84 protein-coding genes, 3 tRNA genes, 1 pseudogene and 3 riboswitches (1 of these 91 running past the window's edge) are annotated in these 115343 nt (G+C 61.7%); of the genes and pseudogenes, 44 read left to right on the top strand and 44 right to left on the bottom strand.

What is annotated here, in order from left to right; translation table 11 throughout:
- The first annotated feature begins 7 nt into the window (after positions 1 to 7).
- Positions 8 to 84: transfer RNA gene (locus tag ACQKKX_RS10430), tRNA-Met, on the top strand.
- Positions 85 to 319: 235 nt separating this feature from the next.
- Here ACQKKX_RS10430 and ACQKKX_RS10435 read toward each other — a convergent pair.
- Both ACQKKX_RS10435 and ACQKKX_RS10440 read right to left on the bottom strand, forming a co-directional pair.
- The gene (locus tag ACQKKX_RS10435; RefSeq protein ID WP_427570629.1) at positions 320 to 2509 is read right to left on the bottom strand and encodes a malate synthase G; all 2190 of its coding nucleotides are present in this window, start codon (positions 2507 to 2509) and stop codon (positions 320 to 322) included.
- A 229-nt stretch (positions 2510 to 2738) separates the two neighbouring features.
- Positions 2739 to 3011, bottom strand: a complete 273-nt coding sequence (locus tag ACQKKX_RS10440) for a helix-turn-helix transcriptional regulator (RefSeq protein ID WP_427570630.1) — start codon at positions 3009 to 3011, stop codon at positions 2739 to 2741.
- A gap of 148 nt (positions 3012 to 3159) precedes the next feature.
- Between ACQKKX_RS10440 and ACQKKX_RS10445 the strand changes: the two genes are divergently transcribed.
- From ACQKKX_RS10445 to ACQKKX_RS10480, 8 genes are all read left to right on the top strand, one after another.
- Complete coding sequence (locus tag ACQKKX_RS10445; RefSeq protein ID WP_427570889.1) at positions 3160 to 6069, top strand: monovalent cation/H+ antiporter subunit A; 2910 nt, start codon at positions 3160 to 3162, stop codon at positions 6067 to 6069.
- A complete protein-coding gene (locus ACQKKX_RS10450; protein ID WP_427570631.1) occupies positions 6069 to 6407 on the top strand; it encodes a Na+/H+ antiporter subunit C in 339 nt (112 codons plus the stop codon). The genes ACQKKX_RS10445 and ACQKKX_RS10450 overlap by 1 nt, the downstream gene beginning before the upstream one ends.
- Positions 6404 to 8038: a monovalent cation/H+ antiporter subunit D gene (locus tag ACQKKX_RS10455; protein WP_427570632.1), complete on the top strand. Its 1635-nt coding sequence runs from the start codon at positions 6404 to 6406 to the stop codon at positions 8036 to 8038. The genes ACQKKX_RS10450 and ACQKKX_RS10455 overlap by 4 nt, the downstream gene beginning before the upstream one ends.
- Positions 8038 to 8514 carry a Na+/H+ antiporter subunit E gene (locus tag ACQKKX_RS10460; protein ID WP_427570633.1) on the top strand — a complete coding sequence of 159 codons (477 nt, stop codon included), beginning with the start codon at positions 8038 to 8040 and terminating at the stop codon, positions 8512 to 8514. Before ACQKKX_RS10455 ends, ACQKKX_RS10460 begins: the two co-directional genes overlap by 1 nt.
- Positions 8511 to 8792 (top strand): K+/H+ antiporter subunit F, encoded by a 282-nt coding sequence (locus tag ACQKKX_RS10465; RefSeq protein ID WP_427570634.1) that lies wholly within the window; start codon positions 8511 to 8513, stop codon positions 8790 to 8792. Before ACQKKX_RS10460 ends, ACQKKX_RS10465 begins: the two co-directional genes overlap by 4 nt.
- The gene (mnhG, locus tag ACQKKX_RS10470) at positions 8792 to 9154 is read left to right on the top strand and encodes a monovalent cation/H(+) antiporter subunit G (protein WP_427570635.1); all 363 of its coding nucleotides are present in this window, start codon (positions 8792 to 8794) and stop codon (positions 9152 to 9154) included. The genes ACQKKX_RS10465 and mnhG overlap by 1 nt, the downstream gene beginning before the upstream one ends.
- 111 nt (positions 9155 to 9265) lie before the next feature.
- Positions 9266 to 10621 carry an FAD/NAD(P)-binding protein gene (locus tag ACQKKX_RS10475; RefSeq protein ID WP_427570636.1) on the top strand — a complete coding sequence of 452 codons (1356 nt, stop codon included), beginning with the start codon at positions 9266 to 9268 and terminating at the stop codon, positions 10619 to 10621.
- 121 nt (positions 10622 to 10742) lie between these two features.
- Complete coding sequence (locus tag ACQKKX_RS10480; RefSeq protein ID WP_427570637.1) at positions 10743 to 13766, top strand: PAS domain-containing protein; 3024 nt, start codon at positions 10743 to 10745, stop codon at positions 13764 to 13766.
- A gap of 58 nt (positions 13767 to 13824) precedes the next feature.
- Here the strand turns inward: ACQKKX_RS10480 and ACQKKX_RS10485 are convergent, their stop codons facing one another.
- Both ACQKKX_RS10485 and ACQKKX_RS10490 read right to left on the bottom strand, forming a co-directional pair.
- On the bottom strand, positions 13825 to 15855 hold the full coding sequence (locus tag ACQKKX_RS10485) for a glycosyl transferase (protein WP_427570638.1): 2031 nt from the start codon (positions 15853 to 15855) through the stop codon (positions 13825 to 13827).
- Positions 15856 to 15987: 132 nt separating this feature from the next.
- Complete coding sequence (locus ACQKKX_RS10490) at positions 15988 to 22671, bottom strand: beta strand repeat-containing protein (protein WP_427570639.1); 6684 nt, start codon at positions 22669 to 22671, stop codon at positions 15988 to 15990.
- 335 nt (positions 22672 to 23006) lie between these two features.
- Between ACQKKX_RS10490 and ACQKKX_RS10495 the strand changes: the two genes are divergently transcribed.
- From ACQKKX_RS10495 to ACQKKX_RS10520, 6 genes are all read left to right on the top strand, one after another.
- Complete coding sequence (locus tag ACQKKX_RS10495) at positions 23007 to 24356, top strand: substrate-binding protein (protein ID WP_427570640.1); 1350 nt, start codon at positions 23007 to 23009, stop codon at positions 24354 to 24356.
- 81 nt (positions 24357 to 24437) lie between these two features.
- Complete coding sequence (locus tag ACQKKX_RS10500) at positions 24438 to 25463, top strand: branched-chain amino acid ABC transporter permease (RefSeq protein WP_427570641.1); 1026 nt, start codon at positions 24438 to 24440, stop codon at positions 25461 to 25463.
- 3 nt (positions 25464 to 25466) lie between these two features.
- Positions 25467 to 26615 carry a branched-chain amino acid ABC transporter permease gene (locus tag ACQKKX_RS10505; RefSeq protein ID WP_427570642.1) on the top strand — a complete coding sequence of 383 codons (1149 nt, stop codon included), beginning with the start codon at positions 25467 to 25469 and terminating at the stop codon, positions 26613 to 26615.
- Positions 26616 to 26620: 5 nt separating this feature from the next.
- Positions 26621 to 27388 (top strand): ABC transporter ATP-binding protein, encoded by a 768-nt coding sequence (locus tag ACQKKX_RS10510; protein WP_427570643.1) that lies wholly within the window; start codon positions 26621 to 26623, stop codon positions 27386 to 27388.
- A 41-nt stretch (positions 27389 to 27429) separates the two neighbouring features.
- The gene (locus ACQKKX_RS10515) at positions 27430 to 28152 is read left to right on the top strand and encodes an ABC transporter ATP-binding protein (protein ID WP_427570644.1); all 723 of its coding nucleotides are present in this window, start codon (positions 27430 to 27432) and stop codon (positions 28150 to 28152) included.
- 153 nt (positions 28153 to 28305) lie between these two features.
- Positions 28306 to 29220 (top strand): methylenetetrahydrofolate reductase, encoded by a 915-nt coding sequence (locus ACQKKX_RS10520; protein ID WP_427570645.1) that lies wholly within the window; start codon positions 28306 to 28308, stop codon positions 29218 to 29220.
- Positions 29221 to 29226: 6 nt separating this feature from the next.
- Here ACQKKX_RS10520 and ACQKKX_RS10525 read toward each other — a convergent pair whose 3' ends face one another.
- On the bottom strand, positions 29227 to 29892 hold the full coding sequence (locus tag ACQKKX_RS10525) for a sulfite oxidase-like oxidoreductase (RefSeq protein ID WP_427570890.1): 666 nt from the start codon (positions 29890 to 29892) through the stop codon (positions 29227 to 29229).
- Between the two features lie 202 nt (positions 29893 to 30094).
- Between ACQKKX_RS10525 and ACQKKX_RS10530 the strand changes: the two genes are divergently transcribed.
- The 3 genes from ACQKKX_RS10530 to ACQKKX_RS10540 all read left to right on the top strand — a co-directional run bounded on the left by ACQKKX_RS10530 (position 30095) and on the right by ACQKKX_RS10540 (position 37924).
- Positions 30095 to 35545, top strand: coding sequence for an alpha-2-macroglobulin family protein (locus ACQKKX_RS10530; protein ID WP_427570646.1), 5451 nt, complete (start codon positions 30095 to 30097; stop codon positions 35543 to 35545).
- Complete coding sequence (pbpC, locus tag ACQKKX_RS10535; RefSeq protein ID WP_427570647.1) at positions 35545 to 37629, top strand: penicillin-binding protein 1C; 2085 nt, start codon at positions 35545 to 35547, stop codon at positions 37627 to 37629. The genes ACQKKX_RS10530 and pbpC overlap by 1 nt, the downstream gene beginning before the upstream one ends.
- Positions 37630 to 37723: 94 nt before the next feature.
- On the top strand, positions 37724 to 37924 hold the full coding sequence (locus ACQKKX_RS10540; RefSeq protein WP_427570648.1) for a hypothetical protein: 201 nt from the start codon (positions 37724 to 37726) through the stop codon (positions 37922 to 37924).
- Positions 37925 to 38013: 89 nt separating this feature from the next.
- Here the strand turns inward: ACQKKX_RS10540 and ACQKKX_RS10545 are convergent, their stop codons facing one another.
- Positions 38014 to 39339: a cobyrinate a,c-diamide synthase gene (locus ACQKKX_RS10545; protein ID WP_427570649.1), complete on the bottom strand. Its 1326-nt coding sequence runs from the start codon at positions 39337 to 39339 to the stop codon at positions 38014 to 38016.
- Positions 39340 to 39456: 117 nt separating this feature from the next.
- Between ACQKKX_RS10545 and ACQKKX_RS10550 the strand changes: the two genes are divergently transcribed.
- Entirely contained in the window at positions 39457 to 40596 is a 1140-nt protein-coding gene (locus tag ACQKKX_RS10550) for a cobalt-precorrin-5B (C(1))-methyltransferase (RefSeq protein ID WP_427570891.1), read from the top strand.
- Here ACQKKX_RS10550 and cobM read toward each other — a convergent pair.
- The 3 genes from cobM to cbiE are packed head-to-tail and all read right to left on the bottom strand — an operon-like array spanning position 40542 to position 43057.
- The gene (cobM, locus tag ACQKKX_RS10555) at positions 40542 to 41324 is read right to left on the bottom strand and encodes a precorrin-4 C(11)-methyltransferase (protein WP_427570650.1); all 783 of its coding nucleotides are present in this window, start codon (positions 41322 to 41324) and stop codon (positions 40542 to 40544) included. The two genes, ACQKKX_RS10550 and cobM, sit on opposite strands and share 55 nt — an antisense overlap.
- A 51-nt stretch (positions 41325 to 41375) precedes the next feature.
- Positions 41376 to 41816 carry a cobalamin biosynthesis protein gene (locus ACQKKX_RS10560; protein WP_427570651.1) on the bottom strand — a complete coding sequence of 147 codons (441 nt, stop codon included), beginning with the start codon at positions 41814 to 41816 and terminating at the stop codon, positions 41376 to 41378.
- Positions 41813 to 43057 carry a precorrin-6y C5,15-methyltransferase (decarboxylating) subunit CbiE gene (cbiE, locus tag ACQKKX_RS10565; RefSeq protein ID WP_427570652.1) on the bottom strand — a complete coding sequence of 415 codons (1245 nt, stop codon included), beginning with the start codon at positions 43055 to 43057 and terminating at the stop codon, positions 41813 to 41815. Before cbiE ends, ACQKKX_RS10560 begins: the two co-directional genes overlap by 4 nt.
- Before the next feature lies 1 nt (position 43058).
- On the opposite strand from cbiE, the gene ACQKKX_RS10570 reads away from it, so the two are divergent.
- Positions 43059 to 43820, top strand: coding sequence for a cobalt-precorrin-6A reductase (locus ACQKKX_RS10570; protein ID WP_427570653.1), 762 nt, complete (start codon positions 43059 to 43061; stop codon positions 43818 to 43820).
- Here ACQKKX_RS10570 and ACQKKX_RS10575 read toward each other — a convergent pair.
- Genes ACQKKX_RS10575 through ACQKKX_RS10605 form a run of 7 tightly spaced genes read right to left on the bottom strand, consistent with a single transcriptional unit; the run spans position 43790 to position 52275 of the window.
- Positions 43790 to 44548: a precorrin-3B C(17)-methyltransferase gene (locus ACQKKX_RS10575; RefSeq protein WP_427570654.1), complete on the bottom strand. Its 759-nt coding sequence runs from the start codon at positions 44546 to 44548 to the stop codon at positions 43790 to 43792. The two genes, ACQKKX_RS10570 and ACQKKX_RS10575, sit on opposite strands and share 31 nt — an antisense overlap.
- The gene (locus ACQKKX_RS10580; protein ID WP_427570892.1) at positions 44545 to 45276 is read right to left on the bottom strand and encodes a precorrin-2 C(20)-methyltransferase; all 732 of its coding nucleotides are present in this window, start codon (positions 45274 to 45276) and stop codon (positions 44545 to 44547) included. Before ACQKKX_RS10580 ends, ACQKKX_RS10575 begins: the two co-directional genes overlap by 4 nt.
- Positions 45277 to 45296: 20 nt before the next feature.
- Complete coding sequence (locus tag ACQKKX_RS10585; protein WP_427570655.1) at positions 45297 to 45929, bottom strand: precorrin-8X methylmutase; 633 nt, start codon at positions 45927 to 45929, stop codon at positions 45297 to 45299.
- Positions 45926 to 47485 carry a precorrin-3B synthase gene (gene cobG / locus ACQKKX_RS10590; protein WP_427570656.1) on the bottom strand — a complete coding sequence of 520 codons (1560 nt, stop codon included), beginning with the start codon at positions 47483 to 47485 and terminating at the stop codon, positions 45926 to 45928. The genes ACQKKX_RS10585 and cobG overlap by 4 nt, the downstream gene beginning before the upstream one ends.
- Entirely contained in the window at positions 47482 to 50856 is a 3375-nt protein-coding gene (cobN, locus tag ACQKKX_RS10595; RefSeq protein WP_427570657.1) for a cobaltochelatase subunit CobN, read from the bottom strand. Before cobN ends, cobG begins: the two co-directional genes overlap by 4 nt.
- Positions 50856 to 51893, bottom strand: coding sequence for a cobalamin biosynthesis protein CobW (gene cobW, locus ACQKKX_RS10600; protein ID WP_427570658.1), 1038 nt, complete (start codon positions 51891 to 51893; stop codon positions 50856 to 50858). The genes cobN and cobW overlap by 1 nt, the downstream gene beginning before the upstream one ends.
- 22 nt (positions 51894 to 51915) lie before the next feature.
- Positions 51916 to 52275 (bottom strand): DUF1636 family protein, encoded by a 360-nt coding sequence (locus ACQKKX_RS10605; RefSeq protein WP_427570659.1) that lies wholly within the window; start codon positions 52273 to 52275, stop codon positions 51916 to 51918.
- Between the two features lie 156 nt (positions 52276 to 52431).
- Positions 52432 to 52640: riboswitch (cobalamin riboswitch) on the bottom strand.
- Positions 52641 to 52752: 112 nt separating this feature from the next.
- On the opposite strand from ACQKKX_RS10605, the gene cobO reads away from it, so the two are divergent.
- Complete coding sequence (gene cobO / locus ACQKKX_RS10610; protein ID WP_427570660.1) at positions 52753 to 53367, top strand: cob(I)yrinic acid a,c-diamide adenosyltransferase; 615 nt, start codon at positions 52753 to 52755, stop codon at positions 53365 to 53367.
- An 8-nt stretch (positions 53368 to 53375) separates the two neighbouring features.
- Positions 53376 to 54833: a cobyric acid synthase gene (locus tag ACQKKX_RS10615; protein WP_427570661.1), complete on the top strand. Its 1458-nt coding sequence runs from the start codon at positions 53376 to 53378 to the stop codon at positions 54831 to 54833.
- Here ACQKKX_RS10615 and cbiB read toward each other — a convergent pair.
- Positions 54817 to 55794, bottom strand: a complete 978-nt coding sequence (gene cbiB, locus ACQKKX_RS10620) for an adenosylcobinamide-phosphate synthase CbiB (protein ID WP_427570662.1) — start codon at positions 55792 to 55794, stop codon at positions 54817 to 54819. The genes ACQKKX_RS10615 and cbiB overlap by 17 nt on opposite strands.
- On the opposite strand from cbiB, the gene cobD reads away from it, so the two are divergent.
- From cobD to ACQKKX_RS10645, 5 genes and pseudogenes are all read left to right on the top strand, one after another.
- Positions 55793 to 56857: a threonine-phosphate decarboxylase CobD gene (gene cobD, locus ACQKKX_RS10625; protein WP_427570663.1), complete on the top strand. Its 1065-nt coding sequence runs from the start codon at positions 55793 to 55795 to the stop codon at positions 56855 to 56857. The two genes, cbiB and cobD, sit on opposite strands and share 2 nt — an antisense overlap.
- A gap of 46 nt (positions 56858 to 56903) precedes the next feature.
- A complete protein-coding gene (locus ACQKKX_RS10630) occupies positions 56904 to 58334 on the top strand; it encodes a M20 family metallopeptidase (RefSeq protein WP_427570664.1) in 1431 nt (476 codons plus the stop codon).
- Between the two features lie 91 nt (positions 58335 to 58425).
- On the top strand, positions 58426 to 59886 hold the full coding sequence (gene cls / locus ACQKKX_RS10635; RefSeq protein ID WP_427570665.1) for a cardiolipin synthase: 1461 nt from the start codon (positions 58426 to 58428) through the stop codon (positions 59884 to 59886).
- Positions 59887 to 59974: 88 nt separating this feature from the next.
- Positions 59975 to 60820 carry an endonuclease/exonuclease/phosphatase family protein gene (locus ACQKKX_RS10640; protein WP_427570666.1) on the top strand — a complete coding sequence of 282 codons (846 nt, stop codon included), beginning with the start codon at positions 59975 to 59977 and terminating at the stop codon, positions 60818 to 60820.
- Between the two features lie 910 nt (positions 60821 to 61730).
- Positions 61731 to 70190 (top strand): annotated as a pseudogene (locus tag ACQKKX_RS10645) (GH36-type glycosyl hydrolase domain-containing protein); the annotation flags it as partial.
- Between the two features lie 1097 nt (positions 70191 to 71287).
- Here ACQKKX_RS10645 and ACQKKX_RS10650 read toward each other — a convergent pair.
- The gene (locus ACQKKX_RS10650; protein ID WP_427570667.1) at positions 71288 to 73036 is read right to left on the bottom strand and encodes a glucan ABC transporter ATP-binding protein/ permease; all 1749 of its coding nucleotides are present in this window, start codon (positions 73034 to 73036) and stop codon (positions 71288 to 71290) included.
- Between the two features lie 234 nt (positions 73037 to 73270).
- Here ACQKKX_RS10650 and ACQKKX_RS10655 point away from each other — a divergent pair, with 234 nt between their 5' ends.
- On the top strand, positions 73271 to 73426 hold the full coding sequence (locus ACQKKX_RS10655) for a DUF3309 family protein (protein WP_427570668.1): 156 nt from the start codon (positions 73271 to 73273) through the stop codon (positions 73424 to 73426).
- A gap of 41 nt (positions 73427 to 73467) precedes the next feature.
- Positions 73468 to 73722 carry a YMGG-like glycine zipper-containing protein gene (locus ACQKKX_RS10660; RefSeq protein ID WP_427570669.1) on the top strand — a complete coding sequence of 85 codons (255 nt, stop codon included), beginning with the start codon at positions 73468 to 73470 and terminating at the stop codon, positions 73720 to 73722.
- Between the two features lie 85 nt (positions 73723 to 73807).
- Here the strand turns inward: ACQKKX_RS10660 and phbB are convergent, their stop codons facing one another.
- Positions 73808 to 74533, bottom strand: a complete 726-nt coding sequence (gene phbB, locus ACQKKX_RS10665) for an acetoacetyl-CoA reductase (RefSeq protein WP_427570670.1) — start codon at positions 74531 to 74533, stop codon at positions 73808 to 73810.
- Between the two features lie 57 nt (positions 74534 to 74590).
- On the bottom strand, positions 74591 to 75772 hold the full coding sequence (locus ACQKKX_RS10670) for an acetyl-CoA C-acetyltransferase (RefSeq protein WP_427570671.1): 1182 nt from the start codon (positions 75770 to 75772) through the stop codon (positions 74591 to 74593).
- A 240-nt stretch (positions 75773 to 76012) separates the two neighbouring features.
- On the opposite strand from ACQKKX_RS10670, the gene phaR reads away from it, so the two are divergent.
- On the top strand, positions 76013 to 76597 hold the full coding sequence (gene phaR / locus ACQKKX_RS10675) for a polyhydroxyalkanoate synthesis repressor PhaR (protein ID WP_427570672.1): 585 nt from the start codon (positions 76013 to 76015) through the stop codon (positions 76595 to 76597).
- 85 nt (positions 76598 to 76682) lie between these two features.
- Here phaR and rpmF read toward each other — a convergent pair whose 3' ends face one another.
- The 3 genes from rpmF to ACQKKX_RS10690 form a co-directional block, all read right to left on the bottom strand.
- Positions 76683 to 76868: a 50S ribosomal protein L32 gene (gene rpmF, locus ACQKKX_RS10680; protein ID WP_112458846.1), complete on the bottom strand. Its 186-nt coding sequence runs from the start codon at positions 76866 to 76868 to the stop codon at positions 76683 to 76685.
- A 171-nt stretch (positions 76869 to 77039) separates the two neighbouring features.
- Positions 77040 to 77699 (bottom strand): glutathione S-transferase family protein, encoded by a 660-nt coding sequence (locus ACQKKX_RS10685; RefSeq protein ID WP_427570673.1) that lies wholly within the window; start codon positions 77697 to 77699, stop codon positions 77040 to 77042.
- Positions 77700 to 77769: 70 nt separating this feature from the next.
- Positions 77770 to 78450, bottom strand: coding sequence for a transglycosylase domain-containing protein (locus ACQKKX_RS10690; RefSeq protein WP_427570893.1), 681 nt, complete (start codon positions 78448 to 78450; stop codon positions 77770 to 77772).
- A gap of 215 nt (positions 78451 to 78665) precedes the next feature.
- Here ACQKKX_RS10690 and ACQKKX_RS10695 point away from each other — a divergent pair, with 215 nt between their 5' ends.
- Positions 78666 to 79592: a polyprenyl synthetase family protein gene (locus ACQKKX_RS10695; protein ID WP_427570674.1), complete on the top strand. Its 927-nt coding sequence runs from the start codon at positions 78666 to 78668 to the stop codon at positions 79590 to 79592.
- A 48-nt stretch (positions 79593 to 79640) separates the two neighbouring features.
- A complete protein-coding gene (locus ACQKKX_RS10700) occupies positions 79641 to 80282 on the top strand; it encodes a LysE family translocator (RefSeq protein ID WP_427570675.1) in 642 nt (213 codons plus the stop codon).
- Positions 80283 to 80359: 77 nt separating this feature from the next.
- On the opposite strand, the gene ACQKKX_RS10705 is transcribed toward ACQKKX_RS10700, so the two are convergent.
- The 3 genes from ACQKKX_RS10705 to ACQKKX_RS10715 form a co-directional block, all read right to left on the bottom strand.
- Positions 80360 to 81019 carry an OmpA family protein gene (locus tag ACQKKX_RS10705; RefSeq protein ID WP_427570676.1) on the bottom strand — a complete coding sequence of 220 codons (660 nt, stop codon included), beginning with the start codon at positions 81017 to 81019 and terminating at the stop codon, positions 80360 to 80362.
- Positions 81020 to 81158: 139 nt separating this feature from the next.
- Complete coding sequence (gene ispG, locus ACQKKX_RS10710) at positions 81159 to 82415, bottom strand: flavodoxin-dependent (E)-4-hydroxy-3-methylbut-2-enyl-diphosphate synthase (protein ID WP_427570677.1); 1257 nt, start codon at positions 82413 to 82415, stop codon at positions 81159 to 81161.
- A 121-nt stretch (positions 82416 to 82536) separates the two neighbouring features.
- On the bottom strand, positions 82537 to 83727 hold the full coding sequence (locus tag ACQKKX_RS10715) for an MFS transporter (protein WP_427570678.1): 1191 nt from the start codon (positions 83725 to 83727) through the stop codon (positions 82537 to 82539).
- 265 nt (positions 83728 to 83992) lie between these two features.
- Between ACQKKX_RS10715 and ACQKKX_RS10720 the strand changes: the two genes are divergently transcribed.
- Positions 83993 to 84910, top strand: coding sequence for a DMT family transporter (locus tag ACQKKX_RS10720; RefSeq protein WP_427570679.1), 918 nt, complete (start codon positions 83993 to 83995; stop codon positions 84908 to 84910).
- Positions 84911 to 84942: 32 nt separating this feature from the next.
- On the opposite strand, the gene pyc is transcribed toward ACQKKX_RS10720, so the two are convergent.
- Positions 84943 to 88401: a pyruvate carboxylase gene (gene pyc, locus ACQKKX_RS10725; RefSeq protein WP_427570680.1), complete on the bottom strand. Its 3459-nt coding sequence runs from the start codon at positions 88399 to 88401 to the stop codon at positions 84943 to 84945.
- 101 nt (positions 88402 to 88502) lie between these two features.
- Positions 88503 to 89210 carry a helix-turn-helix transcriptional regulator gene (locus ACQKKX_RS10730; RefSeq protein ID WP_427570681.1) on the bottom strand — a complete coding sequence of 236 codons (708 nt, stop codon included), beginning with the start codon at positions 89208 to 89210 and terminating at the stop codon, positions 88503 to 88505.
- 461 nt (positions 89211 to 89671) lie between these two features.
- Between ACQKKX_RS10730 and ACQKKX_RS10735 the strand changes: the two genes are divergently transcribed.
- The 5 genes from ACQKKX_RS10735 to ACQKKX_RS10755 all read left to right on the top strand — a co-directional run bounded on the left by ACQKKX_RS10735 (position 89672) and on the right by ACQKKX_RS10755 (position 95959).
- Positions 89672 to 92848, top strand: a complete 3177-nt coding sequence (locus tag ACQKKX_RS10735) for a helicase-related protein (protein WP_427570682.1) — start codon at positions 89672 to 89674, stop codon at positions 92846 to 92848.
- Between the two features lie 4 nt (positions 92849 to 92852).
- The gene (locus tag ACQKKX_RS10740) at positions 92853 to 93278 is read left to right on the top strand and encodes an RNA-binding S4 domain-containing protein (RefSeq protein WP_427570683.1); all 426 of its coding nucleotides are present in this window, start codon (positions 92853 to 92855) and stop codon (positions 93276 to 93278) included.
- Positions 93279 to 93474: 196 nt separating this feature from the next.
- Entirely contained in the window at positions 93475 to 93813 is a 339-nt protein-coding gene (gene fdxA, locus ACQKKX_RS10745; protein WP_427570684.1) for a ferredoxin FdxA, read from the top strand.
- A 409-nt stretch (positions 93814 to 94222) separates the two neighbouring features.
- A complete protein-coding gene (locus tag ACQKKX_RS10750) occupies positions 94223 to 94795 on the top strand; it encodes a CarD family transcriptional regulator (RefSeq protein WP_427570685.1) in 573 nt (190 codons plus the stop codon).
- 300 nt (positions 94796 to 95095) lie between these two features.
- Entirely contained in the window at positions 95096 to 95959 is an 864-nt protein-coding gene (locus tag ACQKKX_RS10755) for an RNA polymerase factor sigma-32 (protein WP_427570686.1), read from the top strand.
- A gap of 215 nt (positions 95960 to 96174) precedes the next feature.
- Here the strand turns inward: ACQKKX_RS10755 and ACQKKX_RS10760 are convergent, their stop codons facing one another.
- The 8 genes from ACQKKX_RS10760 to ACQKKX_RS10795 all read right to left on the bottom strand — a co-directional run bounded on the left by ACQKKX_RS10760 (position 96175) and on the right by ACQKKX_RS10795 (position 104984).
- Positions 96175 to 97692, bottom strand: a complete 1518-nt coding sequence (locus ACQKKX_RS10760) for a M48 family metalloprotease (protein WP_427570687.1) — start codon at positions 97690 to 97692, stop codon at positions 96175 to 96177.
- 256 nt (positions 97693 to 97948) lie between these two features.
- Complete coding sequence (locus ACQKKX_RS10765) at positions 97949 to 98671, bottom strand: ATP-binding cassette domain-containing protein (protein WP_427570894.1); 723 nt, start codon at positions 98669 to 98671, stop codon at positions 97949 to 97951.
- A 20-nt stretch (positions 98672 to 98691) separates the two neighbouring features.
- Positions 98692 to 100326, bottom strand: a complete 1635-nt coding sequence (thiP, locus tag ACQKKX_RS10770) for a thiamine/thiamine pyrophosphate ABC transporter permease (protein WP_427570688.1) — start codon at positions 100324 to 100326, stop codon at positions 98692 to 98694.
- 4 nt (positions 100327 to 100330) lie between these two features.
- Complete coding sequence (gene thiB, locus ACQKKX_RS10775; protein WP_427570689.1) at positions 100331 to 101347, bottom strand: thiamine ABC transporter substrate binding subunit; 1017 nt, start codon at positions 101345 to 101347, stop codon at positions 100331 to 100333.
- 39 nt (positions 101348 to 101386) lie between these two features.
- A riboswitch (TPP riboswitch) is annotated at positions 101387 to 101493 on the bottom strand.
- Between the two features lie 122 nt (positions 101494 to 101615).
- Positions 101616 to 102026: a response regulator gene (locus tag ACQKKX_RS10780; RefSeq protein ID WP_427570690.1), complete on the bottom strand. Its 411-nt coding sequence runs from the start codon at positions 102024 to 102026 to the stop codon at positions 101616 to 101618.
- A 198-nt stretch (positions 102027 to 102224) separates the two neighbouring features.
- Positions 102225 to 104048, bottom strand: a complete 1824-nt coding sequence (locus tag ACQKKX_RS10785; protein WP_427570691.1) for an ABC-F family ATP-binding cassette domain-containing protein — start codon at positions 104046 to 104048, stop codon at positions 102225 to 102227.
- Between the two features lie 8 nt (positions 104049 to 104056).
- Positions 104057 to 104707 (bottom strand): thiamine diphosphokinase, encoded by a 651-nt coding sequence (locus tag ACQKKX_RS10790; protein WP_427570692.1) that lies wholly within the window; start codon positions 104705 to 104707, stop codon positions 104057 to 104059.
- A gap of 103 nt (positions 104708 to 104810) precedes the next feature.
- The gene (locus tag ACQKKX_RS10795) at positions 104811 to 104984 is read right to left on the bottom strand and encodes a hypothetical protein (protein WP_427570693.1); all 174 of its coding nucleotides are present in this window, start codon (positions 104982 to 104984) and stop codon (positions 104811 to 104813) included.
- Positions 104985 to 105138: 154 nt separating this feature from the next.
- Positions 105139 to 105216, top strand: a riboswitch (SAM riboswitch).
- A gap of 58 nt (positions 105217 to 105274) precedes the next feature.
- Here ACQKKX_RS10795 and metA point away from each other — a divergent pair.
- Entirely contained in the window at positions 105275 to 106201 is a 927-nt protein-coding gene (gene metA, locus ACQKKX_RS10800) for a homoserine O-acetyltransferase MetA (protein ID WP_427570694.1), read from the top strand.
- A gap of 122 nt (positions 106202 to 106323) precedes the next feature.
- On the top strand, positions 106324 to 107343 hold the full coding sequence (locus ACQKKX_RS10805) for an aldose epimerase family protein (protein WP_427570695.1): 1020 nt from the start codon (positions 106324 to 106326) through the stop codon (positions 107341 to 107343).
- On the opposite strand, the gene ACQKKX_RS10810 is transcribed toward ACQKKX_RS10805, so the two are convergent.
- From ACQKKX_RS10810 to ACQKKX_RS10840, 7 genes are all read right to left on the bottom strand, one after another.
- The gene (locus tag ACQKKX_RS10810) at positions 107344 to 107997 is read right to left on the bottom strand and encodes an exopolysaccharide biosynthesis protein (protein WP_427570696.1); all 654 of its coding nucleotides are present in this window, start codon (positions 107995 to 107997) and stop codon (positions 107344 to 107346) included.
- Between the two features lie 119 nt (positions 107998 to 108116).
- Positions 108117 to 108785 carry a DUF2076 domain-containing protein gene (locus ACQKKX_RS10815; protein ID WP_427570697.1) on the bottom strand — a complete coding sequence of 223 codons (669 nt, stop codon included), beginning with the start codon at positions 108783 to 108785 and terminating at the stop codon, positions 108117 to 108119.
- 28 nt (positions 108786 to 108813) lie between these two features.
- A complete protein-coding gene (locus tag ACQKKX_RS10820; protein WP_427570698.1) occupies positions 108814 to 109527 on the bottom strand; it encodes a Bax inhibitor-1/YccA family protein in 714 nt (237 codons plus the stop codon).
- Between the two features lie 24 nt (positions 109528 to 109551).
- The gene (locus ACQKKX_RS10825; RefSeq protein WP_427570699.1) at positions 109552 to 110325 is read right to left on the bottom strand and encodes an anti-sigma factor family protein; all 774 of its coding nucleotides are present in this window, start codon (positions 110323 to 110325) and stop codon (positions 109552 to 109554) included.
- On the bottom strand, positions 110312 to 110857 hold the full coding sequence (locus ACQKKX_RS10830) for a sigma-70 family RNA polymerase sigma factor (RefSeq protein WP_427570700.1): 546 nt from the start codon (positions 110855 to 110857) through the stop codon (positions 110312 to 110314). Before ACQKKX_RS10830 ends, ACQKKX_RS10825 begins: the two co-directional genes overlap by 14 nt.
- 127 nt (positions 110858 to 110984) lie before the next feature.
- A tRNA-Gly gene (locus tag ACQKKX_RS10835) sits at positions 110985 to 111059 on the bottom strand.
- A gap of 239 nt (positions 111060 to 111298) precedes the next feature.
- Positions 111299 to 111373: transfer RNA gene (locus ACQKKX_RS10840), tRNA-Gly, on the bottom strand.
- 250 nt (positions 111374 to 111623) lie between these two features.
- On the opposite strand from ACQKKX_RS10840, the gene ACQKKX_RS10845 reads away from it, so the two are divergent.
- The 4 genes from ACQKKX_RS10845 to ACQKKX_RS10860 all read left to right on the top strand — a co-directional run bounded on the left by ACQKKX_RS10845 (position 111624) and on the right by ACQKKX_RS10860 (position 114205).
- On the top strand, positions 111624 to 112148 hold the full coding sequence (locus ACQKKX_RS10845; RefSeq protein ID WP_427570701.1) for a prolyl-tRNA synthetase associated domain-containing protein: 525 nt from the start codon (positions 111624 to 111626) through the stop codon (positions 112146 to 112148).
- Positions 112149 to 112205: 57 nt separating this feature from the next.
- Positions 112206 to 113225: a thioredoxin gene (gene trxA / locus ACQKKX_RS10850; protein ID WP_427570702.1), complete on the top strand. Its 1020-nt coding sequence runs from the start codon at positions 112206 to 112208 to the stop codon at positions 113223 to 113225.
- Between the two features lie 111 nt (positions 113226 to 113336).
- On the top strand, positions 113337 to 114011 hold the full coding sequence (locus ACQKKX_RS10855; RefSeq protein ID WP_427570703.1) for an LON peptidase substrate-binding domain-containing protein: 675 nt from the start codon (positions 113337 to 113339) through the stop codon (positions 114009 to 114011).
- A gap of 5 nt (positions 114012 to 114016) precedes the next feature.
- Positions 114017 to 114205: a Trm112 family protein gene (locus tag ACQKKX_RS10860; protein WP_427570704.1), complete on the top strand. Its 189-nt coding sequence runs from the start codon at positions 114017 to 114019 to the stop codon at positions 114203 to 114205.
- A gap of 51 nt (positions 114206 to 114256) precedes the next feature.
- Here the strand turns inward: ACQKKX_RS10860 and ACQKKX_RS10865 are convergent, their stop codons facing one another.
- A protein-coding gene (locus tag ACQKKX_RS10865) for a ubiquinone biosynthesis hydroxylase (protein ID WP_427570705.1) crosses the window boundary here: on the bottom strand, positions 114257 to 115343 show its 3' portion. Its footprint extends 128 nt past the window's final position; only the last 1087 of its 1215 coding nucleotides appear in the window; its start codon lies off the right edge, out of view; the stop codon is at positions 114257 to 114259.

Here is a 115343-nt window from a genome sequence, read left to right on the forward strand (position 1 = left end):
TTGGTGACGCGGGGTGGAGCAGCCCGGTAGCTCGTCAGGCTCATAACCTGAAGGCCGCAGGTTCAAATCCTGCCCCCGCAACCAAAAACATCCACACACATGAACAAACCCATCCCGCAGCCAAAAAGCCGCAAAGCCAACAACGCCGCTTCCTGAGGCGGAAAAGGGCGAGGCGGCGGCAAACATGTTTCCTAGACGGGGCGACTGGCCACCAATGCCGATCAACGCTCCGCACAATGCTGTTGGCGTGCATGCGGTTCGCCCGCAAAGGACGTGCGAGCCGTCCCGCAAAAAGTGACGGAGCGAAACTGCCATTGTGTCAGTTGCGGTCCACCTCGACGGCTGATCCCATCGTCTTCGCCTTCATCCGCCAGCGATGCAGAACGGGTTCGGTATAGCCGTTCGGCTGTTCACGGCCATCGAGCACCAGGTCGAGCGCGGCTCGAAAAGCCGCTGATTTTCCGAGATTAGCCGTCATCGGGCGATAAGCCGGATCGGTAGCGTTCTGCCGGTCAACGACTGCCGCCATTCGCTCCATCGTTTCCAGAACCTGCTCCCGCGAAAGCACCCCATGATGCAGCCAGTTGGCGATATGCTGGGCGGAAATGCGCAATGTCGCGCGATCTTCCATCAGGCCGATATTTTCGATATCGGGCACTTTCGAACAGCCTACGCCCCGATCGATCCAGCGGACCACATAACCCAGAATGCCCTGCGCATTGTTGTCGAGTTCGTGCTGTATTTCCTCTGCCGACCAGTTCGGACGCGAGGAGACCGGTACCGACAGGATATCGGACAAGGCTGCACGCCTCCGACCCCGTAGCCCTTTCTGGACCTGTTCGACATCGACCAGGTGATAGTGCGTGGCATGGAGGGTTGCGGCTGTCGGTGAGGGGACCCAGGCCGTAGTAGCTCCGGCTAAGGGATGAGCGATCTTCTGCTCGAGCATGGCGGCCATCAAGTCCGGCATCGCCCACATGCCCTTGCCGATCTGTGCGCGGCCGCTCAGGCCACAGGCGAGGCCGATATCGACATTCCAGTTCTCGTAGGCGGCGATCCAAGGCGCCTGTTTCATGTCGCCCTTCCGGATCATCGGACCGGCCTCCATGGATGTATGGATTTCGTCCCCGGTTCTGTCCAGAAAGCCCGTATTGATGAACACGACGCGGTCTTTTGCCGCGCGAATTGCTTCCTTCAGGTTGACCGTCGTACGCCGTTCCTCGTCCATGATGCCCATCTTGATGGTCGCCGGCGCCATTCCAAGCACCGCCTCGACCCGTCTGAAGATGTCGCAGGCGAAGGCCACCTCTTCGGGGCCGTGCATCTTGGGCTTGACGATATAGAGCGAACCGGCCGGCGAGTTCTGCCGCCGTCCGTTGGGACCAATGTCGTGCAGCGCGATCAGAGCGGTGATCACGGCATCCATGATGCCTTCGGGAATCGGCTCGCCATTGCGGTCGACAATGGCCGGGTTGGTCATCAGGTGGCCGACATTGCGCACCAGCATCAGCGACCGCGCGCGCAGCTGCAGGGCTGAACCGTCCGGCGCGCGATACGTGCGGTCGCAGTTGAGCTGCCGCACGAAAGACCGACCCTGCTTGGAAACCTCCTCGGTCAGGTCGCCCTTCATCAGTCCGAGCCAGTTGCGATAGACGACAACCTTGTCATGCGCATCGACAGCGGCAACGGAATCCTCGCAATCCATGATCGTAGTAATCGCCGCTTCGACCCGGATATCGGAAATATGGGCCGGATCGCCGCCGCCGATCGCCGTGCTGGGGTCCAGAACGATCTCGATGTGAAGACCGTGTCTTTTAAAAAGCAGCTGCGTGGGTGTAGCCTCATCGCCGAGATAGCCTGCAAATTGGAACGGATCGATCAGCGTTGTCGCGTTACCTCCGGTTAGCCTCACCACGAACGCCGCCTCGTTAATTTGAAATGAGGCCGCGTCAGCCCAGCTGGCGCCGAACAATGGCACGCTACGGTCCAGAAAATCGCGCGCCCAGGCGATTACTTTCGCACCGCGAGCGGGATTGTAGTCCTGCCGCCTCTCAGCGCCATCCGCCTCCGGGATCGCATCGGTGCCGTAAAGCGCATCGTAAAGCGAACCCCACCGGGCGTTCGCGGCGTTCAGAGCGTAGCGCGCATTCGTGACCGGAACGACGAGCTGGGGTCCGGCTATGACTGCGATCTCCGGGTCGACATTTTCGGTCGATACGGTGAAATCGGGCCCCTCCGGCAGCAGATAACCAATGTCGCGCAAAAAGCGTTCGTAGGCGGCCATGTCGGTCGGCGCACCGTTCTTACGATACCAGTCGTCGAGCTGTGCCTGAAGAGTATCGCGCTGCGCCAGAAGCGAGGCATTCCTTGGCGACAGGTCCTCGATCAGGCTTGCGAAGCCTTGAAAGAAACGGTCTTCGTCCAGTCCTGTGCCGGGCAGCGCTTCGGCGGTGAGAAAGGCCATGAGACCAGCGTCGATCCGAAGTCCGCATTTCTCGATCATCGACATTCTTCACCTCCGCTAATGTGTTTCGGCACAATCGACCCATGCGGAGCCGAACTCAACGAAAAAGTGAAGAAGGGATGGCGGACGACGGAGCATGACTGGTGTCGGCTGAGCTGCCGTCGCGGCGGTTACGCAATAGAGCGTCCGCCAAGGCGCTTACGAGTATGATCCAGCACCTAGGGCTGGGGCCGTAGCAACGGACCAAGCAGATGAATGATCGAACATGTCGTCGTTATGAACGAATGGCGTTGGCGGATGACCTTGAACATACGCCGTAACTGTCGCCGCCCATTCGAACGAACACCAGACCGGCACTCTCGAAGGCCTGACGCAACTGTGCTTCCGTTGCGCGATGCACATCATGCCGATCGCCTTCGTAGTCGCGAATGGTGCTACGGGATACGCCCGACCGCTCCGCGAGATCCGTCTGCGTCCAGTCGAGAAAACCGCGCGCGGCACGACAGAGTGCCGACGTTAATATCCTACCGTGATCGCCTTGACCCATCGCCTAAAGCTGCCCATATTGGTCGATATCTTTCATATATGGCATTTTCGATTCGTCGACCAGTGCCGCATCGGTGGTCTTCCATACAATTGGTCGAAATTGCCGCAGACAAAGGGGAACGGACATTGGGGTAACGTCGGGACCATATATCCTTGCCCTTCTGCTCATGCTCCCCTTCGTTGGAAGTCTGTTATGCGCAGTGCTGCTGAACAGTTCATCTCGCAGCCTGCCCTCGCTGATTGCCGGCGTCGCCGCCCTTGGATGTCTGGCGGCGTCGATTTCAGCCTACCCGGCGATCGCCTACGGTCAGGTCCTTCGCGCCAAGTTGCAGTGGCTTCCTCAATTCGGTCTGGATTTCGCGCTGCGGATGGACGGGTTCGCCTGGCTGTTCTGCGTAATGATCAGCGGCATCGGTTTCCTCGTCGTCGTCTATGCGCGATACTATATGTCCGAAGACGACCCGGTTCCGCGGTTCTTCTCCTTCCTTCTTGCCTTCATGGGGGCGATGCTCGGAATCGTCATCTCGGGCAATGTCATTCTGCTGTCGGTCTTTTGGGAGCTGACGAGCATTTTCTCCTTCCTGCTCATCAGCTACTGGCACAATAACGCGGCGGCCCGTGACGGCGCCCGTATGTCGCTGACGATTACCGGCATTGGCGGTTTCTGTCTTCTGATCGGCGTCCTGTTGCTGGGCAACATCGTCGGCAGCTATGATATCGACAAGATCCTGGTTTCGGGCGACATCATCCGCAGCCATCCGCTCTATCTGATGGCGCTGATCTTCATCCTGCTTGGCGCATTGACAAAGAGCGCGCAGTTCCCGTTCCATTTCTGGCTGCCGAACGCGATGTCCGCACCGACGCCGGTTTCGGCCTTCCTTCATTCCGCCACGATGGTGAAGGCGGGCGTCTTCTTGCTCGCCCGCTTTTGGCCGGCCCTTGCGGGCAGCTACGAATGGTTCGCACTTGTCGGGGCAGCCGGGGTCATCACGCTGTTGCTCGGCGCCTATTTCGCCATGTTCCAGCAGGACCTGAAAGGGCTGCTGGCCTATTCCACGATCAGCCACCTCGGTCTGATCACGACGCTTCTCAGCCTGGGCAGCCCGCTGGCGACGGTCGCTGCCATTTTTCACATGGTCAACCATGCCACGTTCAAGGCATCGCTGTTCATGGCAGCAGGCATCATAGACCACGAGACCGGCACGCGCGACATGCGGCGATTGAGCGGGCTTTATACATTCCTGCCAATCACCGGTACCCTCGCCATGGTGGCCAGTGCGGCAATGGCCGGTGTGCCGCTTTTGAACGGTTTTCTTTCCAAGGAAATGTTTTTTGCCGAGGCGGTGGAAACGCATGCCGATTCCATCCTCGACCGGGCGCTGCCCTATATTGCAACGCTGGCGGGCGCATTCAGCGTCGCCTATTCGCTGCGATTCATTCATACGGTGTTCTTCGGCAAGCCGCCGGTTGACCTGCCCAAGCCCGCGCCGCATGAAGCGCCGCGCTGGATGCGGTTTCCCATCGAGATCCTGGTCGTCATATGCCTGATCGTCGGCATCGTGCCGTCGCTCTCGATCGGACCCTTCCTGCATGTGGCGGTCACCAGCGTGCTGGGTGACCGGACACCGGAATACAGCCTGTCGATATGGCACGGTTTTAGCCTGCCACTGGTCATGAGCATGGTTGCGCTGGCCGGCGGAGCGGCAATGTATGTGCTCCTGCGTCGCTACCTGGCATCCTGCGCCGATGGGCCGCCGGTGTTCAGGCGTCTACGCGGACAGCGCATCTTCGAGCGCGTTCTGGTCGAGGTATCATGGCGCTGGGCGCGACTGGCCGAACAGAGGCTCGGAACGCGCAAGCTGCAGCCGCAGCTCCGCTGGGTGGTGTTTACCGGCTTCTTCGCCGGCATGCTGCCCCTCGTTCTCTCCGGTTTCGAGCCACGTCCCTTCCTCTTTTCCGGCGTCGATCCGATGTTCGCGGTCGTCTGGGTCATTGGCCTATGCCTGGCGGTCGGCACGGCTTTCATGGCCAAATATCATCGATTGGCGGCGCTGGTCATGGTCGGCGGGGTCGGCCTGACCGTCTGCATCACCTTCGTCTGGCTGTCTGCACCGGACCTTGCCGTCACGCAGCTTTTGGTGGAGATCGTCACGACCGTTCTCATCCTGCTCGGTCTGCGCTGGTTGCCCAAGCGAAACGAGGGGGTCGACGATGCGATCACGCTTCGCGCCCGTTTCCGACGCTTCCGCGACCTGGCGCTCGCCATTGTTTGCGGCGTCGGCATGACTTTCGTTTCCTATGCGGTCATGACCATGCCGGTGCCGGATGCGATCGCGACCTATTTCCTCGAAAACGCTTACAGCCAGGGTGGGGGCCGTAATGTCGTCAACGTCATCCTGGTCGATTTCCGCGGCTTCGATACGCTCGGCGAGATCGCCGTTCTCGGCATCGTTGCGCTGACCGTTTATGCGCTGCTCCGGCGTTTCCGCCCGGCGGCCGACAGCATGAGCATGCCCGAACAGCAGCTGATCCAGAACCGTTTCGATGAGGAACGCCCCGAGCGTTCCGAAGGCGATACGGCGCGGGAATATCTGCTTATTCCATCGGTGATCATGCAGTGGATGTTCCCGGTCCTCATCACCTTTGCGGTCTATATTTTCATGCGGGGGCATGATCTGCCGGGTGGCGGTTTTTCGGCAGGCCTTACCTTGTCAATCGCCTTCCTCTTGCAATACCTGGCCGGCGGCACCCGTTGGGCTGAAGACCGTATCCGCATCCTGCCGCTTCGCTGGATGGGAGCCGGTATTCTCACCGCGACCCTGACCGGCATCGGTGCGTGGTTCCTCGGCTATCCGTTCCTCACGTCGCATTCGCGCTATATCGAACTGCCGGTGATCGGAAAAATGCCGGCCGCGACGGCTCTGCTGTTCGACCTTGGCGTCTTCCTGCTGGTGGTCGGATCGACGGTGCTGATCCTCGTCGCGCTGGCGCACCAGTCCATCCGTATCAATCGCCTGCGGGTGATCGAGACCGACAAGGCCAGGGGAGGGGATGCCTGATGGAAATCATCCTGTCCGCCGCGATCGGCGTCATGACCACGTGCGGCGTTTGGCTGCTTCTGCGGCCGCGCACCTATCAGGTGATCGTTGGACTTTCGATGCTGTCTTACGCCGTCAACCTGTTCATATTCGGCGTCGGCGGTGTGAAGACCAACGTGCCGCCTCTGCTGACCGATGACGCGGCAACGGCGGCGCTGGCCGATCCCGTGCCGCAGGCATTGGTGCTGACGGCCATCGTCATCGGCTTTGCAACGACTGCGCTCTTCCTCGTCGTGCTCCTGGCCTCGCGCGGGCTTACCGGCACCGATCATGTCGATGGCAGGGGAGACCGCAAGTGAACGGCTGGGCTCATCATCTCATCATCGCGCCCGTGCTGCTGCCGCTGGCCACCGCCGCTGTCCTTCTTCTGATCGATGAACGCAGCCGCATGCTGAAGGGTCTCGTCAGTCTTGCCGCTGCTTTGCTGCTGGTGGTCGTCTGCGGGGTTCTCTTCCGCATCGAGAGCGGCCCCAACGATTTCGAGCATGTCTATCTCCTCGGAAACTGGATGGCGCCGTTCGGCATCGTCCTCGTTCTCGATGGCCTGTCTGCCCTAATGCTGCTGCTGACTTCCCTGCTCGGGCTTGCGGCGCTGGTTTATTCGCTGGCTCGCTGGCACACGGTCGGCGCGCATTACCATACGATGTTCCAGCTGCTGCTGACGGGAGTGAACGGCGCGTTTCTGACGGGCGATCTCTTCAATCTCTTCGTATTTTTCGAGGTGATGCTGGCAGCATCCTACGGCTTGCTGCTGCACGGGTCCGGTCCGCTTCGGGTGAAGGCCGGCATGCACTACATCGCCATCAACCTTGCCGCGGCACTCCTGTTTCTGATCGGCGTCAGCCTCATCTACGGCACCACCGGCACGCTCAACATGGCCGATCTCGCGGCGCGCATTCCCGATATCGAACCGGATCGCCGCATGCTGATGGAAGCCGGTGCCGGGGTTCTCGGGATCGCCTTCCTTATCAAGGCCGGCATGTGGCCGCTCTGTTTCTGGTTGCCGACCGCCTACAATGCCGCCTGCGCGCCGGTCGCCGGTGTCTTCGCCGTTTTGAGCAAGCTCGGGATCTATGTCATCCTGCGGCTGACCATGCTTCTCTTCGGGGACGGGCCGTCGGCGGGCTTCGGCTCGCTCGTCCTGCTTTATGGCGGCATCGCGACCCTTCTCTTCGGCATTATCGGTGTGCTGGCCTCGCAGGCGCTTGGGAGGCTCGGCGGCTTTTCGGTTCTCGTGTCGTCGGGTACGCTCCTGATGGTTCTCGGCATCAATGACGGGGGCGTCTCCTCGGGTGCGCTTCTCTATCTGGTCAGTTCCACACTGACGATCGGCGCCTTCTTTATGCTGATCGAACTCGTCGAGCGTGGTCAGGATGCCGGCGCAAACGTTCTTGCCGTGACAATGGAAGCCTATGGCGATGCCGATGAGGATGCGCCGGAGGAAGGTGATGGCGTCACCATGCCCGGCACGATGGCCATTCTCGGGACCTGCTTTGCGGCCTGCGGCATTCTTTTGGCCGGCCTGCCACCGCTTTCCGGATTCGTTGCCAAATTCGCCATGCTTTCCGCCATGATGGGGACGGGCGCGATCGGCGTTCCACCGACAGCAGCCGTCTGGGCGCTGATTGCGCTGGTCATCCTCTCGGGCGTCGCCTCGCTGATCGCCATGACGCGCGCCGGCATCCGGACGTTCTGGAGTTCGATCGAAGGCACCGTGCCGCGTGTTCTTGTGATCGAGATCGTACCGGTCATGTTTCTTCTCGGGCTGACCCTGGTTCTGACGGTTCAGGCCGGGCCGGCAATGCAGTATATGGACACCACAATCCGAACCTTGGCCAATCCATCGAACTATATTGACGCGGTCAGGAAGGCGAGTGTCGTTCCGGACTTCGACGATCAGGCGAACCTTACGAGGGAGGGCGCCGACTGATGCTGCCCTATCCGCTCCTTACGGTTTCGCTCACGCTCATGTGGCTCATGCTCAGCGGTTTTACGCCCGGCCAGTTCGTTCTGGGCGCGCTGGTTGCCACGTTCTCCTCCTGGGCTATGGCTTCGCTGCGACCGGAAAAACCGAAAATCCGCAAATGGCACCTTCTGCCGAAGTTGGTAGCCATCGTGTTCTTCGACATCATTCGCTCGAACATCGCCGTGGCCGCGGTCCTGCTGCTTGGCCGCAGAAAAGGACGTCAGTCCGGATTTCTCGTCATTCCGCTTGAAATCGAGGATCGAACCGCGCTTGCGGTACTGGCGATCATCCTGACCAGCACGCCAGGCTCCGCCTGGCTGGAATACGACCAGCATGATCGAACCGTTCTCATCCATGTCCTCGATCTGGTCGATAAGTCGGAATGGATCGATCTCGTCAAAAACCGTTACGAGAAGCTCCTGATGGAGATATTTGCATGAGCGCAATCATCATCTTCACGGCCGTATCATTGGCTCAACTGATGATCGGGGCCGCCATGGCGATCGCGGCGTTGCGGACGTTTCGCGGTCCGCGGGCGCAGGATCGGATCATTGGTCTTGATACGCTTTATGTGAGCGCCATGCTGCTGCTGGTCACCTTCGGTATCGGCACGGGTCGCGTCGTCTATTTCGAGGCGGCGCTGGTCATCGGCATGTTGGGCTTCGTCTCAACATGCGCACTGGCGAAATTCCTGATGCGCGGCGAGGTGATCGAATAATGGGTTTCGTTGTCGATATTCCGCTCTGGGGAGCCGTCGCCGTTGCCTTCTTTCTGCTCGTGGGCGCGTCGCTGACGCTGATCGGAGCGATCGGCCTTTTGCGGATGCCGACCTTCTACGAACGGATCCATGCCCCGACCCTCGGCACGAGCTGGGGGATCGGCGGCATCATGCTGGCGTCGATGATCTATTTCACCCTCTCTTCACAGCGATTGGTCGTCCACGAAATACTGATCGGCATCTTCGTGACCATCACGACGCCGGTGACGCTGATGCTGCTGGCGCGCGCAGCGCTCCACCGGGACCGCGCCGAAAGAGACGAGACGGTTCCCAGCAAGTTGCATCACGAGCACGACAACTGACCCCATCACGGTCGGGTGCTGACCTTGAAGCTTCGGCAAGGGGTTCTATGCTTCTCCCTGACGCTGCTTCGGTCCGATGGAGCGCTGGGCGATGCAGATGATGGAGACCCGATGCTGTACGATGTGGTTGTTGTCGGATCCGGTTTTTCGGCGATCGCCGCCACGATCAATCTTTTAAAGGCGATGCCCGACGGTGCATCCATAGCGGTTGTCGGCGATGATGCCGGTTTTGGACGCGGCACCGCCTACCGTACCGAATTCCATCTTCACCGCCTGAACGTCCCCGCCGCGCGCATGAGCGTCTTCTGCGACGAGCCCGACGATTTTCGACAATGGCTTGCTGCAAACGGACGCACCGCCGACGCTCAGGTCTTTGCATCGCGCGGCGATTACGGGCTTTATCTGCGTGACAGATTTGCGGCCCTGTTGCGGGAGCGACGGCAAGGCTTGCAACTGGATTTCATCCGGGCGAAGGCAACGCGCTGTGTACCTCGATCCGGCCGTGGCCATTCCTTCGAGCTGACAACCGGCGCCAGGCTTGATGCAGCCTCGGTCATTCTTTGCCTTGGCCTTGGTAATGCCGAAGTGCCGGTTCGTAGCGGGCAAGCCGGTAATCGCATTGTTGAAAACCCCTGGCGCCTAAGCTGGCTGTCGGACGTCAAGCCCAATGACGACGTCTGCATTCTCGGTTCGGGCCTGACCATGATCGACCAGGTCCTTGCCTTGCGCGAGCGGGGCCACCGGGGCCGTATTCATGTTCTGTCCCGCCGTGGGCTTGTCCCTCTTTCGCATGCCGAGGAGCCCATGAACCCGGTTGCGCCGCAACTGCCGCAGGAGCGCGCCATCAGCGCGATCCTTGCCGCGTTGCGCAGGCAGGTCAGGGCAGGAGCAGACTGGCATGCCATCATGGATGGGCTGCGCCCGCAGACCCAGGCGTTGTGGCAATCCCTTAGTCAGGATCAGCGGTCGCGTTTCCTGCGTCATGGATTGGCCTGGTGGAATATCCACCGCCACCGCCTGGCGCCACCGGTACGCCAGCGCTTCGAGGCTCTGACGAAGGCGACTGTCAGCGTGAACGCCGGTTTCCTCGAGAGAATGGAAGAGGATCGAGATCGCGTCCGGATTTCCTTCCGAAGGCGCGGCAGCGCCCGGGTGGAGGAAATCGTGGCCGACCGTGTGGTCAACTGTACCGGCATGGAGCGGGCCGGACTGAAACATTCTCCGCTTCTTGTGTCCATGCAGCAGGATGGGCTCCTGCGGCCGGATCCGCTTGGTCTCGGTATTGCCGTCGATGCGGCGTCCCAGGTTCGAGACGCCGACGGTAGGGTTCAGCACGGTCTGTTTGCGGTCGGAGCGCTGACTGCTGGACAGTTCTGGGAAATCACTGCGGTTCCCGACATTCGGGTACAGGCAAGAGACGTGGCCGAGAAGATAGCGGCAGACAATAGCGTTCCGGACGAAATCTGATCGGCCTTTTCGGCGTTTCCCGACCGTCACACGGTCTGACCGGCTATGCTGTTGTACGCCAGACCTGCGGATGTTATGAGCGCCAAGCTATTTTACGCATTGGTGTCAAGTTTTCCGTTCCATGGATACTCTGAATTCTCCGCCGCTTGTCTTTATCGATGGCGACAATATCATCACCGGATGGTCGGACGGCGCGCGGCGTCTTCTCGGCTATACGGATGCGGATGTGCTCGGCAAACGCTATGACGAGCTTCGCAGCAGTTCCGAGCGGACGTTCATCGCCGCGGACGGACGGATCGTCAGGCTGATCGCCACCGAAGTCCCCGCCCCCAACGGAGCGACGGTCATCACCCTTCGGGCCGCTGATCGGCTCGCCATGCAGGAACAGCTTGAACTGACGCTGGCCAATACCGACGTCATCGGGTCCTGGGACTGGAACCTGCAAAATGACAGCGTTGTCGCCGACCGGCGTTTTGCGGAGACATTCGGGGTCGATCCGCAGGCTGCGGCAGCCGGGCTTCCGCTTCACGCCTTTGTGTTCAACATCGATGCCGCAGACCGGGATCGCGTCTCCGCCGATATTGCCCATACGATCGCGACAGGGGAAGCCTTTCTCAGTGAATACCGCGTGCACCATGCCGATGGATCGATCCGCGACGTTGCGGCCCGCGGCCGTTTGATTGTCAACGAACAGGGCAAGGCAATCCGTTTTCCGGGCATGCTGTTCGATATTACCGCCAGGCGTCGCGCCGAACGGGCCGCCGCCAAGTACGACGAGCGCTATCGTTTGCTGTTCCAGGCGCTGGATGACGGTTTCTGTGTCATCAAGATGATCTGGGACGAAGATGGCACGCCTGTCGACTATATCTTCCTCGAGGTCAATTCGTCGTTCGAACGGCAGACGGGCATCCTCAACGCCGCCGGTCGCCGCATGCGCGATATCGCGCCAAATCATGAGCAGCACTGGTTCGATACCTATGGTCGGGTAGCGCGCAATCAGGAGAAGATCACGTTCGAAAACGTGGCGGAAGCGCTGGGCAAATATTATGACGTCCAGGCCTTCCCGGTCGATGGGCCGGAATCCGGCCATGTTGCAGTCCTGTTTTCCGACAGAAGCGAAAAGAAACAGGCGGAAAATGCCTTGCGCGCCAGCGAGGCGGAATTCCGCACGTTGTCGCAATCGGTTCTCAATCATATCTGGATCGCCAAGCCGGATGGCGAGGCAATCTGGTTCAACGATCGCGTCTATGAATATCTCGGCGTCGAGCCGGGGTCATTTACGAACAGCATTCGTCCGTTCGTGCATCCCGACGATCTTCCCCAAGCCTTGACCGCCTGGCAGGTGGCACTGACCAGCGGTCAGATTCTGCAGACCGAATATCGCATTCTGCGCAAGGACGGGACCTTTCGCTGGCACGTCGTGCGCGCCGTGCCGGTGCGCGACCCACGCGGCATCATTCAGCGCTGGATCGGCACGAATACGGATATCGAGCATTCCAAGCGCAATGAAGAGGCGCTTGCCTCCCTCAATGCCACGCTCGAGGAGAAGATCGAGGAGCGCACCCAGGAATTGATCGTGTCGCAGAAGGCGCTGCAACAGGCTCAGAAAATGGAAACCATTGGCCAACTGACCGGTGGAGTGGCCCATGATTTCAACAACCTCCTGCAGGTTGTCGCAGGCAATCTGCAGCTCCTGGCCAAGGATGTGGCGGGCAACGAGCGGGCCGAGCGGCGCGTTTCGAACGCCATGGCCGGCGTCAGCCGCGGCGCCAAGCTCGCAAGCCAGCTTCTCGCCTTCGGTCGCCGGCAGGCGCTGGAACCCAAGGTCATCAATATCGGCCGCTTCCTCAACGGGATGGAAGACCTGCTGCGTCGCTCGATCGGCGAATCCGTCGAGGTCGAGGTCATTGCCGCCGGCGGGCTGTGGAACACCTTTGCCGATCCGACCCAGGTCGAAAATGCGGTCCTCAATCTGGCCATCAATGCACGCGACGCGATGGACGGGTCCGGCAAGCTGACGATCGAAGTCGGTAATGCCTCTCTCGATCAGGATTACGCGCGCTCGCATGCGGAGGTCGAGCCGGGCCAGTATGTCATGATCGCCGTCTCTGATACGGGCTCGGGCATGTCGGACGGAATCATTGAAAAGGTTTTCGAACCGTTCTTCTCGACCAAGCCGGAAGGCAAGGGGACGGGCCTTGGCCTTTCCATGGTCTACGGGTTCGTCAAGCAGTCCGGCGGCCACGTCAAGATCTACAGCGAGGTCGGGCATGGCACCACGGTGCGCGTCTACCTGCCGCGGGCGCTCGCCGACGAGGATCGCGAGATCGTCGTTCACAACGGCCCGATCGTCGGCGGCACCGAAACGGTGCTCGTCGTAGAGGACGACGACGAAGTTCGTGCCACCGTGGTCGAGACGCTGGCCGATCTCGGCTACCGGGTCCTCACCGCGCGCGACGCGCAGGCCGGCCTGACGGTGGTGGAAAGCGGCATTCCCATCGATGTCATATTTACCGATGTTGTCATGCCAGGGCCGCTCAAGAGCCGTGAAATGGCGCGGCGGGCCAAGGAGCGGCTTCCCAATCTCGTTGTTCTGTTTACATCGGGCTACACGGAAAATTCGATCGTGCATGGCGGCAAGCTAGACGCCGGCGTCGAGCTCTTGTCGAAACCTTACACGCGAGAGGCGCTCGCTCGCCGCCTGCGCCATCTGATCACCAACCAGAAGCAGCAGCAACTGGCGTCGGCACCGAAAGTGCCGGCGATAACCGCATCCGCTGTCGATAACGCACCGGCCGTCCTGCCGCTTACGATCCTGGTCGTGGAGGACGACGCGCTGATCCGCGTCAATACGGCGGAAATGCTGGCTGATCTCGGACATCGGGTTCTTGATGCCGGCACCGCCTGCGAAGCGATCGCGATGCTCGAGCGCGGCGGCATCGATCTCATCGTCACCGATCTTGGTCTGCCCGACATGAACGGGCACGAGCTTGCCGGCAAGGCGCGAGGCCTGTGGCCTGATATCGCCGTGGTCTACGCGACCGGTGACGCCTCCGTCCCCGACGATGTTCCGGGCGCGGTGCTTTTGGGCAAGCCGTACGACGAGGCGACCTTGAAGGCCGCAATTCTGAAAGCCGTTCGCTAAGGACAAAGGACCGGCCCGGTCGAGGCCCGCGTCCGCCGCCGTGCGTGAGCCTGATCGCTCAACCGGGCGCACCTGGCCAAAGGCGCGTGTCGTTCGGCAGGTGTGAGAAGGCGTCCCACTCGATCAGGGCCTGTCGGTAGCGCTCCGCGTGGCGGCCTTCGTCCTCGAACGCATCGCCATGCTGCGTCAGTTCGGCGCCGATTTCGTAATAGACGTCGAGATTGCGAAGGTCGGGTACCGGCGTTTCGCCGCGTTCCGCCTCTGCCTGCATCTGCCAGAATAGCGCCTCCAGGCGGCGAGCCAGGGCCGGAATATCGCGCAGGACGCTGGTGTCACGCTGCTGCTGCAGCGATGCCCTTACCCTGGCCAGCGCGGCACGGTCGGCGAAATACCCGATGGCACGCGCGACATACGCTTCCGGCGTGGCACAGACCATTTCGGCTATGCCCGCCGCGCTGACGATGCTGCCGCAGAAACGGGCGGCGAAGCTCTTACCCGGCATGGTCAGGATCGGCAGGCCAGACGTTATGGCATCGGCTGCCGTCGAATGGGCGCCATAGGGGAACGTATCGAGGAAAAGGTCAGCCAGTCCGATCCGGGCCAGATGTTTCGGGTTCGGGGCCTTCGGAGCAAAGACGATGCGTGCGGGGTCTATGCCGGCCTTCTCCGCTTCTGCCAAAAGACGCCTGTTGACCTCGTCTTCACCGGAAAGCAGCCATAACAGGCTGCCCGGCGTGGCATTCAGGATCGTCATCCAGCGGGCAAAGACTTCGGCGGTGATCTTCTGCATGCCGTTGAAGCAGGCATAGACGAACGCATCCTGCGGCAGGCCGACATCGGCGCGCGAAACCCCCGAGGCGATCTCGCGCTTGCGGTCCAGCGGCTGGTTGCACGCAATCCGCAGGACCTTTTCGGAGTAATAGATCTCGTCCTGCGGCCGAATGATGAAAGGGTCGGCGATCATGTATTGATGGAAGGGGCTGCCCATCGAGCCCGGATAGCCGCAGAAATTGACGATGACCGGCGCGGGACGGTAGGCGAAGATCCTGGTGCGGGCGTGTTTCGTGTAGCCATTCACGTCGATGAGGATATCGATGTCGTCATCCGCGATCAGGCGCGCTGCCTCCTCGTCGGTAAGCGCGGCAATTTCCCGCCAGCATGCGACCGCCGCCTTCATGCGTGTCTGCGTGGCATCGCCCTGCACCGGGTCGCCGCAATAATAGGCATAGATCTCGACGCTCGATTTGTCGTGAAGCTCCAGTACTTCGCGCAAGGCGAAACCGACAGCATGGTCACGCAGGTCCGAGGATACGTAGCCGACGCGCAGGCGTTGGCCGGTACCGCTCTTCTGTTTGACCGTCTTGCGCGGGAATGCACTGATATCCGGTCGACCGACCAGCGATTTGTTGTAGCGGTAGGCCTTGGCGAGTTGAAACATCGGGTCGTCGGAATAACAGCCGAGCGCCAGCGGTGACATCGCATCGAGCAGTTGCCGCTTGGTGACATGGTCCGACGAGACGATGATGGGCCACTTGCATTGCCGCTGTCTGAGAGCGGTCCAGTGCTGCCCGGCCTCGGTCTTGTCGGGGCGAAGTTCGATCGCCTGCCACAGCGTCTGTTCCGCATCCTCCAGCAGGTTGGCGTTTTCCATCACCCGGCCCACATGCTGCAGCGCCATCAGGCGGTAGGCGACGCGCTCCGCCGTGCTGTCGGCCGTCTGTTCGATAAACTGCCGCCATTGCTGGATGGCCTGCACGGCGAGGCCCGCATCCTCATAGGCGCGCCCGAGGTTGATGTGGCCGGGGCCGAAACGTCCATCGAGCGTAACGCAACTCTTAAGCGCGTTGATTGCGCCAGTAACATCTCCAAGCTGGCGAAGGATGACCGAGTAATTGAAACAGGCGAGATGCACGAATGGATTGCCGTCGTTGAAAGCGATCCAGGCCTTGTAGATTTCCGCCGCCTCCGCCTTGTGGCCGGCGGCGCTGCGGCCTTCGGCAACCCGGAAAAGATCGGCCAGCGTCATTTTCTGGGCGCGCGCAAGCTCGATGATGTCGGCCAGTGTCGGGGCGATAGTGGTCTCGGTCATGAATAGCGAAGTCTCATGATTCTGCGACCTGACGGCCGGCGTTGCAACCATATGCGATCGGTTGAAACGCTGTAGCCGGGCCGGCTTGCCAAAGGCAAGCCGTTGCAGACATCATCCAGCCGATGTGACGCGTCAGACCGCCAGATAGGACGAAATGATCGACGCCACGTCGTCGGTCTGGCCGTCAGAGCTTGGGAGCGTCTCGCTGCCGGTTGCCTCCGGCGTGTCCAGCGCGGCGTCAGGCGAGGCCTTTTCGGTCGCCGTAAGGGCCGCAGCGCCGGTCGTCCCGGAGGACGTGGAAGGGCTGGAGACCGAGATCCGACCGAGATCGTTTCTCTGCAACGCGGCGACCTGCGCGGAAGTCATGGCACCGATCTGGCCGGCGGTGAAAGCCTGGGCCTGGCTCGCGGGCAACGCTGAAAGCACGGCTGTGCTCAGACCGGAGATCGCCGTCGAACTGAGCGACATGATGTTTTCCGGCGAGAAGGCTGCCAGGTCGTCGGCGCCCAGCGCCGCCGCCTGGATGGCCGTCAACGCACTGACCTGACCCATGGTGAGCGAGCTGAGCTGGGTTGTCGTCATCGCAGCCACCTGATTGTAACCAAGCGCTGCCATCTGGCCGGTACTCAGCGCCGCAATGTCGGTGGTCTTCAGCGCGGCAACCACGGCTGTCGAAAGGCCGCGAATGGCGGCCGTATTAATCGCTGCCAGTTCTTCGGTCGAGAAAGTGGTCAGTTGCGATGTCGTGAGACCAGCCAGTCCGGACGATCCGAGTGCAGCAATCTGGGCAAGCGACAAGGCGTCGATCTGATCGTTGCTCAGCGCGCTGATCTGGTCGCTGCTCAGGCCTGCAATGCCGCCGGTGCCGAGCGCCGCAATTGCGCCGGGCGACAGGGTTGTAAGGAAGGCCGTCGACAGGCCCTTCATGCCGGTGGAACTGATGGCCGCCAGTTTGTCTGGGGTCAGAACGGCGAGTGCCGCCGCGCTGAAGCCGCTCAGGGCGTCCGAGGTCAGGCTGGCAATCTGGGCGGTCGACAGCGCGTTGACCTGTTCGAGCGTCAGTCCGGTCGTCTGCGTCATGCCGAGGCCGGCCATGCCGGCGGGGCTGATCGCGACCACCTGTGCCGGGGACAAGCTGGCAATATCGTCGGCCCCGAGCGCCGCCAGTTGCTTCGAACCGAGCGCCGCGATCTGGACGGTGGACAGTGCCTCGACCTGGTCCGTGCTCAATGCGCCAATCTGGCCGGTCGTCAGGCCGGATATGCCGCCGGGGCTGAGCGCCGTGATCTGACTGTTCGTCAACCCGGCGATCGTGCTTGTCGAGAGGCCGGCGATCGCGCTTGACCCGATGGCGCCGAATTCAGCAGGCGTGAAGGTGGCAAGATCGTCCGCGCCCAGGGCCGCGATCTGACGCGAATTCAGCGCGCCGATCTGTGTGCCGTTGAGTGCTTCGACCTGATGGCTGCTGAGGGCAACGATCTGGTCCGTGCTGAGCGCCGAAACCGCGGAAGCGCTTAAGGCAGCAACATGTGCGGTAGAAAGGCCGGCGATCACGCCGGTGGACAGGCCCGAAATCGCCATCGAGCTGATCGCGGCGAGTTCGGCAGTCGTGAACGTCTCGATCGCGTCCGCGCTCAGTGCCGCAAGCTGACGCGACGACAAGGCGCCGATCTGGGCGGCATTGAGTGCTTCCACCTGCTCGGTCTTCAGGGAGGAAATCTGCGTGCTGGAAAGGCCGCCGACGGCGGCCGTACCAAGGGCTGCCACCTGTGCGGTCGAGAGCGCCGCCAGGTCGTCAGTGCCGAATGCGGCGACCTGGCGCGCCGTCAGCGCGCCGATCTGGCTCGTGGTCAGCGCTTCAATCTGCTGGCTGTTCAATGCCTCGATCTGCGCTGTCGTCAGACCCGCAATGGCGGTGGCGCTCAGCGCGGCGATCTGGGCCGTGGACAGCGCAGCGATGGTCGCCGTCGGGAGACCCGCGATCGCACCGGATGTGATGGCGCCGATTTCGCCGGGCGTAAACGTGTCAATTGCGCCCGGTTTCAGGCCGCCCATCTGCGACGATTGCAGGGCAGCGATCTGGGCGCTGGCCAAAGCCTCGACCTGGCTGGTGCTGAGGGCGGCGACCTGCGCGCTCGACAGGCCGGCAATGCCGCCGGCGGCAAGAGCGGCAATCTGGGCTGTAGAGAGCAAGGCGATGCGGTCGGCGCCGAGAGCCGAGACCTGTTTTGAATCCAGTGCATGGATCTGCGCTGTCGTCAGGGCTTCGATCTGCCCGCTGGTCAGCGCTGTGATCAGTTCGCTGGTCAGCCCAGTGACGCCGCTGGCACTAAGCGCCGCGATCTGATCGGTCGACAGGGAGGAAAGAACGGCGGGCGACAGACCCGAAAGCGCGCCGGACGTGATCGCTGCCATGTCTTCGTCGGAGAATCGGGCAAGATCGTCGGCACCCAAGGCCGCGAGCTGCTTCGAGCCGAGTGCGGCGACCTGCGCGCTGGTCAGCGCTTCCGCCTGATCGGTGCTGAACGCCGCAAGCTGGGCTGTCGTCAGGCCGGCAATGCCACCGGTGCCGAGCGCCGCGATCTGCGCCGTCGACAGGATCGCCATGTCGTCGGCGCGTAGCGCTGCGACCTGGCGCGACGTCAAGGCGCCCAGCTGTGCCGTCGTCAACGCTTTCAACTGATCGCTGCCAAGTGCGGCGATACGGTCGGTGCCAAGCGCGGCTGTGCCGGCTGTGCTCAGGGCAGCAATCTGAAAGGTCGACAGCGATGCCAGGGTTTCCGCGCTTAAACCGCCAATCGCGCCGGCAGTGATGGCGGCGATTTCCCGCGTCGAGAATGTAGCGAGATCGTCGGTGCCGAAGGCGGCGATCTGCCCGGCGTTAAAGGCGGCGATCTGCGCGGTCGTCAGCGCCTCGGCCTGATCGGTGCCGAGGGCTGCAATCTGTCGCGTCGTCAGGCCGGTGATCCCAGCCGGGCTCAGCGCGGCGATCTGGCCCGTCGTCAGCAGGGCAAGCGTATCCGTGGATAGGCCCGAAATCGCGGAGGGGCTGATCGCCGCCATTTCCCGCGTCGTGAAAGTCGCAAGATCGTCCGCATCCAGAGCCGCAAGCTGCGCCGAATTGAGCGCAGCGATTTGTGCACTCGTCAGCGCCTCCACCTGGGCGGGGGTCATCGCGGCCATCTGCTTCGCAGTCAGGCCGGTAATACCCGTGGTGCTGAGCGCGGCGATCTGCCCGGTCGACAAAGCAGCGATGGTTTCCGTTGGCAGGCCGGCAAGCACGCCGGGCGTAATCGCGGCGATGTCCCTGCTCGAGAACTGGGCGATTTCGTCAGGCCCCAGAACGGCAAGCTGCCGGGACGTAAGTGCTGCGACCTGCGCGCTCGTCAATGCCTCGGCCTGGGCCGTGTTCAGGCTGGCAATCTGCTGCGAGCTGAGGCCGTTGATGCCCGACGAACTCAGGGAGGCTATCTGCGCGGTGGAAAGGGCCGCGATATCATCGGTTCCAAGGGCACCGATCTGTGCGGACTTCAGCGCGTTCATCTGGCGCGTTGTCAGGGCAGAAATCTGGTCGGTTCCCAGCGAATCGATCTGCTGGCCGGAAAGCCCGAGAATGCCGCCTGTGCTGATGGCTGCAATCTGCGCCGTCGTAAAGGCGGCAAGGTCGGCGGTTTCCAGTGCCGCAATCTGGCGGGAATTGAGGGCGGCGATCTGTGCCGTTGTCAGGGCTGCGATCTGGCCCGTGGTCAGGGCCGCGATCTGTTCGCTGCCAAGGCCCGACAGTCCGGCGGGGCTGAGCGCTGCGATCTGCGCGGATGACAGGCGTTCGATATCGTCGCCGAGGGCCGCCACCTGTATTCCGTTGAAGGCCTTGATCTGCGCGGCCGACAGCGCGTCGACCTGGCGCCCGGAAAGCGCATCGACCTGTGCCGTCGTTAGGCCGGTAATGGCAATCGTGTTCAGTGCGGCAACCTGCGCCGTCGACAGTGCAGCAATGACAGCCGGGCTCAGGCCCCCGATCGCCCTGTTGGTAAGGGCAGCGATCCCGGCGGTCGAGAATGCCGCGATGTCGTCGGGTTCGAGTGCCGAAAGCTGGGTAGAGGTCAGCACCCTGATCTGGGCCGAAGAGAGAGCCGAAAGCTGAGCGGAAGACAGCCTGTCAATCTGATGCGTCGTAAGGCCGGCCACGGCCTCGGTGCTCAGGGCCGCGATCTGGCCGGAAGACAGCGCCTCGAAAGCGCGCTCGCCAAGGCCTGCAGCGGCATTCTTGCTCAAGGCCGCGATTTCGGTCGTAGAGAACGTCGCCATGTCGTCGGCACCAAGACCCATGGCCTGGGTCGCGGTCAGCGCCTTGATCTGATTGATGGTGAACGCATCCACCTGGGCGGTACCGAGCGCCGCGACCTGATCCGACGTCAGGCCAGTGATCGCTCCAACGCTCAGTGCGGCGATCTGCGCGGTCGACAGGCCGGCAAAAATCTCGGGGCTGAGGCCGGCAATGGCACCGGAAGTCAGGGCCGCGATGTCGAGGGTCGAAAATGTTGCAAGGTCGTTGCTGTCGAGCACCGATAGCTGATCAGAGGTCATGACCCTGATCTGGGCGGGCGACAGCGCTTCGATCTGCGCGGTATTCATGACGTCGATAAGGTCGGTGGACAGCCGCGCGATCGCGGTCGTGCTCAGGGCAGCGATCTGGGTCGGCGAAAGAGCAGATACGAAGGCCGTGTCGATGGCGCCGATCTGACTGGTGTTGAGCGCCATGATGGCGCTGGAATGCAGCGCTGCGACCTGGACCGAAGAAAGGGCGGCCAAGGCTGCAGCGGTCAATCCCGGCATGGACCGGTTTGTGATGGCGGCGATGTCGTCGGTGGAAAAGGCGGCAATGTCGTCCGCGCCGAACGCGGCCAGCTGGGCCGATGTCAGGGCCTTTACCTGGACGGGCGTCATCGCTTCCGCCTGATCGACCGTAAACGCGGCGAAGTGCGCGGGTTTAAGCGCCGAAATCTGTGCCGTCGTCAGTGCGGCAATCTGTGCGGTCGTGAGGTTGGGGATCGAATCGGTGGTCAGGCCGGCAAGAGATTTGGCTGGAATGGCCGCCAATTCGGCGTCGGTGAGCGTGGCAAGATCGTCGGTGCCGAGCGCGGCGATCTGCGCGCCTTTCATTGCCGCGAAATGCGTGGCTGTCAGCGCGTCGACCTGCGTTGTCGACAATGTCGTGATCTGCAGGACGCTGAGCGCGCCCGCCTGCGAACCGGTGAGTGCGGCCACCTGAGCGGTGGACAAGGACGCGATGGCCCCCGTTCCAAGACCCGAGAGGGACTTGGGGGTGATCGCAGCAATCTTTTCAGGCGAGAGCGTGGCGACCTGTTCGCTGGTCATTGAGCCGATTTGACCGGCATTGAGCGCCCGGATCTGTGCTGCCGTCAGCGCATCGGCCTGGGCGGTCGTCAGGGCGGCAATCTGCAGCGCGCTCAGTCCTGCGATACTGCTCGTGCCGATCGATGCGATCTGCGTAAGCGACAGTCCGGCCATGGCCGACGTCGTCAGTCCCGCGATCGCCCTGCTGGAAATGGCGGCAATTTCCGCGTTCGTGAATGTCGCCAGGCGGTCGCCATCCAGAACGGCAAGCTGCGCGGCGGTGAGCACTTTCACCTGTTGAACCGTCAGGGCTTCGATCTGCTTCACCGACATGGCCTGAATCTGTGCCGTCGACAGGCCGACGATCGCGCCTGTGCTCAAGGCGGCAATCTGTTCGGGCGTCAACTTCGAGATGGCATCCTCGGAAAGGCCGGGGATTGCCCGGCTCGTCAGAGCTGCGATCTCCGCCGTCGAAAACGTGGCCAGGCCATCGGCATCAATGGCCGCGATCTGCGCCGAATTCAGCGACTTGACCTGGGTCACCGAGAGCGCCTCGATCTGGGCCGTGCTCATGGCCGCGATCTGCCCGGTCGTCAGCGTCGCGGTGGCGCCGGTGGCAAGTGCTGCGACCTGCCCGGTCGACAAGGCGACGACGAAACCCGGTCCCAATGCGGCGATCTGCGTCGCCTTGATCGCACTGATCTGCCCCGTCGTCAGGGCGGCGATCCGGTCAGAACCGAGATCGGCCAGAAGCGCAGGGTCCATCCCGGCAATGGCGTTTGCGTTGAGGGCGGCGATCTCTTCGCTGGAGAACGTGGAAAGACCGGCGGTGCCGAGCGCCCCAAGTTGCGCTGCCGTCAATTCTTTCGCCTGGGTCGCGGAAAGCGCTTCGACCTGCGCGACGGTCAGAGCCGCCATCTGGGCCGTCGTGAGGCTGCCGACGGACTTGGCGTTGAAGGCGGCGATCTGGGCGGTCGACAGCGAAGCCAGTGTTTCCGTGGTCAGGCCGGTGATTGCCCGGCTGCCAATCGAGGCGATATCCGCTGTCGAGAAAGTGGCAAGCTCTTCGGGGCCAAGAGCGGCGAGTTGCGCCGAGGTGAGGGCGGCGACCTGCGATTCCGTCAGCGCTTCGGCCTGCAAGGTCGAAAATCCGCCGATCTGCGTCGCCGTCATCGCAGCGACCTGGGCCGAGGTCAGGCTTTCGATCGCATTGGGGGCAAGGACAGTCAGCTGATCCAGCGACAGTCCGACGATCGCTGATTGGGAGATCGCGCGCAGCTGCTGGGAAGCGAGAATTTCGACGTCTTCCTTATCCAGCGCAGCAATCTGCGCCGAGGACAAGGCGCCGATCTGGCCGGTCGACAACGATGCCACATCTTCCGTCGACCAGGCAGCCACCGATGCCGTCGAAAGGGATCGGATCTGGCTCGGGCTCAGATTGGAAACGATCGAGGTCATATGAAAAGGTCCCGGAGCTGGATCGAAAACAGATGAAAAATGCGCGTATTCCTAGGTTTCGGTTTGGCATCGGCGCAAATGGCGACGTGCAACAGCGCTTCTGACCTCAACCCAATTGTGCCGGAACCTAGGGAGCGTGGCTTGCCCGAGCCTGAATTTCGGCGTCCCATAACCGAGCACTTGTCAGCAGCTTAGGGTCGCGAGATCGCTGTCCTTGCTGCCTAGACGTTAGTCGTAAGACCAATGTTGGATTGGCTATTTCGGGGTTGAGGGTAGCCTTTCCCCTGCGCCCTTGAGGAGGGGTGCACGCTTTCACCGACTTTGGGAGGAGTCACATGTCCAGTTTCGTTACGACGCGTCGCAGTCTGTTGCGCACCGGGGCCCTTTCGGGCCTGGCATTGTCGGCGCCGTTTCATTTCGTGCGCGGAGCCTATGCTCAGGACAAGATGTCCTGCAACATGCCGACCGGTAATACCGTCACCTTCGGCTTCAATGTTCCGCTCTCAGGCCCCTATGCCGATGAAGGTCAGGACGAACTCAAGGCTTACAAACTCGCCGTCAAGCACCTGAACGGCGAGGGGGATGGCGGTATGCTGTCGACCTTCTCCTCCAAGGCGCTGAAGGGCAGCGGCATTCTCGGCAAGAAGGTCGCATTCGTGTCCGGTGATACCCAGACCAAGGCGGATGCTGCTCGCGACAGCGCCAAGCGCATGGTGGAAAAGGACGGCGCCGTTGTCATTACCGGCGGTTCGTCCTCGGCCGAAGCCGTCGCGGTGCAGAGCCTCTGCCAGGATCTCGGTGTCATCTTCATGACCGGGCTCACCCATTCCAACGACACGACCGGCAAGGACAAGAAGCGCTACGGTTTTCGCCACTTCTTCAATGCCTACATGTCCGGCATCGGCCTTGGCCCGGTGATCGGCGAAGCCTACGGATCCGACCGCAAGGCCTATCACCTGACGGCCGATTACACCTGGGGCTGGACGCAGGAAGAATCGATGAAGGCCGCTACCGAAAAGCTGGGCTGGCAGACGGTGAAGGCCGTACGCACGCCGCTCGGCATCGGTGATTATTCGCAGTATATCACCCCGGTCCTCAATTCCGGTGCCGACGTGCTGATCCTCAATCACTATGGCAAGGACATGATCAACTCGCTGACCCAGGCCGTGCAGTTCGGACTGCGCGACAAGCAGGTCAATGGCAAGTCGTTCGAGATTGTCGTACCGCTGTTTTCCGAACTGATGGCGCAGGGCGCTGGCGAAGCGATCAAAGGCATTTACGGCACCGCCAACTGGGATTGGAAACTTTCCGATGCCGGCACGAAAGCCTTTACCCAGTCCTTCGGCAAGGAATATGGCACGCCGCCATCCCAGGCGGCCCATACCTGCTATGTCCAGGCCCTGCTCTATGCCGATGCCTGCGAGCGCGCCGGCACCTTTTACGCTCCCGAGGTCATCACGGCCCTGGAAGGGTTCGATTTCGATGGTCTCGGCAACGGTCCGACCACCTATCGTGCCGATGACCACCAGTGCTTTAAGGACATCCTCGTCGTGCAGGGCAAGGAAGCGCCCAAGGACAAGTTCGACCTCCTGGAGGTTCGCAAGGTCATCGCGGCCAAGGACGTAACCTATGACGCCAAGATTTTTGGCGGGGATCTCGGTCCGGCAGATGCCAGAAGGTGCTGATCACGGCGATCACCGGATCTCGACCGCCGGGCGCTTCGGCACCCGGCGGGCTCGTCGCAACTCCATTTTCATGGCGGTCTCATGGACGCGATACTGCTGCAGATCCTGAACGGGCTCGACAAGGGTGGCGCCTATGCGCTGATCGCGCTCGGCCTCACCCTTGTTTTCGGAACGCTGGGCGTCGTCAATTTCGCGCATGGGGCGCTGTTCATGATGGGCGCCTTCTGCGCCGTCGGTTTCAACAAGCTTCTGACCCTGCAATCGGTAACGATCGATCCGAGCCAGACCACGCCCTGGGGCACGCCCATGGAGGTGCGCAAGCCCTATGTGGAGGCCTGGCTTGGCGAACCGGGCAAGATCCTGATCGATTACTCGGTTCCGGCTGCGGTGCTTCTTGCCATACCGGTCATGCTTCTGGTCGGCATTGCGCTTGAGCGCGGACTGATTCGCCATTTCTACAAGCGTCCGCATTCCGAGCAGATTCTCGTCACCTTCGGCCTGGCTATCGTTATCCAGGAAATCATCCGACACTATTTCGGCGCCAACCCTATTCCGCAGCCAGCGCCGGCCGCGTTTCGCGGCACAGCAGCTGTGGGTGAAGCGATCGGGCTGGGAAACGCACTGCCTTACCCGTGGTGGCGGATGATCTATCTCTTCTTCTCGCTTTCGGTCATCGGCGCCGTCTTCGCCTTCCTGCGCTTCACCACCTATGGCATGGTGGTCAGGGCGGGCATGCGCGACCGCGAGACGGTCGGCCTTCTCGGTATCAATATCGAGCGGCGTTTCACCGTGGTGTTCGGCATTGCCGCCGTCGTGGCCGGCGTGGCCGGGGTCATGCATACGCCGATCCTTCCGCCGGATTACCATATCGGCATGGACTTTCTCGTCCTGTCCTTCGTGGTCGTGGTCGTCGGCGGCATGGGGTCGCTTGGCGGAGCAGTGCTGGCGGGGTTCCTCCTCGGCATCCTGCAATCCTTCGCGTCGATGAACGAGGTGAAGGCGCTCATTCCCGGTATCGACCAGATCATCATCTATCTCGTGGCGGTCGCCGTCTTGCTGACCCTGCCGCGCGGCCTGATGGGACGCGCCGGCGTCATGGAGGAGTAGACCTTGTCCCTTAATCTTTCCAAGCAGGACTGGTTGCTGTTCGTCGGCTTCGCCCTCGTCGTGCTGACGCTGCCGATCTCGCTGCAACCGCTTGGCGCCGCCTATCCGGCGCTGATGCAGAAATTCTGCATTTTCGGCATCTTCGCGCTCGGCTTCAACATCCTGTTCGGCCTGACCGGCTATCTCTCCTTCGGGCACGCCGCTTTCATCGGCATCGGTTCCTACGCAGCGCTGTGGATGTTCAAGCTGCTGACCATGAACGCTTTGCCGGCTATCCTTTTTTCGATGCTTGTGGTCGGCCTGGTGGCCGTCGTTATCGGTTATGTAGCCTTGCGCCGGTCCGGCATCTACTTTTCCATCCTGACGCTAGCCTTCGCGCAGATGTTCTACAATCTCGCCTATTCGGTGCTGACGCCGCTTACCAACGGTGAAACCGGCCTGCAGCTCACGCTCGGCGACCCGCGCGTGCTTGACCGGATGGCCGGCGCTGCAACCGGTGGCCTGCCGCGCGTCGAACTGTTCGGCATCGGCCTGAGCGGCGGTGGCTATGCCGGTTTCTATTTCTGTGCCGTCATGCTCATCCTCGGTTTCTTCTTCGCGATCAAAATTTTCCGCTCCCCCTTCGGGTTGATGCTGCGGGCGCTGAAATCCAACCAGAACCGCATGCGCTATACCGGATTTCACAACCGACCCTATCTGCTGGCCGCCTTCGTCATCTCAGGCGTCTATGCCGGCCTTGCGGGGTCGCTGATGGCGGTGACCGATCCGCTTGCCGGTGCCGAACGCATGCAATGGACGGCCTCCGGGGAAGTGGTGCTGATGACCATTCTCGGCGGCGCCGGAACGCTGGTGGGACCGATCCTGGGCGCCGCCGTCATCAAATATTTCGAAAACATCTTCTCCGCCTTTAACGAACAGACGCTCCACCGGATTTTCGACTTTCTGCCCGACAGTATCGAAAACCCGCTGGTGGGCACGCTGTCGTTGTTCGTCGGCGAGGGCTGGCATCTGACGCTCGGCGTCATCTTCGTGTTGATCGTCATCTTCCTGCCCGGCGGAATCATGGAAGGGATAAGACGGATTTCGGCTTTCATCCGGCGCCGTGGCGGTCGTGGAGCGGCCGCTGCTTCGAACCCTCAACCGGCGGAGTAACGGCCATGTCCGACAGGAATATCGTTCTGCACGTTGCCGACGTTAGCAAACGCTTCGGTGGTCTCAAAGCGCTGACCGATGTCGATATCAGCGTCGCGGAGGGCACCGTCCACGCCATAATCGGCCCCAACGGCGCCGGGAAATCGACGCTGCTCAATGTCTGTATCGGCCGCATCCGGCCGGATCAGGGCCATGTCGTGTTCGCCGGGACCACGCTCGATCAGCAGCGCCCGCACGAGATCAACCAACTCGGTGTCAGCCGCGTCTTCCAGACACCGGAAATCTTTCCCGATCTGTCCCTCCTCGACAATGTGATGATCCCAGCCTTCGCCAGGCGCGATGGCGCCTATCGGTTCCACGCTCTGCAATCGGTCGAAAACGAGAGCGATATTCGCGAAGCGGCGGAATTCCATCTCGGCGATGTCGGTTTGCTGGAGCGCCGCCATCAGCTGGCGGGGTCGCTGTCACGCGGCGACAAGCGGCGGCTGGAACTGGCCATGTGCCTGATCCAGAAACCCAAGCTGCTGCTCCTGGACGAGCCGACAGCCGGCATGTCGCGCCACGATACCAACATGACGATCGAACTTCTGAAGCGGATCAAGGCGCGCGGCATGACCAAGGTCATCATCGAGCATGACATGCATGTCGTCTTTTCGCTGGCCGATCGCATCAGCGTTCTGGCGCAGGGACGGGTCATTGCCGACGGCCTGCCCGATGAAGTGCGCGGCAATCCCAAGGTCAAGGAAGCCTATCTGGGAGAAGCGCACGTATGAACGCCGTGAGCCGCAACAGTGCGTTGAAAGGAGCCCACAGCATGGAGCCTGTCGAGGAGAGGGCTTTCTTCAGTGTCGAGGACGTCCATGCCTGGTACGGCGAATCATACATCGTCCAGGGCGTTTCCTTCTCCATCGCCAAGGGCGAGGTGCTGTCGCTGCTCGGCCGTAACGGTGCCGGCAAGACGTCTACGCTTCGCGCGCTTGCCCGCGCCGACAGCCCGATCTTGAAAAGTGGCGAAATCTGGCTCGATGGCCAGCCGCTGCACCGGATGAAATCCTATCAGGCGGCACAGGCGGGCGTGCAACTTGTGCCGGAAGATCGCCGCATCATCGGCGGCCTGACAGTGGAGGAGAACTTGGCGTTGGCGCAGGTATCTGGACAGAAGGGCTGGTCCCTGGAAAAGATATACGATCATTTTCCCCGTCTTGCCGAACGTCGCAAACAGGAAGCCACGACCATGTCCGGTGGCGAGCAGCAGATGCTGGCAGTCGCGCGCGCTCTGGCGCGGGATCTGAAGATCCTGTTTCTCGATGAACCCTATGAGGGGCTCGCACCGGTCATCGTCCAGGAAATCGAAAAGATCGTCCGGCAGATCCGCGATCTCGGCATCACGACGATCATCGTGGAGCAGAACGCCGTCGCCGCCTTGAGGCTCTCCGACAAGGCGGTGATCATGGATACCGGTACGCTGGTTTATAGCGGTGCAGCGGCCGATGTTCTTGAGAATGCCGAACTGAGGCACAATTATCTCGCCGTCTGAGCACCCTGCTCTGCCGATCTGTAGAGCGGATCTGCCCGTGCATGTCGCCCCTGCGGCGTGCGCAGACGACAAAACCCTCCTAACCTGATATTCATGCTCGAAAGCGGGTGGTTGGCAACGGCGGTACCGCGGATATCGGATACGGGAAATTTTATGGCTTTTGCACTGACCGATCGGGAAGCGGCATCGGCGATCTCGCCTGATGCAATCAACCTTCTGTCGCATTTCTCGATTGAGGTCACACCGCGCACGGCCGCAAAGATCGACGATTTCCGCCAGCTTCTGCCGGCGGGAACGCGGGTCTATATCGCCCATATCGAGGGCACGTCGATCGATGATATGGTGGCCACCGCGCGGCGTCTGGCAGACGATGGATTTGCCCCCATGCCGCACATGCCCGCCCGGGGGATTGGCGATGCCGCCGTTTTGAATGACTGGTTGCGGCGTTATAGCGAGGACGCCGGTGTCGAACAGGCACTGCTGCTGGGAGGCGGTCATGCCAGGCGGGCGGGCGATCTCGACAGCGTGATGGCCATGCTGGAAACCGGCCTGTTTGACCGGCATGGCTTCAGTTGTCTGCATGTGGCCGGCCATCCGGAGGGCAATCGCGATATCGACCGCAACGGCGGAACGGCCAATGTCGACGCGGCTCTGCGTTCAAAACACGACTATGCACAACGTACCGACGCAAAAATGGCCATTGTCACCCAGTTCGCCTTCGATGCGGGACCGGTCATCGCCTGGGCAGAGCGCATTTTCGCCGAAGGGATCGATCTGCCGATTCATCTGGGCGTTGCCGGGCCGACCAAATTGCAGACATTGATCAAGTTCGCGATTTCCTGCGGCATTGGCCCATCGCTCTCGATCCTGCAGAAACGGGCGCTGGATCTGCGCAAACTGCTGGTACCGTTCGAGCCGACCGATCTGGTCGACACGATCGAGGCTTATTGCGCAACGCACCCGCAGAGCAGGATCACCCAGGCCCACGTCTTTCCGCTTGGCGGTATCGCGGCCAGTGCGACCTGGGCGAACGCACGGGCGCGCAACGCTCTGGCCAAGCCGCGCTGATCCTCATCAGTCCTGCGCATACCGCTCCTCAGCCCAGGGGTCGCCGCGCATGTGATAACCGTTCCTCTCCCAGAAACCCGGCTGGTCCTCGCGGATGAACGCGATGCGGCTCAGCCATTTGGCACTTTTCCAGAAGTAGAGATGCGGCACCACCAGCCGCACCGGTCCGCCATGTTCGGGCGTGAGCGGCTGGCCTTCCCACTCCGTCACCAGCATCGCCTCTGGCGAGGCGAAATCGGCAAGCGGCAAATTGGTCGTGTAACCATCATAGCTGGTCAACATCACCGCGCTCGCCTCGTCCTTGGGATGGACCAGATCCAGGAGGTCGCGAATTTTCACGCCGCGCCAGTGGTTGTCGTAGCGCGACCAGGTGGTGACACAGTGGATGTCTGAGAGGTTGGTGCTTTGCGGCAAGTCCTGCAATGTGGCCCAATTCAGGGTCAGCGGATGCAGCACAAGCCCGCTGACCTCCAGCCGCCATCGTTCCTTGGATATATCGGGTTGCTGGCCCAGATCGAGGACGGGCCAGTTTTTGACCAGATGCTGTCCCGGCGGGAGGCGTTCCGCCTGCGGGCGCGCGATCAGACCGGTCAAAAACCGTCCCTCCGCTGCCCATTTCCGTTTGGTTTCCGTCAGCTTGGTCGCCTCAGGTTCGGACATTTCATCGCTCATCGCGCCAGCACCCGTCGCTGTCTTCGGTAAGACGCATTCTGCCCACCTATCCTCTGCCTGTCTATCGTCAACCGGACGCGGTAAATCTTCCATCTTGAGCTTGTGTGAGCAGTGGCGCATACCTGTCGCGAGCATTGACAAGCATTCGCAAAATCAGACTATCGCATACCGGCTCACGGCTTCGCGTTGGGGAGGACCTTTGATGTCTAAACGCGCTTTTTTCCGCATTTCGGCTTTCCTTTTAAGCGCCCTGGCCTTTGCCGCGCCGCTGACAGCACAGGAAACGCGACGGCAGGCTATCACCAACGAAAACAGCGACTATCCCGGTTTCGACCTTCGCACCGTGAAGAATATCGACGTCAACCAGTGCCAGAGCGCCTGCATCGATGATCGATCCTGCCGGGCCTTCACCTATAATACGAAGGCAAAATGGTGCTTCCTGAAATCCGACTTCAACACGCTGAACGCGGCTCCCGGCGCAGTCGCCGGCAAGGTCGTCGAGATTGCCGCGCAACCGGACATCGGTGCCGCCCCCCGTCTCGGCTTCCTGTCCGAGGAACTGGTCCAGCAGGCCCGAGAATTCAAGGATGGCCTGCAGCTGGATGCCAACCTGCAAGGACAAGGGCTGGAAAGCCTCAAGGCGCTGGCGCAGCTGGAAGTGCTCGGCAATGATATCGATGCGGCATTGCCCGCCTATCGCAGTGCGCTTTCCATAGACCGGCAGGACGGTGCTCTGTGGCTGGAAATGGCGCGTGCCGCCGGCAGCGTCGAAAACAATAGTGAGTTTGCCGAGCAGTCGGTTATGGCCGCGATCAATGGTTATCAGCTAAGCCGCTCGACCCAGAGCAGGGCCGAGGCTCTCGCCCTTCTCGGCGGCGGGCTGGCCCGACAGGCCAATCACCGCGCGGCCATCAATGCGCTCAAGGAAAGCCTCGCGCTGGTCAACGCCAAGACGGTGCAGGCGGTCTATCAGGATCTCGTTCAGCGTTTTGGTTTCCGCGTTGTAGGCAACACGGTCGATGCCGATAGCGCCGAAGCGCGCGCCTGCGTGCAGTTCTCCGAACCGCTGGTGAAGGCCGGCATCGATTACGCCCCCTTCGTCACGCTGGATGGGGCGGCGCCAAAGGCCATGGAAGCCAAGGACAACCAGATCTGCGTCGAAGGCCTCACTCATGGCCAGCGTTACAAGCTGACGCTCCGCCGTGGCCTGCCGTCTTCCGTCGATGAAAACCTCGTCGCCGCCGTCGATGTCGATATCTACGTCAAGGACCGCTCGCCGTCGCTGCGTTTCACCGGCGACAGTTTTGTCCTGCCGTCGACGGCGCGCCGCGGCATTCCGCTCGTCTCCGTCAACACGCCGAGCGCCGCGCTCAAACTGTATCGGATCGGCGAGCGCGGCATTGCGCCGCTTCTCACCTCGTCGCAATTCCTGACCCAGATGGATGGCTACAATGCCAACCGCATTCAGGAGGAAAGCGGTGAACTGGTTTGGCAAGGCTCGCTCGACATCGGCCAGGAAATGAACAAGGACGTCGTCACCAGTTTTCCGGTCGATGAAGCTCTGCCGCAGCGCAAGCCAGGCGTTTACGTGATGACCGCCAGCCTGCCCAATGCGGATGCAGACAGTTGGGAGAACAAGGCGACACAGTGGTTCGTGGTGTCGGATCTCGGTATTTCCACCTATGCCGGCACAGATGGACTGAATGTCTTCGTCCGTTCACTCTCCACGGCCAGGCCGGTCGCGGATGTGGAGTTGCAGCTTCTCGCCAAAAACAACGAAATTCTCGGCACGTTGAAAACCGATGCCGACGGTCGCGCCAGTTTCACCGCCGGTCTGATGCGCGGCACCGCCGCCATGACGCCCGCCGTGCTGACCGCCAAGAACGGTGATACGGATTACGTCTTCCTCGACATGACCCGCGCCGGTTTCGATCTGTCCGACCGTGGCGTCACCGGCCGTGCCGCACCCGGCGCGATCGATGTGTTTGCTTTCACTGAACGTGGCATTTATCGCGCCGGTGAAACCGTGCATGCCTCGGCGTTGGCGCGTGATGTCAATTCCAACGCGATCGAAAACCTGCCGCTGACTTTTGTGTTCCTGCGCCCGGATGGTGTCGAGGATCGTCGTCAGGTCGAAAATGGCCAGCTTGGCGGTTACACGCTCGACCTTCCGCTGCAGGAAACTTCCATGCGTGGCACCTGGACCATGCAGGTGTTTACCGATCCCAAGGGCAGCGCCATCGCCTCGAAGGAATTTCTGGTCGACGATTTCGTGCCGGATCGCATCGAGTTCGACCTGACCAGTGACGTTTCCACGATCACGGTCGGCGAACCGCTGCCGGTCAATGTCGATGGCCGTTATCTTTACGGCGCGCCGGCTGCCGGGCTCAATCTCGAAGGCGAAGTGGTGCTGAAACCGTCGCGCGAGACGGAGGCCTTCAAGGGGTATTTCTTCGGTCTCGCCGATGAGGAAGCTGCGGAAGCCACCCGCCTGCCGCTCGAAGGGCTCGATCCTCTCGATGAAAACGGCAAGGCAACATTCGATGCCGCCGTCGCGGAAATCCCCTCCACCACGCAGTTGGTCTCGGCAGACATCGTCGTGCGCATGCAGGAAGGCGGCGGCCGTGCGGTAGAGCGCAAGCTGACGCTTCCGGTGCGTGCCGATGGACCGCGCCTCGGCATCAAACCGGAATTTTCCGGCGATCTTCCCGAAAATGCGGTCGGCAAATTCCATGTCGTGATGGTTGATGAGACCGGCAACAAGGTCGCCTCCAATGGGGCGTTGTGGAAACTGGTCAAGCTGGAGCGCCGTTACCAGTGGTATCGCGAGGGCGGTTCCTGGCGTTACGAACCGATCACCCGCACCGAGCAGGTTTCCAACGGCAAGGTCGATCTGACCAAGGATGGCGGCGAGATTTCCGTGCAGGCCGCTTGGGGTCGTTACCGGCTTGAAGTGGAAACGCCTGAAGCCGGCGGGCCGCAGTCGAGCGTCGAATTCGATGCCGGCTGGTTCGTGACCGCCAGTTCCACCGAAACCCCGGATGCGCTGGAAGTCGCTCTCGACAAGCCGAGCTACAAGGTCGGCGAAACGGCGAAGCTGAAAATCGCGTCGCGTTATGCCGGTTCGCTCATGGTCATGGGCGGTGCCGAACAGCTGATTACGGTCGAAAACGTCGATATCGGCGAAAACGGGGGGGAGGTGGACATCCCGGTCACGGAAAACTGGGGTGCCGGTTCCTATGTCACTGCCACGCTTTATCGCCCCGGCGAGGCGCAGGATAGCCGCATGCCGATGCGCGCAATCGGCATCACCTGGCTGAAGGTCGATCCCGAAGCGCGCGATCTGGCGATCAAACTGACGGCACCGGAAAAGACGCTTCCGCGCCAGCCGCTGGAAGTCGCCGTCAATGTCGCCGGTGCCGGTGTGGGTGAGGAAGCGTATGTCACGGTTGCCGCGGTCGATGTCGGCATTCTCAACCTGACGCGTTATGAACCGCCGGCCCCGGACGATTTCTATTTTGGCCAGCGTCGCCTCGGCCTGGAAATCCGTGATCTTTATGGCCGGCTGATCGATGGCTCGCTCGGCGCCATGGGCCGGATCCGCACTGGTGGCGATGGCGGCAGCATGGCGCTGCAGGCCAGCCCGCCGAAGGAAAAGCTGGTCGCTTTCTTCTCCGGTCCGGTGAAACTCGATGGGGATGGCAATGCCAAGGTCAGTTTCGATAGCCCGCAGTTCAACGGCACGGCACGTGTCATGGCGGTTGCCTGGTCGAAGACCGGTGTCGGCCATGGCGTGACCGATGTCATCATCCGTGATCCGGTTGTCGTCACCGCCAGCCTGCCGCGTTTCCTCGCACCGGGCGATGAAGCCAACCTGCGCCTCGACATCGCCAACACCGATGCGCCCGCCGGAAGCTACCGCCTGTCGGTCACCGGCAACGACGCGATTTCTGTCGCAGCACCGGAACAGACGCTGCAACTGCAGCCCGGTGGCAAGCAGAATGTTGCCCTAAGAATCTCCGGCGTCGAACCCGGTGATGGCCAGATCAATATCCGTCTGACGAATGATAGCGGCATGGCCCTGGAACAGGCGCTTTACCTGCCGGTTCGCCCGGCAACGCTGCCGATCACCACGCGCCGTGTCATCTCGCTCGCCCCCGGCAGCAGCCTCACGGTGAATGGCGATCTGTTTGCCGACAGCATTCTGCCGGGTGCCTCGATTGCGCTCAATGTCAGCCGTTCGGCGGAGTTCGATATCCCCTCGCTGCTGACCAGCCTCGACCGTTACCCTTACGGCTGCGCCGAACAGACGACCAGCCGCGCGCTGCCGCTGCTCTATCTGAGCGAACTCGCGCAGAAGAACGGTCTGGCCGACGAGGCCGAGATCAAGAAGCGGGTGCAGGATGCGATCTACCGCGTTCTCTCCTACCAGTCGTCCTCGGGCAGTTTTGGTCTGTGGTCGCCGGGCTCGGGTGATCTTTGGCTGGATTCCTATGTCACCGACTTCCTGAGCCGCGCCCGCGAACAGGGTTATACGGTGCCGGATCAGGCCTTGGTGCAGGCGCTGGAAAACCTGCAGAACGGTCTGGGTTACGACAACAGCGTGCGCGACAAGGGCAACGAGATCGCCTATGCGCTCTATGTCCTGTCGCGCAACCGCAAGGCCGCCATCAGCGACCTGCGCTATTACGCCGATACGATGCTGGCGGAATTCCCGACACCGCTCGCCAAGGCGCATCTTGCCGCGTCGCTTGCGCTTTATGGCGATGCCCAGCGTTCAAAAACCATTTTTGCCCAGTCGCTGCAGATGGCCGAGGACGCGCAGGTCCGCAAGGTCAGCCTCGCCCGCTCCGATTATGGTTCGTCGCTGCGCGATGGCGCGGCGGTTCTGGCACTTGCTGCCGAAAGCCGTCCGGTGCCGGCCATCGTGCCGGAGCTTTCAAAGGTCGTTGCCAGCGAATGGCGCAACAAGAAATACACCAGCACCCAGGAACAGGCCTGGATGCTGCTTGCGGCCCGCGCGTTGCAGCAGGGTGATGACGGGATTGCCCTGCAGGTCAATGGTGCCGCCCACAAGGGTGCATACATGTCCCGCATCGAAGGGGCGGCACTGGCCGATCATCCGGTCACGCTCGCCAACCGCAGCCAAGATCCGCTCTCGGCGGTGCTGACTACGGTTGCCGCACCGGTCGTGCCGCTGCCGGCGGGCGGCGATGGTTTCCAGATTTCCCGCGCCTATTACACGCTGGAAGGTGAGGAAATCAGCGTCACCGAAGCCGAACAGAACCAGCGTTACGTCGTGGTACTGACGGTGACGGAAAGCAATGACTGGGCCTCGCGCATCGTCATCACCGATCTCCTGCCTGCCGGTTTCGAGATCGACAATCCGAGCCTCGTCGACAGCGCCCAGCTTACCAATTTCGAATGGATCGGTGATACACAGGCCGCCCATACGGAATTCCGCAACGACCGTTTTGTCGCCGCCTTCGATCGCTCGGGCGGCGATAACCGCGAAATCTCGCTGGCCTATGTGGTCCGCGCGGTCACGCCCGGCGTTTATGATCACCCGGCAGCCTATGTCGAGGACATGTATCGCCCGCAGTTTTCGGCGCGCACCGCGACAGGCCGCATGGAGGTGAAGGCGGCGCAATAATGCGGGTCTGGCGTAAATTCTTCATCGGCACGGCCACCATTACGCTTCTCGGTGTGGTGGCCGTTTATGGGCTGGAAGCGGCCGATCGCGCCTGGCCGCCACCGCTCGACAAGGCGGCGGTGATCTCGCGCGAGGTGGTGGATGCCGATGGCCAGCTTTTGCGCGCCTTCGCGACGCCGGACGGGCGCTGGCGTTTGGGCACCAAGGCGGCGGATGTCGATCCGCAATTTTTGCGCATGCTGGTGGCCTATGAGGACCAGCGTTTTTACGATCATGCCGGCGTCGATCCTTGGGCGCTGTTAAGGGCTGCCACGCAATTCGTCACCAATGGACGTATCGTTTCGGGTGCCTCCACGCTCTCCATGCAGGTGGCGCGACTGATCGAACCGCGTGAAAACCGCTCATTTTCGGCAAAATTCGTGCAGCTCGCCCGCGCCATCCAGATCGAACGGCGGCTGTCGAAGGCTGAAATCCTCGATCTTTACCTGACGCTAGCACCTTATGGCGGCAATCTCGAAGGCGTGCGCGCTGCAAGCCTTGCCTATTTCGGCAAGGAACCGCGCCGGCTTTCCGTGTCGGAAGCAGCGCTCCTTGTCGCCCTGCCGCAATCGCCGGAAGCGCGCCGGCCGGATCGTCATCGCCAGACGGCGACGGCCGCCCGCCAGCGCGTGCTCGAACGGGAGCCGGTGAAAGAAACGGTTGGCGAGGGGGCGGCCGAACAGGCGGCACTGCATCCGGTGCCGTCGCGCCGCCTGCAATTGCCGGCCTATGCGGCGCATCTGGCCGAAGCCGCCATCCGCAAACAACCGACGGAAACCCGCCACGTCACGACCTTAAGGCGCGATGTACAGCGCGGATTGGAAGATGCCGCGCGCGCTGCCGTGCAGAAGCTTGGCCCAAAAATTTCGCTCGCCATGGTCATGGCCGATACCCGCACCGGCGAGATCATAGGCGAAGTCGGGTCAGCGGACTATTTCGACGCCAGCCGCTCGGGCTGGGTGGATATGACCCGCGTCAATCGTTCGCCCGGTTCGACCCTGAAACCCTTCATTTATGGGTTAGCCTTTGAACAGGGGCTGGTGTCGCAGGAAACGGTGATCGAGGATCGCCCTTCCGATTTTCACGGCTATCGCCCGCGCAATTTCGACATGAGCTATCAGGGGGACGTTTCCGTGCGTCAGGCCCTGCAGCTGTCGCTCAACGTTCCGGCCGTTCGCCTTCTTGATGCGGTCGGCCCCAGCCGACTGATGATGCGGTTTCGTCGTGCCGATGTGAAACCAGCTTTGCCGATTGGCGAGGCGCCGGGTCTGGCCATCGGTCTCGGCGGTGTCGGTGTGTCGCTGAAAGATCTGGTGCAGCTTTATGCCGGGCTTGCCAATCGCGGCCAGCCAGTGCGGCTGGGCGACGGCGTGCGCGAAAAACCGGGCATCGATCCCGCCGATCCACTGCTGGAACCAGTTGCTACCTGGAATGTCACCGATATTCTTTCAGACGTCCTGCCGCCGCAGGGCAGCCGACGTCTCGGCATCGCCTACAAGACCGGCACCAGCTACGGTTACCGTGACGCCTGGTCGATCGGTTATGACGGTCGCCATGTGCTTGGCGTCTGGGTCGGCCGGCCTGACAATGGTGCTGTGCCAGGCATTGCCGGATATGCCACGGCCGCCCCGATCCTGTTCGATGCTTTTTCCCGCTCAGGCATTGGCATCACCCCCATGCCTTCGGCGCCAGCGGGTGCGGTGCGTGTAGCGCAGGCCGATCTGCCGATCAGCCAGCGCCGTTTTTCCATGACTGCGTCCGGTCTGATATCCGCTTCCGCGCGCGAGCCGGCCCCGCAGATCGTGTATCCGCCCGAAGGCGCACGGGTTGATCTTGGCGCTGCCTCGGGCGGCACGCCGGAACCGATGACGCTGAAACTGCAGGGGGGCCGAGCACCGTTCCGCTGGCTTGCCAATGGCCAGCCGCTTTCTGACCTGTCGCGCCGCCGCACCAGCGAATGGTTGCCGGATGGCGGCGGCTATTCGACGCTGACAGTCATTGACGCGGTCGGGCGTGCTGCGACGGTCAGGGTGTTTGTTGAATGAAATTGGTTGGAAAAAATGCAGGAACAGTTTTTGGGTCTTTCTGTTGGGAGCACGAGGCCGCCAACGGCCTCGGAACAAACCAAGGAGAACCCAAATGGCAAACCAAGGTGGAAGCCACGAACAGCACGTCAAGGCCGGCCAGCAGAGCCACAAGAACCAGGGCGTGAAAGCATCATCCGGCTCATCGAGCCGCTCGGACAATTCCTCTCGTGGCACCGGTTCATCTGGCAAGCAGGGCGGAACGCATGAACAGCACGTCAAGGCTGGTCAGCAAAGCCATAAGAACAGCCACTAAGGCTGCATGACGTTTTCCGATCATTGGCCCGGCCCGCAATTCGTGCGGGCTTTTCCATGTCGCAAAGGGGCGGGCAGGCTCTGCCATCCTCAACGATCGATGACGCGGGCGATCGCGTGAAAGAAGGTGCCGCTGACTTGGTCGCGCCGACCGCCGGAGAGGCCCAAAGGCTTGCCGGTACCGTCCGCGATCGTTGCGAAAGCGGTATCCGATCCTCCATCCACGATGCTGGCATAGTGGAATTCATGGCCGCGGATCGCGCTGCCCGCCTTGCCCAGCGGCCCATCCACGGCAATCAGGGCTTGCCGGTAGCCAAGATTCATCCGACGTTTCGCGAAACTGGTCCTGTGCGACAGCAGGCCGGTCATCCGGTGCGTGACGCCATCGGCATCCTCGAGCGTTTCGCCGAGCACCATGTATCCTCCGCACTCCCCATGCACCGGTCGGGTCTGCGCAAACGCCTTCAGTCCTGCGCGAAATCTTTCGGCAGCGGCAATCGTACCAGCATGCAGTTCGGGATAGCCGCCGGGCAGCCAGCAGACGTCGCAATCAGCCGCCGGCGGTTCATCAGCCAGAGGGGAGAAAGGCACGATCTCAGCACCATGCGCCCGCCAGTGGGCGGCGACATGCGGATAGAGAAAGGTAAAAGCAGCATCCTGTGCCAAGGCGATCCGCTGACCCGGCGGCGGCAGATTGGCTTGCGCAGATATCTCGACCCTTTGCATCAGGGGGACGGCGAGATCGAAAATGGCATCGAGATCGAGGGAGGCTTCCATCACATCGGCGAGCTTCTCGATATGACTTTCGATCTGCGGATGTTCGCTCGCCTGCACCAGCCCCAGATGCCGCTCCGGCAGAACCAGATCCGGACTACGCAGGACCGCGCCTGTAAGCGGCAAGCCGGTCGCAGTGATCGCCTCGCCGGATAGCCTGACATGGCGCTCGCTACCGGCCCGATTCATGATGACGCCGGCGATTTTGACGTCAGGATCGTAATGTCTGAACCCTACGGCAACCGCTGCCGCCGTCTGTGACTGGCCAGAAACGTCGAGGACCAGAAGAACCGGGATACCGAGAAGCCGTGCCAGATCGGCGGCCGAACCGGTGCGGCCTTCGCCGCCCGCGATACCGTCGAACAGACCCATGGCGCTTTCGATCAGCACGAGCTCGGTGTCACAGGCCGCGTCATTCAGCAGATGTGCCACCAGTGCCGGTTCCATCGCCCAGGTATCGAGGTTGAGGCCGGGCAAGCCTGTCGCGGCCTGGTGAAAACCGGGGTCGATGTAATCCGGCCCCGATTTGACACCGCGGACCTTGATCCCGCGCCGGGCAAAGGCACGCAGAAGACCGATCGTGACGCTTGTCTTGCCCGAGCCGGAGCGAGGGGCGCCGATGATGAGAGCGCGCGCCGTCATGCCGGAAATCCGTTGTTGGTCAAAAGCGGTCGGGGAGGGCGTGACATCCAAAAAACCTTATTACCGGTGACGGCGGCCGGGGGGGGCGTTATAGAAACGGTCATGAGTGAAGCTGGCATCGAAGCGGATGGCAAGAACCTGCGGCGGGGATGGACGACCGGCACCTGTGCCGCGGCCGCCGCCAAGGCCGCCTGTGCCGCGCTGCTGACGGGCAGGTTCCCCGATCCGGTCGATGTCGGCCTGCCGGGCGGACAACGTCCGGCCTTTGCCCTCGCTGGCGAAGAACTGGGCCGAGATTTTGCCCGTGCTGCCATCATAAAGGATGCCGGCGATGATCCCGATGTCACACATGGCGCACTGATTTCCTCGACCGTGCGGCGCGGTGTCCCCGGCGCGGGCATCACCTTCAAGGCCGGTCGCGGTGTCGGCACGGTCACACGGCCAGGCCTGCCGCTGGGTATCGGGGAACCATCGATCAACCCCGTGCCCCGCCAGATGATCGCCGCCGCCATTGCCGAAGTGTCGGGCGGCGAGGGGGATTTCGAAGTCGAGATTTCGGTCGCGGACGGTGAGAAGATTGCGGAAAAAACCCTGAATGGACGTCTTGGCATTCTGGGCGGCATTTCGATCCTCGGCACGACCGGCATCGTTATCCCGTTCTCCTGCGCCGCCTGGGTCCATTCCATCTGGCGCGGCATCGACGTGTCGCGCGCCGAAGGGCTCACGCATGTCGCCGGTTCCACCGGCATGACCTCGGAAACAGCCGTACAGAAATACCACGATCTGCCGGATGTCGCGCTTCTCGATATGGGCGATTTCGTCGGTGGCATGCTGAAATACCTGAAAACCCATCCCGTGCCGCGCGTCACCATTGCCGGGGGCGTTGCGAAAATGACCAAGCTCGCTCAAGGCATGCTCGACCTTCATTCCAAGCGCGGGCTTGCCGATCTCGACGGGCTGGCAAAGGTTGCCGCGGATGCTGGCGCAAGCGACCATCTGGCCGGGCGTATCCGGATGGCGAACACGGTGCTGCATGCTTTCGAAATTGCCGCTGAAGATGGCCTGGAACTCGGCCCGGCGATTGCCGCGCTGGCGTGGCAGACGGCGGCGAAAGTGCTCGGTACGGCTGAGATTTCTCTGGAAATCCTGATCTTCGACCGCCAGGGGAATTTCGTCGCCGAAGCGCCGTTCACGCCGACCGATCACGCCAGACCATCCGATCCCGGGCCGCTTCCGCCCCTAAACCGGCGCACATAATCGGCGTCGTATAGTGCGCTTTCCCTGAAATCCTGCGCAGCCAAACCCGGTCCGACAAGGATGAGGGCGGTGCGTTCCACCGGATCGGCCGCCAGTTCCTTTTCGATGTTCGAGAGCGTGCCGCGAAAGACCCGCTCGTCCGGCCATGTCGCCCGCACCACGACCGCAACCGGGCAATCGCCACCGTAAAGCGGCGTCAGTTCTTCCACGACCTTGCCGAGGGCGTGGATGGCAAGATGGATGGCGAGTGTCGCGCCGGTTGCGCCAAAAGCCTTGAGCGTTTCGCCCTCCGGCATTTTCGAGGCCCGGCCGGATACGCGGGTGAGAACGAGGCTCTGCGCCACTTCCGGAATGGTTAGTTCCCTTCTCAGTGCCGAAGCAGCGGCAGCAAAGGAAGGTACGCCCGGCGTCATCGTATAATCGATGCCGTGCTTTTCCAGCCGGCGGATCTGTTCGGCCACAGCGCTCCAGACGGAGAGATCACCGGAATGCAGGCGCGCGACGTCCTTGCCCTCGGCCTGCGCCTTGAGGTATTCGGCCTCGATCTGGTCAAGCGACAGCGAAGCCGTATCGATGATGCGGGCATCCTGCGGGCAATAGGTCAACAATTCGCGCGGCACGATCGAACCGGCAAACAGGCAGACCGGGGATGTGGCGATCAGGTTGCGGCCGCGCACGGTAATCAGATCTGCCGCGCCCGGTCCGGCGCCGATGAAGTGGACGGTCATTTGCGTGTCTTTCTCTTCTCAGTATGCGGGCCAGCCTGAATAGCATCCCCATTACCGTATCCACGGTGCTTCCATCCACTGGTCATGATCGCCCCTTACGATGGCAATGGCACAGGTCACGCCATTGCGCGCAAATCGCGGCGCCACCAGCCGTGCCGGTTCGCCAGCGGCGGCCAAGGCGGCTGCTTCGCATAGGCTGGGCGTGCCCGAATGCGCAAGGCTGATGTCCGAGACGGTCAGTGTACGCGACGCGACTGCCTCCAGTGCCTCGCGCCCGATCACCACCATCGGAATGGCGAGGGTTTCGGCCGCAGCAATCAGGCCGGCTTCATGGGCCTTGATGCCGCCCGTGGCCAATAAGGCCGGCCTTAGCCCGGAAAGACCGGCTTGCTCCAGCGCTTCGTCCAGCACGGCCAGGATTGCTGACGACGGCGTGCCCTTGCGGCAGCCAATACCGGCGACGATCGAAGGAAAGGTGGCAACGGCGGTCACGGTTTCGTCCAGCTCCATTGCGTCACGGGCATGGCGGGCCGCCATCCGAACATTGTCCCGATCGGGGCTGTGCGTGATATTTCTAGCCGGCTAAGGGATCCGCCCAGTCGTGCATGAGCCGCCAGGAGCACCGCTTCCATTTCGAGAGTGACGGCGTTGGCCACCAGGCGACCATGGGGGTGGAGTGCCGCCACGGCGGCGTCGAAAACGCCCGGTTCGCTGCCGCCGCCGCCGATGAAGATCGCATCGGGCTCTGGCAACCCGGCCAGCGCATCCGGCGCATTCCCCCTGACGATCCGCAGGCCAGGCACGCCCATCGCCGCCGCATTATGGCCGATCCGCACCGCTCGGGTTGCGTCAGTCTCGATGGCGATTGCCCGCAAGGACGGATGCTGCAACATCCATTCGATCCCCACCGAGCCGGACCCGGCACCGATATCCCACAGGAGTTCACCGCGTCGGGGACTGAGCGCCGACATTGTCAGGGCTCGGATCTGGCGTTTGGTGATCTGCCCGTCATGGTCGAAGAGGTCGTCGTCGAGACCGCAGGCAAGCGGCAGGATTCTGGCGCCTGGGGAGGCGACAACCTCGACTGCAGCTATATTTAGGACATTGATGGCTGCGAGTGCGAACGTTTCCGCCAGACCATGGCGAACCCGTTCATCCGCGCCGCCGAGTGCCTCCAGAACCGTAAGGCGCGATTGTCCGAAACCGCTATCCGTCAGCAGGCGCGCCAGCGCTGCCGGCCCGCCTTCGTCCGATGTCAGCGCCAGAAGCTTGCGTCCCGGATGCAGAAGCGGGCGGATCAGATCCAGTGAGCGGCCGTGTAACGAAACGGTCTCGATATCCTGCAGGGCCCAGCCCAAGCGTGCAGCGGCAAGCGAAAACGCCGACGGGTGTGGGATCGCAACATATTCGCCGGGAGGCACGTGTCGGGAAAGCGTAACGCCGACACCGAACAGAAAGGGATCGCCGGAAGCCAGAACGCAGACCTTTTCGCCCCGCAGCGCAACAACGGCCTGCATTGCCGCATCGAACGGCTGCGGCCAGCTTTCCCCCCTGCCATCACGAATCAACGGGGCCGCGAGGTGGAGATGCCGCCTGCCGCCGAAGACGACGCTCGCATCGGCAATCAGTGCCTTTGCCCGCGCGCCGAGCCCTGCCACGCCGTCTTCGCCAATACCGATGATGGACAACCACGGATCTGCGGTTACATGGTGGGGGTCCGATTCAGGAGGCATTTTGAAAAACTCCATCCTCATTCTCGGCGGCACGACCGAAGCGCGCCTTTTGGCAACCGCTTTGGCGAAGGACGCCCGCTTCGTGACCAGCCTGTCGCTTGCCGGTCGCACGCAGACGCCGATCGAAATGCCGGTGCCGACCCGCCGCGGCGGGTTCGGCGGCGCGCCGGGGCTTGCCGGTCACCTCGCCGACAACGGCATCGATCTGCTGATCGACGCTACCCACCCCTATGCCGCCCGCATTTCCGCAAATGCCGCCGAGGCCAGCCGGCTTTCCGGCATTCCGCTGATTGCCTTGCGCCGCGATGGCTGGCATCAGCAGGCTGGGGATCGTTGGATACACGTGGAAAGTGTCGAGGATGCGGTCGGCGCGCTGGGACATGTGCCCCGCCGTGTCTTTCTGGCGCTTGGACGGCAGGAACTGCTGCCCTTCGAGGGCGCCCCCCATCATCGCTATGTGGTGCGCAGCGTCGATCCGGTCGAGCCGCCGCTTGCCGTCCCCTCGGCCAGTTACTTGACCGCGCGCGGCCCGTTTTACGAGGCCGATGAGCGAGTGCTTCTGTCGCAATACGGGATCGATGCGATCGTTTCGAAAAATTCCGGCGGCAGTGCCAGCTATGGCAAGATCGCAGCGGCGCGCAGCCTTGGAATTGAGGTCATACTCATCCAACGACCGATCCTGCCGGACGTCCCCTCGTTTACGAGCGTCGAGGCCGTGCTTTCTCATCTCGATCAGGTCTTTCCTGCCGCGCGGGGCGAATAGACGAGCGGCGCCCGTCCGGGGCGCTCGATCAGCCTCGTCTCGATCGAACCGACGATGATGCAGGTGGCCATGTCTGCCATGTCGGATTGCGCGTTCGCAAGCGTTTCGATTCGCATCCTTTCGTCGGGACGGCCGGCAGCGCGGCCGAATATCACGGGTACGGAACCTGGCAGATGTTCGCGCAGCACATCGAAGGCACGCGAAAGCTGGTGCGGGCGAGCCTTGCTGACGGGGTTGTAGAAGGCCATGACGAAACCGGCCCCAGCCGCCGCGACCAACCGTTTTTCGATCAGATTCCAGGGCTTCAGGTTGTCGGACAGGGATATCGCGCAGAAATCGTGGCCAAGCGGTGCTCCGACCCGCGCGGCCACCGCCAGCATCGCGGTAATGCCCGGCACGACCGAAAATTCGATCTCGCGCCAATGTGCAGGTCCGGCCTCGATCGCTTCGCACATGGCCGCCGCCATGGCAAACACGCCAGCATCCCCGCCGGAGACGACACAGACCTTGCCGCCCATCGCCGCCAGCGTCAAAGCCGCTTCGGCGCGCGAAATTTCCTCGCGATTGTCGGAAGCGTGGCGACGCTGGTCGGCGCGCAACTCCAGCCGGTCGACATAGGGGCCGTAGCCGAAAAAATCTTCACCAGCCTCAATCGCCGCCAAGGCTTGCGGCGTCACCTGGGCGGCATTGCCGGGGCCAAGCCCGATGACCGTCAGCGATCCTCTCATGGCCGCGCCTTCCAGCCGGGCACCAGCACGATAGAAAAATAGGGAGCCGGGCTTTCGTCGCGCGCACTCAGTGGCATCATGGCGGCCGTCGCCATGGTGCCGCGCTCCACATAGATCGCGCCTTCCAGCTTTCCGGCCGTGGTAAGGGCACGTCGGATCTTTGGCAGGTTGCGGCCGACCTTCATGATCACGGCGCCATCGGTGCCGGCAAGTCGCTCGGCCAGACTGTTTTCCGCAAGGGTGCCCGGCAGCACGCTCAAAATGTCGTCGCCCTGCACCAGCGGCAGGCCGGCCATCGACCAGCAGCCCGACATGGCGGTGACGCCCGGCACGACATCGGCCTCGTAACGCGTGGCGAGGCGCAGATGCAGATGCATGTAGGAGCCGTAAAACAGCGGATCGCCTTCGCTCAGCACCGCAACGGTGCGCCCCTCTTCCAGATGGTCGGCGATGGCCGCTGCGGACGCGTCGAAAAACGTGGCAATGGCGCCGCGGTAATCATCGCCATCCTTGTCCATTTCGACGGTGACGGGATAGACGAGCGGCAGTTCGATCGTGCCGGGACGCACATGCTGGTCCACAATGGCGCGGCCATTGCCGTTTGCGCCCTTCTTCGCGAAGAAGGCGATCACGTCTGCCTCCGCAATGGCACGGACCGCTTTCAGTGTCAGCAGTTCCGGATCACCCGGTCCGGTGCCGACACCCATCAGGCGGCCTTTCCTGACCATGCTCAAGGTCTTCTCCCCGGTCAAAGTCCAGCCCTCGCAAGCGCGTTCACCGCCGCCGCCGTCATGGCCGATCCGCCCATACGGCCGGATACGATGGCATAGGGGATCTTGTGACGGCTCGCCGCAAGCGCGTCCTTGGATTCCGCCGCCCCGACGAAGCCAACCGGCATGCCGATGATCGCTGCCGGACGAGGCGCACCGGCATCCAGCATTTCGAGCAGGTGAAACAACGCGGTTGGGGCATTGCCGATCGCCACCAGCGCGCCTTCCAACTGATCGACCCACAAGTCGAGCGCTGCGGCCGAGCGGGTATTGCCGATCCGTCGGGCAAGCTCTGGCGTGCGCGGGTCCTGAAGTGTGCAGATGACCGCATTGTCGGCCGGCAATCGGGCGCGGGTCACCCCATGCGCTACCATTTGCGCGTCACAGAAAATGGGCTTTCCGGCCGTCAAGGCGTTCCGCGCCACTGTTACGAAATCGGCGGAGAAATGAAAATGCTGCGCCGCTTCCACCTGTCCGCAGGCATGGATCATGCGAATGGCGATCTCGGCCTCATCCTGGGAAAAGCGCGATAGATCGCTTTCCGCGCGAATGATCGCAAAAGATTTCTCGTAGATGGCGTCGCCTTCGCGAATATAGTCGTATTGGGTCATGACAGTCCTTGCGAAAGCACCTGTTCCAGCCGGGCTGGGCCCAGGCGGCTCAGGCACGCGCTCGTGGTTTCGCCAATCCCTCTTTCGAGGCGGACGAGGGCGGCCAGAACGGAGATCGCTCTTTCCTCCTGCCCATGGCGGATGAATTTGAGCGGCATATCGCTCGTTTTGCCCCTGAAGATCAATGCCGTCCCCTCGTTCGTCCCGACAAGACCGAGCAGCGATGCTGTCGGATGGGCACATCCTTTCGAGCAGCCTGAAAGATGCAGCGTGAACGACCCGTCCAAAAGATCGGCAGCCTGGCGTGCCGTTGTCTCGCCAAGAGCATGGGTGTTGAGGGACGCGGACATGCAGGCCGGTTTTCCGGGACAGGCGGCAATTCGGGCACGCGGGTCATGCGGCGAAAGGATCAGGTCTTTCGAAAATGCCATCAGGTTGCGACAGGCAGATTCGTTCGCGAAGAAGACAAGTGAATGATCGCTCGCCGGACGCACGAACTTAACGCCAAAATCTTCCGCCCGTCTTGCAAGGGCAATCAGTGTGTCGGCATGGCATTGCCCGAAGGGAATGCCGATCCGCACAGCAAAGGGCGCATCGTCCTCTCGAATGGGCGGCGTCCGTATCTCACCCCCGGCCTTTTGTTTGGAAGCCAGGCTATTTTCAGGTGCTGCGGCGGAGCCGCCAAACGCAGGATCGTGGGTTGAAGGCGGTGGCGGTCGTGTCGCCCTCCCGTCCTCCAGCCGCCGGTCGCAGGTCTCTGTCCCGCGCAAAGTGGCAGGCCGCGAAAGCGGGGTTGCCGGGCATGCGGTGATGGGTAGCAGCCCGAACGCCGGCACCGTCGATCCGACGGTTTCCGCCGGCTTGTCGCTCACGGCGTCTCCAAGCCAGGCGCGCACTTGTTCGGGATCAAGATCCCGTCCCCGCGGCGGCGGCGTCATGGCGACCAGGCGCGCCAGGATCGAAGCCACGCAGCTTTTCGCGTCGGCATCTCGCACCCGTCCGACGGACCGTCCCGTCGTCGCGGTGCCACCAAGAAAAATTTGCCAATACAGGGCGTTGGCGCGGCGTGTCGCCTGCAGCCGGATATCGGCCAGCAGCGCATGCAGCGGCAATTGTCCACCGCCGTCCACCACGATCGTGAATTTTGCCGCAAACCGGCCGGAGAGTTTGTCCTCGCGCAAGACCGCGCGAATGGCAGAGGCCAGCGGCTCCGCATTGGCAATTTCGGCGGGATCTCGTCCGCTCAGTGCACCCGTTTCGACCGGGACGCCCTCCCGCAAGGGCAGGTTCATCCCCCCCAGATCGTTTTCCAGCGCCTGCGCGCTTTCCGTCGTCAGGCCGCGCAGTTGCAGGTTGCCGCGCGCGGATATGTCGATCAGTCCGTTGCCGTAACGCTTTGCCAGCGTCGCGATCCGCATCAGATGTTCCACCGAAATGGCAGCGTCGAAACCCATCCGCGCCAGCAGGCCATCGCCGGTCGGCATCGGTGTGGAAAGGCCGGGGCAGGCGCCGCGCACACTCGGCGGCGCAGCGGAATGGAACGGTATCGCCGTCATGTCCCCACACCCATTTCGAGGCTGGTCGCTTCGGCAAGCAGCATTTCCAGCTCCGCATCGACGGAATTGCGGCGGGGATGCCAAAGACCGCGGCGGCGTGCCGAAAGAAACCTCTCGGCAATGGCGCGCGCCGCCTGTCGGTTCTGGTCGAGAATGAAGGCGCGCACGTTGTCGTCGGCCACATAGGCCTGGTAGACGGCCTCGATCAGTGCGGCGGGAATGGCGTCGGTCGTTTCGGCAAATCCCACGAGCCTGTCGACGGTCTCGGCAAATTCGGAGGCGCCGCGAGGGCCGTGCCGCATCTGCCCCGCAATGAAACGCGGATTGGTGGCCCGGCCACGCACGATGCGAGTGATGGCCTCGACCACCGAACGGGCGCGAGGCCGGTCGGGATCGGTCGTGTCGAGCGCTATGACATCAGCCTTGCCGCCAAGCGCCGTGACGGCGGCGGCAAAGCCACCGATAAAGGCGACGTCCGAGGATCCGTCCAGCAGGTCCCGGCCCGGATCGTCGCCGGTATGCACCAGCAGGTCCGCGGCGCCGACGCGCTCGGCAAACCGACCCCGCGCTTCCATGGCTTCGCCTTCGGGTCCGCCGAAGGCATGGGTCGCGGCATCGAGGTAACGACGGCCCAGGTCCTCGCGCGTGTCCCATTTTCCGCTGGAGAGCTGTTCTTCGATCCCAGCCCCGTAGGTGCCCGGGGCCGAACCGAAAATGCGCTGCGGCGGCATGCCCTGTGCCCGCGCGGTTTCCGAAAGCGGATTGTCTCCGGGCGCTTCATCCCGCGCGGCAATGGCGCGCGTCGCGGCATCGAGCAGCGCGATCAGCGGCGCAAACATGTCTCGGAACAGGCCGGAAATGCGGAAACTGACATCAACCCGCGGTCGGCCCAGGCTTGCCGGAGGCAGGATGTCGATGCCGGTGATGCGCCCGGTTGTCGGATCCTGGATGGGTCTTGCCCCCATCAGTGCCAGGCCCTGCGCCACCTCCTCGCCGCCGCTGCGCAGGCAGGCGCTGCCCCATAGGTCGATGATGAGGCTTTTCGGCCAGTCGCCATGGTCCTGCAGATAGCGCCGCAGCACCTCGTCGGCAGCACGCTTGCCGAGTTCGAAAGCGGTCGGCGTCGGCATGGTGCGCGGATCGGAGGCGTAGAGGTTGCGACCCGTCGGCAGCACGTCGCGGCGCCCGCGCGCTGGCGCGCCGGAAGGTCCGGCAGGGATGTGGCGGCCGTCAAGCGCATCCAGAAACGCCTGCCGCTCCCGCCTGGCACTCTGTTTGCGCAACGGGTCGGCCGTTTCGACGGTGAGATCGGCATCACGGCCGAAGACGTGCTGGCCATCCTTGATCGCCAGATCCTTCAGATCGCACAGAAAAGCATCGATCCGCGCCAGTGCCGCATCGGTTTCCTCTTCTGCCATGACGCCGGCATCATCGGCAAGGCCGGACTCCTTCGCCATCTCCACGATCAGCTTCGCCAGCCTGTCGCGGCGACGGCGATCGAGACCATCCGCCTGTGCATATTCATCGACCAGCAGTTCGAGCTTCTTCTGCTCATCGGAAAGACCGGCTTCCGTCAGCGGCGGCGGCAGGTGGCCGATGGTGACGGCGGAAATCCGCCGCTTCGCCACCGCTGCTTCCCCTGGGTTGGAAACGATGAAAGGATAGATAACCGGCAGCCCACCGAGCACGATTTCCGGAAAACAATTCCGGGACAGCGCTACGGTCTTGCCCGGAAGCCATTCCAGCGTGCCATGGGCACCGACATGGACCAATGCGTGAACATCGAGGTCTTGCCGCAGCCATGCGCCAAAAGCGATCAGCCCGTGGCGTGGCGGTCGCTCGGGATCGTGGTAATCGGTGCGTCGATCCGCCACGCGGCCGCGATCCGGCGCCAGCGCCACGGTTACATTGCCGAAGCGGGCGGCGCGAAATGCGAAAACGCCGTCTCGAAGCGCTTCATCGCTCTCGGGACTACCCCAGGTCGCCGTCATTGGGTCGCGGGCTTCTGCCGGCAAGGTTTCGAAAAATGCGCGATAGCTATCCAGCGAGCAGGTTTCCGTCGGGCTTTCGAGACGATGCAGCAATGTCCGCGCATCCTCAGGAATATCCGCGACATCATAACCGGCGTCCCGTAACTGGATCAGCATGTCCACCACGCTTTGCGGCACATCCAGCCCGACGGCGTAGCCCGTGCGGCCGGGGGCACCCGGATAATCCGGGATGAGGATGGCGATGCGTCGATCCTTCCGCTTGGCATTTTGAAGCCGCAACAGACTGGCAATGCGCGTCGCTACCTGTTCGACGCGATCCGGTTCCGGGCGGTTCATCATGCCCGCAAATTCCTGATCGTCTGCGTCTCTTGCATGTTTGAAGGATACGGCGCCGGCCAGAATGCGGCCATCGAGTTCCGGTAGAACCACGTGCATGGCCAGATCCGCGGGACCCAGTCCGCGGCGGTTTTCAAGCCATGCGTCACGTCGCGTGGTGGCAATGACCACCTGCAGGATGGGTATGCCCAGCCGGTCGAACACCGTTTTTCCGGTATCGTCCATGCCGCTTGCAAAGGCGGTGGCGCTCACGATCGCCGAAGGTTTCAGCTCCTCCACCGCCTGTTCGATGAAGGCCAGCGAAACCCCGTCTTTCAGCCCGGCGACGAAGACCGGGACGGCGAGGATGTTCCTGGCCGCCAGCGCCGCAAACAGCGCATCGATCGGCGCCACGTCGCTTGCCAACAGCATGGAGCGATAAAACAGGATCGGTACGATCGCCGCCCCGGGCAGGGCGGCCAGAAGCGTGTCGGGTCGGTCCTGCACGCCAAGTCCCGGATGGTAAAACCCCGCCTTCGGCACGCTGACGGCCGCTTGTGTGTGCGGCGGCGTGCCCCGTGCAAGCGCAGCCAGCCGTTCGGCCAGGGACCGCATGTTCTCAGGCCCGCCCTCGCGGAAATACGAGAGCACCTTGCCGAGTTCCTCTGCCGAAACGGTGGAGCCCTCCGCCAGCCGGTCATCCCGCTCGCTGCATTCGCCGGGCAGCATGACGAGCGTCTGCCCCTGCGCGCGGGCCACGCGAGCCAATTCCTGTGCGCCATAGGGCCAGCGATCGTGACCGCCAAGAATGCGCACCAGAATGAGTTTTGCATGCCGCGCCACCTTGTCGATCCACAGATCGACCGACATCGGATGCCGCAGTTCGGACAGGTTGGCGAGCCTCAGCGACGGCATCTCGTCGCCGCCCTTTGCCCAGGCCGACGCAATACCGTTCAGATCGCTGTCAGTAAAGGACAGCACCACCACGTCGCCCGGCGTCTGGTCGAGATCGACCGGTTCGATCAGGTCGTCAAGCGACGAGGACGTGGTGGCGAGGATATGCATCAGGCCGCCAGAATCTTTTCGATCTTGGTCGCGTCGATGCCCTTTTCGCCGATAATGACGAGGCGCGAGCGACGCTCCTCGCTTGGGCCCCAGGGGCGGTCGAAATAGTGGTTCACACGCGGACCAACGGCCTGCACCAGAAGCCGCATCGGCTTGCCCGAAACTTCCACATAGCCCTTGATGCGCAGAACCTTTTCGGCCGCCGTGACGTCGGCAATGCGCTGGGTCAGCTCGGCCGGATCGGCAATCGCCGGCACGTCGAGGACAAAGCTGTCGAAATCGTCGTGTTCGTGGTCGAGTTCGTCGTCGTGATGGGTCTTGCGGTTTTCAATATCGTCCTCGACCGCAAGGTCGAGGCCGATGAATACGGCCGGATCGATGATGCCGTTAGCGGCCGGTACGATGCGCACGGCGCGCGGCAGGTGTTCGCTCACATGCGCATTGGCGATCTCCAAGCCCTTTTCGTCGAGAAGGTCGGCCTTGGTAAGGATCACGAGGTCGGCGCAGGCGATCTGGTCTTCAAACACTTCCTCGACCGGATCGTCATGGTCCAGGCTGTCGTCCTGAGCACGCTGGGCAGCCAGTGCTTCCATGTCATCGGCCACCCGGCCCGCGGCCAGTGCGAGGCCATCGACCACGGCAACCACACCATCCACCGTCACGCGGCTTTTCACGCTCGGCCACTGAAAGGCCTGGATCAGCGGCTTTGGCAGGGCGAGACCGGAGGTCTCGATCAGGATGTGGTCGACCTTCGGCTCGAGAGCAAGGATCTTGTCGATCGCCGGTACGAAGTCGTCAGCAACGGTGCAGCAGATGCAGCCGTTTGCGAGCTCGACGATATTGTCGTCCGGGCAGTTTTCGATGCCGCAGCTTTTCAGAATTTCGCCGTCGATGCCGACATCGCCGAACTCGTTGACGATGACGGCAAGGCGCTTGCCTTCAAGGGTCTGCAGCGTGTGGCGCAGTAGCGTGGTTTTGCCGGCGCCGAGAAAGCCGGTGACGACGGTGCAGGGAATGCGGGCGAGATTGGCGGTCATCTGTCTTTTCCTTAAACGTCGTCTATGCGTTGAAATCGAAGGGCGGAATACGGGCGATCATGTTGCGTTTCAGACAGTCGGGCCGTCCTTTCCAGGGCATCAATCCGTCCGCCGAGGTGGCGATCAGTTCGGCACCGGTGAGGAGGTCGGCGGCGTTTTCGAGGTCGAGGTGACCAAAAACATAGGTCCAGCCGTCCTGCCGTGCGATCGCGGCGCTCGGGCCGCGTTTGCAGTTGGAAAGACAGTTGACGCTCTTGATGGTGACGCTTGGCGCCTGCCCCGCGGCGGCTTCCACCGTCGCATTGAGTAGGTGCGTGCCCTGACGCGGTTCTTCGATGGACCCTTCGCTGGCGCGGCAACTGACGCAAACAAAGATCGTCACCGCCGGCCTGTCCGCCGCGGTCTCGTTTTCCTGGCTACTGTTGGGCTGAATGAAATCCAAGCATCTACCCCGTGGTTTAGCATGCGGGGTGCGGGCGCGATAACCGGATGGTTGTCGTCCCTTGAAAATATCCTTGCCGGAGCACCCCGCCCGGCCGGATTTTTGTCTGTGACGGCAGGTCTCCTGGCTTGCGGATCGTCGCCCTATCGCCGCCTTCCCGAAATCGCTTTCAGTGGCGTGGTGCGGGGCTAACCGCCTACAGTTGCGGGGGCAGCCGTGGTCTGGAGCCCAGAAATCCGGGCGGCACCACGTTCCCTCTTAGCTTTTCCCGTTGCCGGGAAAAGACCGTCATCCTTTCCCTAGGCGTCGGTGCGTGCACTGTCAATGCGCGAAGCCCGATGGAACAGGCCGCATTGCCGTGTGCAACGAATCCCCTATAGTCCGCGCGCAAATGAGCCGCTGCCCAAGGAGCCGACCATGAAGGACATCGACCAGCAGGAAGCCGAGCGACATCAGCGCAAGATGGCCAATCGCAAGGCGGTCCAGGATGCCGAAGTGGCGGAAAAGACCATCGAAAAAGGCCTTCTCATCGTCAATACCGGCCCCGGAAAAGGCAAGTCGACCGCCGCGTTCGGTCTGGCCCTGCGCATGCTTGGCAACGGGCGTCGAGTCGGTGTCGTGCAGTTCATCAAGGGCGCCTGGGAAACGGGCGAGCGGCCGGCGCTGGAACTGTTTGGCGATCGCGTCGAATGGCATACGATGGGCGAGGGCTTTACCTGGGAAACGCAGGATCTGAAGCGCGATATCGACGCTGCCGAACGGGCCTGGGCGAAGGCTGAGGAACTGATGGCCGACCCGACCATCGGCCTGCTTGTGCTCGATGAACTCAACATCGCGCTGCGCTACGACTATCTCGATCTCGAAGCCGTCATCGCGTCCCTCAAGGCCCGGCGCGAAAATCTTCACGTCGTCGTCACCGGCCGCAATGCCAAGCCGGCGCTGATCGAGGCCGCCGATACGGTCACTGAAATGACGCTGGTCAAACACCATTTCAAGGCGGGCGTGAAAGCCCAGTCCGGTATCGAGTTCTGAGAACACCCATGACTGCACGCGCGCTGATGTTTCAAGGGACCGGCTCGGATGTCGGCAAGTCGCTGCTTGTTGCCGGTCTTGCGCGTGCGCTCACCAATCGCGGCATGAAAGTGCAGCCCTTCAAGCCGCAAAACATGTCGAACAATGCTGCCGTCACATCGGATGGCGGTGAGATCGGTAGGGCGCAGGCACTGCAGGCGCGGGCGGCAAGGGTGCCGCTGTCGGTGCATATGAACCCGGTCCTGCTGAAGCCGCAAAGCGAGGTCGGCGCGCAGGTCGTGGTGCAGGGGCGCGTGCAGGGCAATGCAAAAGCATCACAATATCAGGGCATGAAGGCATCGTTGATGCCGCGCGTCACGGAAAGTTTCGAACTTTTGAAAAGCCAGGCCGATATCGTGCTGGTCGAAGGCGCCGGGAGTGCTTCTGAAGTGAACCTGCGCCGCAACGATATCGCCAATATGGGTTTTGCCCGCGCGGCAGACGTGCCGGTCATCCTGATCGGCGATATCGATCGCGGCGGCGTCATCGCCAGCATCGCCGGCACCAAGCTGGTGCTAGAGCCTGAGGATGCGGCCATGATCCGCGGTTTTATCGTCAACCGGTTTCGCGGTGATCCCGCCCTGTTTGCCGATGGCATGGCGATGATCGGAGCGCATACCGGCTGGCAGCCAATCGGCCTCCTGCCGTTCTTTGCCGAAGCCCGCCGCCTGCCCGCCGAAGATGCGCTGGCGCTCGATGCGGCTGCTATCGACAAGAGCGGTGCCAAGATCCGCATCGCCGTGCCGGTCCTGCCGCATATTTCCAATTTCGACGATCTCGATCCCCTGGATGCGGAGCCGGATGTCGAAGTGATCCGTATTCGTCCCGGAAAGCCGCTGCCCGGCGATGCCGATCTCGTGCTTCTGCCGGGATCCAAGGCGACGATCGCAGATCTGGCGGCGTTCAAGGCTGCCGGTTTCGATATCGATCTTGCCGCCCATGTGCGTCGCGGCGGCCATGTTCTGGGTCTGTGTGGAGGCTACCAGATGCTGGGGCGCTCGGTGCATGATCCTGATGGCATGGAAGGCGAGCCCTCGGTGGTTGAAGGTCTTGGCCTGCTTGATGTGGACACCACGCTTTCCAACGATAAGCGGCTGGAAGCCGTGACCGGCGTCAGTGCCGATGGTATTTCCTTTGTCGGTTACGAAATGCATATCGGAAAGACGGTGGGCGGCGATTGCCGACGTCCCTTCGCGCAGATTGCCGGAGTGCCGGATGGTGCAATTGCGCGAAACGGCCGCGTCTTCGGCACCTATGTGCACGGCCTGTTTGCCGATGATCGCCAGCGGTCGGCGTGGCTCCAAAGACTTGGCGGCGACGCTTCCGGTATCGATTATGAGGCAGGAATAGACGAGGTTCTGGATCGCCTTGCCGAGCATATGGAAAAGCACCTCGATCTTGAGGCGCTACTCAGGCTCGCGCGATAGCCTCACTGGCAATCGCCAGCAGGCCGAACAGGGCAATCATCATGATATCGGCCACCCGCGCCAGTTTCAGGGCCTTGCGAATATCGGATGCGGTCGCTTCGCGCCGTCCGCCGGCTCCCATGAAATGGTCGGGGACGAGTGTGCCGCCATAGACGCGCGGGCCGGCCAGAGCCAGGCCGAGTGCGCCGGCCATCGCCGCCTCCGGCCAGCCCGCATTGGGAGAACGGTGTTTTCCGGCATCCCGCCACACCGTCTTCCAGGCGTCCCGGGCCGACGAGCCGGGCACGAAAAAACAGGCCAGAACGAAGAGCAAAGCCGTCAGCCGCGAGGCCGGCAGATTGACCAGATCGTCGAGCCGCGCCGACGCCCAGCCGAAGGCTTCATAGCGCTCGTTGCGGTGGCCGATCATGCTGTCGGCGGTATTGGTCGTCTTGTAGGCCGCACCGCCGGCGAGCCCACCAATGCCGAGCCACAGGGCCGGGGCAGTGATGCCGTCTGAAAAATTCTCTGCCAGACTTTCGATCGCGGCACGGCAGACGGCGGGTTCGTCGAGCTGGTCCGGGTCACGTCCAACGATCATCGATACGGCCTTTCGGCCGGCCGTAAGCCCTTCCCGATCCAGCGCATCTGCTACTGCCCGCACATGATCTTCAAGGCTCTTTTGTGCCGTCAGGCTGGAGGCAATCACGGCGAGAATTGCGAGTGCGACCAGCGATGTTCCGATAAACCAGCTGATGGCTGCCGTGACTGTGACCACAGCGGTAAGGAGGGCAAGCAGCGCCATCGCGCCCATCGTCTTTCGCTGCGCAAAACTCTGCTCCGCCCGGTTCAGCCTGCGGTCGAGCCAACCGATTGCGGTGCCGATCCAGATCACCGGATGGCCGATCGCCCGCACCAGCCATTGCGGATAGCCGCAGAGCCGTTCAATAAGCAGGGAGACAAAGGCGAGCGTAAAAAACATGCAGCGACAAGCGGAACCGGTAACAGAGCAGTCGATCGATCACGGCGGCAATCTTGCCAAGGCGGACGCCCGCTTTCCGCGTGCGCCAAAACCCTGGATCGACCTGTCCACCGGTATCAATCCGCATGCCTACCCGCATTCGGATATCGCTTCCACCGCTTTCTGCCGCCTGCCGGACCCGTCGGCCCTCCAATCGCTGAAACGTGAAGCCGCCGCCGTCTATGGGGCGCCTCGCGCCGAAAATGTTGCGGCGGCGCCCGGAACGCAGATTCTTCTGCCACTTTTGGTCGAAGCCGCGTTCGGCGGCAAGGTGCATCCCGGCGCAAAGGCCGCCATCCTGTCGCCCACCTATGCCGAGCATGCCCGCATGGCACGGCTCGCCGGTTTCGATCTCACCGAAACCGCAAATTTCGAAGACCTCTTTGCCGCCGATCTTGCCGTGGTCGTCAATCCCAACAATCCCGATGGGCGGCTGATCGCGCGTGCCGAACTGCTGCGCCTTGGCGCCCATATGGCTGCAAAAGGCGGTCTGCTGGTCGTAGACGAGGCTTTCATGGACGTCATGCCTAGGGGCGATAGTCTTGCAGGGGATATCGGTCCGGGCCTTGCGGTCCTGCGCTCGTTCGGAAAGTTTTACGGGCTTGCGGGCCTTCGTCTGGGTTTTGCGCTTACCTCATCCGCGGATGTGTGCCGTATCGAGGCGCGGCTGGGACCTTGGGCGGTTTCCGGCCCGGCCCTGGAGATTGCCACCCGCGCTCTTGCCGACCTGACATGGCAGGAGACCATGAAGCACGCATTGCAGGCAGACGCCGCGCGGCTGGACGACATGCTGACGCAGGCGGGGCTTGATCTTGTGGGCGGTACGACACTGTTCCGGCTCGTCCGCAACAGCAATGCTTCCGGCCTGTTCCAGCAGCTCGGGCACGCCGGCATTCTTGTGCGGCCGTTTGCCGAGCGTGCGAATGAGCTGCGTTTCGGCCTGCCTTCCCACGAAGGCTGGGAACGCCTGCAAAAAAGCATGGCTTCAAAACCATTTCGGCGGTTGGCCGAAGCCGGGCGCTAAGTTACGGTTCGGCTCTCTTATTATTCCCCATTGCAGGTAACATTCCATGACGAACAGTAGCAATCTCCCTCAAATCTTCGACACGATCGAAAGGAAGAAGGAGATTTTCACCGAGCTTGCCAATCGCGTCTGGGAGACGCCGGAAACCTGTTACATGGAGACCCTGTCGGCTGCAGCGCATCGGGAAATGCTGGAAGCGCAGGGTTTTGCAGTCACCGATAACGTCGCAGGCATCCCAACCGCGCTGATCGGCGAAGCGGGCGAGGGCGGACCGGTCATTGCCTTTCTTGGCGAGTTCGATGCGCTGGCCGGCCTCAGCCAGAAGGCGGGCGAGGTTACCCATGAGCCGGTCACCGCTGGTGCCAACGGCCATGGCTGCGGTCACAACCTGCTCGGCTCCGCTTCCATGCTTGCCGCCACTGCGCTCAAGGATTGGCTGGAAGCGACCGGAACGCCCGGTCGCGTGCGTTACTATGGTTGCCCGGCGGAAGAGGGCGGTGCGGCCAAAGCCTTCATGGTGCGATCCGGCGCCTTCGAGGATGTCGATATTGCCATCAGCTGGCACCCGAGCAATTTTGCCGGCGTGCAGCGCGAGACGTCTCTTGCCAATTGCCGTATAGACTTCATCTTTCACGGTCGCGCCGCCCATGCCGCTGCCGTTCCCGAACTCGGCCGTTCGGCACTCGATGCCGTCGAGCTGATGAATGTCGGCGTCAATTACCTGCGCGAACACATGCAGCAGGATTGCCGCATTCACTACGCCGTGCTCGATACAGGCGGTATTTCGCCCAATGTCGTACAGGCCTATGCCAAGGTGCGCTACGTCGTGCGCGCGCCCGACCTGCCGGGCCTCCTGTCGCTGATCGAGCGTGTCCAAAAGGTGGCGCAGGGTGCGGCGCTGATGACCGAAACCCGCATGGAAAGCGCGATCCTGTCCGGTGTCTCGAACCTGATGGTCAATACACCTCTGATGGATGTGATGCAGGATATCTGGGACAGCGTCGGCACGCCGGATTTCGACGCCAGGGATATCGCTTTTGCGGAACAGATCCGCGCCACGCTGTCGCCGGAAGATATCGCCGCCAGCTGGCGTCAGGAGGAACTGGACGAGCGGGATATCCCGCTTGCCGATTTCGTGCTGCCTGCCCATACCCGCCTGAAGCAGATGGGTGGTTCCACCGATGTCGGTGATGTCAGCTGGGTGGTGCCGACCGTGCAGGCATATGGTCCGACGCTCGCCATCGGCACCCAGCTGCACACGTGGCAGGTCGTGTCGCAGGGCAAGAGCCCTCTCGCTCACAAGGGTATGGTGACGACCGCCAAGGTGATGGCGGCGACAGGTCTTGCAGCGATCCAGAGCGAACAGCTGCGCGAGGCCGCCTGGGCGGATCTCAAGCGCCGCCAGAAGGGAATTGTCTATACAAGCCCGATCCCCGAGGGGGCCGAGCCGCCGGTTGCGGCCATGTCGGCCAAGTGAAGCGGGAGGCGGCGACGTAACGTGAAGAGCCACGGCGCGATGTCGCGGGGGCCGCATTGCAGGGCTGCCGGCCGCGCCTATATTGGCCGGCATGCTTGAAACATTCTATGCCTACTGGCCGCATATTTTCCTGGTTCTGTCGATCGTCATGGGCGTGCCGGCCGCCATTCATGCCACGATGACCAAGGAGGAGGTGCGCTCGGCCATCGGTTGGGTCGGCGTCATCATCCTGTCGCCATTTATCGGCGCGCTCCTTTACCTGATCGCCGGCGTCAACCGGATCCGCCGCAACGTTTTGGGCTTCCAGCGCTCGCGCGTGCAATATGGCGCGTTCGCGCATCTGGAAACCTACGACGTCGCCGCCGATACGGTCGCCACGAAATTTGGCCAGCGCTTTCTGGCAATGAAAACGCTCGGCGACCGGGTGGCCCGCCACGCCTTTACCACCGGCAATGCGATCGACGTGCTCGATACCGGCGACAAGGCCTATGGCGGCATGCTGGAGGCGATCGGCACGGCAAAACTCAGTATCCTGCTCGAAACCTATATTTTCGATCGCGACCGGATCGGTCGTCGCTTTGCCGAAGCCCTGATCGGGGCTGCACGGCGGGGTGTCGAAGTGCGGGTGCTGATCGATGCGGTCGGTGCGCGCTATTCGGTGCCGAGCGTGCTGGGCATGCTGCGCGATGGCGGCGTCGCTGTGGAAGTCTTCAACGGTAACGTGATCATGGGCCTGCGACTTCCCTATGCGAACCTGCGTACCCACCGCAAGATCATGGTGGTCGATGGCACGGTTGCCTATACCGGCGGCATGAATATCCGCGAAGGTTTTTCCGCTGAGATTTCCGGTGATCGCTGCGCTTTCGACACGCATTTTCGCGTGACCGGCCCGGCCGTCACCGATCTCTTCGCTATCGCTTCGGAAGACTGGCAGTTCGCCTGCGGCGAGGTCCTCAGCGGCGAAGCCTGGCAGCTGACGGCGCCTGAACGGATGCCGGGCGATCCGATCCTCGTGCGCGCCGTCGCCTCCGGCCCGGATCGATGCAACGAAACCAATCACAAGATGCTGATGGGCGCGTTTTCGATTGCGCGAAAATCGATCCGCATCGTCTCGCCCTATTTTCTACCCGACCGCGAACTGATCACCGCGCTCATCACCGCTGCCCGCCGCGGCGTCAGCGTCGATATCGTCGTGCCTGAAACCAACAATCTGACGCTGGTCGATCGGGCGATGACGGCCCAGTTTGACCAGATCCTCAAAAATTACTGCCGTATCTGGCGGGCCAGCGGCGCGTTCAACCATTCAAAGCTGATGGCGATCGATGGCAGCTGGGCCTATGTCGGCTCATCCAATCTCGATCCGCGCTCGTTGCGGCTGAATTTCGAGGTTGATCTGGAAGTGCTTGACCAGTCCTTTGCGCAGGCGCTGGAAAAGCGCATCGACCAGGCCATCCAGTCCGCTTCGCCCGTCACGCTGGAGGGCTTGCGCAACCGACCGCTGGTCGTGCGCCTGCTCGAAAGGGTTCTCTGGTTGGGGTCGCCATATCTTTGACCCATCGCACCGGTCACGGCACCGGGTGCGGCGAAAATGGAACGCCCGTGCGCTTCGGTTATTTATATCAGTCAAAGGATTGCCATCGATGACCAGAAACGAGCGCAGCAAGCGTGACAATCTTCCGGCGAGCATTCTTGCCTCGATCCGCAACCGCAGGAACCGCGAGGCCGCCGGACATCACCCCCATGACCCGGCGCAGGGCATGCTTGTGGCCTCCTACAATGTCCACAAATGCGTCGGTGTCGACGGTCGCTTCGACCCTGAGCGGACCAGCCATGTCATTCGCGAGATCGGCGCCGACGTCATGGCGCTGCAGGAAGCCGATACCCGTTTCGGCGAACGTCGCGGCCTCTTGGACCTGCACTGGCTGGAGCGGGAGACCGGGCTGACGCCGGTGCCTGTCTCCGGCGTTTCGCGCGCCCATGGCTGGCATGGCAATGTCGTGCTGTACCGCGAAGGTCTGGTGCGCGACGTGCATCAGGTGAAGCTGCCAGGGCTTGAGCCACGCGGTTGCCTCGTCACGGAAATCGAGTTCAACCACGGGGCGACGTTGCGCATCATTGCGGCGCATCTCGGGCTGCTGCATCGCTCGCGTCACCAGCAGACCAAGATGATCCTCGACATCATCGGATCGCGCGGCGAACAGCCGACCCTGCTTTTGGGCGATCTCAACGAGTGGCGCCTGGGGGATCGCTCCTCGTTGCATGGCCTGGCGCGCGTCTTCAGCGGGACGCCGAAAGCGGTGCCGAGTTTCCCATCGCGCCTGCCAGTCCTGGCGCTCGACCGTATCATGAGCAATCGCGCGGGCCTGATCGACCACGTGCGGGTGCATGACAGCGCGCTCGCCCGCATTGCCTCCGATCACCTTCCGATCAAGGCCGTTGTCCGTACGAGCGTCGAACCGAGTGTCCCGGCTGCAATCGAAGTTTGAACCGGCCGTCGCCGCACAGGCCGCAACGCAGGTCCCGATTCCCGCTGCGGATGCAATTTGGGTCAGGCTGGCTGGCGCTTCAGGTCGCGGCCCGGTGGCGCTGGCGTGCCGGCGACGTTGGGATGCTATATCCCTCCGGTGCAGCGCACGATCTTTACAGTTTTTTTACACATTGCCGCGTCGGAGCAAAATCCTGCTTGAAACGAACCGTTTGAGCCCGAAAGAAAAAGGATTTTCCAAGGCACCCGGGCGCCACGCAAGTTTATCTCTATCAGCTGGGTCGCGTTAAGATAGGATATGGGCAAGCTCATCAGGGCACACGAGCCTGGAGGACACCATGCGGCATCTCGATACACAGGCACCTCACCGGCATCTTCCCGGACGCCACGGCAGGTGGCATTCGGTCGCCCAGGCCACTTTGGTCGCCGCGGCTTTCGCCTTTATCTGCGGCGTCACTCTGGGGCTTTTCCCGTAACGTAAACGGTGCATACCCCGTTGCCAGACACCTTTCGGAAACGTTTCGGAAGGTGTTTTTGGTTGTGGTGGGGTGTCCTCTTGCTCCTGCACACGGCACCGGCTGCCAGCCCTGCGAAGTATTCGGCACGACTGGCGATCACGCCTGCCTCTCTCTGTCGCAAAACCATCATATTTGCAGTTGCAACTGGCTGAATACGTTCAGGTTTCATTCAGGCCGCCGGCGATAGACCGGTCAATCCCAAAAGTTGCGGGAGGAGAGGTAAGCCATTGCCGTCTTTCAATTTGCCATATTGCGGTTGGCCTCTATCTCCTCCCTGCCTGCAGCGTCGTCCGGGCCTGGCCTGGAGAATGCCTGCAGCGAAATGACAGATGGGGGCCGGACCCTCAAAGTCCCTCAGCGCCTATTCGACATTCCTCTTTCAGAAGCCGAGACATGTCCTTTCATCATACGCCGAACACCCCTCGCGAGACCGACACCCGGCAGATCGACCATAACGAGGCGATCCGCGCGACCTATCTGACGATAGAGGAGCTTCGCGACTGCGGGGAAAAGCTGGCGCGCGATGGTGCGCAGACACTGCCCGGCTTGATGGCCTTCTCGTTTCGCGAACGGCATCGGGAAAACGAAGCGGAAATCCTAAAGGTCTACCGGACCACGGCTAAAGACGTCGATGCCGGCGCGACGATCACCCCGGCCGCTGAATGGCTGATCGACAACCATTACATCGTCGAGGAAGCTATCCAGGAAGTCCGCCGCGACTTTCCGAAGAAGTTCTATAACCAGCTGCCGGTGATGAAAGTCGGCAATATGGCGTTGCCGCGCGTTCTGGTCATGGCGTGGCTCTATGTCGGTCACACCCACAGCACCGTGTCGCGCGACAAGCTGACCGCAATCACCGAAGGATTTCAGGTCCACCAGCCGCTGCAGATCGGCGAGCTCTGGGCGCTGCCGTCCTTCCTGCGTTTCGTGCTGGTGGAAAATGCACGCCGCATCGCGGTTCGCGTCGCTCGTTCGCGCGCCATGCGCCTCAAGGCCAACGAGGCGGCCGACGAGATCATCCGTCTCAGCGACGAGAACGCCAGTGCGGCACTGCTTGCCCGGATCGAGCCGCTGACCGAAGACAACACGTTCAATACGCAGTTCCTCTATCGCCTGCGTAACGCGCCGCAAAACCTGGGTTTTGCGATCGACTGGTTGGAAGAGCGCCTGCGTCGCACCGGTACCGACGCCGAAGATGTGATGATGGCGGAGCATAACCGCCTGTCCTCCGGCAATGTCACGATGGGCAATATCATCAAGAGCCTGCGGGAAATCGACGATACCGAATGGAGCGTCTGGTTCGAGGAAGTCTGCCTTGTCGACCAGGTGTTTCGCGAGCAAAGCGATTACCAGGTTCTCGATTTCGGTTCGCGCAATTCGTACCGTAACCGGGTCGAAAAGCTTGCCCGCCGGACGAAGAAATCGGAAATCGATGTTGCCAAGGCGGCCATCGAACTGGCCGAAGACGCCGCGAGGGCGCCGGAGGCTGATCCGCACAGGGCCAATGTCGGCGCTTTTCTTGTCGGCATGTACCAGCAGGAGCTTGAAAAGGCGATCGGCTACAAGCGCGGTCCCGGGCAGTCCTTCCTTGCTGCCGTTCAGGGCATGCGCTGGCTCTCTGTTGCCGGTCCGGTTCTGTTTCTGACGGCGCTGGTTCTGGCTGCCGTCGGTTATTTCCTGGCCTCGTCCGGAATGTCATGGCCGGTCATCCTGCTATTCCTCCTGATGTTCGCGCTGCCGGCATCGGAGGGGGCAACGGGCCTGTTCAACACGCTGGTCACCTATGTGGTGAAACCGGCGCGTCTGGTCGGTTACGAGTTCAAGGCCGGCGTGCCGGAAGAAGCCCGCACGCTCGTCGTCGTGCCCTGCCTCATCAACAATCGCGATACGGTCGATGAACTCGTCCGCAATCTGGAAGTCCATTACCTCGCCAATCCGCGCGGCGAAGTCTATTTCGCGCTTTTGAGCGACTGGCGCGATGCCCAGGTCGAAGAAGCCGAAGGCGATCTCGAAGTTCTCGAATACGCCAAGCGCGAAGTCGCCAACCTTTCCGCCCGCTATGCTTTTGATGGCGGCACCCGCTTCTTCCTGCTGCATCGCCGTCGCCTCTACAATCCGTCCGAAGGTGCGTGGATGGGCTGGGAGCGCAAGCGCGGCAAGCTGCATGAACTCAACATGCTGCTGCGTGGCGACAAGGACACGACCTATATGGCCGGCGCCAACACCGTGCCGGAAAACGTCCAGTACGTGATGACGCTCGATGCCGATACGCGTCTGATGCGCGATGCCGTGACAAAACTGGTCGGCAAGGCGCATCACCCGATGAACCGTCCGGTCCACGATCCGCGCACCGGTCGCGTCGTTCAGGGTTACGGCCTGCTGCAGCCGCGCGTCACCCCGTCGCTGACCACGGGCAAGGATGCCTCGGTCTTCCAGCGCATCTATTCCGCCAGCCGCGGCGTCGATCCTTATGTCTTCACGGTTTCCGACGTTTATCAGGACCTGACCGGCGAAGGTTCCTTCACCGGCAAGGGCCTTTATCACGTTGATGCTTTCGAACACGCGCTGCGTGGCCGCATCGAGGAAAACACGGTTCTCAGCCACGACCTTCTCGAAGGGTCTTTCACGCGCTGCGCTTTGGTCACCGACGTTGAACTGGTCGAGGACTTTCCGACCCGTTACGAGGTCGAAGTCTCGCGTCAGCATCGCTGGGCGCGGGGCGACTGGCAGTTGTTGCCTTACATCCTTGATCCGATGCGCGGAGTCACCGCGCTCGGCCGCTGGAAGATGATCGACAATCTGCGCCGTTCGCTCACCCCGATCGCCTGGTTCTTCGCCTCCGTCCTCGGCTGGTATTTCATGTCGCCGCTCGGGGCGCTGATCTGGCAGATCCTGCTGATCTTCATGCTGTTCGTGGCACCGACCCTGTCGCTCATTCGCGGCATCGTGCCGGGCTCGACCGATATCGTGCCGCGCGCGCATTTCCATTCATTGTGGACCGATGTGCGTGATGCCAATGCGCAGGTCGCGCTGCGTATCGTCTTCATTGCAGACTCCGCCTGCATGATGACCGACGCCATCGTGCGTTCGCTTTATCGCCTGTTCGTCAGCCGCAAGCTGATGCTGGAATGGCGCACCGCCGCCTCCGTTCAAGGCGCAGCACAGGGGAGCCCGGCGGATTATTATCGCCAGATGTGGCACGCTCCTGTCGTGGCGCTGCTGGCTTTGTTCCTGGCGGCGCTTCCGGAAGACAATGCCTTCCTCATCGGTGTGCCTTTCGTCGTCCTCTGGGTCCTGTCGCCGCTCGTTGCCTGGTATGTCAGCCAGTCGGCTGAAACCGAAGATCAGCTCTTCGTTCCCGAGCCAGTTTCCGTCGAACTGCGCAAGATCTCGCGTCGCACCTGGCGGTATTACGAGACCTTCGTCACGGAAGAGCAGCATTTCCTGCCGCCGGACAATTTTCAGGAACGTCCTGAACCGATCATTGCCAAGCGCACCTCGCCCACCAATATCGGCGTCTATCTTCTCTCGACCGTGTCGGCCCGCCATTTTGGCTGGATCAGCTTTACGGAAACCGTCGAGCGTATCGAAAACACGCTCGCGACCGTCGAGAAGATGGACAAGTATCGCGGCCATCTGTTCAACTGGTATTACACCGATACGCTGAAGACGCTTGGCGCCCGTTATGTTTCGACGGTCGACAGCGGCAACCTTGCCGGTCACCTGATTGCTATTTCTTCGGCCTGCCGCGAATGGGCGGAAGCGCCGTCGGCGCATCTTCAGGGCAATCTCGATGGTATTGGCGATGTTGCCGGAATCTTAAGCGAAAACCTGAAATCGCTGCCGGACGACCGCAAGACCGTGCGTCCGCTGCGTCGTCGTCTGGAAGAGCGTATTGCCGGCTTTGCCAGCGCACTTGCTGCCGTCAAACGCGAGCACGAATTCGCCTCGATCCGCATCATCAACCTCTCGGTTCTGGCGCGTGACATCCAGAAGCTCGCCGTCAATCTCGATCACGAGGTCGGTTCGACGCAGTCGGGCGAAGTGGTGCACTGGACCGAATTCCTGGTCGCCGCCTGCGAAGCCCATATCGCCGACACCACCTTCGATCATTCGACGCTGGAACTGATGCGCAAACGCCTCGCCGTACTGCGCGACAAGGCCCGCTCGCTCGCCTTCGCGATGGATTTCACCTTCCTCTACAACAAGGACCGTCGCCTTCTGTCGATCGGTTACCGTCACGAGGAAAACGAACTCGACGAAGCCTGCTACGATCTTCTGGCGTCGGAATGCCGTCTCACCAGCCTGTTCGCCATCGCCAAGGGCGATCTGCCGACAGAACACTGGTATCGCCTCGGCCGTCAGGTCGTGCCGATCGGTTCGCGCGGGGCACTGATCTCGTGGTCGGGTTCGATGTTCGAATATCTGATGCCGCCGCTCGTCATGCAGGAGCGTCAGGGTGGCATTCTCAACCAGACCAACAACCTGATCGTCTTGGAACAGATGAACCACGGCCGTCGTCTGGGTATTCCGTGGGGTATTTCGGAAGCGGCGTTCAATGCCCGCGACCATCAGTTGAACTACCAGTACACCAATTTTGGCGTGCCCTCGCTCGGCCTCAAGCGCGGTCTTGGCCAGAACGCCGTCATTGCGCCTTACGCCTCGATCCTTGCCAGCCAGTATGCCCCGCATGCGGCGCTGGAAAACCTCGAAAAGCTGCGCGCCGTCGGTGCGCTCGGCAAATACGGTTTCCACGATGCGGTCGATTTCACGCCAACCCGCGTGCCGGAAGGCAAGCGTTGCGCCGTGGTCTACAACTATTATGCCCACCACCATGGCATGTCGATTGCAGCCATTGCCAACGTCGTCTTCAACGGTCGTCTGCGTGAACTCTTCCATGCTGATCCGGTGATCGAAGCCGCCGAACTGCTGTTGCAGGAAAAGGCGCCGCGCGAAGTGCCGGTCATGAGCGCCAAGCACGAGGAAACCCCCGGCAGCGGTCAGGGCGAACTGTTGCGCTCGGAAATCCGCACCATCACCGATCCGGCGGTGCAGGATCGCCAGCTGGTGTTCCTGTCGAACGGTCATTATTCGACGATGCTCACCTCCACCGGCACCGGTTATGCCACCTGGAACGGCCTGTCCGTTTCCCGCTGGAAGCCGGATCCGACCGAGGATCGCTGGGGCCAGTTCATCTTCCTGCGCGACACCGCCACCAATCAGTGGTGGTCGACGACAGCAGAACCGCGCCGTATCGAAGGCGAGGAAACCAAGGCCGTCTTCGGTGACGAAAAGGCCGAATTCCACAAGACGGTCGGCACGCTGACCAGCACGGTCGAATGTATCGTCGCCACCGAGCACGATGCCGAAGGCCGCCGCCTGACGCTGCTCAACACCGGCTCGGAAGACCGCTATATCGAGGTCACCTCCTATCTCGAACCGGTCATCGCCCACGACAATGACGACAGCGCCCATCCGGTGTTTTCGCGCATGTTCGTGAAGACCGAGATCGGCCGCCGTGGTGACGTCATCCGTGCGACGCGCAACAAGCGCACATCGGGCGATGCCTCCATGTGGGTGGCGCATCTCGCCGCCGACAATGCCGGGTCGTCGCGTCCGACCGAATTCGAAACCGACCGTCGCCGTTTCCTCGGTCGTGGCCGCTCGCTCTCGGAAGCCGCAGCCTTCGATCAGGACGCCACGCTTTCGGGCACGGATGGTTTCACGCTCGATCCGATCATGTCGCTGCGCCGCGTCGTACGTGTACCGGCCGGCAAGAAGGCGACGGTGATCTTCTGGACCATCGCTGCCCCGATCCGCGAAGAACTCGACGTTGCGATCGAACGTTATCGCCACGCCGATGCCTTCGGTCACGAACTGACGCAGGCCTGGACCCGCGTCCAGGTGCAGATGCGCCATATCGGCATCAACTCGCAGCAGGCCGCCGCCTTCCAGCAGATCGGCCGTTACCTTGTCTATCCGGACATGAACCTGCGCGCCGATGCCGCGACGCTCGAAACCGGCCTTGGCCGCCAGTCCATGCTGTGGGCGCAGTCGATTTCGGGCGATCACCCGATCCTGACCTTGCGCATCAATGACGAAATGGACATGGACGTCGCCAAGGAAGCATTTTCCGCCCAGGAATATCTGCGCTCCCGCGGTGTCACGCTCGATCTCGTCATCGTCAACGAAAAGCCTGCATCTTACGCGCAGGACATGCAGCATGCGATCGACCAGCTCAGCGAAAACATCCGCAAGCTCGGGCAGACCGAAGGTGCCCGCGAACATGTCTTCTCGCTGCGCCGCGACCTGATGGACGAAGACACCTGGGCAGCGCTCATCGCCGCGTCCCGCGTCGTCCTTCATGCCCGCAACGGCAAGATCATCGATCAGGTCACCCGTGCCGCCGCCCTTGCTCCGGCATCGGCGGAGATCAACCATCAGGCACTACTCTCGGCCGAAAACTTTGGCGCACCTGTTGGCGGCGAAGCCCCTGCCGACCTCGATTTCTGGAACGGTTTTGGCGGCTTCTCCAAGGACGGTTCGGAATATGTCACGCGCCTCAATGGCGGCGGCTCGACGCCGCAGCCGTGGATCAACGTCATCTCCAACGACAGCTTTGGTTTCCACGTGTCGGCGGAAGGCGCCGGTTACACGTGGAGCCAGAATTCACGTGATTACCAGCTGACGCCGTGGACCAACGATCCGGTCATCAACCGCCCGGGCGAAGGTTTCTATCTGACCGATGTCGATAGCGGCATGATGCACACGCCGTTTGCCGCCCTGTCGCGCCGTCCGACAACAAAATTCGAAGCCCGTCACGGCCTCGGTTATTCGGTCTTCTCTGCCGATGACGAAAGCCTGAAGCTCGAACTGACGCAAACCGTCGACCGTACGCGGCCGATCAAGCTGTCTTCGATGAAGATCCGCAACAGCGGTTCGGAAACCCGCCGCCTGCGCGTTTACGGTTATGTCGAATGGGTGCTGGGCCAGAACCCGAAACGGTCTGCTCCGTTCATCCTGTCGGCCCGTGACGAGGAAAGCGGCGCGATCTTTGCGACCAACCGGTTCAGCAACGATTTCCACCGCACGGCCTTCTTCGTCTCGAGCGAACAGCCGTCCGGTTTCACCACCAGCCGCCGCGAATTTATCGGCCGTCATGGTTCGGTAGCGCTGCCGTCGGCGGTCGTTGCCGGTGCTGCCCTCAGCAGCGCCATGGAACTGGATGGCGATCCCTGCGCTGCCCTGTCATGGGATGTCGAGATTGCGCCGGGGGAAGAAAAGATCATCACCTACGCGCTGGGTGATGCCGCCACCCGCGAGGAAGCTGAAGGTTATGCCTCCGGCATCCGCTCGGAGAGCTTTGCAGACATTCTGAATGGCAACCGTGCCTTCTGGCAGGAATTCACCGGTCGCCTGAAAATCTCGACGCCGGACAAGGCGTTGAACAACATGGTCAATCACTGGCTGCCCTATCAGGCGCTGGGATGCCGTATCATGGCGCGTTCGGCCTTCTACCAGTCGAGCGGCGCTTACGGCTTCCGAGACCAGTTGCAGGATACGTTGGCCTTCCTCATCCACGAACCGGCCTTGGCGCGCCGTCAGATCATCAATGCTGCCTCGCGTCAGTTCAGGGAAGGTGACGTGCAGCATTGGTGGCTTCCGGCAACCGGTGCCGGCGTGCGCACCAACATCGCAGACGATGTAGTCTGGCTCGCTTACGCCGCCAACCAGTATATCGTGGCCACCGGCGACAAGACCCTGCTGGACGAGGAACTGCCCTTCCTCACCGGTCAGGCATTGGCTGCCGGCCAGCACGATATCTTCTTCCAGCCCGGTGTGACGGAAGACACGGTCAGCCTCTACGAACATGCCGCCATCGCTCTCGATCTCGCCATCGACCGTAAAGGTTCGAACGGCCTGCCGCTCATCCTCGGCGGTGACTGGAACGACGGCATGAACCGCGTCGGTTCCGGCGGCAAGGGCACCAGTGTCTGGCTCGGCTGGTTCCTGGCCAGCGCGCTGCGCAGTTTTGCGCCGATTGCCGAAGAGCGTGGCGACAAGGCCCGTGCACAACGCTGGACGGCGCATCTCGCATCGCTCAAGCAGGCGCTGGAAACGGCGGGCTGGGATGGCTCCTATTATCGTCGCGGTTATTTCGACGATGGCGGTGCGCTCGGTTCTTCGGAAAACCTCGAATGCAGCATCGACAGCCTCGGCCAGTCCTGGAGCGTGCTGTCGGGCGAAGGCGATCCGGAGCGTGCCAAACAGGGCATGGACGCAGTTATCGAAAAGCTGATCGACGAACAGGCCGGCATCATCCGCCTGTTCACGCCGGCCTTTGCCAACACGCCGCAGGATCCGGGTTACATCAAATCCTATCCGCCGGGCGTGCGTGAAAACGGTGGCCAGTATACCCACGCTGCCATCTGGGTGGTGCTGGCGCTGGCTAAGCAGGGCCGCAATGAGGATGCCTGGAAGGCATTCCAGATCCTCAACCCGGTCAACCACGCTCTTACCCCTGATGCGGCCGAACAGTACCGCGTCGAGCCTTATGTCATCGCAGCGGATATCTATGGCGTCGGCGACCTGACAGGTCGAGGCGGCTGGACCTGGTATACCGGTTCCGCCGGCTGGCTCTACCGTGCCGCCATCGAAGGCATTCTGGGCATCAAGCGCGAGGGTGGTCGCCTTCAGGTCAACCCGGTCATCCCGGCTGAATGGGACGGCTTTGAGCTCGACCTGACGTTGCCGGAAGGAACGTTCAAGGTCGCGGCCAAGCGGGTTGCCAATGGTGAGCTTGCGGTGACTGTCAACGGTGCTGCGCTCGATGCGTCTGGTGGTGCTGTCCTGGGTGGTGGCGCTCCGGTTGCTCCTGTAACAATTGCTGCTGCACCGGCGACGGCCGTATCGGCTGCGGAAAAGCCCGTGGAGGTCGCTGCCGCAAAACCTGCCCGGGTTGCCAAGCCCAAGGCGGAAACGCCCGCCGCCGAAAAGCCGGCGACAGTCGCCAAGCCAAGGACACGCAAGAAGACAGAGGAGTGATCCTGTCGTTCTGCTGATGTAATGAAAAACCCGCTTTCCAGTTGGAAAGCGGGTTTTTTAATGGACGACGAGATCGAGGAAATAGATGACAGTATCCCGTGATGCATACACGTCCCTGCGTCCCTGCGTCCCTGCGTCCCTGCGTCCCTGCGTCCCTGCGTCCCTGCGTCCCTGCGTCCCTGCATCATTCCGGCCTTGCGCCGGAATCCAGCAGCGCCGCGTCCGCGGCGGGATAGATCCAGATGCAGTCACCTCGAAGGAAGAGTTCTCTCACCGCACCGACGCGCGGTTGTCGTATCCCGGCTCAAGGCCCGGATGACGTAAGGAAAGCGCCGACCTTCTCCGCTGCTTTATATGTGACCGCAACCAGGTTCGACGTAAATGAAATATCAGAGGCGGACGATGCGAGGTTAATTCAACGATATCAATAACCTGGCTCCGAGTTTATCCACGCATTTCCGATTGTACGTCACTCATCGCGTTCTGTTTCAGCTACACCGGTCCGCATTACCGCCGAGATAGAGCCGGTGGTCGCATGGACACCTTGATGCAGGTGGTCCATGCGGAGCGGCGCAGAAAATGGTCGTCCTCCCGCCTAACAGCGACGGGGCATGCGTGTGTCGCACACAAATTGGCTCGTTATAACAACAAGAACATCGAGCCGCCGCAGAAGGACGGGGGGTGCGGAAAACCACCGAACCGGGCACGTCGTGCGCCATTACAAAACTGAATTAGGAGGCACGCGACGTGCCCCGGCCGCATAACCTGCGACGACAGCGGGCGTTTTTTGAGAATCGAGGATCGCCAAGGGAAAACTCTGACTTGTGATCCCGCAAAACACCAGCTGTCGTGCAAAAAAATGCCCGCCAGTCACGGCGGGCGCTGCAATCGCTGCCGCCGCAAAATCACTCCGCAGCCGTCTTGGTGTCGTCGGTCAAAAGGCCGCTGGTCCGCAGCAGGGAGGCGAACCGGCCGCCCCTTGCGCTCAATTCGTCGAATGTGCCCATTTCAGCAATACGACCCTGTTCCAGGAAAATGACCTTGTCGGCGTCGCGCACGGTCGAAAGCCGGTGGGCGATAATGAAAGTGGTGCGGTTCTCGCGCAACCGGTCGATGGCGTCTTTCACCCGCGCTTCCGTCTCAACGTCGAGCGCGCTGGTCGCCTCGTCGAGAACGAGGATCGGCGCGTTCTTCAAAATCGCACGGGCAATAGCGATGCGCTGGCGTTCGCCGCCCGAGAGCCGGTTGCCGCGTTCTCCGACGGCGGTGTCGAAACCCAGGAGACGGGTCTGGATGAAATCGGCAGCGGCGGCGGCCTGCGCGGCGGCAATGACCTCTTCCTCAGTCGCGCCGTCACGGCCAAGGCGAATGTTCTCTCTGATCGAGCGGTTCAGTAGGCCGGCATCCTGGAAGACCGTGGCGATCGAATTGCGCAGCGATTTGCGCGTCACCATGGAAATATCGGTGCCGTCGACGAAGATCTTGCCGGTATCGGGTTCGTAGACGCGTTGAAGCAGGTTGACCAGCGTCGTCTTGCCGGCACCCGTCGGGCCGACGATAGCGACCGTCTCTCCGGCATTGGCAACGAAAGAAACGTCGTGTACGCCCTGCGCGTTGGGGCCGAAGGCGAAATTGACATTGCGGAATTCGACCTTGCCGCGGACCTGGCCAAGTTCGGCAAGGCCTGCCGGCTCCTCGCGCTCCTCGACGGAATCCTCCAGCACGAAAAAGTCGTCCAGCTTGGCGCGGGCCTCGAAAATCTGGGTTGCGAACTGGCGCAACTGGTCGAGGCGGCCGATCAGCAGATTGGCAAAACCGATAAAGGCGATGACATCGCCGATCTTCAGATCGCCCTGCTGCACGAGCGCGGTCCCGATGACGAGGATGACGCCCATCGAGACAGTGGAGGCCGTGCGGTTGAGCGCGCCGGCCAGCGCCCACCAGTCGAGCACCGGATACTGCGCGGCGAGAAGGCTCTTGGTATAATCGCGCAGTGCCCGCGTTTCCTGCTCGATGCGATTGTAGCTGTGCACCACGGAAACGTTGCTGATGCTGTCGCTGACATGTGAAAACACGGTGTGGTAGTGGCTTTCCACGGAGGCCTGCCCCTCCTTGGTGCGCTTCATCACCGTTCGGCCGATAAACCAGTAGACGACGGCAAGCACCATCAGCACAAGGCTGAGGCGCCAGTCCATGGAAAAGGCTGTGGGGATCAGCAGCACCACGGCGACGGCAGTGGCCAAATGCGTGCGCATGAATTCCAGCCACAGGCCGAACAGCGTCTCGGCAGCGCGCAGCAGCGTATGCAATGCATTGGACGTGCCGCGCGTGTGGTGCCAGGCAAGCGGCATCGAAATGATGCGCCCGAAAGCCTCCGTCAGAAGCGTGGCGCGCCGACCATGGGCCAGCCGATCGGCTTCACGTGCCACCAGCACATAGGCTACCGTATTGAACAGACCGAAACCGCCCCACATCAGCAGGATCGGCGTAACCGGGCTGTTGGAGGAAATCGCATCCACGATGCGGCCGAAAAGGATCGGTTCGATAATGGTCACGGCGGCAAGCACCACGTTGGCGATCACCACAACTGCCACCTTGAAGCGGTTGGCTCCAAGATATCTCAGTGCTCTCCAGTAGATCTGCAGCAGGCTCAATGCGTCATCCTCTGATGAAATTCACACGCCATTCTAGGGCGTGCAATCTGTATCGGTGCTGAACGGGGAACAGATAGGGCGGGCGTCGCCCCGCGACCAGCCAAGGCCTTGCATTTGTTGCCAAAGCGGTCGCATCAAGCCTTTATAAAGCTTGATTTGAGCGCGATGGAACCAAAGCACATGCGTCACGTTATCGCCGTCACAACGCAAACGTATTTGTGTCGGAGAACTGCAATGCTCGGTACAATCCTGCTCGTCATCCTCATCCTGCTCCTGATCGGCGCGCTGCCCAACTGGGGCTATAGCAGTGGGTGGGGTTACGGTCCGTCCGGTGGATTGGGCCTGGTCGTTCTGATCGTGATTATTCTGCTTCTGATGGGCAGGATTTAACTGGCGGGGGACCCCGCGTCTTTTAGGGAAGGAAAGTCGTTATGAAAAAAATCGTGCTCGTCGCTGCCATGGTCGGCGCTCTCGCATCCTGCACCTCGACTGAAAAGGGCACCGCCATCGGCGCCGGCTCCGGCGCTCTGATTGGTGGCGCTGTCACCAACAGCTGGGGTGGTGCAGCCGTCGGCGCCGTTGCCGGTGGTCTGGTCGGTGCCGCAGTTGGTGAATCGCAGAAGCGTCAGGGCTACTGCGTCTATCGTGACCGTTACGGCCGCACCTACGAAGCTCGTTGCCGCTAATTCCACGGTTCAACCATCTGAAACCGGCGTGGAGATCGTCATCTCCGCGCCGGTTTTGCGTTGCCCTTATTGCTTTGCACGGTGCTCAGACGAAAAACTGTCCGCCATTGGCGCTGAAGGTTGAGCCGGTGATGAAGCCGGAATCGTCGGATGCCAGAAACGCCACGCAGCGGGCGATTTCCTGCGGCGTCCCGAGCCGGCCGACCGGGATTTGCGGAAGGATTTTCTCGCGCAATATATCCGAAGGCATGGCCATCACCATGTCCGTGCCGACATAGCCCGGGCAGACGGCGTTGACCGTGATGTTGCGCCCCGCGCCTTCCTGCGCCAGCGCCTTGGTAAAGCCCAGGTCACCAGCCTTGGCTGACGAATAATTCACCTGTCCGGCCTGGCCGCGTTGGCCGTTGAGCGAGGAAATGTTGACGACCCGGCCGAAATTGCGTGCGCGCATTCCCGGCCAGACCGGATGCGTCATGTTGAAAAGTCCGGTCAGATTGGTGGCAATCACCGCGTTCCACATGTCCGGCGTTGTCTTGTGGAACATGGCGTCGCGGGTGATACCGGCATTGTTGACGAGGACCTCGACCGGTCCCAGCAACGCCTCGACTTCCGCAATCCCGGAAACACAGGCCGCGTAATCACGCACATCCCAGCGAAACACCGGTATGCCGGTCTGTTCGTGGAAGGCTGCTGCACGCTCGGTATTGCCAGCATAGCTGGCGGCGACACGGTACCCGGCGTCCTGCAATGCGATGCATATTGCCGCGCCGATGCCGCGCGTTCCGCCCGATACCAAGGCCACTCTGGTCATCCGGCAACCCTTTTCATCCGCCATTTCCTAGATCCGCACGCAAATAGGCGAACCCGCTCACATCGCTTCCAGGCACATGGCAACGCCCATGCCGCCGCCGATGCACAAGGTTGCCAAACCTTTTGCCGCGGAACGGCGCTTCATCTCGAACAGAAGCGTGTTGAGAACGCGCGCACCGGAGGCGCCGATAGGGTGGCCGATGGCGATCGCGCCGCCATTGACGTTGACGATCGCCGGATCCCAGCCGAGTTCACGGTTGACCACACAAGCCTGTGCGGCAAAGGCCTCGTTGGCCTCGATCAGGTCGAGATCGGCAACCGACCATCCGGCTTTCGCCAGCGCCTTGCGCGAGGACGGGATAGGTCCGGTTCCCATGACCTGCGGATCGACGCCCGCCGTTGCCCAGGAGGCGATGCGCGCCAATGGTGTGAGGCCACGGCGAAGGGCCTCGGTTTCCGTCATCAGGAGCACGGCGGCGGCACCGTCATTGATGCCGGACGCATTGCCCGCCGTCACCGTACCGTCCTTGTCGAATGCAGGACGCAGTTTGGACAGACCGTCGACGGTCGCACCGGCACGAATATATTCGTCGCTGTCGACCGTCACCTCGCCCCTGCGGCTCTTGACGATGAAGGGGACGATCTCGTCGGCAAACCGTCCCGTCTTTTGCGCCGCTTCAGCCTTATTCTGCGAGGCGACGGCGAATTCGTCCTGCTCGTCGCGCGACAGCTGCCACTGGCGGGCGATGTTTTCGGCCGTCATTCCCATGTGGTAGCCGTAAAAAGCATCGGTGAGGCCATCACGGATCATCGTGTCGATCATCGTTGTGTCGCCCATCCTGGTGCCGTTGCGCAGATGCGCGCAATGTGGCGCCATGGACATGGATTCCTGCCCCCCGGCGACAACGATGGCTGCATCGCCGGTGGCAATCTGCTGCATGCCGAGTGCCACCGCGCGCAGACCCGAGCCGCAGAGCTGGTTGACGCCCCAGGCCGTGGTTTCTTTCGGCATGCCTGCTTTGATCGCGGCTTGTCTTGCCGGGTTCTGGCCTTCGCCGGCGGCGAGCACCTGACCGAGAATGACCTCGTCCACCTCGTCCGCTTCCATATTCGCGCGCGCAAGAACGCCGCGAATGGCTTCAGCGCCCAGTTCATGTGCAGGCACTCCCGAAAATGCGCCGTTAAAGGCGCCGACGGCGGTACGGGCGGCAGACGCGATCACGATCGAAGGCTGGCTCATGGGCATGTATCCTCAGGCGACCTAACATTGCGGTGAAACTGGCAAAGCTGATGGCCCAAGTCAAACGGCATTGCGGCCGTGGCCCGCCATGCACCAAGAGCGGATAGGGCTTTCTCCGACGTCCAGCTCACACCGCAGCGCACAAAAATCCATTGTCACTTTCGCCGGTTTGGGCGTAGTGTTCAGGCGGGAGAGGAAACCCGTATAACAGAACGATGTTAAGGGGACGAGGAGGAGAATATGGCGAAGAATGAAGGCCAAGTTGTCATCAAGAAATATGCCAACAGACGCCTCTATAACACCGGGACCAGCACTTATGTGACGCTGGAAGACCTTGCGAAAATGGTCAAGAAGGGCGAGGAATTCCTTGTTCAGGATGCCAAGACTGGCGAGGATATTACCCATTCTGTACTGACGCAGATTATCTTCGAACAGGAATCCAAGACCGGCAACACGCTGCTTCCGGTGTCGTTCCTCCGCCAGCTGATCACCTATTACGGGGACCAGATGCAGATGGTCGTGCCGACTTTTCTCGAACATTCGATGAAGACCTTCGCCGACCAGCAGGCGCAGATGCGTGAGCAGATGACCCGCACGCTGGGCGAAACACCGCTTGCAAAGAACCTGCAGGCGCCGATGCAGCTGATGGAAGAGCAGGTGCGCCGCAATACGGAAATGTTCCGTCAGGCCGTGCAGATGTTCACGCCGTTTGCGCCGCAGGCGGAAGCGCCGCGCGAGACGCGCAAGCCGGCCGATGTCCGGGATCTCGACGACCTGAAGGAACAGCTGCGTTCGTTGCAGACTCGTCTGGACAGCATGACATAACCGTTGCCGACGGATTTCACTGCGGCAGACAGCAAAAAGCCCGGTCGCGAGACCGGGCTTTCGAAACGACTGACGTCGGAAAAGCTTATGCGCTTTCCTTCGGCGTCAGAACCTGACGACCGCGGTACATGCCGGTCTTCAGATCGATATGGTGCGGACGGCGAAGCTCGCCGGAGTTCTTGTCCTCGACGAAGGTCGGGGTTGCGAGCGCGTCAGCAGAGCGGCGCATACCGCGCTTGGATCGGCTAACTTTTCTCTTCGGTACTGCCATTTTAAACGACTCCAATTGACGTGCAGACTATATCCGCGGCCGGTAATTCAGGCCGAATTGACATGTCTGAAACTCGGAAATTTGGGCGGCTTATACATGCGGTCTCGGCCTTTGACCAGTCCCTACCGCGATTTTCGAGTCGATTTTTGAGAATCGCCCGCAGGTCTCCCTTCATGCCTCGTCCTCTGGAACGATCCAGCTTTCGGCGCGGGCCCCGGCATCCCAGTCCTGCCATGCCGACGTCGCCTTGATCGCATCCATATAGGTGCGGGCGTCGTCGTCGACCGGGAGGTCATAGGCTTCGAGCCGATTGACAACCGGCGCATACATGGCGTCCGCAGCCGTAAACGCGCCAAACAGGAACGGTCCGCCGGACCGCGCGCGCAACTGTCGCCAGATCGTGGCGATGCGCCCGATATCCCTTGCCAGGGCTTTCGCCTGATCGTGATCGAGGCTGAGCGTTGCGGGCGCGCGCCGCATGTTCATCGGGCAGAGGCTGCGCAGATCACGAAAGCCGGACATCATCTCCATCGAAACGGCGCGTGCCACCGCCCTCTCGCCTGGATCTTCCGGCCAGAACCGTTTTTCGGGATAGAGTTCAGCAACATACTCGATGATCGCAAGCGACTCCCAGACGCGGCGCGTGCCGTGATGGAGCACCGGAACCTTGGCCGAAGGCGAAATTTCGGCAAAGCGCGGATTGCCGGCGGGCATGTCGAAGGGAATGAGGATTTCTTCAAAAGGCACGTCGAATGCGGTCAGCGCCATCCATGGGCGAAACGACCAGGACGAATAATTCTTGTTGCCGATATAGAGCGTCAATCCATCCATGCCCGGTCTCCCTTGTGACGAGAAGAGCGTAGCGTCCGCCGGCCATGGTGACCAATGAATTACGCCGACCCTATCGATAAAGACAGGTGATGTAATCGCCTGCAGCCTGAGCGCGACGTTCGACCATGACGGCGAGCCTTTGCATGCCCCGCCCGGGCTTGCCGGCCATGCGGATGATCGGGTTGGGCAAGGACACGGCCAGAAGAGCGGCCTGACGGCGAGTGAGCTTGGCGGCCGAGGTCTTGAAATGCCGCTGCGCGGCGGCGCCTGCTCCGTAGGTCTGCGGACCCATTTCGGCGACGTTGAGGTAGATTTCCATCATCCGCTTCTTCGACCAGACGAAATCGGCCCAGAGAGCGAGCGGCAATTCCAGTCCCTTGCGCAGAAAGGAGCGGCCATTCCACAAAAACAGGTTCTTGACCGTCTGCATGGGAATGGTGCTGGCGCCACGGGTAGGTTCTCCATCCAGCGCATCCTGCACCACGCCGCGCATCTGGTTCCAGTCGACGCCGCCATGGGCGCAGAACTGGCCGTCTTCGGACATCATGACAGAACGGACGAGGGTCGGCGAAATATCCTCGAATGCGGTCCACTGTCGGTCGTAGCCGCGCAGCAGGGCCAGATCGGCCACCATCAGTGTGGAGATCGGCCGGATGAACGGAATGGCGTATAAAAGGACGAGCAGATAGGGAAGAATCAGAAAAGCCGCGACGGCAAGGACGACCCGGCGCACAAACGGGTGCGAGAACATCCGCCTGTGACGGGATCGCGCCACCTGCCGCTCCTCTTCCGTGTTCTGCTGCTCGACTGGGCTTGCGTCCAAGATCGCACTCATTTGTCGCCTCTCGCCCGTTCTAGCGTTCAAGCCTGCCAAAAACCAGCCGCCTTGCCCCGTCATGCCCGTAAAACTGACGGTGATCCGAATATGACATTGCCAGCGCTTTTGTCGCATGTCAGATAGCGCGCATGACCCCACAACCCAGCACGTTCGCCTCGTCATTCGAAACCCGCCTGCGCGACAGCGCGATGGAAACGCAGGCTGCCCTCGTTGGGCTGCTCGAGGATGCCGCCCTGACGGACGAGACGGCACGGCCGCCGCGCCTGCTTGCTGCCATGCGTCACGGCACGCTCAACGGAGGCAAGCGCCTGCGGCCGTTTCTCGTGCGTGAAACCGCCGCCATGCTAGGGGGCGATGCTTCTGCTGCGTTGCGGGTCGGCGTGGCTTTGGAATGCCTTCATTGCTATTCGCTGATCCATGACGACCTTCCTGCCATGGACGACGACGATCTACGCCGCGGCCAGCCGACCGTGCACAAGGCCTTCGACGAGGCCACAGCAATCCTGGCCGGCGACGCGCTGCTGACCTATGCCTTTGATATCATCTGCGCACCGCAAACCGATCTCTCCGATCGCCAGAAGACGGAGCTTGTGCTCGCCTTGTCGCGCGCCGCCGGCATGGGCGGCATGGTCGGCGGGCAGATCCTCGACATCGAGGCTGAAAGCATCCGGCCGGATGAGGCCGGTATCGTCCAGCTTCAGGCCATGAAGACCGGCGCCCTTTTGCGTTTCGCCTGTGAAGCCGGCGCCATCGCCGCCGGGGCCGATGCTTCGCACCGCCAGAGAATGCGCCAATTCGGCGAGACGATCGGTCTGTCGTTCCAGCTTGCAGACGATCTTCTTGATGTCACCTCCGATGCCGTGACTCTCGGCAAGGCGGCGGGCAAGGATGCCGGCCGCGGCAAGGGCACGCTGGTAGCCCTGCATGGCATCGAATGGGCGGAAGAACGCCTCGATCGGCTGACGCAGGATGCCGAAAACCTGCTCTCGCCCTATGGCGAAAAGGCTGCCATATTGCGCGAAGCGGCACGTTTCATTGCCGATCGCAGCAACTGACGGGCCGGCATTGCGCTCAGCATGCCCGACCTTCCGAAGGGAGACAGCATGCCGGATATCTTCAGTTTCCTCTCCCTGATCTGGCCGGCATACATAGCCTATCTCATAGCCGTTCTCAGCCCCGGTCCCGCCAATTTCGCGATCATCGGCACGGCTATCTCGCAAGGGCGCCGAGCCGGTCTCGTCCTCGCGCTCGGTATCTTCTGCGGATCGCTGACCTGGGGTGTCTCGGCGGCACTCGGACTGGCAGCCCTCTTACGAACTTATGCCGTCGCGCTCGAGATCATCAAGGTCATCGGTGGCCTCTATCTGATCTATCTCGCCTTCAAAGCATATAAGTCCGCCCGGATGCCCCATGCCGTACCGGCAGGCGGGACCGCGCACACGAATTGCTCTGCCCGGCAGCTGTGGCTGCGGGGCTATGCCATCCACATTACCAATCCGAAGGCGATCTTTGCCTGGCTTGCGATCATGTCGCTGGGGCTTCCCGCTGATGCGCCTGCCTCGACGGTGGTGCTGATGCTTGGCATGTTCAGCACGTCGAGTTTCGTGGTTTTTACCGGTTATGCGTTGCTGTTTTCGACACGCCATGCACTACGCCTCTACACGGCTGCCAGGCGCTGGATCGAGGGTACGATGGCCGTCTTTTACGGTGTTGCCGGTGTGAAGCTGCTGACCAGCCGCATTTGACAGGAAACGTAAACGACGAAGGCCCCGTGCTCGGGAGGGAACACGAGGCCATTCTTGTTTGTAGGAACCGTCTGGTGTCAGTTCTGCTCGATCGGGGCGATCGCCACTTCGACGCGGCGGTTCTGGGCGCGCCCGTCCGGCGTCGCGTTGGTCGCGATCGGCTGAGAGGGACCAAAGCCCATGGTCGATATGCGCCGCTGATCGATGCCGCGGCTGCCGAGATAATTGGCGACCGACGCGGCGCGCCGCTCCGACAAGCCCTGATTATGCTGCAGGCTGCCGGTGGAATCGGTATGGCCATTGATGTCGATATAGGTCTTGCCGAACTTGTTGAGCACGATGGCGACCGAATCCAGCGTCCGGTAGAAGGGCGGGATGACCTGATCCTGATCAGTGGCAAAGGTGATGTTGGACGGCATGTTGAGGATGATGCGGTCGCCCTGGCGGGTCACAGAAACGCCGGTGCCCTGCAGTTCACGGCGCAGTTCGGCTTCCTGATTGTCCATGTAATTGCCGATGGCACCGCCGGCGAGACCGCCGATCGCGGCGCCGATAAGCGCGTTGCGGCCCTTGTTGCCGCCGCCGACCACGAGGCCCCCGAGTGCGCCCAAGCCGGCACCAATGGCAGCGCCGCCTGCCATGTTCGATGTCTTCTGTTCACCGGTATAAGGGTCAGTGGTCGTGCATGCGGAAAGATAGGTAGCGCAAAGCGCCACCAATGCGAATTTCTTGATCATTCGAATCGTAATCCCCGTCGTCTGAGATGGATGTCCCTTTGCCAAGAATTGCGGCGAAACGAGGAAAGAAGGCGTTAACCATGCGGCGCCGGAGGACGGATTGTCGCCGGTCCGCATTCACAATAACGGGAGCGCCGCACTATTCGGCAGCGGTTTCAGTCCGCTGGCCAAAACGCTGCTCGATATAATCCGCCACGAGTTTTTCGAAATCCGCGGCAATATTGGGGCCGCGTAGCGTCATTTCTTTCTTGCCGTCGATGAAAACCGGTGCGGCCGGCGTTTCACCCGTTCCCGGCAGCGAAATACCGATATCGGCATGCTTGCTTTCGCCCGGGCCGTTGACGATGCAGCCCATGACGGCGACGTTGAGCGCCTCGACGCCGGGATATTTTTCGCGCCAGATCGGCATGTTCTTGCGAATATCGTTCTGGATGTTCTGGGCCAGTTCTTGAAAGACGGTCGATGTGGTGCGGCCGCAGCCGGGACATGCGGCCACGACCGGAATGAACTGGCGAAAGCCCATGACCTGCAGGATTTCCTGGGCTACCTGAACTTCCTTGGTGCGGTCGCCGTTCGGCTCCGGCGTCAAAGACACACGGATCGTGTCGCCAATGCCGTGCTGAAGCACGTAGCCCATGGCAGCGGACGAGGCGACGATGCCCTTGGAACCCATGCCGGCTTCGGTGAGACCCAGATGCAGCGCATGGTTGGAGCGCTCCGCCAGCATGGAATAACAGGCGATCAGATCCTGCACCTGGCTGACTTTTGCCGACAGAATGATGCGGTTACGGGGCAGGCCGATCGATTCGGCGAGTTCAGCCGAGATCAGCGCCGATTGCACGATTGCCTCATGCATGACCTGACGCGCCGAAAGCGGCGAGCCCTGGGCGGCGTTGTGGTCCATCAGCGTGGTCAGCAGATCCTGGTCGAGCGACCCCCAGTTGACGCCGATACGCACCGGCTTGTCGTAGCGGATCGCCATCTCGATGATATCGGCGAACTGCTTGTCCTTCTTGTCCTTGAAACCGACATTGCCCGGGTTGATGCGGTATTTGGCCAGTGCCTCAGCGCAGGCCGGGTGATCGGCGAGCAGCTTGTGGCCGATATAATGGAAATCGCCGACAAGCGGCACGTCCATGCCCAGACGCAGCAGGCGTTCGCGTACCTTCGGCACGGCAGCAGCGCTTTCGTCACGGTCGACGGTGATGCGCACGATTTCCGAGCCGGCCTTATAGAGGGCGGCCACTTGCGCAACCGTCGCATCGACATCGGCGGTGTCGGTATTGGTCATGGACTGGACGACGACCGGCGCGCCGCCGCCGACGATCACGCCACCCACATCGACTGCAACAGTGGCGCGACGGGGCTTTGGATCATAATCGATGGGTGAGGACATCAAACGTCTCGATACCTTGGCTTGTTGGATCACTCAGGTGGATCATGGCATGCGCCTTGTCAACCTAAAGGCCCTTTAGTTTACCCTGTTGCGCTGCGAACGGCGAGCCCTCGCTGCTGCGTCAGTGATGTGCATTATCCGCATGGCGGGCGAGGGATGAAAATGCCATGGCGATGACGATCAGCATGGAAAGCCCGACGAAAATCAGGCCAAGACCGGTGTGGCGCGCAATGAAGCCGATCGCGGACGGCGCTACCAGAATGCCGGAATAGCCCATCGTCGTGACAATCGAAAGACCGACGCCCGGGGCCATGCCGGGCAGGTTGCCGGCCGCGGAAAAGGCGATCGGCACGATGTTGGAAATGCCGATGCCGCACAGGGCAAATCCGATGATGGCGATGGTAGAGTTGCCGGCAAAGCCAATGATCATCAGGCCGATGATGGCGATGGCGGCGCAGCCGCGCAATGTTTTGACTGCGCCAAGGCGGTCGCGGATCAGGTCGCCGGCAAAACGCATCAATGCCATGGTCAGCGAGAAGGCGGCAAAGGCGAAACCCGACAGCGTGGCCGAAGCGCCGAGTTCGTTGCGCATGTAAAGCGCGCCCCAATCGAGGATCGCGCCCTCCGGGATCATGCAGAACAGGGCGAGGACGCCGATCAGCCAGGGGAGGGGAGATCTTGGCAGGCCGCGGGGTCGGCTAGAAACATCCTCGTCGGGGTGAGGTGCGTCATGGAACACCAGCGGCCAGGCCGCTGCCACCATGATGGCGGCGGCGATGGTGACGATCACGGCATGCGTGCCCACACCGACATGGTCTATAAGGAAACCGCCGGTAGCCGCGCCGATCAGTCCGCCAAGGCTCCAGAAGGCGTGGCAGGACGACATGATGGCCCGGCGCATATGGCGTTCGACCGAAACCGCGTTGGCATTCATCGCCACATCCATGGCACCGATCAGCCCGCCGAACAGAAAGATGGCGACGCCGCCCAGCCAGACATTGCCGACAAAGGTCAGGGTGAGCAGACACGGCGTCAGCAGCACGGCGGCAAACCGCGTGACAGTGCTAGAGCCGAATCGCGCGATCTGACTACCCGCAACCGGCATCATTGCCAGCGAGCCGAGGCCGAACACCAGAATCATGACGCCGAGCGTCGCTTCGTCGAGGCTCAATCGTGCGGCAAATTCCGGGATTTTCGGTGCCCAGGCACCCATCATGAAGCCGTTCATCAGAAACAACAGGGCGACACCGATGCGTTCGCGCGTCACGACGGGGGCGGAGGCCCTCGTCACTAGGTCCAGGCTCTTGTCCATATCCATCCTCCCGCTCAAGCGTGCCGGCATCAAACCGACAGCGCGACCACATGCGCGCCCGCTCCGTTCGCAGCAAGACGGTTGCTTTTATTCACAGATAACCTAGAGCGGTTCGCTGTTAAATGGAAACCGTTTCGGTACCCGTTTTGTCGCCAATCCGACGGCAAAATATCGGCCCTTTCGGTCCTGGAGCGCCGAAGGACCTGTTTTCATTTGATCGTCACCCGCTGTGAAGCGCAGAAGCCACAACCCATATGAGGCGCTCATGTCGGCCGCGGCCCCCATCAGATCCAGCATCGCCGCCGGCGTCGTGCTAATCAGCGCATCCTATCTCCTGTTCACCGTGCACGATGCCGTGGTGAAGCTTCTGGTCGCCGATTTCAGCGTCTGGCAGATCATCTTCGTGCGCAGCGTCACGATCGTGATCGGCTGCCTAGTCGTCGGGGGGCGCAGTTTGCCGGCCCGGGCACTGCGCACGCCGATCATGCTGCCGATGGCGGTGCGCAGCGTGTTCCTTCTCACCGCATGGTTTTCCTTCTATACGGCGGCAAAATCGCTGCAGCTGGCGGAAATGACGACGCTCTATTACGCCTCACCGGTCGTCGCCACCCTGCTTGCCATCCCGATTCTCAAGGAAAAGGTGCCGGCGCAACGCTGGGCGGCAATCATACTGGGGTTCGTCGGGGTCTTCATCGCCAGCAATCCGGTCGGGCTTACGGTATCCTTGCCTGTCGGCCTGGCGCTGCTAGCTGCCGTGCTGTGGGCAGGCGGCAGCGTTCTGTTGCGCAAGACGGCCATGAACGAACCTACCATCGTGCAAATGACGCTGACCAACACATTCTTTGTGCTGATGACGTTTGCGATGGCCTATTATAACTGGCGCCCGGTCGCACTGGAAACCGGACTGCTTCTGCTGGTGGTCGGGCTGATCGGCGCTGGGGCGCAGGCGACCCTCTTCGAGGCGATGCGCCGGGCGCCGGTTTCGGTTCTGGCACCGTTCGAATATTCGTCGCTGATCTGGTCTTTCCTGATCGGCTATCTCATCTGGCACGATTTCCCGACCAGCAATGTCGCCATCGGCGCGTTGCTCATTCTCCTGGCCGGGCTGGTGATCGTCTACAGCGAAAGACTGGCGGCGCGGCGATATCGGCTCGGCAAGCCAGACGAGGCGGTCGACGGCTGACCACCGTACCGCCGGTTCCGGCCTCTGCGCCGTTAGTCAGCGTAGACGATCAGCAGATCCTTGGCATCGATCTGGTCGCCAGCCTTGACCAGCACTTCGGCAATCATCCCGTCCTTTTCGGCATGCAGCGCGGTTTCCATCTTCATCGCCTCAATGGAAATGAGCACATCACCCGCCTGCACCGTCTGGCCGGCTGACACGGCAACGGTCGAAACCACGCCCGGCATCGGCGCGCCAAGATGGGCCGCGTTGCCGCCCTCGGCCTTGCGGCGGATCGCGCTGGCAGACGTGCGGTTGCGATCCGGCACCTTGATGCGACGCGGTTGGCCGTTCAGTTCGAAGAATACCGTCACCATCCCTTGCGCGTCGGGCGCGCTCGCGGCCTGGTTGACGATGACAAGCGTCTTGCCCTTCTCGATATCGGCCAGCAGTTCCTCGCCATCCGCCATCCCGTAGAAGAACGCAGGGGTCGGCAGAACGGAAACCGGACCATAGGTGTCGGAGGCCAGTGCGAAGTCGGTAAAGACTTTCGGATACATCAGGTATGAGGCGAATTCGAAGTCATCGACCTTGCGTTCCAGCTTCGTCTCGATATCGCTGCGTTCCTGATCGAGATCGGCGTCCGCCAGAAGCGAGCCGGGCACGTCCGTGTAGGGTTTGTCGCCTTTCAAAGCCTTCTTCTGGATCGCTGCCGGCCATCCGCCCGGAGGCTGGCCGAGATCGCCCTTCAGCATGGCGACGACCGAATCCGGGAAGGCGATGTCCTTGGCCGGGTTTTCGACATCGGCAACGGTCAAGTCCTGGCTCACCATCATCAGCGCCATGTCGCCGACGACCTTGGAGGACGGCGTGACCTTGACGATATCGCCGAACATCTGGTTCACGTCGGCATAGGTCTGGGCGACCTTGTGCCACTTGGTTTCCAGTCCCAGTGAACGTGCCTGTTCCTTGAGATTGGTGAACTGGCCGCCCGGCATTTCATGCAGATAGACTTCCGAAGCCGGTCCCTTCAGATCGCTTTCGAAGGCGGCGTACTGGCCGCGCACCGCTTCCCAGTAGAACGAGATTTTCCGGATCCATTCCGGATCGAGGCCTGAATCGCGCTCGGTGCCGGACAGTGCTTCGACGATCGAGCCGAGGCAGGGCTGCGACGTGTTGCCCGAGAACGCGTCCATGGCCGCATCGACCACGTCGACACCGGCTTCCACGGCGGCAAGCACGGTGGCTGCCGAAATGCCGGATGTATCATGGGTGTGGAAATGGATCGGCAGTGCAGTTTCCTGACGCAGCGCCGTAAACAGGGTGTGGGCGGCAGCCGGTTTCAGCAGGCCTGCCATGTCCTTTACGGCGATGATATGGGCGCCAGCCTTTTCGAGGTCCTGCGCCAGCGCGACGTAATATTTAAGGTCGTATTTGGGGCGCGCTGCATTGGTCAGATCGCCGGTATAGCAGATCGCCGCTTCGCAGAGCTTGTTTTCCTCCTGCACGGCATCCATGGATACGCGCATGTTGTCGACCCAGTTCAGGCAGTCGAACACGCGGAAGAGATCGATGCCGCCTCTGGCTGCCTGACGGACAAAATATTTGACGACGTTGTCGGGATAGTTCTTGTAGCCGACCCCATTGGCGCCGCGCAGCAGCATCTGCAGCAGAAGGTTCGGCGCACCGCCGCGGATCAGTGACAGGCGCTCCCATGGGTCTTCGGTCAGGAACCGCATCGAGACGTCGAAGGTCGCGCCGCCCCAGCATTCCAGCGAGAACAGATTGGGCAGAGCACGGGCATAGACATCGGCGATGCGGGCGATGTCATGGGTGCGCATGCGCGTGGCCAGAAGCGATTGGTGCCCGTCGCGCATGGTCGTATCGGTGATCAGGACGCGATCATGTCCACGCATCCATTCGGCAAATTTCCGCGGCCCGAGTTCGTCGAGCTTCTGTCTGCTACCGCTCTGGATCTCCTCTTCGACATGGGGGAGGATCGGTTTCGCGGCGTTGGCGGATGGCGTCGGCCGGCCCTTGGTTTCCGGATGGCCGTTGACGGTCACGTCGGCGAGATAGGTCAACAGTTTCGTTGCGCGGTCCTGTCGCTTTACCTGCTCGAACAGTTCCGGGGTCGTATCGATGAAGCGTGTGGTGTAGGAGTTATCGCGGAATTTCTCGTGGCCGATGATCGCCTCGAGGAAGGTCAGGTTGGTGGCGACGCCGCGGATGCGGAATTCGCGCAGGGCGCGGTCCATCCGGCTGATCGCTTCCTGAGGGGTGGAGCCCGATGCCGTCACCTTCACCAGAAGCGGGTCGTAAAAGCGGGTGATGATTGCCCCGGTATAGGCCGTGCCGCCATCGAGACGGATGCCAAAACCGGCGGCAGACCGATAGGCGGTGATGCGGCCGTAATCCGGGATGAAATTCTGTTCCGGGTCCTCGGTGGTGATGCGGCATTGCAGGGCATGGCCGTTGAGACGGATATTTCCCTGCGCCGGGACGCCGGATTCCGGCGTGCCGATGGCGGCGCCTTCGAGGATGTGGATCTGCGCCTTGACGATATCGATGCCGGTGACGACTTCGGTCACGGTATGCTCGACCTGGATGCGCGGATTGACTTCGATGAAGTAGAATTTGCCGGTCTCGGCATCCATCAGATATTCGACCGTGCCGGCGCCGACATAGTTCGTGGCCTTGGCGATCTTCAGCGAATAGTTCGCCAGTTCTTGCCTTTGTGCCTCGGAGAGGTAAGGGGCCGGCGCGCGCTCGACGACTTTCTGGTTTCGGCGCTGGATGGAACAATCGCGCTCGAACAGATGAACGACATTGCCATGCGTGTCGCCGAGAATCTGGCTTTCGACATGGCGGGCGCGCTCCACCAGTTTTTCGAGATAGACCTCGTCCTTGCCGAAGGCGGCTTTCGCCTCCCGCTTGGCCTCGACAACTTCCCTTGCGAGATCCTTCGGATCACGGATGGCACGCATGCCGCGTCCGCCGCCACCCCAGGAGGCTTTCAGCATCACCGGGTAACCGATTTCCTCGGCCATTTGCGCAACCTGCGCCATATCCTCGGGCAGCGGTTCGGTGGCGGGTACGACCGGCACGCCAACCGAGATGGCAAGAGTGCGGGCCGCCACCTTGTTGCCGAGCTGGCGCATCGTGTCGGGTCGCGGGCCGATGAAGATAATGCCGGCGGCATCGCAGGCATCGACGAATTCCGGGCTTTCCGACAGGAGACCGTACCCCGGATGGATCGCATCGGCACCGGACAGTTTTGCCACCCGGATAACTTCCGGGATCGAAAGATAGCTCTCGATCGGCCCAAGGTCCTTTTCCAGATGCGGCCCGCGGCCGACCTGGTAGCTTTCATCCGCCTTGAAACGGTGCAACGAAAGCTTGTCCTCTTCCGCCCAGATGGCGACCGTTTTTATTCCGAGCTCGTTGGCGGCACGAAAAACACGGATCGCGATTTCGGATCGGTTGGCAACAAGGATTTTCGAGATCGGCAAGACTGTCTCCCATCGTACTTGCGATATGCTGCGACCGCGAGACGATCACTAATAGCCTGCCGGATCAAGTCCAATCTCTTACGCAACCGACCTCTACGGTCTCAGGAAACCAGTCCCAGCCGAAAGGCGATGGCGACGACATGCTGCCGGTTGCTGGCCTCGAATTTTTCCTGAATGGCGTTGATATACCAATCCACCGTGTGGTTCGAAATGCTCAGCGCCTTGGCGATCTCGTGTGAAGTCATGCCTTCAGCGAGAAGATGCAGAACCTCTGTCTCTCGACGGGTCAGGGTAGTCTCGACCGATTTGATCGCTTCGAAATGCGAGGCCTTTCCGGTCAATTCCAGGCTGCGCCAGAACATTTTCTTGGCGGCCGCATCGAACATCGTCATCTCGGCCGGCGACAGATCGATGAACTGGCCGCCGATGCTGACATGACCGAGAAGGCCGTTGCGACCATGGACTGGAAACGTGTAGCCGTCATTGAGGCCCGAGCGCGAGGCATCCTGCATCATCCGCTGGATACGCTTGCGGTTGGGATCGCTTCTGAACATGCTGATGGCCTCGCGCCAGCGAAACGGGCGTTGTGCCACGGCCAGCATGCGAATGGTGGGATCGACGAGACCGAATTTCTTGGCCGCATAGGTTTCCTGCCAGCCTTCCGGCCAGCGCCCCCATAGAACGGTACTTTCGAGATAGCCGAGCGTCTGGGATTTCATCCAGATGCCGTAATAGCTGAAACCGTAATTCTTCAGCACCGCCTCGAATTCCGCCGCCAGTTCTGTCTGGTTTTTTGCCTCTTGGGCCAAGACCAAAAATTGTAAAATCGAGTGAACTGTCACTCTAGCCCCCCGGCAACAGATAAAATCGCACGCTTGTTCTCAGACAATTCCGCCTCGCTGACCATCTCGCAATCCATAGTCAGATCGGTTTCTTAGCAATGGTTAAGGATAGAGCGCGAAATCTTGCATTCTAATAAGAGCATGAATCGTATTTCTACCCTGATTGTCCACCGTAAAATCCGATCGCGGTTAAGGCCCGAGGAACAAACGAGGAATACGTAGAAGTAACCGATTCGTCGCCTCTTCGTTCCTATGCTGTTCCGTCCTGCTTTCCCGCTTAGGGTGTTAGCCTCGAAGAGACCATGCGGCTGCGATGCCGGAGGCTGCCGGGGAGAAACGGCTTGCGTTTGGCTAATACTATCGCCATGTGTGACGGGCGTCCGGGGATCATATGCCCGGCGACCTTGTGATTAGTGCGGACTTTTGTCTTGAACGTTCAGCCCACGATATTGAGTGGCCGCGGTGTGACTGCGGTTCTCGGACCAACCAATACCGGCAAGACGCATTTTGCGATCGAACGCATGGTGGCGCACGGATCGGGCGTCATAGGCCTGCCGCTGCGCCTTCTGGCGCGCGAGGTTTACAGCCGGCTGGTGGAAAAAGTCGGGCACCATAATGTCGCACTGGTGACCGGCGAGGAAAAGATCACGCCGCATATGGCCCGTTTCTCCGTCTGCACGGTTGAGGCCATGCCGCGCGAAACCAAGGCTGCCTTCGTCGCCATCGATGAGGTGCAACTGGCGGGCGATCTTGAGCGCGGACATATCTTCACGGATCGTCTCCTGCATCTGCGCGGCCGCGAGGAAACGCTTCTGCTTGGTGCCGCAACCATGCGGCCGATCCTGGAAAAACTGCTGCCCGGCATCACCGTTGTCGAGCGTCCGCGTCTGTCGCAGCTTTTTTACTCCGGCCAGAAGAAGATCACCCGTCTGCCGCAGCGCACCGCCATCGTCGCTTTTTCTGCCGACGAGGTTTACGCGATCGCCGAATTGATCCGTCGCCAGCGCGGTGGTGCTGCCGTCGTGCTCGGCGCGCTTTCCCCGCGCACCCGCAACGCCCAGGTCGGCCTCTACCAGTCCGGCGATGTCGAATATCTGGTAGCGACGGATGCGATCGGCATGGGTCTTAATCTCGATGTCGATCACGTCGCCTTCGCACAGGATCGAAAGTTCGACGGTTTCCAGTTCCGCAATCTCAATCCGTCGGAAATGGCGCAGATTGCCGGTCGCGCCGGCCGCCACCTGCGCGACGGCACGTTTGGCGTAACCGGCCAGGTGCAGCCTTTTGACGAGGAGCTGGTGGAACGGATCGAAAGCCACCGGTTCGACAGCGTGAAAGTGCTGCAGTGGCGCTCCAAGCAGCTCGACTTCTCTTCGCTGCGCGATCTGCGCAACAGCCTCGATGCCGCTCCCGCCGTACAGGGCCTGACGCGCGCCCTTCCCGCAACCGACAGCCAGGCGCTGGATCACCTTTCGCGATATGCCGAGATCAAGGACCTGGCGACGACGCCCCAGCGCGTCGAAACGCTGTGGGACGCCTGTGCGCTTCCCGATTACCGGCGCATCGCGCCGGCGCAGCATGCTGACCTCATTTCGACGCTTTTTTCCGATCTTGTGCGCCATGGCGCGGTCAATGAAGATTTCATGGCCGAGCAGGTGAAGAGGGCGGACCGAACCGAAGGCGAGATCGACACGCTTTCGGCGCGAATCGCCCAAATCAGGACCTGGACCTATGTTTCAAATCGTCCGGGTTGGTTGGCGCATCCGACACACTGGCAAGAAAAGACACGGGAAATCGAAGATAGGTTGTCCGACGCGCTACATGAAAGGTTGACGAAACGCTTTGTTGATCGCAGGACATCTGTGCTCATGAAGCGCCTGAGAGAGAATGCGATGCTGGAAGCAGAAATTAGTGTAAATGGCGACGTTTTCGTCGAGGGACATCACGTCGGACAACTCGCCGGTTTCCGGTTCACAGCCGTCTCCGGGACGGATGGGCCGGATGCCAAGGCTGTTCAGGCTGCTGCGCAAAAAGCATTGGCGTTGGAATTCGAAGCCCGCGCCGCGCGTCTTTACGCCAGCGGCAATGGCGACCTCGCGCTCGGGTCCGACGGTTTCGTCCGCTGGCTTGGCGATCCGGTGGCGCGCCTTGCGGAAAGCGACCACGTCATGCGTCCGCGCGTCATTCTTCTGTCCGACGAGCAACTGACCGGCGGCGCCCGCGACCATGCGGCCGCGCGTATCGAGCGCTTCGTCAATCATCACATCGCAACGGTGCTGAAGCCGCTCGACGACCTGTCGCGGGCGGAGGACCTGCAGGGTATCGCCAAGGGGTTGGCCTTCCAGATCGTCGAAAATCTCGGCGTGCTCTTCCGTCGTGACGTTGCCGACGACGTCAAGTCGCTGGATCAGGAAGGCCGTGCGTCGATGCGCCGTTATGGCGTGCGTTTCGGCGCCTATCACATTTTCATGCCGGCGCTGCTGAAGCCGGCTCCGGCTGAACTCATCACGCTGCTCTGGGCGCTCAAGAACGATGGTCTCGACAAGCCGGGTTACGGAGAACTCATTCCGGCACTCGCGGCAGGGCGCACCTCGGTCGTAGCCGACGCCTCCTATGAGCGGATGTTCTATCGTCTGGCCGGTTTCCGTTTCCTCGGCAAGCGCGCCGTGCGCATCGACATCCTTGAACGCCTCGCCGATCTCATTCGTCCGCTTCTGCAGTGGAAGCCCGGGCAGCCGCGTCCGGAAGGCGCATATGACGGCCGCCGCTTCACCACCACGACGGCAATGCTTTCCATCCTCGGCGCCACCGCCGACGATATGGAAGAAATTCTCAAGGGTCTCGGTTACCGCGCCGACGCCGTGAAGGCCGAGGAGGCTGCAGCCTTCCTCGCAGGCGAAGACAGCAAGACCGCCGACGCTGGGGCATCCGTTGCCACGGCATCCGAACCGGAAGCCGAGGCCGTCGCCGCGGAGGAAAACGCCGCCGTTTCGCCTGAAGCCGCTCCCGTCGAAACGCAGGCGGATACGGCGCAGGTGGAGGCCGGTGCCGAAGCCACTGAGCCGTCGCCGGAGGCTTCCGCCGACGTCGCTTCGGTTGCCGGCACGGAAGCGCCCGCCGATACCACGCCAACGGCCGAAACGCCTGCCGCGGAACCTCAGGCTGCAGCGGAAGAGCCGAAGCCGGTTCTCCTGTGGCGTCCGGGTGGCGGCCGCAGTGAACAACAGCGTGGCGGCCGTCCGCAGGGTGAACGCCGCGGACATGGTCAACATACCCGTGGTGGCAAAGGACAGGCGGAAGGCGGCCAACAGCGCCGCGACAACCGTCGTGGCGGCGAAGGCCGCGGCAATGAAGGTCGCAGCGAGCAGGAAGGGCGGGGTCGTGACGGTGGCAAGCCGAACCGCGGCGATCGTCGTCTCGACAATCGTGGTGGCGATCGTCCGCCGCGCGGCGAGCGTCCGGACCGAAACGACCGGAACGAGCGGCATAAGTCGTCGCAGCAGCCGGCCCGGTTCGAGGCCCGTCCTCCTCGCAAGGAAAAGCCGCTGGACCCGGATTCGCCTTTCGCAAAGCTGGCTGCTCTCAAGGAGCAGCTGAAGAAGTGACGCCATGAGTGAAAAGCCAGGCGGAGATCTGCGTCAACGCATCGACAAATGGCTTTTCTTCACGCGCATGGCCAAGTCGCGGTCGTTGGCGCAGGCTCTGCTCAGCGCAGGACATGTGCGCGTCAACGGTCTTGCGATCCGTAAGCCCAGTTTTGACGTCAAGGTCGGCGACAGGGTCGAGCTGACACTGGAGCGGCGGGATGTCATTCTCGTCGTGAGGGGTGCCGGACAGCGCCGGGGTCCTTACGAGGAAGCCAAGGAACTTTACCAGGATCTGACGCCGCCGCGTGAAGTCACGGAGCGGCTGTCGGCGTTTGAGCAGGCGCAGCGCGCGCCCGGCAGCGGCCGTCCGACCAAAAAGGAGCGTCGGGAAACGGACAGGCTGTTTCCCGACATCGGGGGATCCGAAGGCGATTGGCCCAACGATTAGAATAAGCCGCTGCTCGGCGCCACGTTTTTGGAAAGCTTTATCCTTGCTAACCCGCCGCAAAGGCTTTACCTGACGTTCGAAACAGCCGGATAGCCCGCCTCTGTCGTTCCAGCGGTCGCGTTGTCCTCGTCCGGCCCCAGGGCCCGACCATTGCCGATATCGGGTTCCTGACCAACGCATTGATCTGGAGTGCCTCATGACTTACGTCGTGACCGATAACTGCATTCGCTGCAAATATACCGACTGCGTCGAAGTCTGCCCGGTCGATTGCTTTTATGAAGGCGAGAACTTTCTTGTCATTCATCCCGACGAGTGCATCGACTGCGGCGTCTGCGAGCCGGAATGTCCTGCCGAAGCGATCAAGCCGGATACCGAGCCTGGCCTCGACAAGTGGCTCAAGGTGAATGCCGAGTATGCGCAGGTCTGGCCCAATATCACCATCAAGCGTGATGCTATGCCGGAAGCCAAGGAAATGGACGGCGTTGCCGACAAGTTCGAACAGTTCTTTTCGGCGGAGCCGGGCTCCGGCGACTGAGGGCGGGAACGCGCGCGTCTCCGGCGCGCGTGCCGTCGTTGAGGCCTGAACGGGGACACGCTTACGTCCACCGCCGGACCCTCGTGGGGTGATTCGGCGTTGTTTCTGCGCAACGATAAAGCAAATCGTTGATTTCCGCGTATTTTTGTGGTAGACATCCAATACTGTTCCACAAAGCGGCATGCGTGTGCCCTGAAAACATCACGAAAATAGCACGTCCCCTTCGCGCGATCCCGTGAGTTGCCCTCAAGTCCGGGTGTCGATCGCAGATGTGTTCCTGTTGTTTTTTGGCGCGCGCTTCGAGCGGACCAGTAATGGAGTCACCCGACGGTTCCCCCGTCTCATCCGGGCCTGACTGACCCGGCCCTGGCAAAAATGCCGGGAGCGTAACAGGGAGTGTATTGTAAGAATGACGACCCAGCAGAAAAAATCTTCAGCGCGCCACGGCTTCAAGACTGGTGAATCCATTGTCTATCCGGCGCATGGAGTGGGCACGATATCCGCAATCGAGGAGCAGGAAGTGGCGGGCATGAAGCTCGAACTTTTCGTCATCGATTTCGAGAAGGACAAGATGCGCCTCAAGGTGCCGGTCGCCAAGGCCGTCAGTATCGGCATGCGCAAGCTTTCCGAAACGGACTTCGTCGAACGTGCCTTGAAGGTCGTTCAGGGCAAGGCTCGCGTCAAGCGCACCATGTGGTCGCGTCGCGCCCAGGAATATGATGCGAAGATCAATTCCGGCGACCTGATCTCGATTGCGGAAGTTGTCCGCGATCTTTATCGCGCTGAAAATCAGCCGGAACAGTCCTATTCGGAACGTCAGCTGTACGAAGCTGCGCTCGATCGCATGGCCCGCGAAATCGCCGCCGTCAACAAGATGTCGGATACGGAGTCCGTCCGTCTGATCGAGACCAACCTCGCCAAGGGTCCCAAGCGCGGCAAGTCCGTCGAAGAGGACGAGGCTCCGGAAGAGGAAGCGGCCTGATCAGGACGTGCTTCGCGAATTCAAAGAACCCGGCTCTGCCGGGTTTTTTTATTGGAACCAATCGCATTCCCGCGCGTTAACCCGCCGGAACGGCGCTCTGATGTCTCGTCATGGGGCCGTTTCAGCCACGGGGACGGGGTCATCTGCCTATCCCCCTAGACGAGCGAATAACGAGGGGTGCAACGACGCCACGATTTCACGCCGAAGCGCCAGTTCTCGGAACTCCAGGGTCCTGATACTGCGCTGATCCCGTAAAGTCGCGACATCCTTGCCGGATCAACTTGTTTCAAGGAGACCGTGATGAATGCCATGTCCGCAGACCGCAATATGATCAAGATCGCCATGTCGGCGCCCTATCTGGCGCGCGAGGAAGAAAGAGACCTCGCCGTGCGCTGGAAGGACGATCAGGACCAAGACGCTCGCAACCAGATTGCGCTCGCCCATATGCGCCTCGTCATTGCCATGGCATCGAAGTTTCGCGGCTTCGGGCTTCCCATGAGCGACCTTGTTCAAGAAGGCTATGTAGGGCTGCTGGAAGCGGCGGCAAGGTTTGAGCCGGCGCGTGACGTTCGTTTCTCCACCTATGCCAGCTGGTGGATTCGCGCCTCGATGCAGGACTACATCCTTCGCAACTGGTCGATCGTGCGCGGCGGAACCAGCTCCGCCCAAAAGGCGCTGTTCTTCAACCTGCGTCGCCTGCGTGCCAAGCTCGCGCGCGGCGACAGCAATCTTACGGCCCGTGCCATTCACGAGGAAATCGCCGTTGCGCTCGGCGTCAGCGTTGCCGACGTCCAGACGATGGATGCACGCCTGTCCGGCAATGACGCCTCGCTGCAGGCACCGTCGATTGCCGGAGACAACGACAGCGGCGAACGGCTCGACATGCTCGAAAGCGCCGAACCGCTGCCGGACGAGCAGGTCTCGGGCATGATCGACGGCGAGCGCCGCCTCAAATGGCTGCAAGGCGCCCTGACCAAGCTCAACGACCGCGAGAAAAAGATCATCCGCGCCCGCCGCCTGACCGATGACGGCGCCACGCTGGAGGCCCTCGGTGCGGAACTGGGAATTTCCAAGGAACGCGTGCGCCAGATCGAAAGCCGGGCGATCGAAAAGCTCAAATCGGCACTGGTTACCATGAACCCGCAAATGGCTGCGGCGTCCTGATTGGTCGCAGCAGCCATTTGAGCGCGCCAACGAAGTCGGTGGTGCAGGGAAGGCGGAACGTTTTCAACGAGCCGGCCTGATCCCTAAGGCGGGACGGCCTCAGTCGTCCGTCTTTGTCTCGCTCAAGGCCGCTGAAACGCCGAGTCCCTCCGGCCGCGATGTCCCATGGACGTAAACGCCGGTCCGGCGTGGATAGTGCAGTGGGGTGCAACCCGTTATTCCGAGATGATCTTGACTTTTTGACCGGCCGAGACGGTGGCACTGGCCGGCAGCGCATTGATCAGCTTGAACAGGTCGAGCTTGCGGTCGGTACCCATCATGCGGGCGGCAAGGCTCGCAATCGTGTCATTGGCACCGACAGTCACCACGCGGACGCGCAGCGGCTTGAGGCTGGCAATCTCCTGCGCGGTCATGCGGCGAAAACTTTGCCGCAGGATTTCGGCGGTCGGCTGCAAGGTGGTGCTGCCCTTCGGCACGGCGGTCAGGAAGCGGAAAATCTGCTTGTCGATGCGGATGACGGTAACATCGAAATCCCAGCGTTCGGCGCTGGCGCGGGCAGTGACCGCCGGCAGACCATTAACGGTGATTTCCCGAACGGTTTCGGGCAACAGACCCGCCACCCAGCCGCTGGTCATGTAATTGGTCAAAGTGCCGGTATCGCCTGCGGCCACGCCATCGAACCTGATGGCGGTCTCGTTGGGGCCCGTCGCCAGCACGGCTTCGACCTTGTTGTCGATGCGGAAACCTTCCGGCACATCGAAACGAATGCCCAACTCGCCATGCAGGAAGGTTTCGTTGCGGACATAGCCTTCTTCGGGACTGTCGCCGTAGAGCAGGCCGTCAATGCCGGCAAGGTAATAGTCGCGGCCACGATCCCCGACGGTGCCTTCCTGGCCGAAATTACGGGCGTGCTGGCGCGCCAGTTCGACGCGCTGCGGTGCGTTCGGGTGGCTGGAGAGGAAGTCGAGACTCTGGTCGTTGTCAGGATCTACCGCCGAAAACCGGGCATAGGCAGCCATGGAATCAAGGAAGCGTGGCGAGGCATAGGGATCGTAACCCGCCTCGCCCAGCATGCGCACGCCAATCACGTCCGCCTGCAGTTCCTGCTGGCGCGAAAACGCGGCGAGCCTCAGCTTGCCACGCGCAAGCGCCGCCTTGCCGGCAAGATCACTTGAGAGAACTTCGGCAACGACGCGGCTGGCAATCACTTCCGCCTCTTCGCGCTTTTGCCGCTCAATGCCGTGATTGGCCGTCACGTGGCCCATTTCGTGCGAAAGCACGGCCGCGACTTCGGATGCGTCGTTGGCCAGTGCCAGAAGACCACGGGTTACGTAGAGATAACCGCCGGGGAGGGCAAAGGCGTTGATCGCCGGGGAATTGAGGATGGTGATGCGAAAGGACTGATTCGGGTTTTCCGAAACGGCCGTCAGCGCGCCGGCGATCCGGGCAACGATGCGTTCTGTCTTGGCATCATGATATTCGCCGCCATAGCTTGCCACAATGCGCGGATGCTCGCGTGCGCCCATCTGGGCCCGCGGGTCGTTTTTTTGCACTTCGTCGACAATCTGCGGATTGGACGAGGGCGAGACATTGGCCTGATAGGTCTGGTCAAGGATCGATTGGCAGGCGGATAGGGCCGTGGCGCCGGCCAGCAGCAGGCACGATGCGGCCAGCCGCAGTCGCGTCGATGCGGGCGCATCAAGCTGTCTTTCGCTGGTCCTTCCGTCGGTCATGTCTCTCGCCGCGTTGCCTACCGTCATCTGCCCAAGCCTGTAGCAGCAGGCGTCTCTGTCGGGCCATCATGACCTAACCTTCGAAACCTGCCAAACAGCAAAGTCCACTTAGCTGATTTTGCGTGCTGCATGCACGAATATCCATGGAAATAGAAAGAAGCCAAGCTTTTGCAAGGAATTATCAATCCGTCATCATTCGGATAGCGGACTTGGCATCAGGCCACGTCCAAATTGTGGCACGCCGCCCATCGGTTCTTCACAGGGTCAGGAACGCGGCGAGACCTGGTACATCGCCGCGCGTCAGGAAACTGGCGATATCCGCCTGCAGACGCACTTCTCCGGCCTCGATGAAAATCGCATGATCGGCCAGATGACGCAGGGTTCCGCTGTCATGGGTCACGATCGCGACCGTGTTGCCGGTCTCGCGGTGAAGGTCAAGCAGTAGGTCTGCCATGGTCTGGCGCAGGGCGGGGTCGAGCGCCGCGAAGGGTTCGTCAAGCAGCAGCACGGGACGTCGGCGCACCAGAGCGCGGGCGAAAGCCGCCCGCTGCCGTTCGCCGCCAGACAGCGTGCCGGGATAGCGTTTGTCAAAACCCTTCAGCCCCACCCGCTCCAGCGCTTCTCCGATGCGCTCGCGGTCCTCTTTGCCCAATTTCAGCGCGGGACTGATGCCAAGGCCGATATTGCTGAAGAGGTCGAGATGGGCAAACAGGTTGTTGTCTTGAAAGACCAGCGATAGCGGTCGGGCCGAGGGATGCAGACCCTGCACATCGCGTCCGCCGATCGCGATCCTACCCGCATCCGGTGTCTCGAAACCGGCGACGAGATTGAGCAGCGTCGATTTGCCGGAGCCCGATGGACCGGTGATGGCGGTGATTGCACCGCCGGGCAGGGTGCAGTCGAAGCGGAACTTTTGCGCACCGAGCGTCAGGGCAACATTGGCAAGTCGCACGTCGGCTATCTCGCCGGCGGTCGTCATGATCATGCCGTTCGCTGGGCTCATCGCGTTCCTGACCTGTTGTCTTTCTTGTGGCTGCGCCCTGCCGTACCCGCGACTGTCAAGGCAAGGCACAAACAGGCAAGGATCAGCGCCAGCCCGTCGGCATCGGCGGTGCGGTAGCTCCCCAGGCGGCTATAGACGAGCCAGGGCAAGGTCACCAGATCCTGCGATCCGAACAGCGCGACGGCTCCCAGATCGCCGAGCGACAGAGCCATGGCGAAGGAAAACGCCGTTGCCATCGGCGCTGCCAGAAGCGGCAGGTCAATCAGCCGTAGTCGCGCGAGGCCATTAACGCCCAGATTGGCAGCCAGTTTCGCCGTCCTTTGCCTATGGCTTTCGAAAGCAGGCGACAGAACCCGCATGGCGAAGGGAAGCGCCATGAGGGCGTTGATGAGCACGACCAGGAAAGGTGCGAAAGACGGCAGGTTGCCAAAGGGTCGAAGCAGCAGGAACCAGCCGGTTCCAATAATGACCGGTGGCACGAGAAGAACGAGCGACGACAGGCTTGCGAGGGCCATGGAAAAGCCCCGTGCCGCAATATCGGGTCGGCGCGGGTCTGCAAGCGCCGCGCGTGCCTCAATGATGGCGACGGCCGCCATTAGGCAGAGCAACGCGGCAAGCCCGGCGATCCAGACGCTGGTCCATGCTGCTTTCCAGAAAACAGGCGCGGTCAACAATCGGCCAAGGTCTGCCGCGAGCCCGGCCATGACGATCGAGGCAAGTGGCAGACCCAGAAAGACAATGGCGACGCCGATGATGGTGCCGTCCCAGATCCGCGGAGTAACGCCGGCGCCATCGAAGCGTTTCGCCCGGCGCCCTGTGAAAGTGCCGTCATTCCCGGATTTCGGCAACAGCGCCATCAGCGAAAGGATCGATGCCGTGACCGCGATCTGCAGCAGCGCCAGCGCAATCGCGCGCTGGGGATCGAAATCGAACCGTAGCGACTGATAGATCGCCACTTCCAACGTCGTTGCCGCCGGTCCGCCGCCGAGTACCAAAACAAGGGTAAAGCTGGTGGCGCAGAGCATGAACACCAATCCGGCGATGCCGGCCAAAGGTCGTCTGATCGCTGGCCATTCGACGAACCGGAAGATCGAAAGGCCCGACATGCCGAGGCCGGCCGAAAGTCGCCAATATTCGGGGGGCAGTTGCTCCAGACTGGCCAGCATCAGCCGGGCGGCAAGCGGCAGGTTGAAGAAAACATGCGCGATCAGGATGCCGCTCAAGCCGTAGATGCCGAGCGGTTCCGCTCCACCGATCAGCGAAAGGCCGCTGTTGAGCATGCCGGCACGGCCCCAGACGCCGATCAGTCCGAGAGCGCCGATCAGGACCGGCAGACCCATCGGCACTGCCATGAGCCGGATGATCCAGATCCGGCCGGCAAAATCGGCTTGTCGCGCCAGGGCAAGGGCCAGCGGCAGTGCCAAGGCGACTGACAAAAGAGTCGAAAGGCCCGCCTGCCAGAGCGTGAAGCGCAGGATACGCCAGACATAGGCGTCGAACAGCGGTCGATCGGAACCGCTACCGTCGAAGGCGAGAAGGGCCGTCAGGGCAAGCGCAATGAACAGTGCAGCGCCGGCGAAAACCAATCCGCCAGCGGCCGTTCGCAGCAGTCTTTGCCTGCCCGTCAGCATCCGCTCAGGGCGTGCTCATGGCGGCCAGCCACTCGTCAAGCCAGGCGCGGCGGTTCTTCGCCACCTCGGCCGGGTCCATCAGAAATGTCTTTGCCGGCTTCACCAGCGCGTCGAATGCGTCGGGCAACGGCTTGTCGGTCGCAGCGGCCGGCATCATCCAGTTGGTGGTGGCAATCTCGTCCTGAAACGCGGGGGTCACCATGAAAGAGAGAAATCGCCGTGCCAGTTCCTTGTTTGGCGCGTTCTTTAGAAGGCCGGCCACCTCGATCTGGATATAATGGCCTTCGGTGAAGGCCGCGGCCCGGTAACGATCGCTGTTTTCCTCGATCATGTGGTAGGCGGGCGACGTCGTGTAGGAGAGGACCATCGGCACCTCGCCCTTGGTGAACATGCCGTAGGCCTCCGACCAGCCGGGGGGCACCGTCAGCACCCGCTTCCTGAGCCGCGCCCAGGCCTCCGGCGCCTTGTCGCCGTAAACCGACTTGACCCATAGAAGCAGCCCCAAGCCCGGTGTCGATGTGCGCGGATCCTGGATGACGATTTTCTGCGATGGATCGCCCTCAACCAGATCCTTCAAGCTCACCGGCGGATTTTTCACGGTCTGGCTATCGTAGACGACGGCAAAATGGCCGTAGTCATAGGGCACGAACATATCGTTCTGATAGCCACCGGGCACCGCAATGGCCGCGAGATCGATACCACTCTTGTCAAACATGCCGGTATCGGCTGCCTCTTTCGCGAGATTGGTATCCAGACCCAGCGCGATATCGGCTTGCGTGCTGCCGCCCTCCAGTTTCAGGCGGGTCAGCAGCGCCACGCCATCGGCAACGGCGGCAAAATTCACGGCGCAGTCGCAAGTCTTCTCAAAGGCCGCTTTCACCCGAGGGCCCGGTCCCCATTCCGCAACGAAGCTTTCATAGGTATAGATGGTCAGGGTCGGCTTTGCCTGCCCACGGCTTGGCAGAGCCAGGGACATGAGGGCCATAAAGGCCATGGCAAGACGAAAAACGGATCTACGCATCGGCGCCTCCTCAATCTTCAAATAGGGGAATAGGGCGCTGATGATGAGCCGTCTAATCCCTCCGCCGGTGTTAGCCGGATCAGGTTCCGCGGGTTGGCCGGAGGCCTCTCAGCCGCGCAAGTTACGCGGCACCCCGTTAGAGCGGTGAAAGATGTAAACGCTGGGGTCTGTCTTGGCAAGCAGGCTGCGACCGTGCGGCAGCCCAGAGGCATGGCCGCAGCAACCAGATCGTATAAACGGCGCTGGAAGCGGACGGTAGCTGGCGCGGTCAGTGCGTCGTGCGCTGGAATACCTGCAGTTCGCGGGGTACGGAGGCAATGCCGCCTATGCGGCTGGCAATCGCGTAATTGATCGACCGCTCCAGCACGTCGGGCATGGCCGGCTTGGTCAGAACGCCGAGCGTGCCTTCGACGCCCTTGTCAACGTCTTCCGGATTGGCGGTCATGAAGATGACGGTGATACCGTATTCCTCAGCCAATTGTCGGGCGATTTCCGGGCCGGTCGGTCCATCGGACAGATTGACATCGACAAGCGCGATGTCGGAGGACCCGGCGAGCGCCATGGCGTGCTTGCGGCCGCTGGCGAAACCCGAAACTTCCAACCCCATGCCCTCAATCGTTTCAGCCACATCAAGGGCGATGAGGAACTCGTCCTCGACGATCATGACCCGTTGTATCATTGGCTTGCTCGCCACGCGACGAAACGCAGAACCCGCCGACATGAACGTCCCCTCATTGAACTCGAAACATGTTCCGGCCGCTCTCACACAGGCAAACCGCCGGATTGAACGTCGAACGTCCTCGCAATGCGAATGTTCCGGCCCGCGCCAGACTTTTTTAGGTAATAACGGATTGTTAACGCTAACGTTTTGGTAACATTAGGTTTCGAGCTCCTCGCGGAGCATTTCGAGTTCCAGCCATTCCTCTTCGAGCTTCGCCTGCTTTTCCCGCAGGGCAGCCGCCTGTTCGGCAAGCTTGGCGAAGGCTTTCGGATCGCGCGAAAACAGATTGGGATCGGCCATGGCCTTGTCGTGCCTGGCAATCTCCGCCTCTGTGGCCGCGATGTCCTTTGGCAGGTTTTCAAGCGCGAATTTCTGTTTGTAGGATAGCTTTCCCTTGGCCTTCGAAGGCTCGGCCGTGAGGTTGGAGACCGCTGCGGCAGTTTCCGTTTTCACCTTTTCGGATTTGCGTTTTTCGTCTGCCGCACCCTTGCGCTGCGCCAGCATGTCGGTGTAACCGCCGGCATATTCGATCCAGCGGCCGTCCGGTGCGTCCGGGTTGGCCGGCGCAATTGTCGAGGTCACGGTGCGGTCGAGAAAGTCGCGGTCGTGGCTGACGAGGATGACGGTGCCGTTGTAACCCGCAACGATTTCCTGCAGCAGGTCCAGCGTCTCGATGTCGAGATCGTTGGTCGGTTCATCGAGGATCAGAAGGTTCGATGGTTTTGCCAGCATGCGAGCCAGCATCAGGCGGGCGCGCTCGCCACCGGACAGGTTCTTGATCGGCGTGCGGATCTGTTCCGGCTGGAACAGAAAATCCTTCATGTAGCCGGCGACGTGGCGCTGCTCACCATTGACGAGCAAGGTCTCACCGCGGCCATCGGTCAGATAATGTGACAGCGTGTCTTCCGGGTTAAGGTCCTCACGCTTCTGGTCCAGCGTGGCGATTTCCAGATTGGTGCCGAGCTTGATCCACCCATCGTCGGGCTTCAACTGTCCGGTCAGCATCTTCAAAAGCGTCGTCTTGCCGGCGCCGTTCGGACCAACGAGGCCGATCCGGTCCCCACGATGCACACGGATAGAGAAGGGCGCGACCACCGGCTTGTCATAGGTTTTGGTGATATTCTCGGCTTCGACTACCAGCTTACCCGACTCGCGGCCTTCGGCCACCGAAGCCTGAACGGAACCCTGCGGGCCCTTGTGGCCGCGATATTCGGCGCGCATGGCCTGCAATTCACCGACCCGGCGCATATTGCGCTTCCGGCGGGCCGTTACGCCGTAACGCATCCAATGTTCTTCGCGTTCGATCGCCTTGCCGAGCTTGTGCTGCTCGATCTCTTCCTCTTCCAGAATCTGATCTCGCCAGGCCTCGAAATGCCCGAACCCGCGCGACAGGCGCCGCGACGTGCCGCGATCCAGCCAGACGGTGGCGTTCGATACCTTTTCGAGAAAACGGCGGTCATGGCTGATGACCACAAGCGCGCTGCGGGTCTTTCGCAGCTCGTCTTCCAGCCATTCGATGGTCGGCAGGTCGAGATGGTTGGTCGGTTCGTCCAGCATCAGGATGTCCGGTTCCGGCGCCATTACCCGGGCGAGCGCCGCACGTCGCGCCTCGCCGCCGGAAAGGCGCGATGGCTCCTCTTCGCCGGTCAGGCCCAGATGTTCCAGCAGATAGGTAACGCGGTAAGGATCGTCCCCCGGTCCAAGTCCCGCTTCCGCATAGGCCTGCACGGTCGCGAAGGAGCCGAAATCCGGTGCCTGCTCGAGATAACGGATGGTCGCGGAGGGATGGCGAAACACTTCGCCCGACTGCGCCTCGACGAGGCCGGCTGCAATCTTCATCAGCGTTGATTTGCCCGAACCATTGCGGCCGACGAGGCAGATCCGGTCACCGGGTTCCACCTGCAGGTTGGCGCCGTTGAGGAGCGGTGTGCCGCCGAAGGTCAGAACGATATCGTCAAGTTTGAGGATAGGAGGTGCCATGAGGCCGCTTATGCTCCGGAAAAATCTTGGGGACGCGCAAGGATCATCGCCTTGCCCCGTTTGAGATGGAAAGCGACCGGTCCTTCCGCAACGTTGGAAACCGTGCGTGAAGAGCCATAGGCCAGCGAAAAGTCATTCAGGGGATATCGGGCACCGACGATATCAAGGCCGGTCAGGGAGGAAAACCCGAGAACCGAAAACAGCGCGCCGGGCGGAAGGTCGATCGTCTTGCTGCCGGCCAGAAATGGCGTCGCCTCCTCTTCGCCGGAGACAAGAACAACATCGATCCCCCGTTCCGCAAGCGCCATGGCATGGAGAAGATGCTGGAGCGCATGGTCGCTCCGTTCACCGCCCAGCGAACCTACAAGGATCAATCTCGTCGCACCACGCGCCAGTGCCTCGGCTGTGGCAATCGCGCCGTCTGTCTCGTTCTTGCCGACCGGAAAAGTCTGGCGTTCCACTCGCGACCATTGTTCCGCAAGGGCTGAACCGGCGGAATCAAAATCCCCGACCCATAATTCGGGGGTAAGACCGAGCGGCTGCGCATGCCGCATGCCACTGTCAGCGGCAATGACGCGGCTGCCCTTCACCATGTCTTTCAGACGGTCGGTAACGCTCAGTGTGCCGCCGAGCAAAATGGTGAAGGTGGAAGAGATCATACGCCAGCCCATAGCGCAAAGATGGCGTCAGGCAAAGCACCCATGCGGGCCAACGATGGCCCCCGAAGGCACAAAGGCGAAGTGGACGCGGATCGCAACCTTGCTATTGCGACGTGCTGACACCGTAAACTGCAATAAACAGGTAGAGGCAGAAGGCGGCAATCGCGAAGGCGGCCAGAAAAAAGACGAAGCCTCTGCCCATTTTCGCCTTTTGGGCCCGCGCTGCCGGCGGTTCGGTCTTGTCCTGCAAGCTGTGTTCGTCTTCCGGTCTGTTCATCGTCATCTCCTTTCGCGCGGTGGCAATGCAACAGATCGCAGCGAGGATGGTTCCAAGATAACCAGCGCGGGTATGGTCGCCGCCCACCATTGGGGCGCCATAAGGGTCATTTTTGCTGCCATTGACGCCACGGCCGGCAAGGATTATCTAAAATGTCGAACTTCGTGGTGATTTGGCCGGCCGGCTTGCAGCCACGTTAAAAAAGTCGCTAAAGGGCCGCGAGGAATAGGTACTCCCCACGGACCGGTCTGCGATTTTTTGCGGCCGGTTTTTGTTTTGTGGGTTCCGACATGCCGATCAAGATTCCCGATACCCTGCCTGCCTTCTCGACCCTTGTCGAGGAAGGCGTGCGCGTGATGACCGAGACCGCCGCCGTGCGGCAGGATATCCGCCCGCTGCAGATCGGTCTCCTGAACCTCATGCCCAACAAGATCAAGACCGAGATCCAGATGGCGCGCCTCGTCGGTGCGTCCCCGCTGCAGGTGGAGTTTTCGCTGGTCCGCATTGGCGGGCACAAGGCGAAGAACACCTCGGAAGACCATCTTCTATCCTTTTACGAAACGTGGGAGGAAGTGAAGAACCGCAAGTTCGACGGTTTCATCATCACCGGCGCCCCGGTGGAGCTGCTGGCTTACGAGGACGTCACCTACTGGCAGGAACTGAAGCAAATCCTCGACTGGACCCATACCAACGTCCATTCCACGCTGAACGTCTGCTGGGGTGCGATGGCGGCCATTTATCATTTCCATGGCGTGCCAAAGCACGAACTTAAGGAAAAGGCGTTCGGCGTCTATCGCCACCGCAATCTTGCGCCGGCCTCTGTCTATCTCAATGGGTTTTCCGACGATTTCCAGGTGCCGGTGTCACGCTGGACGGAAGTCAGGCGCGAGGACCTTACCAAGGTGCCGGAACTCGAAATCCTGATGGAATCTGACGAGATGGGCGTCTGCCTCGTGCATGAAAAGAAAGGTAACCGTCTCTACATGTTCAATCACGTGGAATATGATTCCACGTCGCTGGCCGACGAATATTTCCGCGACGTCGATGCCGGCATTCCGATCAAGATGCCGCATGACTATTTTCCGCACAATGATGCGGACCTGACACCGCAGAACCGCTGGCGCAGCCATGCGCACCTGTTTTTCGGCAACTGGATCAACGAGATATATCAGACCACCAGTTACGATCTCGAGGAGATAGGAAGGGATCGCGATTGAGGGTAGTGGCGCAACCACGAACATCCCGTCGCAAGATTTTCATAACCGTGGATAGGCGTAAGCCGTTGCGAAGACATTCGAAATAAGCCAGTTTGCTGTCTCAGGCTGAGGGAGCTGCTGACATGATTGCAGGCGAACGCGAGGTTTTCGGGCACACGTCGAAGGGGGAGGCCGTCCATCGCGTGACGCTTTCCGGCGGCGGATTGACCGCGAAGGTGCTGACCTGGGGTTCGGTTATCCAGGACCTGCGGCTCGAAGGCCATGACGCGCCGCTGGTGCTCGGTCTCAATACGCTCGACGACTATCTGCGGTACTCGCCCTATTTCGGCGCGACCCCGGGCCGTGTCGCCAACCGCATCAGTGCCGGCAGTTTTCCGCTCGACGGGGTGGAATATCAGCTGGAGCTCAACGAAAACGGTCTTGGTCATCTGCATGGCGGCAGCGACGGCATTGCCCGGCGCAACTGGACGATCGTCGATCTTTCCGCCGACCGCGTCGTGCTGTCGATCATCGATGCCGATGGCCGCGGCGGCTATCCCGGCAATTGCACGATCACGGCCACCTATCAGCTGAGGCAAGATGGCGTTCTTTCCGTCGTCTACCAGGCCAGCACGGACAAGACGACCATCTGCAACCTGTGCCAGCATTCCTATTTCAATCTCGACGGCAACGACACGATCCTGGACCACCAGATCATGCTCGCCGCCGATCATTATCTCCAGGTCGACGACATGCTGATGCCGACGGGTTCGCTGATCCCGGTCGCCGGCACCGACTTCGACTTTCACCAGATGCGCCCGATCCGCCGACAGGTCGGTGGCCAGCAGCTGCGTTACGACCATAACTTCTGCCTGTCGACCGAACGGGTGCAAAAGCGCAGCGTGGCGTTGGCACGCAGCCTCCATTCCGGCGTGACACTGGAAGTGCGCACCACCGAACCGGGTGTGCAATTTTACGCCGGTGACAAGCTGAACGTGCCGATCTCCGGCATTGGCGGTCGCCCCTATGATGCTTTCAGCGGCTTCTGCCTCGAAACGCAGGTCTGGCCGGACGCCGCCAACCATCCAAGGTTCCCGACCGCGGTGCTGCGGCCGGGCGAGACTTTGCGACAGGAAACGGACTACGTGTTTTCGCGCAGCTGATTACTGGAACAGCGTGAGCAGAAGGTAGATGGCGCTTTCGACCATGGCGTAGACGACGCCCGCCACAACGCCCAGCGAAACCACGCCGACCGCGCAGCCGGCAATCGTCCATAGTCCGTCCTTCTCCAGGATGCCGAAGGCAATGACACAAAGCGCCAGCGCCGGCAGCATGTTGCCAAGCGGGATCGGCAATGCCAGCACGAGCGCCAGGATCAGGCACAAGCCACCCATCAGCCGTTGGGCGAGCGGCGCGGCGAAGATCTTGAGCCGCGGGCGAAGCATGGTCTCTGCTTTCATGATCCATGGCTGCGTCCTGGCAAGCATCGCGGCAAAGTCGGTTCGCGCCATCGAACGGTCGGCGATCATCCGCGGCAGCCATGGTCTCAGTCCCAGCATCAGTTGCGCCGTCAGAAAGATCAGCGGAATGCCGAGAACGGAAGAGGTTCCCGGTGGCGTCGGAATGCAGTTGGGAACGGCAAAGACAAAAATCAGCGCCGCGATGGCACGGTCATTCATGCCGGCGAGGATATCGGAAAGGGAAATGCGCGACCGATTTTCGTCACCGGCAAGATTGCCAAGAATTTCGGAAAAGCGCTGAGCGCGTTGCTCCGCATCGAGATCTTCGGCGCTGTCAAATTTTTCGTCTGCGGCCATCGGGTCCAGAGATAGGTTTATTGCGGCCGATGCGTGGCTTGTAAGGGAAAGAGGTAACAGAAAAAAGAAATGGCCGCGGGCAGGCGCGGCCATTTTGGATGGCGGAGGCGAAGGCCGGATCAGAAATCCATGTCGTCGCCGCCGTCGTCCATGCCCGTATCGGCATCCTCGACGGGCTGTTCCGGTTCAGGCGTCGGAGCGGCCGTTTCGGCCGCCTGCGCCTCGTTGCCGCCCATCATGCCGGCAATCGCATTGCCGAGCAGGACGCCGCCGGCCACACCCATGGCCGTCTGGGCCGCACCGGCAAGAAAGCCGCCGCCGCCCATGCCGCCGCCAAAGCCGCCGCGCTGTGCGGCACCCGGGCGACCCCATGGACCACTCGGCTGTCCCGCCGGCTGGCCGTTCTGATCGCCATAGCCGTTCTGCATCTGGCCCTGGTTGCCGTAAGCGCCGACAGTCGGCTGCGCCGGACCGCGATAGGCGGCGTTTCCGGCCGGCTCGTGGCGCGGCTGGCTGCTGCTGCCGAACAGGCCGGAGAAGAAACCGCCGCCGCCGGCCGGTCGTGCCGAGGCCTGGTGTTCCAGTTCCTCGATGCGACGCTGGGCAGCTTCGAGCGCCTGTTCCTGCACGACGATCGTCTGCGCCATGAAATAGGGCGCTGCGGGCTGCGAGGCGACGCGCTGGTTGATAAAGGCTTCGGCCTCGCCGTCCCGCGGTCCGGTCTGGCCTTCCACCTGCTTCAGCTTACCGAACAGGCCGTCGATTGCATGGCGGTCGTTCTGGTCCATGAAGAACACTCCCTCTGTTCGGTCTGTCTTATTCTTCGCGCTGGCCGGTGAAGTTCAGCAGCAGCTGGAAGATGTTGACGAAGTTCAGGTAGAGCGACAGCGCACCCATTACGGCCATCTTCTGCTGGCTCTCCTGATCGTAGTTCTCGGCATACTGTTCCTTGATGTTCTGGGTGTCCCACATGGTCAGGCCCAGGAAGACGATGATGCCGATGACCGAGACTGCGAACTGCAGAGCGGTCGAGCCAAGGAAGATGTTGACGATCGAGGCGATCATCACGCCGATCAGGCCCATGATCATGAACGAGCCGAGCTTTGTGAGGTCACGCTTGGTGACATAACCGTAGAGGCTGGTCGCGCCGAACATGGTGGCGGCGATGAAGAAGGTGCGGGCGATCGAGGCACCGGTGAACACGAGGAACACGGAGGCGAGCGACAGGCCCATCACGGCGCAGAAGATCCAGAATGTCATCTGGGCGGAGGCCGCCGACATCGACTGGATCTTGAACGAGAAGAAGAAGACGAAGGCAAGCGGTGCAAGCATGACCACCCATTTCAACGGGCTCGAGAAGATCGGCACGTAAAGTGCCGGCGTGGTGCCGACGATGAAGGCGACGATGCCGGTGATGACCAGCCCGAGACCCATGTAGTTGTAGATGCGCAGCATGTGCTGGCGCAGGCCCTCGTCGAAATCCGCACGGGACTGGACGGAGGAATTGTAGCCGAAACGGGGCGTGTTCATCAAATTGCTCCTCTTGTGATTGGTCTAGTAAAGGGTGTCGGCGAGGGTTTGTGCCTCGTCTCTCAATCGGTCGGACCTGTCTGTTTCGGAGACGAGCGCATAGGCGACGTCACCGATCTGCCAGTAGGAGGCCTGGACGCCGGAGGACCGGGTCAGCGCCGCCTGCTGGACGGCGAAATTGCCGGGACGCACGGCAAACAGGGAAAGCCGTTCGCCGCCATTGCGCAGGATCGTCACCTCGACGCTCGGGCCGAAGGCGGATGGAAAGATCTGGACATCCTTCACCCGCCAGTCCGCCGGGATTTCCGGCATGACGATAGCGGTCGCCGACCGGATGCCGGCGGTGTCGTAACTCGTCGCCTCCGTCTGCGACGGCATGGTTTCGCGCAGCTTCGACGTCGTATGGGCGGTTATGGCTGCGTCGACGAAACTCGGCGCCGGAGTCGAGGCTTCGACCGTGCTCGGAGTGAACGGTCCGATGGTGCTGTTGGCAACCCAGCCGGCGCCCAGAAGCATTGCGATAGCCGCAGCGCGCTGCAGGGAATGAATGATCCGGTGGCGTGACAGCGCCCCTTGCAGGCGGCGTGCCGCATCGCGCGTCTCCGGCCGGCCGTGAATGGGGGCGGTCGCGAGCGCCAGACGCAATTCGCCGCGAATGGAACGGTCGGCCATCACCGTCGCGGCAATTTCCGGCCGCCGCGAGAGAAAGGCTTCCACCTCGATCCGGCGTGCGGTGTCGAGCTGGTCGTCCACATAGGCATCGATATCGCTGGGCAGGATCGGGTCAACGGGTTTCATCGCGTCCGCCTTCAATGATCTTCAGGTGACTGGCTGTGACATCGCGTCGGCCCTCCTCGAAAGCGCGCAGCTTTTCGCGCGCTCGAGAAATCCGCGACATCAACGTGCCAACAGGAATGGAGAGGGCCGATGCAGCATCCTGATAGGAAAGCCCCTCGATCGCCACGAGATGCAGCGCGTCACGCTGCTCGTCGGGCAGGGCATGGAATGCCTCCCGCAGCTGCCTGAGGCGGATCGAATGGTGCGGATCCCCCTGCTCGACAGTGTCGGTCAGATAGGCCGCATCGTCATGACGACGATCGAGCGACTTTGCCCGACGCAAGCGGTCGATATGGGTGTTGTGAACGATCGACAGCAACCAGTTGCGCAGATTGCCGCCGGTCCTGAACGTTGCCTTGCGTTCATAGGCACGCACCAGCGCGTCATGCACGAGGTCTTCCGCATCGTCCGGATGGCGGACCAGCGAACGCGCATAGCGGCGCAGGCTCGAAAGCTGCGCCAGAACGTCAAAGGGCTGTCGTTTGCTGCTCATGACCGGATATACGCATGCCGGAGATGGTTTATTCCGCGCTACGCAATTTTTTTTCGCGGTCGAGACGAACCACCAGTGCGACGCGCACGCCGTCTACGCAAGAGATACTGTGCTGAAACGAAAGAAATGGAGCGGGTGAAGCGATTCGAACGCTCGACCCTAACCTTGGCAAGGTTATGCTCTACCCCTGAGCTACACCCGCTCATATCCACCGGTCCGGGGTAGTTATGCTGAACCGTGGGCCGCATCGCTGCGACGAAGCGGTGTATCGCTCAAAGCATTTTCAAATGCAACACCTTTGTGACGCAGGTGAAGCATTTTTTACGGCGGCGTATGTGGCTGATTTTTTGCGTACGCTAGGCGCAGAGGCAAGCCGGCAGTGCCCCGAAAGAAGTCAGCGGCTTGAAGCCGTTTCCGATAGCATTCGTTGAGAAGAGAAAATGGAGCGGGTGAAGCGATTCGAACGCTCGACCCTAACCTTGGCAAGGTTATGCTCTACCCCTGAGCTACACCCGCTCATATCCACCGGTCCGGGGTAGTTATGCTGAACCGTGGGCCGCATCGCTGCGACGAGGCGGTGTATCGCCCAAACCATTTTCAAATGCAACAGGGAAATTGCAGGTGCGCGAAGAAAATCGTTCCGGCTCGGAGGCTTCGGATCTGCCGTCGGGGAGGACGGGCTGACTGGTTGATGTGGGTCCGGGCTCTTGTTGGGTGCGAGAGCGCTGTCTAAGGTCTGGAAGACAACAAAACGGAACCGCATGACATGACAGAGATCGCGCCGTCCACAACACCGCCTGCCACCGCCGAAGATCTTTTCCGGTTTCTTGACGGTCTCGGCATCGCCCATACGACCAGAACCCACCCGCCGGTCTTCACCGTTGCGGAGTCTGAAAGTCTGCGTGACGAAATTCCCGGCGCTCATACCAAGAACCTGTTCGTAAAGGACAAGAAGGACCGGTATTTCGTCGTCACCGTCGAGGAGCGTGCCGAGGTCGATCTCAAGAACGTGCACAAGATCATCGGTGCATCCAGCCGCGTGTCCTTCGGCAGACCGGAAAAGATGGTCGAGTTTTTAGGCGTCGTCCCAGGTTCCGTGACGGTCTTTGCCGCCTTCAACGATCGCCAGCACAACGTCACATTCGTAATCGACGAAGCTCTGATGGCGTATGACATCATCAACGGCCATCCGCTGTCGAACGACGCGACGACCTCGGTTGCGACATCGGATCTGATGCGCTTCTTCCAAGCCACCGGGCATGAGCCGCTTGTCTTGAATATCACGGGCTGACATACGATCTTTCCGGCCTACATAGAGAAGACGAAAGACGCTTTGCGGGAGACCATCATGAGCGACACAAACAATCCTTACGGCGGCAGCCAGTATGGCGGCTCCTACGGTCAGTCCTACGGCGGCCAGGGTGGCGCCTCGGTTTCCTATGGCGGCGCTACGGCCCCCGCGGCTCCATCTCCGGCTTCCGCGCCAGCCGGGGACGTCATCGTCGATACGACGACGGCCGCCTTCACCAGGGACGTGCTGGAAGAATCCCGTCATCGTCCGGTTCTGGTCGATTTCTGGGCGCCCTGGTGCGGTCCGTGCAAGCAGTTGACCCCGGTCATCGAAAAGGTGGTCAACGAGGCGGCCGGCGCGGTTCGTCTGGTCAAGCTCAATATCGACGACCATCCGTCCATTCCAGGCCAGCTCGGCATCCAGTCGATCCCGGCCGTCATCGCTTTTGTCGATGGTCGACCCGTCGATGGTTTCATGGGCGCGGTGCCCGAAAGCCAGGTCCGCGAATTCGTTGAGAAGCTTGCCGGTCCTCCCGGTGCCGATCAGGCTGCCGAGATCGAAGCCGTGCTTGCCGAGGCTGAGGGCCTGCTTGCTGCGGGACAGGTTCAGGAGGCGGCGCAGCTCTATGGCGCGGTTCTACAGGCCGATGCGCAAAACCCAAAGGCTGCCGCCGGCATGATCCAGTGCCTGCTGGCGCTGGGCGAGACCGGGCGTGCGTCTCAGATGCTCGCCTCGCTGCCGCAGGAAATGACCGCCGATCCGGCAATCGTGGCTGTAAGCACCAAGCTTGCGCAGATCGAGGAGGCCCGCAAGCTGGGCGATCCCGTGGCGCTCGAACAGGCCCTTGCCGCCAATCCGGACGATCACGAAGCGCGCATGAACCTTGCGAAAATCCTCAATGTGCAGGGCGAGCGCGAAGCTGCGGCCGACCATCTGCTGACGATCATGCGCAAGGATCGCGGTTTCGACGATGACGGCGCGCGTCGCCAGCTGCTGCAGTTTTTCGACGTCTGGGGGCCTAAGGATCCTGCCACGATTTCGACACGCCGCCGTCTCTCCTCCATTCTGTTTTCCTGAGCGGATTTGGCACTTGCGTTTAGCCATGACCGCCCCACATTACCCGTGAGGCGGTCAGCAGGCATGAAACACAGCCGCAGGAGGCACCGCCGGTACTTCCGGAGGTTAGGCATGCATGTTGGCAACGCGCGATATCTGAAACTCGAGGATTTGCCTGAGAAAATCCCCGTCTTTCCGTTGACCGGTGCGCTTCTTCTACCCGGCGGGCAACTTCCTCTGAACATTTTCGAACCCCGTTATCTGGCCATGTTCGATGCGGCCATGTCGGGCGACCGTCTGATCGGCATGGTCCAGCCCGCCATGGGTGAACACGAGGGCGAGGAGGGCACGAACCCGGCGCTGAGCCATATCGGCTGCGTCGGTCGCATCACCTCCTTCGGCGAGACGGGCGACGGGCGCTACATAACCTCGCTCAGCGGCATCTGCCGTTTCCGCCTGATCGAAGAAATGGGCGATGGCCATCCCTTCCGGATCTTCAAGATTTCCCCCTTTCTCTCCGACCTGACCGATGATGACGAGGGCTCGGTCGACCGGGGCGCCTTGCTGCGGGTGTTCCGTGCCTATCTCGATGCCAACAAGCTGGAAGCCGACTGGGACAGCGTGGAGCGCGCGGGCAATCGGACGCTGGTCAATTCGCTGTCGATGATGTCGCCTTTCGGCCCGGCTGAGAAGCAGGCATTGCTGGAAGCTCCGGATCTGAAGTCCCGTGCCGAAACACTGATCGCCATCACCGAAATCCTTCTGGCGCGCGGTTTCGGCGAAATCGAAACGACAAGGTTGCAATAGAACCGATGGACGAAAGACTGAGCAAGGTCGATCCGCGACTGCTTGAATTGCTGGTCTGTCCGCTTTCAAAGGGACGGCTGGTGTTTCGGCGCGATACCAATGAGCTCGTATCCGAAGGCGCGCATCTCGCCTATCCGATCCGCGACGGCATTCCGATCATGCTGGTTTCCGAAGCCCGCAGGCTGGAAGACTAAAAATGACTTCGTCTTCCCCGGGCTGATCGAATCGCAGCAAGACGCAGCGGTTCAGATTGCCTGTCCCGCCAGAAGGCGCGGGCCGCTTTTTTCCGATGTGCCGGCCGCTTCGCCGATGAAATAGGATTTCAGCCCGGGCAGACGTTCGACGATGCCGAGCCCCAGATCGCGGGCAATCCGGATCGGTCCGACATCGTTGGAAAACAGGCGGTTCAGCACGTCGGTCGTGACGCCCATCCGGAACGTGTCGAAGCGGCGCCAGGACTGGTACCGTTCCAGTACGGTGAGTGCGCCGATATCCAGGCCGAGCCGGTCGGCTTCGACAACGGTTTGCGCAAGAGCCGCCACATCCTTGAAGCCGAGATTGAGGCCCTGGCCGGAGATCGGATGGATGCCATGGGCGGCATCGCCAGCCAGCGCGAAGCGCGGCGCCACGAAGGCGCGCGACAGGGTGAGGCCAAGGGGAAAGGCCTTGCGACCACCCAGCACCCGCAGTTCCCCCAGCTTATGGCCGAACCGGCGTTGCAGTTCCTCTTCGAACACCAGGTCGTCTGCGGCCATCAGCCGGTCGGCGTCGGCCGTGCGTTCCGTCCAGACAAGTGAAACGCGATTGCCGGTCAGCGGCAGGATTGCGAACGGGCCGGAAGGCAGAAAATGCTCTTCAGCAACACCTTCGTGCGCACGCTCATGTTCGACGGTGGCGACGATGCCGGACTGGTCGTATTTCCAGCTCACCGTCTTGATGCCGGCCATGTCGCGCAGTTTGGAACGCACGCCGTCACAGGCAACGAGAAGCCGGGTTTCCACGGTCGAGCGATCGGACAGCGCCAGCGTGGTTGCCGTATGTCCTGTCACGAAACCCGTGCCGGACAGGCCATGGCGGATGGCGATCCCGAGACGCTCGCAGGCATTGCGCAGGGCACGCACCATCGAGACATTGGGGATCATATGCGCAAACGGCTGGCCTTCTTCGACATCGCCATCGAAAGTCAGGAAGACCGGGCGGACCGGATCGGATGTTCGCGAATCGGTGACGATCATGCGGTTGATCGGCTGCGCGTCGGGCAGGATCTCCTGCCATGCGCCGAAAACGTCGAGCATGCGGCTAGCAGCCGCAATCACCGCGGAGGCGCGCTCG

Source organism: Neorhizobium sp. NPDC001467 (genome assembly GCF_050275975.1).
Taxonomy (GTDB): domain Bacteria; phylum Pseudomonadota; class Alphaproteobacteria; order Rhizobiales; family Rhizobiaceae; genus Neorhizobium.

Excerpts from the sequence above, each read along its gene's own strand:
- ACQKKX_RS10715 (WP_427570678.1), bottom strand. The coding sequence starts at position 83,727 with ATGGACAAGAGCCTGGACCTAGTGACGAGGGCCTCCGCCCCCGTCGTG.
- ACQKKX_RS10705 (WP_427570676.1), bottom strand. The coding sequence starts at position 81,019 with ATGATCAAGAAATTCGCATTGGTGGCGCTTTGCGCTACCTATCTTTCC.
- ACQKKX_RS10855 (WP_427570703.1), top strand. The coding sequence starts at position 113,337 with ATGCATGTTGGCAACGCGCGATATCTGAAACTCGAGGATTTGCCTGAG.
- ACQKKX_RS10660 (WP_427570669.1), top strand. The coding sequence starts at position 73,468 with ATGAAAAAAATCGTGCTCGTCGCTGCCATGGTCGGCGCTCTCGCATCC.
- rpmF (WP_112458846.1), bottom strand. The coding sequence starts at position 76,868 with ATGGCAGTACCGAAGAGAAAAGTTAGCCGATCCAAGCGCGGTATGCGC.
- ACQKKX_RS10825 (WP_427570699.1), bottom strand. The coding sequence starts at position 110,325 with ATGAAACCCGTTGACCCGATCCTGCCCAGCGATATCGATGCCTATGTG.
- cobO (WP_427570660.1), top strand. The coding sequence starts at position 52,753 with ATGAAGGACATCGACCAGCAGGAAGCCGAGCGACATCAGCGCAAGATG.
- ACQKKX_RS10815 (WP_427570697.1), bottom strand. The coding sequence starts at position 108,785 with ATGGACCAGAACGACCGCCATGCAATCGACGGCCTGTTCGGTAAGCTG.
- ACQKKX_RS10830 (WP_427570700.1), bottom strand. The coding sequence starts at position 110,857 with ATGAGCAGCAAACGACAGCCCTTTGACGTTCTGGCGCAGCTTTCGAGC.
- ACQKKX_RS10810 (WP_427570696.1), bottom strand. The coding sequence starts at position 107,997 with ATGGCCGCAGACGAAAAATTTGACAGCGCCGAAGATCTCGATGCGGAG.
- cls (WP_427570665.1), top strand. The coding sequence starts at position 58,426 with ATGCTTGAAACATTCTATGCCTACTGGCCGCATATTTTCCTGGTTCTG.
- ACQKKX_RS10440 (WP_427570630.1), bottom strand. The coding sequence starts at position 3,011 with ATGGGTCAAGGCGATCACGGTAGGATATTAACGTCGGCACTCTGTCGT.
- pbpC (WP_427570647.1), top strand. The coding sequence starts at position 35,545 with ATGCGGGTCTGGCGTAAATTCTTCATCGGCACGGCCACCATTACGCTT.
- ACQKKX_RS10475 (WP_427570636.1), top strand. The coding sequence starts at position 9,266 with ATGCTGTACGATGTGGTTGTTGTCGGATCCGGTTTTTCGGCGATCGCC.
- ACQKKX_RS10575 (WP_427570654.1), bottom strand. The coding sequence starts at position 44,548 with ATGAGAGGATCGCTGACGGTCATCGGGCTTGGCCCCGGCAATGCCGCC.
- ACQKKX_RS10510 (WP_427570643.1), top strand. The coding sequence starts at position 26,621 with ATGTCCGACAGGAATATCGTTCTGCACGTTGCCGACGTTAGCAAACGC.
- ACQKKX_RS10700 (WP_427570675.1), top strand. The coding sequence starts at position 79,641 with ATGCCGGATATCTTCAGTTTCCTCTCCCTGATCTGGCCGGCATACATA.
- ACQKKX_RS10685 (WP_427570673.1), bottom strand. The coding sequence starts at position 77,699 with ATGGATGGATTGACGCTCTATATCGGCAACAAGAATTATTCGTCCTGG.
- ACQKKX_RS10860 (WP_427570704.1), top strand. The coding sequence starts at position 114,017 with ATGGACGAAAGACTGAGCAAGGTCGATCCGCGACTGCTTGAATTGCTG.
- ACQKKX_RS10450 (WP_427570631.1), top strand. The coding sequence starts at position 6,069 with ATGGAAATCATCCTGTCCGCCGCGATCGGCGTCATGACCACGTGCGGC.
- ACQKKX_RS10795 (WP_427570693.1), bottom strand. The coding sequence starts at position 104,984 with ATGAACAGACCGGAAGACGAACACAGCTTGCAGGACAAGACCGAACCG.
- cobG (WP_427570656.1), bottom strand. The coding sequence starts at position 47,485 with ATGACGGCGATACCGTTCCATTCCGCTGCGCCGCCGAGTGTGCGCGGC.
- cbiB (WP_427570662.1), bottom strand. The coding sequence starts at position 55,794 with ATGTTTTTTACGCTCGCCTTTGTCTCCCTGCTTATTGAACGGCTCTGC.
- cbiE (WP_427570652.1), bottom strand. The coding sequence starts at position 43,057 with ATGCCTCCTGAATCGGACCCCCACCATGTAACCGCAGATCCGTGGTTG.
- ACQKKX_RS10655 (WP_427570668.1), top strand. The coding sequence starts at position 73,271 with ATGCTCGGTACAATCCTGCTCGTCATCCTCATCCTGCTCCTGATCGGC.
- ACQKKX_RS10670 (WP_427570671.1), bottom strand. The coding sequence starts at position 75,772 with ATGAGCCAGCCTTCGATCGTGATCGCGTCTGCCGCCCGTACCGCCGTC.
- ACQKKX_RS10720 (WP_427570679.1), top strand. The coding sequence starts at position 83,993 with ATGTCGGCCGCGGCCCCCATCAGATCCAGCATCGCCGCCGGCGTCGTG.
- ispG (WP_427570677.1), bottom strand. The coding sequence starts at position 82,415 with ATGTCCTCACCCATCGATTATGATCCAAAGCCCCGTCGCGCCACTGTT.
- ACQKKX_RS10515 (WP_427570644.1), top strand. The coding sequence starts at position 27,430 with ATGGAGCCTGTCGAGGAGAGGGCTTTCTTCAGTGTCGAGGACGTCCAT.
- ACQKKX_RS10485 (WP_427570638.1), bottom strand. The coding sequence starts at position 15,855 with ATGACCGAGACCACTATCGCCCCGACACTGGCCGACATCATCGAGCTT.
- ACQKKX_RS10495 (WP_427570640.1), top strand. The coding sequence starts at position 23,007 with ATGTCCAGTTTCGTTACGACGCGTCGCAGTCTGTTGCGCACCGGGGCC.
- ACQKKX_RS10480 (WP_427570637.1), top strand. The coding sequence starts at position 10,743 with ATGGATACTCTGAATTCTCCGCCGCTTGTCTTTATCGATGGCGACAAT.
- ACQKKX_RS10820 (WP_427570698.1), bottom strand. The coding sequence starts at position 109,527 with ATGAACACGCCCCGTTTCGGCTACAATTCCTCCGTCCAGTCCCGTGCG.
- cobM (WP_427570650.1), bottom strand. The coding sequence starts at position 41,324 with ATGACCGTCCACTTCATCGGCGCCGGACCGGGCGCGGCAGATCTGATT.
- ACQKKX_RS10530 (WP_427570646.1), top strand. The coding sequence starts at position 30,095 with ATGTCTAAACGCGCTTTTTTCCGCATTTCGGCTTTCCTTTTAAGCGCC.
- ACQKKX_RS10540 (WP_427570648.1), top strand. The coding sequence starts at position 37,724 with ATGGCAAACCAAGGTGGAAGCCACGAACAGCACGTCAAGGCCGGCCAG.
- ACQKKX_RS10750 (WP_427570685.1), top strand. The coding sequence starts at position 94,223 with ATGACGACCCAGCAGAAAAAATCTTCAGCGCGCCACGGCTTCAAGACT.
- mnhG (WP_427570635.1), top strand. The coding sequence starts at position 8,792 with ATGGGTTTCGTTGTCGATATTCCGCTCTGGGGAGCCGTCGCCGTTGCC.
- phbB (WP_427570670.1), bottom strand. The coding sequence starts at position 74,533 with ATGACCAGAGTGGCCTTGGTATCGGGCGGAACGCGCGGCATCGGCGCG.
- ACQKKX_RS10740 (WP_427570683.1), top strand. The coding sequence starts at position 92,853 with ATGAGTGAAAAGCCAGGCGGAGATCTGCGTCAACGCATCGACAAATGG.
- trxA (WP_427570702.1), top strand. The coding sequence starts at position 112,206 with ATGAGCGACACAAACAATCCTTACGGCGGCAGCCAGTATGGCGGCTCC.
- phaR (WP_427570672.1), top strand. The coding sequence starts at position 76,013 with ATGGCGAAGAATGAAGGCCAAGTTGTCATCAAGAAATATGCCAACAGA.
- ACQKKX_RS10615 (WP_427570661.1), top strand. The coding sequence starts at position 53,376 with ATGACTGCACGCGCGCTGATGTTTCAAGGGACCGGCTCGGATGTCGGC.
- ACQKKX_RS10780 (WP_427570690.1), bottom strand. The coding sequence starts at position 102,026 with ATGATACAACGGGTCATGATCGTCGAGGACGAGTTCCTCATCGCCCTT.
- ACQKKX_RS10460 (WP_427570633.1), top strand. The coding sequence starts at position 8,038 with ATGCTGCCCTATCCGCTCCTTACGGTTTCGCTCACGCTCATGTGGCTC.
- ACQKKX_RS10690 (WP_427570893.1), bottom strand. The coding sequence starts at position 78,450 with ATGTTCTCGCACCCGTTTGTGCGCCGGGTCGTCCTTGCCGTCGCGGCT.
- ACQKKX_RS10435 (WP_427570629.1), bottom strand. The coding sequence starts at position 2,509 with ATGTCGATGATCGAGAAATGCGGACTTCGGATCGACGCTGGTCTCATG.
- ACQKKX_RS10845 (WP_427570701.1), top strand. The coding sequence starts at position 111,624 with ATGACAGAGATCGCGCCGTCCACAACACCGCCTGCCACCGCCGAAGAT.
- ACQKKX_RS10585 (WP_427570655.1), bottom strand. The coding sequence starts at position 45,929 with ATGACCCAATACGACTATATTCGCGAAGGCGACGCCATCTACGAGAAA.
- ACQKKX_RS10580 (WP_427570892.1), bottom strand. The coding sequence starts at position 45,276 with ATGGTCAGGAAAGGCCGCCTGATGGGTGTCGGCACCGGACCGGGTGAT.
- fdxA (WP_427570684.1), top strand. The coding sequence starts at position 93,475 with ATGACTTACGTCGTGACCGATAACTGCATTCGCTGCAAATATACCGAC.
- ACQKKX_RS10755 (WP_427570686.1), top strand. The coding sequence starts at position 95,096 with ATGAATGCCATGTCCGCAGACCGCAATATGATCAAGATCGCCATGTCG.
- ACQKKX_RS10525 (WP_427570890.1), bottom strand. The coding sequence starts at position 29,892 with ATGAGCGATGAAATGTCCGAACCTGAGGCGACCAAGCTGACGGAAACC.
- ACQKKX_RS10490 (WP_427570639.1), bottom strand. The coding sequence starts at position 22,671 with ATGACCTCGATCGTTTCCAATCTGAGCCCGAGCCAGATCCGATCCCTT.
- ACQKKX_RS10640 (WP_427570666.1), top strand. The coding sequence starts at position 59,975 with ATGACCAGAAACGAGCGCAGCAAGCGTGACAATCTTCCGGCGAGCATT.
- cobN (WP_427570657.1), bottom strand. The coding sequence starts at position 50,856 with ATGCATATCCTCGCCACCACGTCCTCGTCGCTTGACGACCTGATCGAA.
- ACQKKX_RS10500 (WP_427570641.1), top strand. The coding sequence starts at position 24,438 with ATGGACGCGATACTGCTGCAGATCCTGAACGGGCTCGACAAGGGTGGC.
- cobW (WP_427570658.1), bottom strand. The coding sequence starts at position 51,893 with ATGACCGCCAATCTCGCCCGCATTCCCTGCACCGTCGTCACCGGCTTT.
- ACQKKX_RS10545 (WP_427570649.1), bottom strand. The coding sequence starts at position 39,339 with ATGACGGCGCGCGCTCTCATCATCGGCGCCCCTCGCTCCGGCTCGGGC.
- thiB (WP_427570689.1), bottom strand. The coding sequence starts at position 101,347 with ATGCGTAGATCCGTTTTTCGTCTTGCCATGGCCTTTATGGCCCTCATG.
- ACQKKX_RS10785 (WP_427570691.1), bottom strand. The coding sequence starts at position 104,048 with ATGGCACCTCCTATCCTCAAACTTGACGATATCGTTCTGACCTTCGGC.
- ACQKKX_RS10465 (WP_427570634.1), top strand. The coding sequence starts at position 8,511 with ATGAGCGCAATCATCATCTTCACGGCCGTATCATTGGCTCAACTGATG.
- ACQKKX_RS10520 (WP_427570645.1), top strand. The coding sequence starts at position 28,306 with ATGGCTTTTGCACTGACCGATCGGGAAGCGGCATCGGCGATCTCGCCT.
- metA (WP_427570694.1), top strand. The coding sequence starts at position 105,275 with ATGCCGATCAAGATTCCCGATACCCTGCCTGCCTTCTCGACCCTTGTC.
- thiP (WP_427570688.1), bottom strand. The coding sequence starts at position 100,326 with ATGCTGACGGGCAGGCAAAGACTGCTGCGAACGGCCGCTGGCGGATTG.
- ACQKKX_RS10805 (WP_427570695.1), top strand. The coding sequence starts at position 106,324 with ATGATTGCAGGCGAACGCGAGGTTTTCGGGCACACGTCGAAGGGGGAG.
- cobD (WP_427570663.1), top strand. The coding sequence starts at position 55,793 with ATGCAGCGACAAGCGGAACCGGTAACAGAGCAGTCGATCGATCACGGC.
- ACQKKX_RS10760 (WP_427570687.1), bottom strand. The coding sequence starts at position 97,692 with ATGACCGACGGAAGGACCAGCGAAAGACAGCTTGATGCGCCCGCATCG.
- ACQKKX_RS10765 (WP_427570894.1), bottom strand. The coding sequence starts at position 98,671 with ATGACGACCGCCGGCGAGATAGCCGACGTGCGACTTGCCAATGTTGCC.
- ACQKKX_RS10790 (WP_427570692.1), bottom strand. The coding sequence starts at position 104,707 with ATGATCTCTTCCACCTTCACCATTTTGCTCGGCGGCACACTGAGCGTT.
- ACQKKX_RS10695 (WP_427570674.1), top strand. The coding sequence starts at position 78,666 with ATGACCCCACAACCCAGCACGTTCGCCTCGTCATTCGAAACCCGCCTG.
- ACQKKX_RS10630 (WP_427570664.1), top strand. The coding sequence starts at position 56,904 with ATGACGAACAGTAGCAATCTCCCTCAAATCTTCGACACGATCGAAAGG.